General features: G+C 61.4%; 110 protein-coding genes and 1 pseudogene (2 of these 111 cut by a window edge). 34 read left to right on the forward strand and 77 right to left on the reverse strand.

The features are described from left to right. Positions 1–492, reverse strand: the 5' portion of a protein-coding gene (locus tag RG2_RS20760; protein ID WP_033233266.1) for a GntR family transcriptional regulator. 255 nt of this gene lie to the left of the window's left edge; only the first 492 of its 747 coding nucleotides appear in the window; it begins with the start codon at positions 490–492; its stop codon lies beyond the left edge, outside the window. 31 nt (positions 493–523) lie between these two features. After that, positions 524–1,675, reverse strand: a complete 1,152-nt coding sequence (locus RG2_RS20765; RefSeq protein WP_033233268.1) for an acyl-CoA dehydrogenase family protein — start codon at positions 1,673–1,675, stop codon at positions 524–526. Positions 1,676–1,895: 220 nt separating this feature from the next. Between RG2_RS20765 and RG2_RS20770 the strand changes: the two genes are divergently transcribed. Genes RG2_RS20770 through RG2_RS20780 form a run of 3 tightly spaced genes read left to right on the forward strand, consistent with a single transcriptional unit; the run spans position 1,896 to position 5,046 of the window. After that, positions 1,896–2,771: an HpcH/HpaI aldolase/citrate lyase family protein gene (locus RG2_RS20770; protein WP_033233270.1), complete on the forward strand. Its 876-nt coding sequence runs from the start codon at positions 1,896–1,898 to the stop codon at positions 2,769–2,771. Beyond that, the gene (locus RG2_RS20775) at positions 2,768–3,796 is read left to right on the forward strand and encodes a MaoC family dehydratase (protein WP_033233272.1); all 1,029 of its coding nucleotides are present in this window, start codon (positions 2,768–2,770) and stop codon (positions 3,794–3,796) included. The genes RG2_RS20770 and RG2_RS20775 overlap by 4 nt, the downstream gene beginning before the upstream one ends. Positions 3,797–3,816: 20 nt before the next feature. Beyond that, entirely contained in the window at positions 3,817–5,046 is a 1,230-nt protein-coding gene (locus tag RG2_RS20780) for a CoA transferase (protein WP_033233274.1), read from the forward strand. A 69-nt stretch (positions 5,047–5,115) separates the two neighbouring features. Here RG2_RS20780 and RG2_RS20785 read toward each other — a convergent pair whose 3' ends face one another. Then, on the reverse strand, positions 5,116–6,273 hold the full coding sequence (locus tag RG2_RS20785) for an acyl-CoA dehydrogenase family protein (RefSeq protein WP_033233276.1): 1,158 nt from the start codon (positions 6,271–6,273) through the stop codon (positions 5,116–5,118). Positions 6,274–6,569: 296 nt separating this feature from the next. Here RG2_RS20785 and RG2_RS20790 point away from each other — a divergent pair, with 296 nt between their 5' ends. From RG2_RS20790 to RG2_RS20810, 5 genes are all read left to right on the forward strand, one after another. Next, positions 6,570–7,907, forward strand: coding sequence for an MFS transporter (locus RG2_RS20790; RefSeq protein ID WP_371851333.1), 1,338 nt, complete (start codon positions 6,570–6,572; stop codon positions 7,905–7,907). Between the two features lie 135 nt (positions 7,908–8,042). Beyond that, positions 8,043–9,173, forward strand: a complete 1,131-nt coding sequence (locus RG2_RS20795; RefSeq protein WP_033233278.1) for a thiolase family protein — start codon at positions 8,043–8,045, stop codon at positions 9,171–9,173. Positions 9,174–9,228: 55 nt separating this feature from the next. Beyond that, entirely contained in the window at positions 9,229–9,993 is a 765-nt protein-coding gene (locus tag RG2_RS20800; protein ID WP_033233280.1) for an SDR family NAD(P)-dependent oxidoreductase, read from the forward strand. Between the two features lie 11 nt (positions 9,994–10,004). Then, the gene (locus tag RG2_RS20805; RefSeq protein WP_033233285.1) at positions 10,005–11,687 is read left to right on the forward strand and encodes a class I adenylate-forming enzyme family protein; all 1,683 of its coding nucleotides are present in this window, start codon (positions 10,005–10,007) and stop codon (positions 11,685–11,687) included. Beyond that, positions 11,688–12,650, forward strand: a complete 963-nt coding sequence (locus RG2_RS20810; protein WP_033233287.1) for an NAD(P)H-dependent flavin oxidoreductase — start codon at positions 11,688–11,690, stop codon at positions 12,648–12,650. On the opposite strand, the gene RG2_RS20815 is transcribed toward RG2_RS20810, so the two are convergent. Genes RG2_RS20815 through RG2_RS20840 form a run of 6 tightly spaced genes read right to left on the reverse strand, consistent with a single transcriptional unit; the run spans position 12,647 to position 18,673 of the window. Beyond that, a complete protein-coding gene (locus RG2_RS20815; protein WP_033233289.1) occupies positions 12,647–13,525 on the reverse strand; it encodes a LysR family transcriptional regulator in 879 nt (292 codons plus the stop codon). The two genes, RG2_RS20810 and RG2_RS20815, sit on opposite strands and share 4 nt — an antisense overlap. Before the next feature lie 3 nt (positions 13,526–13,528). Further along, positions 13,529–14,431: a LysR family transcriptional regulator gene (locus RG2_RS20820; protein WP_033233291.1), complete on the reverse strand. Its 903-nt coding sequence runs from the start codon at positions 14,429–14,431 to the stop codon at positions 13,529–13,531. A gap of 30 nt (positions 14,432–14,461) precedes the next feature. Then, positions 14,462–15,274 (reverse strand): enoyl-CoA hydratase/isomerase family protein, encoded by an 813-nt coding sequence (locus RG2_RS20825; RefSeq protein ID WP_033233814.1) that lies wholly within the window; start codon positions 15,272–15,274, stop codon positions 14,462–14,464. Then, positions 15,271–16,032: a crotonase/enoyl-CoA hydratase family protein gene (locus RG2_RS20830; protein WP_033233296.1), complete on the reverse strand. Its 762-nt coding sequence runs from the start codon at positions 16,030–16,032 to the stop codon at positions 15,271–15,273. Before RG2_RS20830 ends, RG2_RS20825 begins: the two co-directional genes overlap by 4 nt. A 38-nt stretch (positions 16,033–16,070) precedes the next feature. Continuing rightward, positions 16,071–17,117: an MBL fold metallo-hydrolase gene (locus tag RG2_RS20835; protein ID WP_033233299.1), complete on the reverse strand. Its 1,047-nt coding sequence runs from the start codon at positions 17,115–17,117 to the stop codon at positions 16,071–16,073. Next, a complete protein-coding gene (locus tag RG2_RS20840; protein ID WP_033233815.1) occupies positions 17,114–18,673 on the reverse strand; it encodes an AMP-binding protein in 1,560 nt (519 codons plus the stop codon). The genes RG2_RS20835 and RG2_RS20840 overlap by 4 nt, the downstream gene beginning before the upstream one ends. A 159-nt stretch (positions 18,674–18,832) precedes the next feature. Between RG2_RS20840 and RG2_RS20845 the strand changes: the two genes are divergently transcribed. Then, a complete protein-coding gene (locus tag RG2_RS20845; protein WP_033233301.1) occupies positions 18,833–19,777 on the forward strand; it encodes a LysR family transcriptional regulator in 945 nt (314 codons plus the stop codon). On the opposite strand, the gene RG2_RS20850 is transcribed toward RG2_RS20845, so the two are convergent. Then, positions 19,711–20,628 carry a LysR family transcriptional regulator gene (locus RG2_RS20850; RefSeq protein WP_033233303.1) on the reverse strand — a complete coding sequence of 306 codons (918 nt, stop codon included), beginning with the start codon at positions 20,626–20,628 and terminating at the stop codon, positions 19,711–19,713. The two genes, RG2_RS20845 and RG2_RS20850, sit on opposite strands and share 67 nt — an antisense overlap. A gap of 33 nt (positions 20,629–20,661) precedes the next feature. Beyond that, the gene (locus tag RG2_RS20855) at positions 20,662–21,852 is read right to left on the reverse strand and encodes an acyl-CoA dehydrogenase family protein (protein WP_033233305.1); all 1,191 of its coding nucleotides are present in this window, start codon (positions 21,850–21,852) and stop codon (positions 20,662–20,664) included. A 223-nt stretch (positions 21,853–22,075) separates the two neighbouring features. Here RG2_RS20855 and RG2_RS20860 point away from each other — a divergent pair, with 223 nt between their 5' ends. Next, on the forward strand, positions 22,076–23,296 hold the full coding sequence (locus RG2_RS20860) for an acetyl-CoA C-acetyltransferase (RefSeq protein ID WP_033233307.1): 1,221 nt from the start codon (positions 22,076–22,078) through the stop codon (positions 23,294–23,296). 12 nt (positions 23,297–23,308) lie between these two features. Here the strand turns inward: RG2_RS20860 and RG2_RS20865 are convergent, their stop codons facing one another. The 4 genes from RG2_RS20865 to RG2_RS20880 all read right to left on the reverse strand — a co-directional run bounded on the left by RG2_RS20865 (position 23,309) and on the right by RG2_RS20880 (position 27,653). Then, positions 23,309–24,517 carry a CaiB/BaiF CoA transferase family protein gene (locus RG2_RS20865; protein WP_371851327.1) on the reverse strand — a complete coding sequence of 403 codons (1,209 nt, stop codon included), beginning with the start codon at positions 24,515–24,517 and terminating at the stop codon, positions 23,309–23,311. Between the two features lie 21 nt (positions 24,518–24,538). After that, on the reverse strand, positions 24,539–25,279 hold the full coding sequence (gene fabG / locus RG2_RS20870; RefSeq protein ID WP_033233311.1) for a 3-oxoacyl-ACP reductase FabG: 741 nt from the start codon (positions 25,277–25,279) through the stop codon (positions 24,539–24,541). A gap of 39 nt (positions 25,280–25,318) precedes the next feature. Next, on the reverse strand, positions 25,319–26,482 hold the full coding sequence (locus tag RG2_RS20875) for an acyl-CoA dehydrogenase family protein (protein WP_033233816.1): 1,164 nt from the start codon (positions 26,480–26,482) through the stop codon (positions 25,319–25,321). Positions 26,483–26,588: 106 nt separating this feature from the next. Beyond that, a complete protein-coding gene (locus RG2_RS20880) occupies positions 26,589–27,653 on the reverse strand; it encodes an enoyl-CoA hydratase/isomerase family protein (protein ID WP_033233817.1) in 1,065 nt (354 codons plus the stop codon). 109 nt (positions 27,654–27,762) lie between these two features. Between RG2_RS20880 and RG2_RS20885 the strand changes: the two genes are divergently transcribed. Both RG2_RS20885 and RG2_RS20890 read left to right on the forward strand, forming a co-directional pair. Further along, positions 27,763–28,944: a CoA transferase gene (locus tag RG2_RS20885; RefSeq protein WP_033233313.1), complete on the forward strand. Its 1,182-nt coding sequence runs from the start codon at positions 27,763–27,765 to the stop codon at positions 28,942–28,944. Further along, complete coding sequence (locus tag RG2_RS20890) at positions 28,941–30,308, forward strand: amidohydrolase family protein (protein ID WP_033233315.1); 1,368 nt, start codon at positions 28,941–28,943, stop codon at positions 30,306–30,308. Before RG2_RS20885 ends, RG2_RS20890 begins: the two co-directional genes overlap by 4 nt. A 20-nt stretch (positions 30,309–30,328) precedes the next feature. Here RG2_RS20890 and RG2_RS20895 read toward each other — a convergent pair whose 3' ends face one another. The 9 genes from RG2_RS20895 to RG2_RS20935 all read right to left on the reverse strand — a co-directional run bounded on the left by RG2_RS20895 (position 30,329) and on the right by RG2_RS20935 (position 38,964). Next, complete coding sequence (locus tag RG2_RS20895) at positions 30,329–31,351, reverse strand: ABC transporter substrate-binding protein (protein ID WP_033233317.1); 1,023 nt, start codon at positions 31,349–31,351, stop codon at positions 30,329–30,331. Between the two features lie 176 nt (positions 31,352–31,527). Continuing rightward, entirely contained in the window at positions 31,528–32,376 is an 849-nt protein-coding gene (locus RG2_RS20900; protein WP_051730395.1) for an ABC transporter permease, read from the reverse strand. Positions 32,377–32,421: 45 nt separating this feature from the next. Continuing rightward, entirely contained in the window at positions 32,422–33,309 is an 888-nt protein-coding gene (locus RG2_RS20905; RefSeq protein ID WP_051730443.1) for an ABC transporter ATP-binding protein, read from the reverse strand. Between the two features lie 132 nt (positions 33,310–33,441). Continuing rightward, positions 33,442–34,467 (reverse strand): ABC transporter substrate-binding protein, encoded by a 1,026-nt coding sequence (locus RG2_RS20910; protein ID WP_033233319.1) that lies wholly within the window; start codon positions 34,465–34,467, stop codon positions 33,442–33,444. 208 nt (positions 34,468–34,675) lie between these two features. Beyond that, positions 34,676–34,885 carry a ferredoxin gene (locus tag RG2_RS20915; RefSeq protein WP_033233321.1) on the reverse strand — a complete coding sequence of 70 codons (210 nt, stop codon included), beginning with the start codon at positions 34,883–34,885 and terminating at the stop codon, positions 34,676–34,678. A gap of 1 nt (position 34,886) precedes the next feature. After that, complete coding sequence (locus tag RG2_RS20920) at positions 34,887–36,083, reverse strand: cytochrome P450 (RefSeq protein WP_033233322.1); 1,197 nt, start codon at positions 36,081–36,083, stop codon at positions 34,887–34,889. A 224-nt stretch (positions 36,084–36,307) separates the two neighbouring features. Next, positions 36,308–37,324 carry an LLM class flavin-dependent oxidoreductase gene (locus RG2_RS20925; RefSeq protein ID WP_033233324.1) on the reverse strand — a complete coding sequence of 339 codons (1,017 nt, stop codon included), beginning with the start codon at positions 37,322–37,324 and terminating at the stop codon, positions 36,308–36,310. A 49-nt stretch (positions 37,325–37,373) separates the two neighbouring features. Continuing rightward, positions 37,374–37,817 carry a Zn-ribbon domain-containing OB-fold protein gene (locus RG2_RS20930; protein ID WP_033233325.1) on the reverse strand — a complete coding sequence of 148 codons (444 nt, stop codon included), beginning with the start codon at positions 37,815–37,817 and terminating at the stop codon, positions 37,374–37,376. 1 nt (position 37,818) lies between these two features. Then, positions 37,819–38,964, reverse strand: a complete 1,146-nt coding sequence (locus tag RG2_RS20935) for a thiolase family protein (RefSeq protein WP_051730396.1) — start codon at positions 38,962–38,964, stop codon at positions 37,819–37,821. A 230-nt stretch (positions 38,965–39,194) separates the two neighbouring features. On the opposite strand from RG2_RS20935, the gene RG2_RS20940 reads away from it, so the two are divergent. Both RG2_RS20940 and RG2_RS20945 read left to right on the forward strand, forming a co-directional pair. Continuing rightward, entirely contained in the window at positions 39,195–40,241 is a 1,047-nt protein-coding gene (locus RG2_RS20940) for a phosphotransferase family protein (protein WP_230590077.1), read from the forward strand. Positions 40,242–40,284: 43 nt separating this feature from the next. Beyond that, positions 40,285–41,181, forward strand: a complete 897-nt coding sequence (locus tag RG2_RS20945; RefSeq protein WP_033233327.1) for an enoyl-CoA hydratase — start codon at positions 40,285–40,287, stop codon at positions 41,179–41,181. Between the two features lie 61 nt (positions 41,182–41,242). On the opposite strand, the gene RG2_RS20950 is transcribed toward RG2_RS20945, so the two are convergent. Beyond that, positions 41,243–41,740 carry a nuclear transport factor 2 family protein gene (locus RG2_RS20950; RefSeq protein ID WP_207787495.1) on the reverse strand — a complete coding sequence of 166 codons (498 nt, stop codon included), beginning with the start codon at positions 41,738–41,740 and terminating at the stop codon, positions 41,243–41,245. Positions 41,741–41,873: 133 nt separating this feature from the next. Here RG2_RS20950 and RG2_RS20955 point away from each other — a divergent pair, with 133 nt between their 5' ends. Then, positions 41,874–42,710, forward strand: a complete 837-nt coding sequence (locus RG2_RS20955) for a glucose 1-dehydrogenase (RefSeq protein WP_033233329.1) — start codon at positions 41,874–41,876, stop codon at positions 42,708–42,710. Between the two features lie 59 nt (positions 42,711–42,769). Further along, the gene (locus RG2_RS20960) at positions 42,770–43,558 is read left to right on the forward strand and encodes an SDR family NAD(P)-dependent oxidoreductase (RefSeq protein ID WP_033233331.1); all 789 of its coding nucleotides are present in this window, start codon (positions 42,770–42,772) and stop codon (positions 43,556–43,558) included. Positions 43,559–43,661: 103 nt separating this feature from the next. On the opposite strand, the gene RG2_RS20965 is transcribed toward RG2_RS20960, so the two are convergent. The 4 genes from RG2_RS20965 to RG2_RS20980 form a co-directional block, all read right to left on the reverse strand. Further along, entirely contained in the window at positions 43,662–44,402 is a 741-nt protein-coding gene (locus RG2_RS20965; protein ID WP_230590078.1) for a FadR/GntR family transcriptional regulator, read from the reverse strand. A gap of 159 nt (positions 44,403–44,561) precedes the next feature. Beyond that, positions 44,562–45,302 carry a 3-oxoacyl-ACP reductase FabG gene (gene fabG / locus RG2_RS20970; protein ID WP_033233336.1) on the reverse strand — a complete coding sequence of 247 codons (741 nt, stop codon included), beginning with the start codon at positions 45,300–45,302 and terminating at the stop codon, positions 44,562–44,564. Positions 45,303–45,359: 57 nt separating this feature from the next. Further along, positions 45,360–46,562 carry a CaiB/BaiF CoA transferase family protein gene (locus RG2_RS20975; protein WP_033233338.1) on the reverse strand — a complete coding sequence of 401 codons (1,203 nt, stop codon included), beginning with the start codon at positions 46,560–46,562 and terminating at the stop codon, positions 45,360–45,362. Positions 46,563–46,564: 2 nt separating this feature from the next. After that, positions 46,565–47,755 carry an acyl-CoA dehydrogenase family protein gene (locus tag RG2_RS20980; protein ID WP_033233340.1) on the reverse strand — a complete coding sequence of 397 codons (1,191 nt, stop codon included), beginning with the start codon at positions 47,753–47,755 and terminating at the stop codon, positions 46,565–46,567. Between the two features lie 91 nt (positions 47,756–47,846). Between RG2_RS20980 and RG2_RS20985 the strand changes: the two genes are divergently transcribed. After that, a complete protein-coding gene (locus tag RG2_RS20985) occupies positions 47,847–48,638 on the forward strand; it encodes an SDR family NAD(P)-dependent oxidoreductase (RefSeq protein WP_033233342.1) in 792 nt (263 codons plus the stop codon). 77 nt (positions 48,639–48,715) lie between these two features. Here the strand turns inward: RG2_RS20985 and RG2_RS20990 are convergent, their stop codons facing one another. From RG2_RS20990 to RG2_RS21040, 11 genes are all read right to left on the reverse strand, one after another. Continuing rightward, positions 48,716–49,486 carry an SDR family NAD(P)-dependent oxidoreductase gene (locus RG2_RS20990; RefSeq protein WP_033233344.1) on the reverse strand — a complete coding sequence of 257 codons (771 nt, stop codon included), beginning with the start codon at positions 49,484–49,486 and terminating at the stop codon, positions 48,716–48,718. Positions 49,487–49,496: 10 nt separating this feature from the next. Next, positions 49,497–50,327, reverse strand: coding sequence for a mycofactocin-coupled SDR family oxidoreductase (locus RG2_RS20995; RefSeq protein WP_033233346.1), 831 nt, complete (start codon positions 50,325–50,327; stop codon positions 49,497–49,499). A gap of 104 nt (positions 50,328–50,431) precedes the next feature. Further along, entirely contained in the window at positions 50,432–51,319 is an 888-nt protein-coding gene (locus RG2_RS21000) for a DUF6282 family protein (protein WP_033233349.1), read from the reverse strand. Positions 51,320–51,394: 75 nt separating this feature from the next. Further along, a complete protein-coding gene (dctP, locus tag RG2_RS21005) occupies positions 51,395–52,672 on the reverse strand; it encodes a TRAP transporter substrate-binding protein DctP (RefSeq protein WP_051730397.1) in 1,278 nt (425 codons plus the stop codon). Positions 52,673–52,953: 281 nt separating this feature from the next. Continuing rightward, positions 52,954–53,739, reverse strand: coding sequence for an SDR family NAD(P)-dependent oxidoreductase (locus RG2_RS21010; protein WP_033233353.1), 786 nt, complete (start codon positions 53,737–53,739; stop codon positions 52,954–52,956). A 92-nt stretch (positions 53,740–53,831) separates the two neighbouring features. Beyond that, positions 53,832–55,352 (reverse strand): TRAP transporter large permease, encoded by a 1,521-nt coding sequence (locus tag RG2_RS21015; RefSeq protein WP_033233355.1) that lies wholly within the window; start codon positions 55,350–55,352, stop codon positions 53,832–53,834. Continuing rightward, positions 55,352–55,933: a TRAP transporter small permease gene (locus RG2_RS21020; protein WP_080711692.1), complete on the reverse strand. Its 582-nt coding sequence runs from the start codon at positions 55,931–55,933 to the stop codon at positions 55,352–55,354. The genes RG2_RS21015 and RG2_RS21020 overlap by 1 nt, the downstream gene beginning before the upstream one ends. A 283-nt stretch (positions 55,934–56,216) precedes the next feature. Further along, the gene (locus RG2_RS21025; protein WP_033233357.1) at positions 56,217–57,314 is read right to left on the reverse strand and encodes an acyl-CoA dehydrogenase family protein; all 1,098 of its coding nucleotides are present in this window, start codon (positions 57,312–57,314) and stop codon (positions 56,217–56,219) included. 45 nt (positions 57,315–57,359) lie between these two features. Further along, positions 57,360–58,619, reverse strand: a complete 1,260-nt coding sequence (locus RG2_RS21030; RefSeq protein ID WP_033233359.1) for an acyl-CoA dehydrogenase family protein — start codon at positions 58,617–58,619, stop codon at positions 57,360–57,362. Between the two features lie 3 nt (positions 58,620–58,622). Then, a complete protein-coding gene (locus tag RG2_RS21035) occupies positions 58,623–60,989 on the reverse strand; it encodes a CaiB/BaiF CoA transferase family protein (RefSeq protein ID WP_051730398.1) in 2,367 nt (788 codons plus the stop codon). Between the two features lie 309 nt (positions 60,990–61,298). Beyond that, positions 61,299–61,445 carry a hypothetical protein gene (locus tag RG2_RS21040; protein ID WP_080711669.1) on the reverse strand — a complete coding sequence of 49 codons (147 nt, stop codon included), beginning with the start codon at positions 61,443–61,445 and terminating at the stop codon, positions 61,299–61,301. 239 nt (positions 61,446–61,684) lie between these two features. Between RG2_RS21040 and RG2_RS21045 the strand changes: the two genes are divergently transcribed. Both RG2_RS21045 and RG2_RS21050 read left to right on the forward strand, forming a co-directional pair. Beyond that, positions 61,685–62,140, forward strand: a complete 456-nt coding sequence (locus RG2_RS21045) for a Zn-ribbon domain-containing OB-fold protein (protein WP_051730399.1) — start codon at positions 61,685–61,687, stop codon at positions 62,138–62,140. A 3-nt stretch (positions 62,141–62,143) separates the two neighbouring features. After that, the gene (locus tag RG2_RS21050; protein ID WP_033233361.1) at positions 62,144–63,331 is read left to right on the forward strand and encodes a thiolase C-terminal domain-containing protein; all 1,188 of its coding nucleotides are present in this window, start codon (positions 62,144–62,146) and stop codon (positions 63,329–63,331) included. Positions 63,332–63,396: 65 nt separating this feature from the next. Here the strand turns inward: RG2_RS21050 and RG2_RS21055 are convergent, their stop codons facing one another. The 6 genes from RG2_RS21055 to RG2_RS21080 form a co-directional block, all read right to left on the reverse strand. Beyond that, on the reverse strand, positions 63,397–64,689 hold the full coding sequence (locus tag RG2_RS21055; protein ID WP_033233366.1) for an acyl-CoA dehydrogenase family protein: 1,293 nt from the start codon (positions 64,687–64,689) through the stop codon (positions 63,397–63,399). 64 nt (positions 64,690–64,753) lie between these two features. Then, positions 64,754–65,512, reverse strand: coding sequence for an SDR family NAD(P)-dependent oxidoreductase (locus tag RG2_RS21060; protein ID WP_033233369.1), 759 nt, complete (start codon positions 65,510–65,512; stop codon positions 64,754–64,756). A 76-nt stretch (positions 65,513–65,588) separates the two neighbouring features. Then, positions 65,589–66,617 (reverse strand): NADP-dependent oxidoreductase, encoded by a 1,029-nt coding sequence (locus tag RG2_RS21065; RefSeq protein WP_033233371.1) that lies wholly within the window; start codon positions 66,615–66,617, stop codon positions 65,589–65,591. Next, on the reverse strand, positions 66,614–67,375 hold the full coding sequence (locus RG2_RS21070; RefSeq protein WP_033233373.1) for a 3-hydroxyacyl-CoA dehydrogenase: 762 nt from the start codon (positions 67,373–67,375) through the stop codon (positions 66,614–66,616). Before RG2_RS21070 ends, RG2_RS21065 begins: the two co-directional genes overlap by 4 nt. A 61-nt stretch (positions 67,376–67,436) precedes the next feature. Beyond that, positions 67,437–68,615 (reverse strand): thiolase family protein, encoded by a 1,179-nt coding sequence (locus RG2_RS21075; RefSeq protein ID WP_033233375.1) that lies wholly within the window; start codon positions 68,613–68,615, stop codon positions 67,437–67,439. A 36-nt stretch (positions 68,616–68,651) separates the two neighbouring features. Further along, positions 68,652–70,139, reverse strand: a complete 1,488-nt coding sequence (locus RG2_RS21080; RefSeq protein WP_033233377.1) for a class I adenylate-forming enzyme family protein — start codon at positions 70,137–70,139, stop codon at positions 68,652–68,654. Between the two features lie 196 nt (positions 70,140–70,335). Here RG2_RS21080 and RG2_RS32385 point away from each other — a divergent pair, with 196 nt between their 5' ends. Further along, positions 70,336–70,500, forward strand: a complete 165-nt coding sequence (locus RG2_RS32385; protein ID WP_230590080.1) for a hypothetical protein — start codon at positions 70,336–70,338, stop codon at positions 70,498–70,500. A 20-nt stretch (positions 70,501–70,520) separates the two neighbouring features. Continuing rightward, on the forward strand, positions 70,521–71,075 hold the full coding sequence (locus tag RG2_RS21085; protein ID WP_230590081.1) for a FadR/GntR family transcriptional regulator: 555 nt from the start codon (positions 70,521–70,523) through the stop codon (positions 71,073–71,075). Between the two features lie 76 nt (positions 71,076–71,151). Here RG2_RS21085 and RG2_RS21090 read toward each other — a convergent pair whose 3' ends face one another. The 3 genes from RG2_RS21090 to RG2_RS21100 all read right to left on the reverse strand — a co-directional run bounded on the left by RG2_RS21090 (position 71,152) and on the right by RG2_RS21100 (position 74,632). After that, on the reverse strand, positions 71,152–71,970 hold the full coding sequence (locus RG2_RS21090) for a crotonase/enoyl-CoA hydratase family protein (protein ID WP_051730400.1): 819 nt from the start codon (positions 71,968–71,970) through the stop codon (positions 71,152–71,154). 289 nt (positions 71,971–72,259) lie between these two features. Beyond that, positions 72,260–73,789: an acyl-CoA synthetase gene (locus tag RG2_RS21095; protein WP_033233379.1), complete on the reverse strand. Its 1,530-nt coding sequence runs from the start codon at positions 73,787–73,789 to the stop codon at positions 72,260–72,262. Between the two features lie 45 nt (positions 73,790–73,834). Continuing rightward, positions 73,835–74,632, reverse strand: a complete 798-nt coding sequence (locus RG2_RS21100; RefSeq protein WP_033233380.1) for an enoyl-CoA hydratase — start codon at positions 74,630–74,632, stop codon at positions 73,835–73,837. A 110-nt stretch (positions 74,633–74,742) separates the two neighbouring features. Between RG2_RS21100 and RG2_RS21105 the strand changes: the two genes are divergently transcribed. Next, on the forward strand, positions 74,743–76,173 hold the full coding sequence (locus RG2_RS21105) for an aldehyde dehydrogenase family protein (protein ID WP_033233381.1): 1,431 nt from the start codon (positions 74,743–74,745) through the stop codon (positions 76,171–76,173). Between the two features lie 26 nt (positions 76,174–76,199). Here the strand turns inward: RG2_RS21105 and RG2_RS21110 are convergent. The 10 genes and pseudogenes from RG2_RS21110 to RG2_RS21150 form a co-directional block, all read right to left on the reverse strand. Next, positions 76,200–76,591: pseudogene (locus RG2_RS21110) on the reverse strand (type II toxin-antitoxin system death-on-curing family toxin). Next, positions 76,588–76,722: a hypothetical protein gene (locus tag RG2_RS32390; protein WP_255285234.1), complete on the reverse strand. Its 135-nt coding sequence runs from the start codon at positions 76,720–76,722 to the stop codon at positions 76,588–76,590. Before RG2_RS32390 ends, RG2_RS21110 begins: the two are co-directional and overlap by 4 nt. Before the next feature lie 58 nt (positions 76,723–76,780). Next, positions 76,781–78,709: an SEC-C domain-containing protein gene (locus tag RG2_RS21115; RefSeq protein ID WP_230590083.1), complete on the reverse strand. Its 1,929-nt coding sequence runs from the start codon at positions 78,707–78,709 to the stop codon at positions 76,781–76,783. A 62-nt stretch (positions 78,710–78,771) separates the two neighbouring features. Continuing rightward, entirely contained in the window at positions 78,772–80,616 is a 1,845-nt protein-coding gene (locus RG2_RS21120; RefSeq protein ID WP_033233828.1) for an SEC-C metal-binding domain-containing protein, read from the reverse strand. Between the two features lie 44 nt (positions 80,617–80,660). Beyond that, entirely contained in the window at positions 80,661–81,326 is a 666-nt protein-coding gene (locus RG2_RS21125; protein WP_033233383.1) for a GAP family protein, read from the reverse strand. An 18-nt stretch (positions 81,327–81,344) separates the two neighbouring features. Further along, complete coding sequence (locus tag RG2_RS21130) at positions 81,345–82,898, reverse strand: polyamine aminopropyltransferase (RefSeq protein ID WP_033233384.1); 1,554 nt, start codon at positions 82,896–82,898, stop codon at positions 81,345–81,347. Beyond that, the gene (locus tag RG2_RS21135; protein WP_033233385.1) at positions 82,898–83,368 is read right to left on the reverse strand and encodes a DUF350 domain-containing protein; all 471 of its coding nucleotides are present in this window, start codon (positions 83,366–83,368) and stop codon (positions 82,898–82,900) included. Before RG2_RS21135 ends, RG2_RS21130 begins: the two co-directional genes overlap by 1 nt. Before the next feature lie 40 nt (positions 83,369–83,408). Then, positions 83,409–83,774, reverse strand: a complete 366-nt coding sequence (locus tag RG2_RS21140; protein ID WP_371851334.1) for a DUF4247 domain-containing protein — start codon at positions 83,772–83,774, stop codon at positions 83,409–83,411. A 35-nt stretch (positions 83,775–83,809) separates the two neighbouring features. Beyond that, positions 83,810–84,310, reverse strand: coding sequence for a DUF2617 family protein (locus RG2_RS21145; RefSeq protein ID WP_033233387.1), 501 nt, complete (start codon positions 84,308–84,310; stop codon positions 83,810–83,812). Further along, complete coding sequence (locus tag RG2_RS21150) at positions 84,307–84,897, reverse strand: DUF4178 domain-containing protein (protein WP_033233388.1); 591 nt, start codon at positions 84,895–84,897, stop codon at positions 84,307–84,309. The genes RG2_RS21145 and RG2_RS21150 overlap by 4 nt, the downstream gene beginning before the upstream one ends. A gap of 224 nt (positions 84,898–85,121) precedes the next feature. Between RG2_RS21150 and RG2_RS21155 the strand changes: the two genes are divergently transcribed. Beyond that, entirely contained in the window at positions 85,122–86,498 is a 1,377-nt protein-coding gene (locus RG2_RS21155) for an NAD-dependent succinate-semialdehyde dehydrogenase (protein ID WP_033233389.1), read from the forward strand. A 5-nt stretch (positions 86,499–86,503) separates the two neighbouring features. Here the strand turns inward: RG2_RS21155 and RG2_RS21160 are convergent, their stop codons facing one another. Further along, the gene (locus tag RG2_RS21160; RefSeq protein WP_051730401.1) at positions 86,504–87,235 is read right to left on the reverse strand and encodes a GntR family transcriptional regulator; all 732 of its coding nucleotides are present in this window, start codon (positions 87,233–87,235) and stop codon (positions 86,504–86,506) included. 170 nt (positions 87,236–87,405) lie between these two features. Here RG2_RS21160 and RG2_RS21165 point away from each other — a divergent pair, with 170 nt between their 5' ends. The 8 genes from RG2_RS21165 to RG2_RS21200 all read left to right on the forward strand — a co-directional run bounded on the left by RG2_RS21165 (position 87,406) and on the right by RG2_RS21200 (position 96,883). Then, positions 87,406–88,671, forward strand: a complete 1,266-nt coding sequence (locus tag RG2_RS21165; protein ID WP_033233390.1) for an MFS transporter — start codon at positions 87,406–87,408, stop codon at positions 88,669–88,671. A gap of 51 nt (positions 88,672–88,722) precedes the next feature. Continuing rightward, the gene (locus RG2_RS21170; RefSeq protein WP_033233830.1) at positions 88,723–89,517 is read left to right on the forward strand and encodes a putative hydro-lyase; all 795 of its coding nucleotides are present in this window, start codon (positions 88,723–88,725) and stop codon (positions 89,515–89,517) included. Further along, positions 89,514–90,269, forward strand: a complete 756-nt coding sequence (locus tag RG2_RS21175; RefSeq protein ID WP_033233391.1) for a LamB/YcsF family protein — start codon at positions 89,514–89,516, stop codon at positions 90,267–90,269. Before RG2_RS21170 ends, RG2_RS21175 begins: the two co-directional genes overlap by 4 nt. Next, positions 90,266–90,904 carry a 5-oxoprolinase subunit B family protein gene (locus RG2_RS21180; RefSeq protein WP_033233392.1) on the forward strand — a complete coding sequence of 213 codons (639 nt, stop codon included), beginning with the start codon at positions 90,266–90,268 and terminating at the stop codon, positions 90,902–90,904. The genes RG2_RS21175 and RG2_RS21180 overlap by 4 nt, the downstream gene beginning before the upstream one ends. Continuing rightward, positions 90,901–91,764 (forward strand): 5-oxoprolinase subunit C family protein, encoded by an 864-nt coding sequence (locus RG2_RS21185; protein ID WP_033233394.1) that lies wholly within the window; start codon positions 90,901–90,903, stop codon positions 91,762–91,764. The genes RG2_RS21180 and RG2_RS21185 overlap by 4 nt, the downstream gene beginning before the upstream one ends. A 256-nt stretch (positions 91,765–92,020) precedes the next feature. Further along, a complete protein-coding gene (locus RG2_RS21190; protein ID WP_033233395.1) occupies positions 92,021–93,679 on the forward strand; it encodes an ABC-F family ATP-binding cassette domain-containing protein in 1,659 nt (552 codons plus the stop codon). Continuing rightward, positions 93,672–95,285 (forward strand): ABC-F family ATP-binding cassette domain-containing protein, encoded by a 1,614-nt coding sequence (locus RG2_RS21195; RefSeq protein ID WP_033233831.1) that lies wholly within the window; start codon positions 93,672–93,674, stop codon positions 95,283–95,285. The genes RG2_RS21190 and RG2_RS21195 overlap by 8 nt, the downstream gene beginning before the upstream one ends. A 47-nt stretch (positions 95,286–95,332) precedes the next feature. Further along, positions 95,333–96,883 (forward strand): bifunctional 3'-5' exonuclease/DNA polymerase, encoded by a 1,551-nt coding sequence (locus tag RG2_RS21200; protein ID WP_033233396.1) that lies wholly within the window; start codon positions 95,333–95,335, stop codon positions 96,881–96,883. On the opposite strand, the gene RG2_RS21205 is transcribed toward RG2_RS21200, so the two are convergent. From RG2_RS21205 to RG2_RS21230, 6 genes are all read right to left on the reverse strand, one after another. Beyond that, complete coding sequence (locus tag RG2_RS21205; protein WP_033233397.1) at positions 96,880–97,530, reverse strand: ABC transporter ATP-binding protein; 651 nt, start codon at positions 97,528–97,530, stop codon at positions 96,880–96,882. The genes RG2_RS21200 and RG2_RS21205 overlap by 4 nt on opposite strands. After that, positions 97,527–98,438, reverse strand: a complete 912-nt coding sequence (locus RG2_RS21210; RefSeq protein ID WP_033233398.1) for an oligopeptide/dipeptide ABC transporter ATP-binding protein — start codon at positions 98,436–98,438, stop codon at positions 97,527–97,529. The genes RG2_RS21205 and RG2_RS21210 overlap by 4 nt, the downstream gene beginning before the upstream one ends. Beyond that, positions 98,435–99,256 carry an ABC transporter permease gene (locus tag RG2_RS21215; protein WP_033233399.1) on the reverse strand — a complete coding sequence of 274 codons (822 nt, stop codon included), beginning with the start codon at positions 99,254–99,256 and terminating at the stop codon, positions 98,435–98,437. The genes RG2_RS21210 and RG2_RS21215 overlap by 4 nt, the downstream gene beginning before the upstream one ends. Further along, the gene (locus tag RG2_RS21220) at positions 99,249–100,286 is read right to left on the reverse strand and encodes an ABC transporter permease (protein ID WP_080711670.1); all 1,038 of its coding nucleotides are present in this window, start codon (positions 100,284–100,286) and stop codon (positions 99,249–99,251) included. Before RG2_RS21220 ends, RG2_RS21215 begins: the two co-directional genes overlap by 8 nt. Beyond that, the gene (locus RG2_RS21225; RefSeq protein ID WP_051730402.1) at positions 100,283–101,899 is read right to left on the reverse strand and encodes an ABC transporter substrate-binding protein; all 1,617 of its coding nucleotides are present in this window, start codon (positions 101,897–101,899) and stop codon (positions 100,283–100,285) included. The genes RG2_RS21220 and RG2_RS21225 overlap by 4 nt, the downstream gene beginning before the upstream one ends. A 93-nt stretch (positions 101,900–101,992) precedes the next feature. Further along, on the reverse strand, positions 101,993–103,204 hold the full coding sequence (locus RG2_RS21230; protein WP_033233400.1) for a 4-hydroxybenzoate 3-monooxygenase: 1,212 nt from the start codon (positions 103,202–103,204) through the stop codon (positions 101,993–101,995). Between the two features lie 111 nt (positions 103,205–103,315). On the opposite strand from RG2_RS21230, the gene RG2_RS21235 reads away from it, so the two are divergent. Further along, positions 103,316–104,029 carry an IclR family transcriptional regulator gene (locus tag RG2_RS21235; RefSeq protein ID WP_033233401.1) on the forward strand — a complete coding sequence of 238 codons (714 nt, stop codon included), beginning with the start codon at positions 103,316–103,318 and terminating at the stop codon, positions 104,027–104,029. Positions 104,030–104,035: 6 nt separating this feature from the next. Here the strand turns inward: RG2_RS21235 and RG2_RS21240 are convergent, their stop codons facing one another. From RG2_RS21240 to RG2_RS21255, 4 genes are read right to left on the reverse strand one after another with little or no spacing between them, the layout of a single operon-like run. Next, the gene (locus RG2_RS21240; RefSeq protein ID WP_033233402.1) at positions 104,036–104,791 is read right to left on the reverse strand and encodes a succinate dehydrogenase/fumarate reductase iron-sulfur subunit; all 756 of its coding nucleotides are present in this window, start codon (positions 104,789–104,791) and stop codon (positions 104,036–104,038) included. 1 nt (position 104,792) lies between these two features. Then, the gene (locus RG2_RS21245) at positions 104,793–106,724 is read right to left on the reverse strand and encodes a fumarate reductase/succinate dehydrogenase flavoprotein subunit (RefSeq protein ID WP_033233403.1); all 1,932 of its coding nucleotides are present in this window, start codon (positions 106,722–106,724) and stop codon (positions 104,793–104,795) included. 25 nt (positions 106,725–106,749) lie between these two features. Next, complete coding sequence (gene sdhC, locus RG2_RS21250) at positions 106,750–107,568, reverse strand: succinate dehydrogenase subunit SdhC (RefSeq protein WP_033233404.1); 819 nt, start codon at positions 107,566–107,568, stop codon at positions 106,750–106,752. Further along, positions 107,565–107,852: an Rv0250c family protein gene (locus RG2_RS21255; RefSeq protein ID WP_033233405.1), complete on the reverse strand. Its 288-nt coding sequence runs from the start codon at positions 107,850–107,852 to the stop codon at positions 107,565–107,567. Before RG2_RS21255 ends, sdhC begins: the two co-directional genes overlap by 4 nt. A 197-nt stretch (positions 107,853–108,049) precedes the next feature. Here RG2_RS21255 and RG2_RS21260 point away from each other — a divergent pair, with 197 nt between their 5' ends. Then, positions 108,050–110,275 (forward strand): MMPL family transporter, encoded by a 2,226-nt coding sequence (locus RG2_RS21260; RefSeq protein WP_033233406.1) that lies wholly within the window; start codon positions 108,050–108,052, stop codon positions 110,273–110,275. Here RG2_RS21260 and RG2_RS21265 read toward each other — a convergent pair whose 3' ends face one another. Genes RG2_RS21265 through RG2_RS21280 form a run of 4 tightly spaced genes read right to left on the reverse strand, consistent with a single transcriptional unit; the run spans position 110,276 to position 112,767 of the window. Beyond that, the gene (locus RG2_RS21265) at positions 110,276–111,127 is read right to left on the reverse strand and encodes a DNA-3-methyladenine glycosylase family protein (RefSeq protein WP_051730403.1); all 852 of its coding nucleotides are present in this window, start codon (positions 111,125–111,127) and stop codon (positions 110,276–110,278) included. Continuing rightward, complete coding sequence (locus RG2_RS21270; protein ID WP_033233407.1) at positions 111,124–111,729, reverse strand: methylated-DNA--[protein]-cysteine S-methyltransferase; 606 nt, start codon at positions 111,727–111,729, stop codon at positions 111,124–111,126. The genes RG2_RS21265 and RG2_RS21270 overlap by 4 nt, the downstream gene beginning before the upstream one ends. Then, positions 111,726–112,223, reverse strand: coding sequence for an RNA polymerase sigma factor (locus tag RG2_RS21275; RefSeq protein WP_033233409.1), 498 nt, complete (start codon positions 112,221–112,223; stop codon positions 111,726–111,728). Before RG2_RS21275 ends, RG2_RS21270 begins: the two co-directional genes overlap by 4 nt. Positions 112,224–112,266: 43 nt before the next feature. Further along, positions 112,267–112,767, reverse strand: a complete 501-nt coding sequence (locus RG2_RS21280; protein ID WP_033233410.1) for a methylated-DNA--[protein]-cysteine S-methyltransferase — start codon at positions 112,765–112,767, stop codon at positions 112,267–112,269. 144 nt (positions 112,768–112,911) lie between these two features. Here RG2_RS21280 and RG2_RS21285 point away from each other — a divergent pair, with 144 nt between their 5' ends. Further along, entirely contained in the window at positions 112,912–113,457 is a 546-nt protein-coding gene (locus RG2_RS21285) for a hypothetical protein (protein ID WP_033233835.1), read from the forward strand. On the opposite strand, the gene RG2_RS21290 is transcribed toward RG2_RS21285, so the two are convergent. The 3 genes in view from RG2_RS21290 to RG2_RS21300 are tightly spaced (each overlapping or abutting the next) and all read right to left on the reverse strand, a layout consistent with a single transcriptional unit that may run on beyond the window. Continuing rightward, entirely contained in the window at positions 113,458–114,195 is a 738-nt protein-coding gene (locus RG2_RS21290) for an SDR family NAD(P)-dependent oxidoreductase (protein ID WP_033233412.1), read from the reverse strand. Beyond that, complete coding sequence (locus RG2_RS21295; RefSeq protein WP_033233413.1) at positions 114,192–115,217, reverse strand: phosphotransferase family protein; 1,026 nt, start codon at positions 115,215–115,217, stop codon at positions 114,192–114,194. The genes RG2_RS21290 and RG2_RS21295 overlap by 4 nt, the downstream gene beginning before the upstream one ends. Next, positions 115,214–115,343, reverse strand: the 3' end of a protein-coding gene (locus RG2_RS21300; RefSeq protein WP_033233836.1) for an acyl-CoA dehydrogenase family protein. It continues 1,082 nt past the right edge of the window; the window shows 130 of its 1,212 coding nt (coding positions 1,083–1,212); the start codon falls outside the window, past its right edge; the stop codon is at positions 115,214–115,216. Before RG2_RS21300 ends, RG2_RS21295 begins: the two co-directional genes overlap by 4 nt.

The raw sequence follows: 115,343 nt of genomic DNA on the forward strand, positions 1-115,343 counted from the left end.
GGCACCTGCCAACATTTCGGGTGCGTCGACGATGTGACGGGCAACAGCTTCGGGCAGGTGTGCGGTGGTCTGTACAAAGGGAATGCCCTCGTGAAATCGGCGAAATACCACCGTATACACCACATCCGTATCCAACCGGAGCCTGCTTGCCGCTTCGATGTCCACACGCCGAACCAGTGGCGCGACGACTTCCATTGTCGTGTCCTTCGACAGGTTCATCAGGTCTTCGATGGACCCCAGATGCCGCAGATACTGGCCGGTGTTCTCCGTCACGAACGTGCCACGACCCGGGACCCGATACACGATGCCTTCGGAAACCAGGTCGTGGAATGCTCGTCGAACCGTCTGGCGGCTCACGCCGTGCCGCGCCGCCAGTTCGGATTCGGTGGGTAGCTGAAGGCCGTCGCGGTAAGTTCCGGCGGATATCTGCTGACGAAGCTCACGGGAGAGGCGTTGATACGCCGGCTCCGTCTCTCTTTCCTTACCGCTCATAGCATTCAGATTCTACTGGCTCACCGAGTGGTCACAGACCACCGCGCGCAACCAGCTGCGCGACGATGACATTGCGCTGAATCTCGTTGGTGCCCTCGCCCACGATCATCAGTGGGGCGTCCCGGAAGTAGCGCTCTACGTCGTATTCCGTCGAATAACCGTAGCCACCGTGAATGCGGACCGCGGACAACGCAATTTCCATGGCAACCTCGGACGCATACAGCTTGGCCATTCCGGCTTCCATGTCGCACCGCTCGCCGCTGTCGTACTTCTCTGCCGCGTGCCAGGTCAATTGCCGAGCCGCGGTCAGCTTCGTCGCCATGTCCGCGAGGTAGTTACCGATCGACTGATGCTTCCAGATCGGTTTGCCGAAGCTTTCACGCTGCTGCGCGTAGGCAAGCGAATCCTCGAGTGCAGCGGTCGCAACACCGAGCGCCCGGCAAGCCACCTGGATACGGCCGGTTTCGAGGCCCTTCATCATCTGTCCGAAGCCCTTGCCGGGCACGCCGCCGAGGATCGCGTCTTCGGAGATGCGGTAGTTGTCGAAGGACAACTCACAACTCTCGACGCCCTTGTAGCCGAGCTTGGGGAGATCACGGGAAACGTTGAGCCCCTCGCCCTGTTCGACCAGGACGATCGAGATACCGGCATGCCGCGGACTTGCCGAAGGATCCGTCTTGCACAACAGTGCGATCACACCGGATCGCCGCGCATTGGTGATCCAGGTCTTTGCTCCGTTGATGACCAGATCCGTGCCGTCGCTCTTGGCGTTCGTGGTCATCGCCTGCAGATCGGAGCCACCGCCGGGTTCGGTAAGAGCCATGGTGGCTCGAATTTCACCGGTTGCCATCAGCGGCAGATACTTCAGTTTCTGTTCCTCGGTGCCGAACAGGGTGATGAGCTTGGCTACCACCGTATGGCCACCCATTGCACCCGCTAGCGTCATCCAACCTCTGGACAGCTCCTGGGTTACCTGCGCATAGCACGGCATCGATACAGGGCATCCACCGTATTCCTCGGGAATGGCGAGGCCGTAGATCCCGATCTGCTTCATCTGGTCGATCCACTTTTCGGGATATTCGTTCGCGTGCTCCACCTCCTGCACGGAGGGCTTGACCTCGCGATCTATGAACGATCGCACCGTGTCGACCAGGAAGGTCTCTTCGTCGTTGAGCTTGAGCATGAATCCGCCTCGACATTGTTCAAAGTTTGTACGGCCATATTTAGCCATTGTTGACCCTTTGTCAACACTTCGCCTTGACAGTCACCCACAAATGCTGCCAGCATCGTGGAAAAACCAGTGCAATTCTGGAAATAGCCACGAAATTTCGACTGATTCACGGCAACTCACCACATTTTCAACTGGCCGTACATTTGGGCCCTGATCGAGGTAATCGACACACGTGACTAACAACGAGTACCGATCTGTCCGACGCCGCACAGCCCTGGTTGCGCCCGGCAGCGACGAGCGCAAAGTACGCAAAGCGCTGAACTCGACCGCGGACGAGGTGATCCTCGATCTCGAGGACGCCGTCACCACGGCCAACAAAAACACCGCCCGCGAGCTTGTCGCCGAACTTGTTCGCGAGTTCGGCGCTTCCCGAACCGTGTCCGTGCGCGTCAACGGACCGACCACCCCGTGGTTCGTCGCCGACATGACCGCGTGCGGCGCACTCGGCGAATCGTTGACCAGTGCGATAGTCCCGAAGGTGGAGTCTGCCGAGGAACTCCTCGAAGCGCAGCGACTTCTCGTGGCAGCAGGCGGAAACTCCGTCACCCTTCAAGCGCTCATCGAGACACCGTTGGGCGTCTCGAACGTCGACGCCGTCACCCGATCGACGACGCGCCTGCAGGCAATCGTCATCGGATACGCCGATCTCGGTGCAGCACTGGGACGCTCACGCACCGCTCTCCCGGAGCACTGGCTGGCCGTGCAGGACAGAATTCTGATCGCCTGCCGCACCGCCGGTATCGCTGCTATCGACGGGCCGTTTCTCGGAATTGCCGACGACGACGCCTTCCGCCACTCCGCGGCCTGGACCAGCGCGCTCGGATTCGACGGAAAGTGGGTTATCCACCCGGCGCAGATCGATTCCGCTACTGCGGCATTCACACCATCGGACTCCGATGTCGCCGACGCCCGACGGGTCCTGGGCGCACTCGAAGAAGCCGAAGCCTCCGGCGCCGGCGCGGCGCAACTCGACGGTCAGATGCTCGACGAAGCCGTCGCCGTGGCAGCGCGTCGCACACTCGCCCGAGCAGAAGGAGTCAGGGCATGAGCGTACAGAACGGGAGCGACCATTACGCCGCCGATCATTATGTCGGTGGACCGTATTTCGACGAGCTCACCCACGGGAAGGTTTTCGACGAAGCTCCCGCCGTCACGCTGACGAGTGGCCTTGCCGCCACCCATCAGGCCATCCTCGGCGACCGGATGCGACTTTCCCTCGACGCCCATCTCTCGACTGCAGTCACGGGAAGTGCTGCACCCGTTGCCAATCCTGGTTTGGTCACCGACATCGCGATCGGCCAGTCCACGGTGGTTACCCACCACGTGAAGGCCAACCTGTTCTACCGCGGACTGCGATTCCACCGGTTCCCCGTTCTCGGCGACACCCTGTACACGCGTACCGAGGTGGTGGGACTGCGCGAAAACTCGTCCAAGCCCGGCCGCGCCCCCACCGGCCTTGCGGCACTGCGGATGACGTCCACCGACCAGAACGGCAACACCGTTCTGGACTTCTACCGTTGTGCGATGCTGCCACTGAGCGGCAATCCCGACGACGGGCGCACGCGGCACGACGACGATCTGTCGTCCATCGGCCCTGACGCGCTCGCCCCGTACGTGACGCCGCAAGACTGGAACCTCGACGCTTACCGAAACAAGGTTCCCGGCAAGCACTTCGATCAGGCACTGGTCGGTTCGATCCACCGCAGCAGCGGCGACGTCGTCTCCAGCGCACCCGAGCTCGCCCGGTTGAGCCTCAACATCGCGGCGACACATCACGACGAACGCGTCGGCGCCCATGGTCGTCTTGTCTACGGTGGCCACACCATCGGTATCGCCCTCGCGCAGGCAACTCGGGCACTCCCGAACCTGGTCACCGTTCTCGGGTGGCATTCGTGTGATCACACCGGACCCGTCCACGAAGGCGATACGCTCACGAGCGAACTCCGCGTCGAGAGCGCCACTCCACTCGAACACGGCACTGCCGTCGAGCTTCGATCACTTGTTTTCTCCCACAACAGCTCTGCCACCGACACTCCCGTGCTGGACTGGCGATTCACAGCTCTGATGGCATGACCGACACGCTAAGGACCATCATGACCACCCAGAACACATCCACAGGCCCGTTGGCCGGACTCCGCATCATCGAGATCTCCAGCTTCGTCGCGGCTCCCCTGTGCGGGCTGACACTCTCCCAACTCGGCGCCGAGGTCATCCGAATCGATCCCATCGGCGGCGCTTCCGATTACAACCGTTGGCCGGTGACCGATCACGGCGAGAGCATCTACTGGACGGGCCTGAACAAGGGCAAGAAGTCACTCGCCGTGAACATGCGCTCCGACGAGGGACAGGCATTGGTGCAACAACTGGTCACCGCACCCGGCCCCGGCAACGGCATCCTGGTCACCAACGCGGGCGGACGCGCGTGGATGAGCCACGCTACCCTCGCCGCCCTGCGAGAAGACGTCATCACCCTCGAAATCCTGGGCCGCCGCGACGGCTCCCCCGGAGTCGACTACACCGTCAACGCCGGGTTGGGATTTCCGATGATGACCGGACCTTCGGACCATGCCGGCGTCGTCAATCACGTACTTCCGGCCTGGGACATGGCCTGCGGGTTGCATGCGGCACTGGCAATTACCTCCGCAGCACGCAAACGCGACACCACCGGAGAGGGTTCACAGATCACCCTCCCCCTCGAAGACGTTGCGCTCGCAACAGCGGGCACACTCGGGTACTTCACCGAGGTCCAGATCAACGGACACAGCCGCACGTCCGGCGGCAACGCCGTGTACGGAACGTACGGAATCGATTTCGTCACCAGCGACAACGAACGTTTCATGATCGTCGCGCTGACCACCCGCCATTTCCGTGACCTCACGGCAGTGACCGGAACAACCGAAGCCGTCGAAGCCGTCGAAGCTGCCTTGGGCGCAGATTTCACCACCGAAGCCGACAGGTACACCCACCGCGAGGTGCTCACCGCACTGTTCTCGCGTTGGTTCCGTGAACACAGCGGTTCCGAAGTTGCTGCAGCACTGGACAAGACATCGATCCTGTCCGAGCGCTACCGCAGTTTCGCGGAGGTCGTCGAATCCGGCGAACTCGAAAAGAACCCGATGTTCACGACGCTCGAACAACCTCGCATCGGGTCCTACCTCGCCGCCGGCCATCCCGCATCATTCAACGGAACTCACTTCACGACCGGACCCGCCCCGGTAGTCGGCGAAGATTCCGTGACCGTACTGGCCGAGATCCTCGGCACGACTGCAGATCGTGCGGCCGAGCTGGCAGAGAACGGCACAGTCGGCGTTCCGTCACTCTGATCACGCCTACCTACAGCTTCGGCCTCGGGAAATTCTCCCGAGGCCGAAGTTGTAGGTACGCAAGAACTGTCAGAGGCCAAGATCTTTGGCGATGATGGTTTTCATGACTTCACTTGTACCACCGTAGATTCGCGTGACGCGTGTATCAGCGTAGAGGCGAGCGATGGGGTACTCGGTGATGTACCCGTACCCACCGTGCAACTGGAGGCATTTGTCGATTACTTGACCGGCCGCCTCAGTACAGAACAGCTTTGCCTTTGCTGCATCGGCGATGGTCAGCGTGCCACGGTCATGACACTCCAGTGCGTTGTCGGACACCAACTGGATTGCATCAACTTCGGTAGCGCACTCCGCCAGAACGAATTTGGTGTTCTGGAACGCCGCAACCGGCTTACCGAAGACCTTGCGATCCTTGACGTAATCGATGGCAAATCGAAGTGCTGCAGTGGCCGTCGCGGCCGCACCGAAAGCAATGGTCAGTCGTTCCTGCGCCAAGTTGTGGGTCAGATAGCTGAAGCCGTCACCTTCCTCGCCGAGCCGATCCTCGACGGGCACCTGGACGTCGACAAACGACAGCTCCGCGGTGTCCGAGGTCTTGAGCCCGATCTTGTTGATCTTGCGCCCCACCGAGAAACCCGGTGACGATGTATCGACCACCAGAATCGACAATCCACTACGACGGTTCTCCGCGGTACTGGGCGCGGTCCGGCACACCACCAGAATGCGATCGGCAAGCACGCCGCCGGTGATGAACGTCTTGGCTCCGTTGAGCACATAGTGCGTACCGTCCTCGGACAGCTTGGCCGACGTCGCGATGTTCGCCAGATCCGAGCCCGTTCCCGGTTCGGTCATCGCAATCGCGAACATCAGATCGCCGGATGCAAACCCGGGCAGCCACCGATTCTTCTGTTCCTCGTTTGCGTACTCGAGCAGGTACGGCAGGATCAGGTTCGTATGGACGGACTGCGAGCCGAACGACGCCCCGGCCGCGGCAACTTCCTCAGCTACGACGACATTGAACTTGAGCGAGGACTCACCGCCTCCGCCATATTCCTCCGGAACCTGAATTCCGAGTACGCCCAGCTCACCCAACCGGCGATAGAAATCACGGGGCGGGTGACCGTCTTCTTCCCACTTCTCGTGGACTGGCGTCACTTCCTTCGCGATGAAATCGCGGACGGTTGCCCGGAATGCCTCGTGATCCTCGTTGAACACGGTGCGCTGCATGTATGAACTCCAGTCGGTCAAGGGAAACGAGGGTGATCTTTTTATCACCTTGCCTCAATTTGCTGCGTGCGATCCAACACCCATCACCTATGTGTCCGATAGGGCATTCCAATACCCCCTGACCTGCGATACATAGGTAACCGCTATCGTTCCGATCACCGACGCGACATTGCCGAAAGTGATCCAGAACACGTTGAATAGGACAGCCGGCAACGCACACAATCGATCGCTTCGAGGCCGTGCTTCGATCACGATCGCCACCGCCTACCAACCTCGAAGGGACGCCCGTGACCAACATCGCGCAGCATCGTAACGACGTCCAACCAGAATCGTCTGTCGTCCCGGTCTTCGGCACCCGCAAGCGTGCATGGACGATGACCGGACTGGTCGTCTTCCTCTACGTCGTCAACTACGCCGACAAAGCAGTCCTCGGAATCATCGCTCAGCCGCTTGCACGTGAGCTCGGACTGAAGTCGTCGCAAATCGGCATGGTCGGCTCACTGTTCTTCCTGATGTTCTGCATCGGTGGCTTCATGGCCGGACCCCTGAACAAGTACCTGACCCTTCGTTGGGCGCTGCTGATCTTGGCGGCGATCTGGTCCGTGGTCATGCTCCCCCTCGTTCTCGGCGCAAGTCTCGCAATGCTGATCGTCTCGAGGATGCTGCTCGGACTTGCCGAAGGACCCAGTTCGGCTCTGATGCACACCGCTGCATATTCATGGCACCCACCGGCCAAACGCGGCCTTCCCGGCGCGATGCTCGCCGGATCCGCTTCCGTCGCAAAGATCGCCCTCGCTCCCGTGCTGACGTTCATCGCCGTTCATTACGGTTGGCGCGCAGCAGTTCTCTCGCTCTCCGTTCTCGGTCTGGTGTGGATGGGTTGCTGGCTGGCCGGTTGGTCCGAAGGACCGTACACGAGCAAGGCAGTCAAGGCGACCAAGCAAGCAGATACCGAAGAAGCAGTCGAGACGACTGCAAAAGCAGTCACCGAACCGAACGTTCCGTGGCGCAAGATCCTGCTCTCCCGCACGTTTGTCAGCTGCTGCTTCCTCATCGCCGCCATCTACGCGCTGACCACCGTCGTCCTCACCTGGCTCCCGTCGTACTTCGAGGTCGGCCTCGGTTACAGTGCGATGCAAGCCGGTTCGATGTTTGCACTGCCGTCGATCGTAGGCCTGATCCTCATGATCACCTCCGGTTCCGTCACCGACAAGCTGATCGGCCGCGGTTTCACGTCTCGCACAGTTCGCATCATCGTTCCCTGTGTCGGCGTTCTGATCTGCGGATCGATTCTCCTGTTCCTCCCCCAGATCTCCGCTCCCGCCGTCGCGGTCGCCATGGTGTCGATCGGCTACGGATTCTCGGCAATCACTTTCCCACTCATCAACGCCGCGATCTCCGAACTGTGCCCGCCGCAGCAGACTGCCGGAACCATGGGATTCTTCCTCGCCATCATGTCGATCGGTGGCCTGATTGCGCCTTACGCAACGGGAGTCATCGTGGATAACGCCGCAACGGCTGCCGACGGTTATGCCCAGTCCTTCCAGGCAATCGGCATCATCGGCGTCATTGCAGCGGTTCTGGTACTCGTCTTCGCCAATCCCGACCGCGACCGAAAGCTCATCCGCGGCTGAGAACTCCACTCATAGCCATTCGCTAACAAAGCCATTCACCGAAAGACATTGCCGGGTCGCCCTTGCTCGTGATCGACTCGAAGCACGCCCCGACCGCACAGTCGCAACACCGGGCACGAACAGCAGGAGAGACACATGCGAGATGCCGTCATCGTCGACGCAGTACGTACACCGATCGGCCGACGCGGCCGCGCCCTCTCGGAGATCCATCCGGCGGATCTGTCTGCACACGTGCTGCGTGCACTCGCCGAACGGACCGGACTCGACGCGGCAACGGTCGACGACGTGATCTGGGGATGCGTCAGTCAGGTCGGCGAACAAGCCGGAAGCATCGCCCGCACAGCCGCACTCGCCGCCGGTTGGCCCGACAGCGTTCCCGGGGTCACGCTGACCCGCGCCTGCGGATCGAGCCAACAGGCAGTCTCCTTCGCCGCGGCCACCGTCATCTCCGGTCAGAACGACGTGGTCGTAGCGGGCGGCGTCGAGTCGATGTCGCGAGTGCCGATGGGAACTGCCAGCAAGAACGGTGAGCATTTTCCCGCTTCGGTACTCGAACGATTCGGCGTCGACGGATTCAGTCAAGGAACCGGCGCCGAGATGATGGCTCGCAAATGGGCACTCACACGGACGGCTCTCGACGAATACTCCCTCCGCTCACACGAACTCGCGGCGCGCGCTACCGATGCGGGTGCATTTACCGGACAGATTGCTCCAATCGCCGACTTATCTCAGGACGAAGGAATTCGGCGAGGAGGAAGCCTGGAGTCGCTCGCGAAACTGCCGGCAGCGTTCGACGCAGACGGAGTGATCCACGCCGGCAACTCTTCTCAGATTTCCGACGGAGCGGGCGCCACACTCGTCACGACCAGTGAGTACGCCCGAGCACGTGGCTGGAAGCCCATCGTCCGTATTCACACAGCAGTTGTCGCGGCCGATGATCCTGTCATCATGCTCACCGGTCCGATTGCCGCCACGGCAAAGGCATTGGAGCGGTCAGGGTTGTCCATCGACGACATCGGCGCCTTCGAGATCAACGAGGCATTCGCGCCCGTCCCACTGGCCTGGTTGGCGGAAACCGGCGCCGCCATCGATCGTCTGAATCCGCTCGGCGGCGCGATCGCGGTCGGCCACCCGCTCGGAGGATCCGGCGCAATTCTGATGACTCGGCTCGCGCATCACATGCGCGATAACGGAATCCGTTACGGACTGCAGTCGATGTGCGAAGCCGGCGGCATGGCCAACGCGACAATTCTCGAATTGATCTGACCCGACGTCATTGTCCGGTCTACTCGTCATCCAGCAGGAAAGAAGAACTTAATTCATGAAACTCGAGGGACTTTCCACCGCGATCACCGGCGGCGCTTCAGGTTTGGGCCTGGCAACCGCTCGACGGCTACTCGACGCCGGAGCACACGTCACGCTGATCGACCTGCCTTCGTCCGAAGGTAAGCAGATAGCAGCCGATCTCGGGGCTGCGGCACAATTCGTCGAGGCCGACATCACCGACAGCGAACAATTCACGGAAGCACTCGACGCGGCGCACGCACGCGGTGGCTTACGCGCTGTTGTCCATTGCGCGGGTGCCGGACGTCGCATGCGCATTCTCGACAAGGACGGAAAAGCCGGATCGGTCGAGGATTTCGAGTTCGTCGTCAAACTCAATCTCGTCGGTTCGTTCAACGCACTGCGTCTCGGCGCCGAGCGGATGGCAGAACTCGATGTCGTGGACGGTGAGCGCGGCGCCATCGTCATGACGGCGTCGGTCGCAGCCTTCGAAGGTCAGATCGGCCAGATCAACTACACGGCATCCAAAGCCGGGATCGTCGGTATGACCGTCACCGCTGCCCGCGATCTCGCCAGCCGAGGTATCCGCGTCAACACCATCGCGCCAGGCATCATGGACACACCATTGCTGGCACGTCTGCGCGAAGACGTGCGGGCAGGCCTCGAAGCCTCGGTTCCCAATCCGTCGCGGTTGGGCCGCCCCGACGAGTTCGGCCAGCTGGCGGTATCGATCCTCGAAAACGGCTACCTCAACGGCGAAACCATCAGACTCGACGGCGCTATCCGGATGGCACCCAGGTGACGGGCAGGGGCATGACTGCCAATCCACAACTGCGCCACAATATGCAGTATCCAGACACCACCATGGCGTACTGGGCGCCCAGCATGGCGGCTCTCTACGGTGACCGCCTCGCCGTCGTGGACGGTGAGCGTACATGCACGTTCCGCGAACTCGGTGAGCGCAGTGCACAATTCGCCGGCGCGCTGCGACAGTCCGGGGTCGGTGTCGGTGATGTCGTGTTACTGCACCTCGGAAACTGCGTCGAGTTCCTGCAGGCTTACTACGGCTGCCTGCAGGCCGGGGCAACGGTCACGTTGGTCAACCCATTGCAGCCGGAACCGGGATTGCGCAAGCAGATCGAGGAGACGTCGGCCGTCGCTGCTGTCACTCAAAGCGCACAGCTGCACACACTCCTCGGGGCAGCGTCGGGAACCTCCGTCCGCACGATCGTCATGGTTCAGGACCCCGACGTCGCCGTTGACGCACCAGAGGCCGTCGTCGCGTTCGGCTCCTTCATTGCGGGCCTACCCACCGAATTCACCCCTGCCTCCGTCCGAGGTGACGACGTCGCGCACATTGCGTTCACCGGCGGCACCACCGGAGTTTCCAAAGGCGTTCGCGTTCTTCACCGCAACGTCGTCGGCAACGTCACCCAGATGTGTGGCTGGCGAACCGGTCACGAGTTGGACGTAGGGGCCGCCGGACTCGTCACGCCGCGGCCCATCGACGGCCTCGACGTGCTCGGGCCGACGCCGGGAACGGGGGCGACCATCGTGGTCTCGCCTCTCTTCCACGCACATTCGTTGCTCAACACGTCGTTCCTGTTGATTTCCGGCCTCACTCAAGTTTTTGCCGGCCGGTTCGAACCCGGTCGAATGCTCGAATTGATCGAAAAGCACGGCGCCACCTATCTCACCGGCTCACCAGCCATGTGGCACGCACTGTCGGTCCACCCCGACGCGAACGTGCGCAACACCGACAGCGTCTGCGTCGTGTCCTCGGGCGCCGCCCCGATCGACAGCGTCACGCTAGCAGCTCTCCGCCGCGCATTTCCCAAAGCTCTTGTCGTCGAGGGTTACGGGCTGACCGAGGCGACCTGTGTTGTCACGGCAGCTCCGCTGATCAACGGTTCGGAATACCGTCAGGGCAGCGTCGGGTTCCCGATCTTCGACACCGAGATCCAGATTCGCGACCAGATCGACAGGCACACAGTTCTCGGCGAGAACGAACGCGGCGAACTGTGGGTACGCGGACCTCAGGTCACCGACGGCTATCTCGGCCACCCGGAAACCACCGCACAGCAATTTGTCGACGGGTGGCTGGACACCGGAGACATCGCATACGAGGATTCGGACGGATACCTCTTCATCTGCGACCGCGCCAAAGACATGCTCATCTACAAGGGGTACAACGTCTATCCCCGTGAACTCGAGGAAATCCTGATCTCGCACCCCGCAATCTCGACGGCCGCAGTCGTCGGCCGCGAGGTTGGAAGCAATGGTCAAGAGCCGGTGGCTTTTGTCGTGATGATTCCCGGAGCTGAATTCGACGCCGAGCAGATCAAGTCGTTTGTCGCCGAACAGGTGCTGCCGTACAAGAAGATTCGCGAAGTTGTCGAGGTCGAACTACTCCCCACCTCCGCCGCGGGCAAGGTCCTCAAGACCGACCTTCGCTCGAGGCTTCTCGAATCCGTCGACAAGACAGGTGGTTCCTAGATGACAACCTTCGCCGATCTGACCTCTCGGTTGCGGGTACCGGTTCTCGCCTCACCGATGTTCATCATCTCGACTCCAGACCTCGTCATCGCACAGTGCACCGCTGGGATCATCGGGTCGTTCCCGGCACTGAATGCTCGCCCACAATCAGCGCTTCGGGATTGGTTGAAGCTGATCACGGTGGCGCGTGAGGAACACGATCGTGAGCACCCGGAAAATCCGTCCGCACCTTTTGCGGTCAACCTCATCGTCCACCGGTCCAACAACCGACTGGAAGAGGACCTGGCAACCATCGCCGAGTTCGAGGTGCCCATCGTCATCACCTCGCTCGGCGCTCGCACCGACATCAACGATGCCGTCCATGCGTACGGCGGAATCGTTCTTCACGACGTCATCGACAACCGCTTTGCGCGCAAGGCCGTCGAAAAGGGTGCCGACGGACTGATTGCGGTAGCTGCCGGTGCTGGTGGTCATGCCGGTACGCAATCACCGTTCGCTCTGATTCGCGAGATCCGGGAGTGGTTCGCCGGTCCAGTTCTGTTGTCTGGCGCCATCGCTCACGGAGATTCGATTCTCGCTGCACTCGCTGCGGGAGCCGACTTGGCCTACGTCGGCTCAGCATTCATCGCAACCGAAGAGGCTAACGCCGATCCCGCGTACAAGGAGATGATCGTGGGTTCCGGGGCCTCCGACATCGTCTACTCCAACCTGTTCACCGGAGTACACGGAAACTACCTGCGCGGCAGCATCGAGGCCGCGGGATTGGACCCGGACAACCTAGCCGAATCCGATCCTTCCGCAATGAGTTTCGCGACGACCGACACCGATGCCAAGGCGTGGCGCGACATTTGGGGCGCCGGTCAGGGAATCGGACCGATCGACGCTGTCCTTCCGACACACGCAGTGGTCGAGCGTCTCGCCGCCGAGTTCGAGGCTGCGCGCGAACGTATCTGCCGTCTCTAGCCCGGCAGGCATTCGTGGACCAAGTCCACGAATGCCTGCCCCACCGGAGAGAGGATGGACGGGTCGAAGACAAGCCCGTACGTCCGCAGGAATCTCGGCTCACAGGCCCGCTCCACAACCTGTCCCGGCATCGACTTCGCCACGGCACGCTCGACCAACGACCCGCCGAGCCCGGCAATGACCATGGGCAGCCTCGATTCCCGCTGCTCAGTGACGACGGCGAGCTCGGTTCTCGTCCCAGCCTTGCGAATCGAGTCTTCGATAGCGTCGCCCATCGCTGCTCCGCGAGGAACAAAAACCATGGGAATGTCGGGCATCTCGGCAAGGCGCACCGGCCCCTCCGGAAGTTCGGTTCCGACAGGATAGACCAGTCGATAGTCCTGTTCCCCCAGCTCGATGATCTCGAATCCCTTCGCTGCTTCGAGGGGCAAATGGGCAACCGCGAATTCGCAATGGCCGTCACGGATCAGAGAATCGAGATTGTCTTCACGCTCCAACTCCGAAAACCTCACTCGCGCCCGGGGATACCGAATGCAGAACTCGGCGATCAGATCGACGATGGTCCCGGACGTGAGAGCGGGAAACGCCATGATGTCGAGTCGACCGACGACGGCGCCGTCAGCAGCAGTCAACTGCCCCTCGGCGGCAGCAACATCGCGGAGCACCTGACGGCTCGGCCCGACCAGACTGCGTCCGGCCGCACTGAGCACCATCCCCCGCCCGATCCGATGGAAGAGCCTTACTCCCAGTTCGCGTTCCAGCCCGCGCAGTGCCTGAGACACTGTCGGCTGAGCGACGCCCAGCGCGGCAGCCGCACCACTGATTCCCTTGTTCTCGACAACCGCGAGAAAGTACTCCATCTGCCGAAATTCCACAGTTCACTCCCTCGCCGTGGATCCTGCAGCAGCGGTGGCCATTTCGGCTGCTGTTGCGATGAAAGCGGCGGCCGCGGGTGACTGCTCACCGGCGCGATAGACAAGACCGACGTCTCGGGCCAGCGGCGGATCGAACGAGAACGCGAGCACATCCTTCATCTGTTGCTGCGCAACCTTTCTCGGCACAACCGTGGCTCCGATGCCCCGACGCACGAGTTCCCAGGTGGTCACGGGGTGCACACAATCCACCACGACGTTCTCTGCACCGGCACTGAGCAGAGAACGGAATTGGTTCGATTGATCTCCGAGATCTACCACCAGTGGCAGAGCATGGAGGACGTCGCGCCGAACCGGATCGACCAACGGTTTCACAAGCCTGTCGGACAACGACACATGTGTGGCGAGCACCATCTCCTGGGTCGTTATCGGTGCGGTGACCAGACCTTCGTATCCGATACTCAGATCGGTGACTCCGACCTCGGCGGATCCACGCCTCAGGGCAGTATCCACTCCGGCCGGCCCGAAGGTATCGAGAACCCGCACGACAATCTTCGGAAAGTTGGCCCGGAATCGCCGAACCAACTCGACCATCGGATCTATCGAGAATGCCGAGTACGACACGACGTCGACACGACCGAACTCGAGTTCACGGACGGCGGTCACCTTGGCCTTCGCGCGCTCGACGTCGGCAAGGATTCGCCTGGCCGCGAGATCGAATGTGCGGCCCGCATCGGTGAGGACCAGACGTCTTCCCGTCCGGTCGAACAAAGTGGCACCCAATCGGCGTTCAAGCGTACGAATCGCCTGAGAAAGCGAAGGTTGCGAAATGTAGAGAGACTGAGCCGCCTTCGTTATCCCACCGTGGTCGACAACAGCGACGAAGTAGGTAACAAAGTGCAGATCCACTCACCCATCATACGACCAGCGATGCATCCCTCATTCCACTCTAGGTGCCCCTGATACCGCCCACTCTCCGGTGAAGACCGGTTCGCGCTTTTCCACGAAGGCTCGAACTGCGTCGGTAGCGTCCGTCGCGAAATTGACGGCCTGTGCCCTCGCCTCGTTGTCCAACGCCTCTCGTAAGGTCAGCGAGGTGTGCTGCTCGAGCATGGCAGCAGACTGACTCAATGCGGCAGGCGGACCGTCAGCCAACCGCTGCGCAAGTTCGGCCGTGTGTTCGTCGAGTTCGGCCGGTTCGACCAGATAGGTCACCAATCCGAGTTCGTAGGCTTCCCGTGCGTCGATCGTCTCGGCGAGCATCACCAAACGTTTGGCTTGCTGGACGCCGACCAGCCTCGGCAGGATCCACGACCCGCCGAAGTCGACGGACAACCCCCGTTTGGCAAAGATCTGACTGAACTTCGTACCCTGTGCCGCCACCACGAAGTCGCAGAGCAATGCCATGTTCCATCCGGCTCCGACCGCAAACCCTTCGACCTTCGCCACCAGGGGCTTGGCAAACTCACCCAGTGCGATCGCGGTTGCGTTGATGACTCGCATGCGATCGAGCGGGTGCGACGAGCCTCGCTTGTCGAGATCGGAGCCCGCACAGAAGGTGCCGCCCGCGCCGGTCAGGATCACGGAGCGAATCTGCGAGTCCTCCTGAAGTTCGTGCAGTGCCTCGCGCAGAGCGATCCAGGCCTCGAGGTCCAGGGCGTTGCGACGGTGTGGTCGGTCGAGCACGATCGTGGCAACAGCGCCGATGCGCTCGACACTGACGGCCGCACGCTCGATGGTTTCGGCACTCACGAGCCACTCCACACGGGAGAACGCTTCTCGGCAAATGCCGTGGCGCCTTCCTTGGCATCACGGGAAGCAAAGACCGGATCGATGAATTCGCGCTGCGCGACAAAAGCATCCGGGTCGGTGTACTTCGCGGACATCGCGAGGACCTGCTTGGTTGCTCGAACTGCCAATGGACCGTTTGCCGCCACCCGCGCCGCAAGTTCACGTGCGACCGCCAGTGCTTGTCCAGGTTCGGCGAGCCGATTGACCAGCCCGTGATGATGCGCCAACGTGGCGCTGAGCGGGTCACCGGTGATTGCGATCTCCATGGCCAGCTGATACGGCAGGATCTTGGGCAGACGCAGAAGACCGCCGGCGGCAGCGGCAAGCCCCCGCTTCACTTCGGGCAAGCCGAATTTCGCATCGGTAGACGCCACGATCAGGTCGGCCGCCAAGGCCAGTTCACAGCCGCCTGCCAGCGCCCAACCCTCGACTGCTGCGATCAGCGGCTTCGACGGCGGGGCCTCGGTCAATCCGGCAAATCCACGACCGGGGAGTGACGGCCGTTCTCCGCGCGCGAATCCCTTGAGATCCATACCGGCGCAGAAGGTTCCACCAGATCCGGTCAGAATGCCGATAGTGAGATCTGACCTCGCCTCGAACTCGTCGATCGCCGCAGCCAAGGCTTGTGCAAGTTCGAGGTTGACCGCATTCTTGGCCTCGGGTCGATTGAGTGTGATGACGGCGATGCCGTCGGCGAAGTCGGTGAGCACAACGCTCATGTTCGGTTCCTACTTCCGTGATGAGAATTTTTGAATGGTCACAGCGATCGAAGACTCCATCGCACGGGCGAACGGCCGGACGCGGTCACCCTCTCGCGCTTGGCCAACACAACCAGATGAGCGTGGGTTTCGCGGACTGCCAGGCGAAGTAGTCGCGGCGACATCTGATCGAACGGGCGAGACCAGGAGATCGTGCGCGACAGTTCCCAGGCCGTCGATTCGGGATCGGCCGCAACGGCCGCAACGATTTCCGACAGCCTCGCCTCGTGATGTCCCATCAACTGACGTGCGCGATCGGCGATCCCGCGGAATCGATACTCGTGTGCGGGCAGCACCTCGCATTCACCCAAGGCTGTTGTTGCCTCGAGTGAGAGCAGGTAGCGATGCAGCGGATTCTCGAGTTCACCGGGAACCGTGGAGATGTTCGGACTGATCCGCGGCAGCATGTGATCACCGCTGAACAACAAGCCCCTGTCCTCTTCCACGAAGCAGAGGTGTCCGGGTGTGTGCCCCGGCGTCCATTGCGCGCGGAGATTCCATCCCGGTAGATCGAGTGGATCTCCATCGCCCAGAACAACGTCGATTGATTCATGCTCGCCGAACCGCACCAGATCGACCCGAGACGCGTCGAGTACTGCAGTCGGCGCTCCGAGTTCGGACAGTTGCACATTCCAGCCGGTGATGTCCTCGCGTGTCTGCTCGGGACCGTGGTATCCGAGTAGCGTCGCATCAGCCACATGCATTGCCAGTGTTGCGCCGCTGACTTGTCGAAGACGCGGCGCCAGACCGAAGTGATCGGGATGCAGGTGTGTGATTGCCGCATACCGCACTTCGGAAACGTGGTAACCGATCGACGCTATGCCGTCCACGAGAGCCTGCCACGACTGTTCGTGATCCCAACCGACGTCGATGAGTGCAAGTCCATGATCGAGCGCGAGCGCGTAGACGAGCACGTAACGCAAGGGGTTGTCCGGCATAGGAACCGGAATCGACCACAAACCGTCCCGTACCTGTTCCACCGGCGGAAGAATGTTCTTCGCCCAGGCCTCGCGTTGTGCGACGCCGACGTCTTCGGTCACGATCACGATGCTTCTCCGCTCGCACTCAGCGTGGTTCGCAGGCTCGACTTGAGCAGTTTCCCGCTCGCATTGCGAGGTAGGGAGTCCACGAAATGGATCTGTCTGGGCTTCTTGTACGACGCCAACCTCGCTGCGCTGAAGGCGATCAGCTCGTCGACGCTTGGCATGTCGGCGCCGTCGACCAGTTTGATCACCGCGGTGACGGATTCACCCCAGCGCTTGTCGGGAACCCCGACAACTGCTACTTCGGCAACCGAAGGATGCTCGGCCAGAATGGATTCCACTTCGATCGGATAGACGTTCTCGCCGCCGGTGATGATCATGTCCTTGAGACGGTCGGTGACAAACAGGTAGCCCTCGTCGTCCAGGTGCCCGGCGTCGCCCGTTCGAAGAAAGCCGTCGTGCGTGAACAATTCGGCGCTTTCGCGTTCACGTCGCCAGTATCCGCGTGTGTTGTTTCTGCTGCGCGCGACAATTTCTCCGGATTCGTTGGGCGGCAACTCCTCGCCCGTCATGACGTCGCGAATGGAGATCTCCACGCCGATCATCGGCTTTCCCGCGGACCGCAGTAACCCGGAGCGAGGCCCACTGACGTGATGGTCGTAGGCACGAAGTACGGACACAGACCCCGTTGTTTCGGTCATCCCGTAGCGCTGAACAAACTTGCAGTTCAGGACATTCATAGCGTGAGCGAGGAGCGCCGGCGTGATCGGCGACGCCCCATACGCAACCACCTCCAAGCTGGACAGATCGAAACCCTCGAGAGTGGGCAGATCGACCAGTGTCTGAATTACCGCCGGTACCAGAAATGCGTGGGTGACATGGTGTGTTGCAATAGCTTCAGCCACCCGGGCCGGCGCCATGTCGCCGAGCAGAACCATCGGCACCCCGGCCGACAGACACGTACTCATCCAGCCGGCACCAGCGATGTGAAAGAGGGGAAGTGCGTCCAGAGCCACTGCATTCGAACCGAATTCGTACACCTCGAACCCCACGGGTTCGTTGTACAAATTCCGGTGTGTGGCCACGACGCCTTTGGGGCGGCCGGTGGTCCCGGAAGTGTACAGCTGCAGAACCGCGGTGTCCGGATCGTGCCCCAGTCCGGGGTCGATACCCGTCCCGGACGCCACGAACTCTGCCCAGGTTCGCGAATCTGTCACGCCCCCTTCATCTCCCACGGTAACAACCGTCACCTCCGGCAACACTGCGGAGATCGCGGCGGCCCCTACTGCGAACTCGTCGTCGACGATCAAGACGTCGAGTTCTGCGTCCTCGGCGACGTCCACGAGCTCCCGCGGACTGAGCCGCCAGTTCAACGGAATGAAGACCGCGCCCGCCTTTGCACACGCGATGAAAGTTTCCGCGCCTTCGAGGCCCATTCGCAGTAGTGCTCCGACACGAGCACCGCCATTGGAAACCCCCACAAGTGCACTCGCCAACGCATTGGTCTCGGCATCGAGATCGGCACACGTCAATGTCCGGTCGCCGCACGTGATCGCGGGGTCGGATGGTCGCGCCAACGCCGAGTGACGTATCCGGTTGGGCAGGTGAAGCTCGCTCACATCATGCTCCTGAGATTCGGCGGTACTGGAACAGTCGACCATCGCTATGGCCCGCGCCACAAAGACGAGTAGGCGCACCGAGCCATAGCTCAGACCTATATCGGCAGGTCGAAGGATGTCATCACAGTCGAGACGGCATCATCTGGGAGAATTCGTCAGATGCAGGCACCCGGGATGGACATTCGCAGCGCGCAGTACCTCGTTGCCGTTGTCGATCACGGCGGTGTCACCGCCGCCGCGAACGCACTGCACATCTCCCAGCCGTCGCTGTCACAGGCGGTGCGCAATCTCGAACGGACTCTCGGTTCCACACTGTTCGAGCGCACTGCACGAGGCTTGATCCCCACCGCTGCCGGAGCAGCCGTCGCCGACGCTGCTCGGACACTACTGCGTGACGTCGCCAAGGCCGAGACCGCAGTCGCTGCGGTAATCGCACTGCAATCGGGTGAACTCACCATCGCTGTTCAATCCGACCTTGCGCTCGACTCGGTCGCCGATCTGGCTGGTCAGCTTCACCGCACCGCTCCGGGTATCACCTTCTCCACAACCGCGGCGCCCAGCGCCCACGAGGTGCTGGCCTTGGTCCGGTCGGGCAGGTGCGAACTCGGTTTTCTCGAACGCGATCTCGCGGACGGACCGTCGGACGGCCTTCTCGAGATCGAGACCAGCGCTCAGGAGATGGTTCTGTCGATCCCACCGGCACTTGCGGTCGACCTTCCCGAACCGGTGCCCCGCGCGCCGATCGGGGCCTTGCCCATGATCGTCGAAACACGGACAAGCCGTCGCAGCTACCCGGTCGGAGGCGACTGGGGCCTCGTCAACGTCGTCGCCGAGGTCCCCGATCGCCTGGCCGTTCGTGAGATGGTCGGCCACGGTGTCGGCGCCGCACTACTGCCCCGCTCCATCGCCGAGCAGGACTCCCCCGCGGCGAGCGTTCGATCGCTGGACCCACCAGTCATCCGACGGACACGCATCGTCTTTCGTGACGGTCCGTTGTCACCGGCTGCGGCGGCGCTGGTTTCGAATCTCCCTACCGCTCAGAGTCCTTCGACAAACATCTTCCCCAACGGTGACAATCTCTCCGGATCGAACTCGATGCCGTAGGTCAGCGAGATCACTGGATTCAACGGGAAAATCTCGGCCCCTGACGCAGCTGCACGTTCGGCAAGCGAACGTTCCATGAACGCCATACCCAAACCGGCGAGGACAAATTCCCCGACGGTTTCTCGCTGCGCAAGTTCTGTCGACATCCGTGTTCTGGCACCGGCAGCATGCAAGGAAGACTCGATGACGATCCGGGCCTGTGAGTGCTTCAGCACCCCGACCACGGGAAGATCAGGAAGCGCGGTCAACGAGACAGGCTCTCCCACAGTAGGTTTAATTCCACGTGGCCAGACCGAGAGCGGCGCCTGCGGGGGAAGAGCAAGCCAGTAGTCGTTCACTCCGATGACGTGTGTCGACAGTTCAGACATCTCCGGTGGCCAATAACTGAAAACCAGCTCGCACACCCCGTCAGCCAATACCTGTTCGGCGGTATCGCCGCGTGGGAGCTCGCTGACACGCACCGTGATTCCCGGGCAGCGTCGACGGAAATCGGCCACGATCCGCGCCACCGGCCCCTCCAGTCCCTGAGCGGCAGAGCAGATGTCCAGGCGGCCCTTTGGTTCGATATCCACCCCGATCGCAGCAGTGGACGCAGCTGCGCTACTTCGCATCATTTGCCGAGCGGGCCCGATCAGTGCGCGTCCGGCCGACGTCAAGACCAGACCCCGACCGACGCGGTGGAAGAGTTCGACGCCCAGTTCACGTTCGAGACCGCGAATACCTTGCGACAACGACGGCTTGGTCACCGACATGGACTGCGCCGCCGTCGCCAACGACATGGGCTGCGCTGCGCTCGCCAAGGACTCCCCGCCTGCAACGGCGAGAAAATACTCGATCTGACGTAGGTCCACCCGTCGACTTTACGACGGACACCAAAACGCGGTTCAGTTATACGAGCGCAACAGTCCCTTGCTGATGATCTGCTTCTGGATATCGCTGGTGCCCTCACCGATCAGCAGGAAGGGCGCCTCACGCATCAAGCGCTCGATCTCGTACTCCTTGGAGTACCCGTAACCGCCGTGAATACGGAAACTGTCCTGGGTGACTTCGGCACAGAACTCACTGGCCAGGTACTTCGCCATACCGGCAGCAACGTCGTTTCGTTCGCCCGAGTCCTTGAGCCGAGCCGCATTCACCATCATCAGGTGGGCCGCTTCGACTTTGGTACCCATCTCCGCGATACGGAACGCGATGGCCTGATGCTCGGCAATCGGCTTACCGAATGTCTCACGCTGCTTTGCATACGTCACCGCAAGTTCGAAAGCACGCTGCGCGATACCGCACGCACGCGCCGCCACATTCACTCGGCCGACCTCGACACCATCCATCATGTGCCGGAACCCGACGCCGGGCTTGCCACCGAGAACCGCGTCCGCGCTGATCTCGAAACCGTCGAAGACCATCTCGGTCGTGTCGATTCCCTTGTAGCCCATCTTCTCGATCTTGCCGGGGATGGTCAGGCCGGGAAGAACTTCACCGAACCCCGCAGGCTTCTCGATCAGCAACGTCGTCAGATTGTTGTGCGCCTTCTCCGCGCCTTCGTCCGTCTTCACGAGCACAGCCACCAGAGTGGACGAACCACCGTTCGTCAGCCACATCTTCTGCCCGTTCACCACGTAGTCGCCGGATTCGGTGCGTTTCGCCTTGGTCGAGATGGCGGCAACGTCGGAACCCAGAGCCGGCTCCGACATCGAGAAAGCACCGGTGAGCTCCCCGGTAGCCAGCCTCGGCAGGTAGTTCGCTTTCTGCTCCGGTGTCCCGTGCGCCGAAATCATGTGTGCCACTATGAAATGGGTGTTGATGACACCGGACACGCTCATCCAGCCGCGAGCCAATTCCTCGACGCACAGTGCGTACGTCAGGAGTGATTCTCCGATGCCACCGAACTCCTCGTCGATCGTCAGACCGAACAGACCCATGTCTTTCATCTGCTTGACGATGTCCGTCGGATACGTGTCGGTGTGCTCCAGTTCTTGCGCGGCGGGAATCACCACACGATCGACGAATTCCCGCACGGCACCGATGATGTCGATCTGCGTCTCGGTCAATCCTGCAGTCTGCGCCAAACGCGTCACTGTTCCACCTGTTCATCGAGGGAGATCCTCCGACCATTCAATCCCCGAAACGCAAAGGTGTCAAAGTTCGACAACCATACGAATGGTTAGGGAAAAACTATGTCCGAGCAGCACTTCTACCGCTGTTGACAACCACGGCGCGCGTGCTGAATATTCGAGGGCGCGCGTTCGTATTTCTCTAAACGCACCTTCCTCGTCCACACTCTCCCGACAGGCGCATTCCATGTATGACGCAGTCATCTGTGAACCCGTTCGTACGCCAGTAGGCGGCTTCGGCGGTGTCTTCAAAGACGTTCCGGTAACCACGCTTGCAGCCACCGTGATGCGGGGACTGATCGAGCGGACCGGACTCCAGTCCGCCGATATCGACGACGTGGTCTTCGGTCAGGGTTACGCAAACGGCGAGGCCGCTGCCATCGGGCGCATCGCAGCACTCGATGCCGGCCTGGATATCTCGGTTCCCGGCATTCAACTCGACCGCCGTTGCGGATCCGGTCTGCAGGCAATCATCTACGCGGCCATGCAGGTTCAGACCGGCATGAGTGACCTGGTGATCGCCGGCGGTGCCGAAAGCATGAGCGGCGTCGAATTCTATTCCAACGACATTCGTTGGGGTACGAAGAAACCCTCGGTGGAGTTCCACGACCGCCTGGCCAAGCCCCGCACGAACTCGGGAGGCGTCAATTTCCCGGTCGAAGGCGGCATGATCGAAACGGCCGAAAACCTGCGACGCGAATATGCGATCACACGCGACGAACAAGACCGCTACGCGCTTCGCTCGCACGAGCGTGCCGTGAACGCACAGGACAAGGGATACTTCGACGAGGAGATCATTCCTGTCACCGTCCCATCCCGCCGCGGCGACGCGAAAGTTGTTACCCAGGACGAGCATCCGCGTCGAGATGTGCAACTGTCCGACCTCGCCGCACTGCGCCCGCTGCGTAGCCGCGTCGACCCGGACGCGACCGTTACCGCCGGAAATGCCTGCGGGCAGAACGACGGCGGCGCGGCGGCCATCGTCACCACGCCCGCCAATGCCGAACGACTTGGATTGCGCCCCTTCGCGAAGCTGGTCAGCTGGGGCGTCACCGGCGTCGAACCGAACCGCATGGGCATCGGCCCCGTTTCTGCGGTGGCAAAAGCGCTCTCACGGGTCGATCTACAACTCTCCGACATCGATTTGATCGAAGTCAACGAGGCATTCGCCGCTCAGGTCCTCGCGTGCGCCCGCGCCTGGGGTCTGAGCGAGACGGATCTCCTCGAACGGTTCAACGTCAACGGTTCCGGCATCTCACTGGGCCACCCCGTCGGCGCTACCGGCGGACGAATCCTCGCGAACCTGCTGCGTGAACTCGACCGTCGCCAGGGCCGCTACGGAATCGAATCCATGTGCATCGGCGGCGGCCAGGGCATCGCCGCGGTCTTCGAAAACCTACGACGATAAAACGTTGGGGCGCTATCCGATCGATCCGTCTCGGTGAAGGTCGGCGATCTGATCGGCCGTGCGCCCCAACTCCGTCAGAATCGACTCGGTGTGCTGACCAAGGGAGGGCACATCACCCATCTTCATTTCCACGTCGGAGAAGGTCATCGGGGGTAGCACAGCGTCGATGGGCCCAACTTCTGTTCCCACGGATCGCCACCGCGAACGCTCGTCCAGCTGAGGGTGTTTCAGCAATCCGCCCATGTCGTTCAACGCTGCTGCGGGCACACCGGCAGCGGCCAGACGCTTATCCAGTTCTGCGGTCGAATACAGCCGCGAGAGTGATCCGACCATCTCATCCACCTCGGCTCGATTCTCGACCCGGACGATATTGGTGGCATATCGCGGATGATCCACCAGATCTTCCCGCCCGAAGACGTCAACCATGAGCGTCCGCCATCCGCGCTCATTCTGGACTCCGATGAGGATCTCACCATCCGACGTCGGGAACGAATCGTACGGAACGATGGCCGCATGCCCGAGCCCGACTCGCGGAATCTGCTTGTCCGCATACATTTTCATGTACATCGGGTGGCCGAGCCACTCGACGGTCGCGTCGAACATCGACACGTCGACCGTTGCGCCTTTGCCAGTTCTCTCCCGACGGAACAAGGCACCCAGTATCGATGTCAGCGCGTACATCCCGGCTGCGATGTCGGAAACCGGAACACCCGTTTTCGTAGCCGTCTCGGGTGTTCCGGTCACCGAGATCATTCCGGTCTCGGCCTGCACCAACATGTCGTACGCCTTGCGCTCACGACGTGGTCCGGCGCTGCCGTATCCCGACATGTTGATCACGATGAGCCGAGGGAACTCTGCTCGGAGCGTGTCCGCACCGAAGCCCAGTCGATCTGCAGCATCCGGGGCGAGGTTCTGCAAGAAGACGTCGGCTTCCGCGATGAGATCGAGCACGACTCGACGGCCGGACTCCGACTTGACGTCGACGGCAATCGATTCCTTGGAACGATTGAGCCACACGAAGTGCGAGCCCTGACCGCGCACCGCGTCGTCGTAGTGACGAGCGAAGTCGCCCTCACCCACCCGCTCGATCTTGATCACGCGAGCACCCATGTCCGCGAGATGCCGACTGGCGAGCGGCGCCGCAACGGCCTGTTCCAACGCCACCACGGTAATCCCGTCGAGTGGGAGATCCGAATGCGACTGTCCCATGTCAGAGTCCATTCCTGAATTGAAGCACGCGCCTCAGATGTGGCGCCCGCCCGTAATTTCCAGGACGGTACCGGTCAGGTAGCTCGACATATCACTCGCGAGGAACACCACCACGGACGCAACCTCGGACGGTTCCGCGGCACGACCCATCGGAATTTCGGCCAGCTTGCTGTTCCAGACGCGCTCCGGCATCGCTTCGGTCATCGCAGTGCGAATCAGTCCGGGCTGGACGGCATTGACCCGAACATTCTTGAACGCAACCTCTTTGGCAGCAGCCTTCGTGAGACCGACGATTCCGGCTTTGGCGGCCGAGTAGTTGGTCTGACCCAACATGCCGACCTTGCCTGAGATCGACGAGATGTTCACGATCGATCCCGTCTCACGCTCACGCATGCGGGCCGCGGCTGCGCGAGTTCCGTTCCAGGCACCCTTGAGGTGGACGGCAATCACGTCGTCGAAGTCCTGCTCCGTCATGTTCCGCATTGTCGCGTCACGTGTCATGCCGGCATTGTTGACCATGACATCGACTGGGCCGAAAGCGCTTTCAGCTAGATCGAGCATTGCCTCGACCTGGTCGGAATGGCGAACGTCGCACGAGATGAACCGCGCCACGGAGTCGCCACCGAGCTCAGCTGCGGCAGCGACGCCGACAGTCTCGTTGATATCGCCGATCACCACGGTGGCGCCTTCTTTGATAAAGGTTCGGGCAATTTCGAACCCGATACCCTGTGCACCCCCGGTCACTACTGTCACCTTGCCGTCCAACAGTCCCATGTCCACTCCATTCGTCAGTTGAAGAAAGTACGTGCTGTATTACTTCGCTGGCTTCTTCCCTTGCGACACAAGACCGCCGCCGAGTATCAACCGCTGAATTTCACTGGTTCCCTCGTACAGGCGCAGCAACCGCACTTCCCGATAGATCCGTTCGACAGGAACGCCCCGCATGTACCCGCTGCCACCGTGGATCTGGACAGCGAGGTCAGCTACGTTTCCGACCATCTCGGTGCAGTAGAGCTTTGCCGCAGACGGTCCGAGTCGACGGTCCTCGCCGCTGACGTAGCGCGCCGCAACCTCACGGACCATTGCCCGACCGGCCATCACACCTACTTGTTGATCTGCAAGCATCGCTTGGACCAATTGGAAGTCACCGATCACAGTCCCACCCTGTTCCGTGACAGTGGCAAAGGCGACAGATTCGTCGAGGGCGCGCTGGGCTGCTCCCACCGACAATGCGGCAATATGAACGCGTCCACGTGCCAAGGAAGTCATGGCAGCGCGATATCCGGTGTCTTCGTCGCCCCCGACCAGGGCCGATGCAGGGACGCGCACGTTGTCGAAGCTGACCTCGGAGGTCCAGGCACCTTCCTGACCCATCTTCTTGTCCTTCGGCCCCACCGTGACACCTTCGGTATCGGCCGGGACCAGGAAGACAGCGATACCGGGACCGTCGGAGTCGGCCGGACGCGTGCGTGCGAACACGACAAACAGTTGCGCTGTCGGGGCATTGGTGATGAACCGCTTGTTGCCGTTGATCACCCAGTCGCTCCCGGCGCGGACTGCCTTGGTCCGCAGGCCGGCGGGGTTGGATCCCGCGCCCGGTTCGGTCAGTGCGAAGGACGCGACTACCTCACCCGACGCGATGCGTTCGAGCCATTCCGCCTTCTGCTCATCGGTGCCGAAGCCGACGAGTACCTGTCCGGCGATGCCGTTGTTGGTGCCGAACATCGAGCGCAGAGCAAGCGACGTGTACCCGAACTCCATCGCGAGTTCGACGTCTTGCGTGAGGTCGAGGCCCAGACCACCCCATTCCTGGGGAATGGCGTAACCGAACAGTCCGATATCGGCGGCCTTCTTCCGGATGTCCTCCGGAATTGCATCGGTATCGGCTATCTCCTGCTCACGAGGGACAACTTCCTTCCGGATGAATTCCCTTGCCGTCGCCAAGATATCGGCGAAGTCGTCCGCGTCGACCTGCATACCCACCACTCACCTTGCTCGTTCCACGTTAATGCGTCTTCCGAAGTCAATCCGGTCGAGCATTATGAGTCAAAGACTTGAAAACGAACCGAAGGTAAGGCGATGCCTATATCGGCGCTATCGAATCGATCAGGCCCCAGTCGAGCGCACGCTCCGTATTGATCGCAGCACCGGAGAGAAACAGGTGGTAGGAGCGCCAACGCCCGATCCGGCGCGGGATGGACACAGTGCCACCCGCTCCCGGAATCAAGCCCATCGAGATCTCAGGCAGGCGGAACACCGTATCCGGGTGCGCACACACATCGGCGGCAAAGGCCGGCACCTCGATGCCCGCTCCCACGCAACTTCCGTGAACCTGTACCTCGATTCGATCGGACAGGCGCGCCATCAGCCGCGCGGCTCCCGATCGGGTTCGAATCAGATGCGCGATCGCCAGATCCGGAGTGGTGCCGAACTCGTCGAGATCACCTCCCGCGGAGAACGACGGCCCAGCGCCGTCGAGCAGCACCTTCTCGATGCCGGGGTCCATCACGGCGACCTGTAATGCTGCGACCAGCCCGTCACGCACCTGCGCCCCGTAAGCGTTCCGACGTTCCGGGCGGTTGAGCGTGATGTGTAACAACGCATCTCGACGCTCGATCAGCACCGGTTCCTGCGGAGCTGGGGGCGGCAGCGGCCGTGGTCCTCGACCAGTGAGCCACCGCTTGAAGTCCGGAGTGCCCAACAGCGTCGAGTAGGCCAGGGATTCCACGTCAAGCGCTGCTGGGATCGACAGGTTTTCACCCAACCGCAGAACCTGCGATGCAACAACTGATGCATAAGGATTTTCTTGGAAGCGGTCGAAGACAGATGCCAGTTCAGCGTCGGGATCTTCGACACCCACAAACTCTCGGACGTTCTCGGTCAATACCGTCGACACCGTCGAGTCGAGCGACCGCGCCAGTGTTCTTGTTGCGGCATCCGGTGTACGGCCCGTGTACCGCCCGAGAACAACACGGTCGGACCTGAGGACTTTTGCCGACACCGCACGGGCTTCGTCCTCTGAGAACTCCTCGTCCAGGTCGACCACGACCACTGGATTATCAAGTGCGCCACCGTCTGCAAGAAGTGGAAGATCGATCCTGCCGTCGAGAATGTCCTGCGGCGACAGCGCGTGCATCTGGTTGACCATCTTCATCCTTCTCGAGCGCCGAATCATTGCTCGGCTTCCTGCACCCGACGGCAGTTCTGCACGCGGGATACCTTTTCCGGTAATACTTTTCGGAGTGTAACATCGGAGAATGTTTGCCTGGCCCGACGACGCGGATGAGGACCGCCGCGTCCTCGACTGGCTCGGCAGCGGGATAGTGCCACTCACCGGCTCGCCCGACGAATCTCCCCGAATTCCCCCGGGAAACGCCGCCACCCTGGCACGGCACCTCGGTGAATTCATCAACGGCAACGAAGACGGAGCCCGCTTTCTTTCCGAACGCGCGGCATTCACCGGATTCACCCGCAGCGGTTCAATCTCTCTCGGAGGCAGTTGCCGCCTCCTCCCTACACAGGACGGCTGGGCAGCCGTGTCCTGTGCCCGACCGGACGACCCGATTCTGCTCGGTGCACTGATCTCCGCGGAGATCGATGATGATCCCTGGCCGGCGGTCAGTGCCTGGTTAGCCGAACACCCCGGAGCCGAGTTGGCCGAGCGCGCAGCCTTACTCGGGTTGGCGGCTGCCCCGGTCGCACGCCCAACTGCGTCAGTTCCCGCGCCCACTACCCGGCGATCGGTCAAGGATCTGCTTGTTGTCGACTTCAGTGCACTGTGGGCGGGTCCTCTGTGCTCACACCTACTCGGAGCCGCGGGCGCGCGGGTCGTCAAGGTGGAGACCCCGACCAGGCCGGACGGAGCACGTCGCGGTAACAGCGAGTTCTACGAACTACTGCATGCCGGGCACGAGTCCGTCGTCCTCGATCCGAGTGCCGCTCCCGACAGGTCGGCGCTGGCGCAGCTCGTGGAACGCGCAGACATCGTTATCGAGGCGTCGCGGCCACGCGCACTCGCGGGCTTCGGGCTCGACGCAGAAGCTGCGGCCGCATCCGGTACCACCTGGATCTCCATCACTGCGGCAGGAAGAAACTCCGCTCGCATCGGATTCGGTGACGACATCGCAGCATCAAGTGGTCTTGTTGCACAAGATAATTCAGGTGCGCCCGTATTTGTCGGCGACGCGATAGCCGATCCCCTGAGCGGACTCATGGCAGCCGCCCTCGCCATGTCGGAGACGCCCACCGGCGCAGGATACCTCTGGGACCTCTCGATGGCCGACCTCGTCGCGTCGACGCTCACCCACGGAACCGATGCTCCGTTGCCGCCATCGTGCACTGTGGCTATTCCGGAGAAACGCCAGTACGTCGGCAGTGCGTCCACCTCCGGCTCTGACACACACGCCGTTCTCCGCGGCCTCGGAATCGTCGCCCCGTGAACCATCTGCTGATCACCAATTGTTCTGTCGGTGGCCGTCACAGCCTCGACATTCGCATCACGGGCGGCGTGATCACGGAGATCGGCCGCGGACTGACTCGCCACGGCGAGGACGTCCTCGACGCCTACGGCAATCAGATCATTCCCGGCCTGTGTGATCACCACATCCACCTACATGCGCTGGCTGCCCGACGCAGTTCCGTGGAATGTGGCCCGCCGGCCGTCCGAAATTCCGGAGAACTAGCTGCCGCACTACAGGTTTCACCAGGTTCCGACGGCTGGGTGCGAGGTGTCGGATACTTCGAATCGGTAGCGGGCGATCTCGATCGCGATGCCCTCGATCATCTTCACGCATCACGACCTGTTCGTATCCAACATCGCAGTGGCGCAATGTGGGTGCTCAACACAGCGGGCGTCGTTGCAGCCGGATTGGAACAGGCTGACCATCCCGGTATCGAACGCGATGCAGCCGGAAAACCAACCGGCCGAGTGTGGCGCGCAGATTCCTGGCTCCGAGCACGGATTCCGGGAAATGCCCCACCACCGTTACGCGATGTGGGAACCGAACTGTCGCGACTCGGCGTCACAGCGGTAACTGATGCAACGCCGGACCTCGCTCCGGAAAGCATCGAATCCATCTGCGCAGCAATGTCTTCGCGCGAACTACCCCAACGGGTCCATCTCCTCGGCGTGCCACTGGGTGTCTCACTGCCGTCGACGGAACCAACCGTCGGCCCGTACAAGATCGTGCTTGCCGATTCCGGACTTCCCGATCTCGAACAGCTTGCCGCCGTTATCGAGTCCGCACACTCCATCGGGCGAGCGATTGCAGCACACAGTGTCAGCCGCGAAGCTCTGCTGATCTTGCTCTCCGTACTCGGCGAAATCGGCACGATCCCTGGTGACCGGATCGAACACGGCGCATTGATTCCGATCGAATCCATTTCCGAGATCAACCGCCTCGGTTTAGCTGTCGTAACCCAGCCGGGGTTCATTGCCGACCGAGGCGACGACTACCTCGAACATGTTGCTGCCATCGACCACCAGGATTTGTACCGTTGCCGATCCTTGCTGGATGCATCTGTTCCGGTGGCGTTTTCGAGCGACGCACCGTACGGACCACTCGACCCGTGGGCAGTTATCGCAGCGTCACAGGCGCGGTTGACACCCGCGGGCACTGTTCTGGGCGATGCGGAGACAATCGACTACAACACCGCACTGGACGCCTATCTCGGCCGTCCCGGGGATCCAGGCGGCCCACCGCGCCGGGTAAAAGTCGGCGCAGCGGGCGACCTGGTTCTGATCTCCCGCTCGCAGCCGCCGTCAGTACTCGCCACCGTCATAGCTGGTAGACGGGTTTACTGAGGGCAGACCTGCAGTCGGCCCTACTTGATGAGAATTGCCTGATCGTAGGTCACCGCGGGTGCCGGCTGGAGCACATTGACCGCCGTGAGGGCGTCCACCGTTCGCTGGAAATCCTCCGGAGAGATGGCCGCGTCCAGCACCGAGAAGTTTTCACGAATCCGATCGACCGCGTCGGCCGGGACGTCCTTGCCCACAGCCTCGACGATCAGCTTGTTCACTGCTTCGGCATTTGCCGGATCGTTCATGTAGTCGTATGCCTTGTCCATCGCCGCACAGAAAGATGCCGACGTCTGCGGGTTCGCCTCGACCCACGTGCGTCGACTCTGCCAGAATGCGCCCAGGAGTTGGTAGTTGGGGAGTTCACCTGACAGCTCTGCCAGCTCGATCGCATCACCCTTGGCTACCAGCGTCTCCGACGTCGGCGTTACGGCCATCGCCGCGTCAACCTGGCCGGCAATAAGTGCTGCCTGGGCGGTACTGCCGGAACCGATGTTGACCAACGTGTAGTCGCCGTCGTTCAACCCGAAGGAGGCCAGTGTCTGCACCATCAGGTTCGATGTTCCGGTGCCCGCGGCCGCGGGCATACCTAATGTCTTGCCCCGAAGCGACTTCAGGACGTCCTCGGCGCTCGCCCCGGTTGCCGAGGAAGGCAAGCTCGAGCCCTTCGGCGCAATGATCGAGGTTGGTACCGGACCCGAACCGCCACATGACGTTACGGCGTCCTGTCCCTGTTGCACGGCGGCGAGTGCCTGACTCGGCGAAGAAGGACCAAAATCCTCGACGCCGCTCGCCAGGAGCTGGTTGTGTCCCATTCCGGACGGAGCCGGGCTGACGGTCACGTCGAGTTTTGCGTCGGCAAAGTAGCCTTCCTGCTCCGCTGCCGCCAACGGAATTCCCCAGATTCCTCCGGGTGTAATCGACACATTGACCTTTGCCGCTGAACCGTCCGTCGTATCCCCGGTGTCGCCGCTGCTCGATCCACAGGCAACCAAGGACAGACCCAACAACGCTGCAGTGGACATACGAACAAAACCTGCACGCATCGCGAACCTCCAAATTTCAGTTACCTGAACAGGTGGCCCAGGTATGACATTAATCATAAGCATGATTTCTGAATAAGCAAGTGGTTCAACATAATTCAGCAGCTTCGAACGAGGTACGACAAGGGCCGGCTCCCCCGAAGAAGTGGGGGAACCGGCCCTGGACATTGTCTTGGCGCTCAGTCCTGCCAACGAAGCAACCAACGCTCCAACTTGCTCGAACCGACACTGGCAACCGTCGCAATGGTCACCAGCACGATCAACACCGCAAAGACGTAGTCGATCTGGAACTCACTGCTGTACCGGACGATGTCTTGGCCCAACCCGTTCTTCGCAGCGATCATCTCACTCGCGATCACGCCCAGAATCGCGTAGGTGATCGCGAGCCGCAATCCGGCAAAAATAGTCGGAACCGCCGAAGGCAGAATAACTTTGGTCATCAGCTTCTGTCGATTCAATCCGACGACTTTGGCCATGGTCATCTGGTCACGGTCGACACCTTTCACCGCAGACCGCGAGTTCTCCACGAGCAGGAAGAACACGATCGACACACCCATCACAACTTTGGAGGTGTTGGTCAGACCGAACCAGGCAACAAAAAGCGGCGCCAATGCAATTCGTGGAACTGCGTTGAGCGGCACGAGGAACGGACTGAACACGCGATCCAGAAATTCGTTGGTCCCGATCAGGCAACCGACAACGATTCCGGATACGGAACCGATGACAAACGACTGGACGACTGCTGTCAGAGTCGCACCCGCCGAGACGCGCATCTGTTTCGATGTCACGTAGTCGATCAATGCGCCCCACACCGCGCTCGGCTGACTGACGAACAGCGCGTTCGCCCAACCTTTGTTGACTGCGACTTCCCACAGCACCAGGAAGCCGATGACAATGACGAGTTGGGTGGCAAGAATACCGGCCGTGAAATTCGACGGCCTCCAGGACCGTTTCGACTTGGCCACCGGCGCAGCAGGACTACGCGTTGCAGGTACCGCAGTCACTGTGGTTTCCAACTGTGTGCTCATTCGCTTTTCCGATCTGTCTCGCCGATGCGGGCTGTGAGTCGCCCGTTAGCCTGTGGGTGTTTCACTACGCCCGACCGCGCCTTCGAGTTGAGTGAAGAGTTCATGCTGCAACTCACGGAACCGCTCGGTGAAGATAATTTCGTCGATCAGATGCGCTCGCGGGCGCGGAAGTTCGATAAGAAGATCCGTGGCGATGCGCCCAGGACTCGGAAGCATCACGATGACACGGTCAGCAAGCACTGTCGCTTCCTGCAGGTCATGAGTGACAAGGAAAACGGTTCGCTTGGTGTCGCCGTTTTCGTCGAGATCGTTTTCCCAGATACGCAGGAACTCGCCCTGCATGTGCAGCCGCGTCCGCGCATCAAGTGCCGCAAACGGTTCGTCCATCAGCAACATCGTGGGATCGGATGCCATTGTCCGCGCAATCGCCACGCGCTGACGCATGCCCTGCGACAGCTGGGACGGAAACTGCTTCTCCTTGCCTGCCAGACCCACCATCGCAAGCATCTCGTCCGCACGCTCTTTACGCTGTGCCGCAGGAACATTGCGGGCTTCCAACGGAAGTGACACGTTCTTGCGTGCGGTGCGCCAAGGCAGGAGCGAATCCCGAGCGAACATGTATCCGAGATCAAAATTGGGAGACTTGGGTGTACTCCCCGAGAGGAATACCTTTCCACCAGTGGGCTGCGCCAACCCCGCCGCCATGTTCAGCAGAGTGGTTTTGCCGCAACCGCTGGCTCCCACAATCGCGATGAACTGCCCTGCCGGAACCTCGAAGCTGACGTTGTCCAATGCAACGAACTCGGCCGTACCGCCTGAGCCTCCGTAAACCTGCGACACATTCTCGAAGCTGAGAATGGACTCGCGCGGGGACTTGGCGTGCTTGCCCTCGGCCGCGGTGGCACCAGCTGGCCTGCTGTACAGATCTGTCATCTCATTCTCGATCCACTTCGGGTTCCGAATCCGCCGACGCTCGACGGACGTGTGCACTCACACGCATTGACGTTTGACGCTCGATCTCTCCTCACGGCGAATGTTGTTGTTTCGCAAGAGAGTATCGAAGGTTTACTTGCTTACCAGCACTGCTTGTTCGAAGGTAACTTTCGGCTCGGCCTCGAGCACGCCGAGTGACGTGAGACCGTCGATGGTCTTCTGCATCTCCGCTTCGGGAAGCTCAGCGGTCAATACCGAGAAGTTCTCCCGGATCTGGTCGACTGCCGATGCGGAGGTGTTGGTGCCGACCGCTTCGATGACGTAGTCGTTCACCGCATCCTTGTTTGCCGGATCCTGTAGGAACTCGTACGCATCCGCCATGGCCGCGCAGAATCCACTCTCCGCCTTCGGGTTCTGTTCGACCCACGAGCGCCGGCTCTGCCACACACCACCGATCATCTGGTAGTTCTCCATGTCGTCGGACAGATACGTCAGTTCGATCGCATCGCCGTTGCCGACGACGGTCTCGGCCGTCGGAGTTGCCGCCATGGCAGCATCCACCTGCTTGGAAATCAGTGCGGCCTGAGCCGTAGTGCCGGAACCGATATTGACGAGGGTGTAGTCACCTTCGTTCAAACCCACACCGGCAAGCGTCTGCACCATGAGGTTTGACGTGCCGGTACCCGCAGCAGCGGGCATACCGAGAGTCTTACCCTTGAGCGCCCTGAGGACATCAGCGCTGGTGGCACCGGAAGCCGCCGTCGGGAGTCCACTGCCGATCGGAGCGACGATAGCCGTCGGAGTCTGCGAATTGCCGCCGCAGGATATGACGGCATCCTGGCCCTGCTGAATTGCCGCAAGCGCTTGACTCGGCGAGGAGGGACCGAAGTCCTCTACACCACTTGCCAACAGCTGATTGTGGCCCATTCCCGACGGTGAGGGCGAGACGGTCACGTCGACGCCGGCTGCGTCGAAGAAACCCTCCGACTTCGCCACTGCGATCGGGATACCCCACACAGTGCCCGGCGTGACGGAAACATTGATCTTCGCGAGCGAACCGTCGGTAGTGTCGCCGGTTTCGCCGCCACTGCTCCCGCATGCAACCAACGACAATCCGATCAGAGCGACGCCCGACATTCGTGCCAGATGAGCACGCATTCTTCAACCTCCGAGTAGATGTGAATCACCGCATAGCGCTGGCCCACTTATGTGATTAATCATAGTCATGAATCGGGTGACGTCAATACCTGATCAGGAATTTCCGATCGAGCCACATCTCGACCCACACCTTCCCCAGACGGAGGTGATCCGGTTGGCGCCGAACGCAATTCCAACCGGATCATGGTGTCCACCGGACGTACGAGGGCTACTGGGCCCGCTCGGGAACGAGCGCAATTGCCAACTCTGGACAAGCATTCACAGCGGCCACCGCGTCGTCATGCAAATTGCCTGGGACCTCGAAGGTCGTACCACCCTCTGCCACAAAGCCTTCCTCGTCGTCCGACAACAACGTCGGAACCTCGGCGTAGCAACGCCCGTGTCCCATGCACTTACTTTTGTCGATGGTCAAGTACATGTCAGACGTCCCATTCCAAAGGTAGTGCGGTCAAGGTCAGTTGGGCACCACGCTCGGTCAACTCGGCGCCCTCCGCCAACCTGTATTCGGGGATCAGCTTGTGCCACTCTTCGAGCACAACCGCCAATTCCAATCTGGCAAGGTGCATTCCGATGCAACGATGGGGCCCTGCCCCGAAGGCCAGGTGCTGATTGAGTCCTTGCCGACCCAAGATGAACTTGTCCGGGTCGGGAAACTTCTCCGGATCACGGTTGGCGGAACCAACACCTAACCAGACGACATCCCGCTCCGACAATTCGAGACCGTGAAACTCGGTGTCGACCTGGACTCTACGGCCAGCCTGAATCACCAACGGGTACATGCGAATAAACTCTTCGACCGCACTACGACAGAGCGTCGGGTCCTCGACCAGCAGTGCGCGATCCTCGGAATTTTCGGCCAGGTGTGCGTAAATGTACCCCAACGCCGACCGCGTCGTGTCGAGTCCGGCGAGCATCAGAGACATGCAGATCAGAAGGATGTCGTCGTGAGTGATCTCGTCGTCGTCGATCTGCGCTTGGACCAACCGGGTGAGTAGGTCTTCCTTGGAATCGCGCGGGTTATTGCGACGCTCGTTCACTGCCTCGTCGAAATATGCCAGGATCTTGTTCTTGGGTTCGTCGACCTCCGGTCCGTAGCCCGCCAACATGGCATTGAGCATGTCTTCGCTCCACGGGACAAAGAACTCACCGTCGCTGACCGGAAGGCCCAACAGCGTCAGAAAGATATCCGTCGGATATCGAATCGCGAACTCCGCGACGAAGTTACACTTCCCCTGCGGCCGAAGCTCTTCGATCAGTTCGACGGCGCGCGCATGGGCAAGTTCTTCCATCCGCTTGACGGCGGCCGGCGCAAAGAACGGATTGATGACCTTTCTCAACTTGGTGTGCTCGTCGCCGTTGAGGTCCTGGGGCAACAGGCGCAGCGTCGTATCCGGGTAGAGCGCCGAACGCGACTCGGTTGTCCACTCCTGGTGCTTCTGAAAGCCCTCCAGCACGTCCTGGTACCGAGTAAGCATCCAGAATCCATTTTGGTTCGTGTCGTTGAAATGGAACCTGGCAGCATCACGCTCCGCATCGAGAAGTGCGTAATGTCCGTAGATTTCGGAGTTCTCGGCGTATCGGTTGTGACTGACGGGGCAACCCTGGACTTTGTTCATCGAGGTCCTCACTCTGTATCGATCCGATGCACGCCGTCGCTTCTACTCGAGGCACCACTGCTTCCCCGCTGAAATCTTTTCGATCACAGAAGGATTCACTGAGAGAGCAGCAAGGAAGGGACGGCGGGCGTCTCGATCCACTTGGCCAGTTCGTGACGTGCGCCACTGTAATGATTATCATCATTGATAGGGGCGGTTGTGTCAAGAGCAGAAAGGGACGTGGGTCAGCTCGCGCGCTGCGAGGGCTTTCTGTAGCCCAACTCTTCCAGCGTCGGCAGCACCTTGGACTCGAAGAGTTCCAGGCTTCGCCAGCCGTGCTCGGGCGCCAACCCACCCATCAACGGCTGGAACATCAATTCCGAATCGAGACCACGCTGGACGCACAGATCGATGCATTGCTCCGGTGTTACCACGACAAAGTGCTTCTGCTTCTTCAGTTCGCCAATGCTCTCGACAAACGGGTAGGTGGTCGTGCCGACGCCACGTTCCTTGGCCCACTGTGCATTCGAGTTCGTCGTGTACAGAAGGTGCGGGGCCAGAATCGGCCAATCCCGGTCCGGATCATCGGTGACGAAAAGGAACAGTGGGCCGGGGTTCGGCGGCCGCGGCGGAATCGGTAACCCCAGCTTGCGGCGTTCCTCGTTGTAGATTGCGTACAAGCCGTCCTTGTCGCCGGCAGGCATGTAGTTGTCTCCCAGCTTGGCAGCGCGTCGCGCGGATGCCTCAGCGGAACCACCGATGTAGATCGGTGGACGGGGAGTCTGGACCGGAGTCGGACGCACACGGACGGTCATGCCGCGATATTCGAAGGGCTCTCCCGTCCATGCCTTCTCGAGGATTCCGATCGTTTCCTCGAGGATCTTTACTCGTCGTGCGCGAGGGATCTCGAACATCGCGTACTCGCTGTCCCGGTACCCGATTCCCATCGTCATCTCGATTCGCCCAGCACTGATGATGTCAAGGGTCGCCAGATCCTCCGCCAACCGCAACGGATTGTGCAGCACTGCAACGAGTGCGGAGAAGTGAATCTTCATCCGTTCGGTGCGAGCAGCGATGGCTGAGCCCTGAATCAGCGGTGAGGCGCAGTAGCCGTCCTCGGCGCCGTGGTGCTCGGCAAGAAACACAGTCTCGAAGCCGAGCTTGTCCGCCCAGTCACATTGGTCAATCGCCGCCTTGTACAGCTCGGCGGCGGGCGCCCCGATCGAGGGAGCGCGCATGTCGTAGCGCAGTGAAAGTCTCATACAATTTACCCGCACTTTCTGGTGATGTTCGAAAAGGTCTTGGGATGAATCAGCGAGAATCCAAGGAGAATGTCGGCAGGGTGTGAGTCTCGAACTCAGTGGGCGAGAGAGTGACCCGAGATCCGATGACGGGGTCCACACTGCCGGGGCCGACCAGGACGGTGACCAGCCGAACTCCCGGAGCCTCGTCCAGTTCGACAAGGGCGACGGTATACGGCGGGTTGCTACCCGTAGGCAAAAATGAGCGTTCGACCCGCGTGAAAGTAAAGATCGTGCCGTGACCACTCAGGTCGCGCCATTCGAGTTCACCAGGATGACCGCATGGTCGACCAGCCAAGGGGTACCACTGCCACGCACCGCACGTCGGGCAGGCCGGAAGAGCGATGCAGCCTCGCTCGACCGCATTCCAAAAGCCGTTCAGTTCGGGAACATCTTGGGGCGGAGGAAAATTGGGAATACCGACTACCGCGTCATGCACAGAGATCTCAGTCATGTCAGTGATCCTTCGCGAAGATGAGCGTCGCGTGCTCCGGACCGCCGAGCGCGGCAACCAGTGCTGTCTCCGCCCCGGCGACCTGTGCTTGTCCTCGGGACCCGCGAAGTTGTCTGACCGCTTCGATCACATGCACGATGCCTGGAATGTAGGCGTACGACATGTGCCCGCCGTTCGTATTGACCGGCATCGCCCCGCCTGGTGCAGTATTTCCTTCGGCAGTAAAGGCGAACCCCTCACCACGGCTACAGAATCCGAGATCCTCGATCTGAATCGCCTGCGAAATACTGAAGCAGTCGTATATCTCGGCTACGTCGATATCCGACACCGATAGACCCGCGTCCGCGAAGGCGATCGGCCCGGAGCGAGCGGAGCCGAACGAGAGCATGTCCGCCTTCTGCGTGAAGAAACTGGTCATGGTCGACTCCACCGACGTAACTCCCACGCCGGCGATCAGGGCCGGCGGGTTGGGCAGATCGCGGGCTCGCTCGAGCGCCGTGACGATGACTGCCCCCGCACCGTCCGTAATCAGACAGCAGTCAGCGACGCGGAGAGGCGATGCGACCATCGGACTGGCCAGATAGTCGTCCTGCGACATCGGCGTGCGCTTCTGCGCCCCCGGCGTGATCTGCGCCCACGACCGGTTGGAACGAGCAATCGATCCGAGATCCTCTGGTGCAACTCCGTACTCGTGGCAGTATCGCTGCGCCCATGCCGCAAAGTACGTGGGCTGACCGTACCAACCGAACGGCATTTCCAAGCTGGCCTTGATCGGATCGCGTGCGTGATAGCCGTACGGGCCACCGGGTTTCGATCCCATGTAGCCGTAGTAGACGAGAACGGTCTCGGCTTGTCCTGCCTCAATGACGGTTCGGGCCAGCGCGACGGCCGCGAGAGGTCCCGCGCCAGCGGGAATGCCGGGCGACGCCGTGAATTTTCGATCTACGCCCAATGCGGTTGCAATCTCGTCGGCATTGAATGCCGAGCCCGCCGGTATGACTCCGTCGATATCGCGCGCCGTCAATCCCGCGTCGCACATGGCCGCGCGACTAGCTTCGATAACCAGTGCGTCCACCGAACAGTTCAGACCCCGGCCGAACTCCGATTCACCCACACCGACAACAGCAACGTTCGTTTTGCCACTCACCAGTCCACCTCCGGAACGCCACCCTACGCTATTGATGATAATAGTCACATTGAATCTGCCAACCGTGCCACCTCACACTCGACATTGGCAAGCCGCAGGTCGAAAGAGTGACATCACCTAAAATGTGAACTAAATCATGACAATGGTTAGTATCTATGTGTAGTGTTACGAATACTCGACGACACGTGCCGCTCTGCGGCAAATTCGATGACCGAACAGAGGTGAGCTGGGTGGACAACCCGAGCGTGGTGGACATGGACCGTCTGACTACCTGGATGGACGAGAACGGTATCGGGACAGGTCCAGTGACCGACGTTGTCGAACTTGCCGGCGGCACGCAGAACATCCTCATTCGATTCTCTCGCGGCGGGCAGGATCTCGTATTCCGTCGACCACCATTGCACAAGCGCAAGAACAGCGACGAGACAATGCGACGTGAAGCAGTCGTGTTGGCCGGGCTGGCAAACAGCGACGTCCCGCATCCGCGTCTGATCGCATCGTGCGACGACCACGATGTTCTCGAGTGCCAGTTCTTCATCATGGAGGCTGTTACCGGCTTCACGGCTACTTCAGAGGTGCCGGACGATCTCGTGAATTCGCTTGATCATCAACACGCCCTGGGCTTGTCGATGATCGATGCCCTGGCCGCACTGGGTCGAGTTGATCCCGATACGGCGGGTGTGTCGTCCCTCGGCCGCGCCGACGGATGGCTCGAACGCCAGGTGCCCAAGTGGCGCAAGCAGCTCGATTCGTATGCCGAACTCGAAGGATGGCCGGGATCTGCTGCTTTGCCCGACATCGACAAGCTCGGCGCCTGGCTCCAAAGCAACGTCCCGACCGACTGGCAACCCGGACTTATCCACGGTGACTTCCATTTCGGCAACGTCATGTTCCGACTCGACGCCCCGAAAGTCGCAGCGATCATCGACTGGGAACTGGCGACGATCGGCGACCCTCTCCTCGACCTCGGACACCTCCTTGCAACGTGGCCCAACGAAACCGAACGTCGTACGGTCGGGCTGGCCAAGTCCCTCCCCGGACTACCCACACGCGACGAACTGATCGCGCAATATTCGCAGGGAAGCGCTCGCGACCTGAGCAATGTCGACTGGTACCAAGCGTTGGCCTGCTACCGCCTGGGCATTCTCCTCGAAGGCACGTACGCCCGCTCCTGCGCGGGCAAGGCCGCCGCGGACGTGGGCGAGCGACTGCACCGGACCGCAGAATCTCTGATCGAGCAGGGTTTGAGCATCGTCTTGTCGCACACCGTCCGCTGAGCGCCTGACCCGACATTCCCGAGCACACCCGAAAGGACCTCACATGAGCGACTACAAGTTCATCACGTACAAGACGATCGACGACGGAACCATTGCACGGATCTCCCTCGACCGCCCGCGCACGCGAAATGCCCAAAACCGTGGCCTGCTGGTCGAACTCGGTGAGGCTTTCTCGCGCGCCGAAGCCGACGACACCGTCCGGGTGGTCATTCTCAGCGGCGAAGGCCCGGCATTTTCCTCCGGTCACGATCTCGGATCCTCGGAAGCCAATGCCGAACGCAATCCGGGGCCGGACCAGCACTTCAGCTTTCAGTGCAACGGTGCCACCAAGGAAGGCCTGGAGCCGCGACTGCACCAGGAATGGCACTACTACTACGAGAACACCCGCCGCTGGCGCAACCTCCGCAAGATCACCATTGCACAGGTTCACGGCAACGTGTTCTCGGCTGCCCTGATGCTTGCGTGGTCCTGCGACTTCATCGTCGCTGCGGAAGGCACCGAGTTCGCCGATGTCGTGGCAACTCGATTGGGCATGTGCGGGGTCGAATACTTCGGCCACCCCTGGGAATTCGGTCCGCGCAAGGCAAAAGAGCTTCTACTGACCGGCGATTCGATCAATGCGGAGGATGCACTGGCCCTCGGTATGGTCACCAAGATCTTCAGTGCCGACGTAATTTCCGAGCGTACAGAAGAATTCGCTCGCCGCATCGCCAAGGTACCCACGATGGCCGCACTACTGGTCAAGGAATCCGTCAATCAATCGGTCGACGCGATGGGCTTCTCGACTGCCCTCGATGCCTGCTTCACCATTCACCAGCTCAACCACGCACAGTGGACCGTACTCTCCGGCGGCGCCTCCCCGATCGGAACGCCCGAGCTCGGGCTTCCGGACTGGAAAAACGCCCCGCCGACCCGCCGAGCGGACCCCCGCGTTCCGTAAGACGCGTAGAAGTGCTGCGCCCGTGCGGAAACCACCGGAAGCGGGCGCAGCGTCGCACCGGTTACCGTGCGGGTCGGCGCGGCCACCCCTGGTTCAGATCGCCGCCGAAATGTACGTCGATCTCCTTCGATCCGAACAGCGCCGCTCCCGCGTCCACCACAATCGTGTCGCGATAGAGCCCCCATCCAAGCGTGGACGCATCATCGCCTCTTCCGATGTACGTGAAGTACGCCTCGATCTCGACCACGCCGTCGCCGATCCAGGCCACCTTCGGTAGCGCGATGAAGTGCCGCTTCTCCGTGGGATCGAACATGGGCACGCTGCGATAGAAATCGGCAATCGCACCGCGCCCCTTGTGTTCTCCGTGACCGGTACGCAGGACGCCATCCGCAGTGAACAGGCCGGCGACGAGTTCCGGCACCGGATTGTCCAATGCAGCCGCATATCGGTGCATCAATCCTGTTGCCGCAGCGCAGTCTTCGAGTCGGCGCAGCCGAGCCTCCACATCGTTCAACCGGGCCACCATGTCGTTTTCCGTCATCACGTCATCCAATCTCATGGTTTGTCCGGCGTGGCACCCGCGCCCTAGATTATGTTAATAGTTATCAAATAAATCCTGGTCTGTCGACGCATCGACTACGACGCAATTTCTCGATCACACGCGCGACGGCCACGGCGGCGAGAGGAACACGATGGGCGACCGCTTTATCGGCCGAGTAGCAGTGGTCACCGGAGGTGCGAGCGGTATCGGCGAGGCCGCGGTGCGCGAGCTGCATGCGGAGGGTGCGTCGGTGGTCATAGCCGACATCCAGGTAGCGCCTGGACAACTACTGGCCGCCGAACTCGGCAACAAGGCAATCTTTCTCGAAGCGGACGTCTCCGCGGAGTCCGACGTCGCTGCCGCTGTAGATGCCGCTGTATCGCGGTTCGGTCAGCTCGACATCATGTTCAACAATGCCGGCGTGATGGGAACTCTCGGCCCGATCGACAGCACATGCATCGACGACGCCGACCGGACGATCGCGATCAATCTCCGAAGTGTCATTTCCGGCATGAAGCACGCGGCGCGCGTCATGAAGCCGCGACGGTGTGGGGTCATCATCTCCACCTCGAGTCCGGCCGGAATGCTGGGCGGGGTCGGACCGCACGTGTACAGCGCCACCAAGGCCGCTGTCATCGGGATTTCCAATTCTGTAGCCGCGGAGCTCCGGCCGTTCAATATCCGGGTCAATACCGTCGTGCCGGGTGCCGTCGTCTCACCGATGACGGCCAGCCTCGTGGCCGGCGGACCCGATCACCTCGATCAGGCACTCGAGACGATGAACGACACTGCTCTGATGAGTCGGCCGTTACTCCCCGCCGACGTTGCAGCAGCCGTGTTGTATCTGGCCAGCGACGCCGCGGCATTCGTCACCGGCGTCACGCTGCCGGTGGACGCTGGAATGACGGGCGCGATCGGCCAATCCCCCTTTGCCACTGGCAAATACGACCAGTCCGTCACCGTGTTCGAAGCCGGCCGCAGAACCTAGCTTCACCTGTCACGAATCTTGCAGCATCCTCGCTCTACGCAATCTGAAGGAGAAAAACCATGTTGGACGGAAAGCGCATTCTGGTCACCGGGGCCGCACAGGGTATGGGCCGCGAGATCGCCCTGGAGGCAGCGCGGCAGGGCGCCGAATATGTCAGTGTCGCCGACCGCAATGTCGAGGGGGCACAGGAAGCTGCAGCCGAGATCCGAAAACTCGGCATCGGCGCACAAGCTATTGCTGTGGACCTCGCGAATTCCGACGAGATCCGGGCGATGATCGAGCAGGCCGTTGCCGGTGGCGGCGGTCTCGACACCTTGATCAACAACGCGGGCGTCATGGAAGGTGCCTTCACGACAGACACCAGCTTCGAGGATCTCCCGGAAGACGTGTGGGACAAGGTGTTTTCCATCAACGTCAAGTCCATCTGGCTGGCAACCAAGTTCGCAGCACCTCACCTGCGCACATCCGGTCGCGGCCCCTCGGTGATCAATGCCGCATCGGTCGCAGGCATGGTCGGATACGTGTCGACCGCATACCCGTCGAGCAAGGCCGCTGTCATTCAGTTGACTCGTACCACCGCAATCGCCTTGTCACCCGAGATTCGATGCAATGCCTTCTGCCCTGGTTCCATCGCTACCCCGATGAGCGATGCGTTCCTCGCGTCAGCGCCAGACTACGACGCTCAACTGCAACGGATGACCGGGGCACACTTGATTCCCCGCTTCGGCACATCCGACGAGGTCGCAAAGGTCGTGGCCTTCTTGGCTTCCGACGCGGCATCCTTCCTCACCGGGGTCATCCTTCCCGTCGACGGTGGAACCACAGCATGGCGCGGTTTACGCAACTGAGCTCGAGACAGCAACCGAAGCCGAGTGCCGGTTCGCCCATCACAGGCGAACCGGCACTCGGTGCGTAGATATCGACGTACGAAAAACTTTGCGTGTTAGCGCATCAGTCGGTTCCACCCCATGCGATCGGAGTATCGAGCAACTCCGGGTAATGCTTGAGCTCGTAACGCCAGATACCGGCAATGTGCTCTTCCATAGCCGTCAACGCCGCAGCGGGGTCGCCGTCTGCAACCGCGAGATAGATCTTCTCGTGAATGTCGCAGGTCGCGACTCGGCTACGCATCGGGTACTCCATGCCCATGACCGTTCCGTCGAGCATGTCGAGCAAAGCATGAATGAGGTAGGCAAAGAGAACGTTTCCCGAGCCTTGGGCAATTGTGTCGTGGAACACCCGGCTCATCTCCACGAAGATCTGCTCGTCGTCGAGATTTGCGCGCTGATGTTCGACACAGTGTTTGAGCTCTGCCAATTGTTCTTCGCTGATCCGTTCTGCCGCAAGCTTGGCCATCATCGGCTCGAGCGCGGTTCGGGCCTCGACCACAGTCCGGAACGGGGCGCTTTCGAATTGAAGCAGGAGCGTGATCGCCGTCGCGAGGGCAGTACTGTCCGGCTGCTGAACGATCGGGCCACCACCAGGCCCCGGTTTGAGCGCAAGCACGCCTTGTAACTCCAGGAATCTCAACGATTCCCGGAGTGTGCCTCGCCCTACCTCGTACTCCTCGAGCATCACTCGCTCAGGCGGCAGCCGATCACCGACCTTGTTACCGCGCCGGTTGATATCTTCAACGATCCGCTGTGCGACAAGCATCGCAGTCTTCTGCGGACGCAACGTTGCCCGTACCACTCCACACACCTCCACCAGCCATGATTTCCCGAGCAGGAGTTCGAGAATGGCAATTCCTGACTATGTTTACCTCATCCGGTGGCCGCATCACAATGCAATCCAGGTAATTGATGATCAACGTCGGAAATCAGCACGTTCGACTTGCGCTACCCAGTGAATTCACATATGGCGTCCGCCGGTCACTTCGAGCACGGCCCCCGTCATGTAGCTGGACATGTCGCTCGCCAAGAACAGCACCACCGACGCAACTTCGTTCGGTTCCGCGGCGCGGGCCATCGGGATCTCATCCAACTTCTGCTGCCAGATCCGCTCGGGCATTGCCTCGGTCATGGCGGTCCGGACCAAGCCTGGCTGCACGGCGTTGACACGAACGTTCTTGAACGCCACTTCCTTTGCCGCCGCTTTTGTCAGACCGACAATCCCGGCTTTGGCCGCGGAGTAGTTCGTCTGACCGAGCAAACCCACTTTTCCGGATATCGACGAGATGTTGATGATTGCGCCGCTCTCACGCTCACGCATACGTGCAGCCGCAGCCCGGGTGCCGTTCCACGCTCCCTTGAGATGCACGGCAATCACGTCGTCGAAATCCTGCTCGGTCATCTTCCGCATCGTCGCGTCGCGGGTCATGCCGGCATTGTTCACGAGCACGTCAAGTGGGCCGAAGGCCGATTCGGCCAGATCGATCATCGATTCGACCTGCGCACTGTCTCGTACGTCGCAGGACGCGAACCGTGCGACAGTCTCGCCGCCGAGTTCTGCCACCGCTCCTGCTCCGACTTCACTGTTGATGTCCCCGATGACAACCTTGGCTCCCTCGGCGACAAAGGTGCGGGCAATCTCGAGTCCGATCCCCTGCGCGCCACCGGTAACCACGGCGACCTTTCCGCTCAACAATCCCATGCCAACTCCATTCGTCTGTAATGTTTTTCGGGCAATCGATCACGATGGGTCCTGTAGCTATTGCACGATGCCCGACGTGCGCATCGACTCGATCTGCTCGGCAGAGCGTCCCAACGAGCCGAGAATGGCGTCCGTCTGCTGGCCGAGAGCCGGCACGGCATCCATCCGCATCTCCACGTCTTCGAAGGTCATCGGAGGAAGCACTCCGCGAATGGGACCGGCCTCGGTGCCAACCTCTCGCCATCGATCCCGGGCCTCGAGCTGCGGGTGCGCCAGAAGCGCTTTCATGTCGTTGAGCTGCGCCGCGGGAACGCCTGCCTGCGCCAACTTGTCATCCAAGTCCGCTGTCTTGAACTCCCGGGTCAGCTCGGCCACCAGCGCATCAACTTCACCGCGGTGCTGGACCCGAAGGATATTCGTGGCGAACCGCGGGTGGTCGGCGAGATCGGGCCGACCGAACACCTCGGTGACCAATTGCCTCCACCCTCGATCGTTCTGCACGCCGATCAGGATCTGCCCGTCGAGCGTCGGATACGCGTCGTACGGCGCGATCGAGGCGTGACTCAGACCCATTCGTTTGATCTGCGTGTCCTGATACATCTGCATGTACATCGGATGCCCCAGCCACTCGACTGTCGCGTCGAACATCGCGACGTCGATCGTGGCACCCGCGCCAGTGCGCTCGCGGCGGAACAGTGCGGCCTGAACGGACGTCAACGCGTACAGTCCTGCCGCAATGTCGGATGCGGGAACACCTGTCTTGGTTGCAGTTTCAGGTGTTCCGGTAATCGAACACAATCCGGTCTCCGCCTGCACGAGCATGTCGTAGGCCTTGCGATCCTTGAGCGGGCCCGCCGTACCGTAGCCGGTCATGTTCACGACAATCAGTTCCGGATGATTGCTGCGCAGCGCTTGCGCACCGAGTCCGAGACGTTCCGCGGCGCCGGGTGCGAAGTTCTGGATGAAGACGTCTGCCGTCGCGATCAGATCGATAATCGCCGCGCGCCCCTGCTCTGATTTGAGGTCGACACAGATCGATTCCTTGTTGCGGTTCAGCCATACGAAATGCGAGGCCAGGCCATGCACAGCGGCGTCGTAGTTGCGCGCGAAGTCACCTTCCCCGATCCGTTCGACCTTGATCACACGCGCGCCCAGATCGGCGAGGTGACGACTGGCGATCGGAGCCGCGACGGCCTGCTCGAGGCTTACGACGGTGATTCCGTCGAGCGGCAAACCTGCGGAAGCTGCGGAATCCGACATGATCAGCGCCCCGTCCCGCCGGCTGCGGCCTTCTTGGCCTGGTTGACCAGACCCCCGCCGATGATGAGTCGCTGGACCTCGCTGGTGCCCTCGTACAGGCGCAGCAGTCGCACATCGCGGTAAATACGTTCCACGGGCACTTCGCGCATGTACCCGGTGCCACCATGGATCTGCACAGCGAGATCAGCTGCCTTTCCGACCATTTCGGTGCAGAAGAGCTTCACGGCCGACGGTCCGATCCGACGGTCTTCGCCGGAGACGTAGCGAGCGGCCACCTCGCGAACCATCGCACGACCGGCCATCACACCCGTAGCGATGTCGGCAATCATTGCCTGCACCAATTGGAAGTCACCGATCGCGGTGCCACCCTGCATTGCCGTCGCGGCATAGGCCACCGCTTCGTCGAGGGCACGCTGCGCGGAACCGACAGACAGCGCAGCAATGTGCACGCGACCGCGGGCGAGCGAGGTCATCGCCGCGCGGTAGCCCACATCCTCGGAGCCGCCTACCAGAGCAGAGTTCGGGACTCGCACGTCGGTGAAGTGGACGTCCGCCGTCCAGGCGCCTTCCTGACCCATCTTGCGGTCCTTCGGGGCGACCTGCACACCCTCGGTGTCGGCTGGAACCAGGAACACCGCAATACCGGTGCCGTTCTCGTCCGCCGGACGCGTGCGGGCGAACACGACGAACAGGTCGGCGAGTGGCGCGTTCGTGATGAATCGTTTCTCACCCGAAATGACCCAATCCTCACCCTCACGTACCGCTTTGGTTCGGAGACCTGCCGGATTGGAACCCGCTCCGGGTTCTGTGAGCGCAAAGGAGGCCACGACATCTCCGGAGGCAATGCCCTCGAGCCACTGTTGCTTCTGCTCGTCCGTGCCGAAATTGACCAGCACCTGGCCTGCGATGCCGTTGTTGGTGCCGAACATGGATCGCAGGGACAGCGAGGTGTAGCCGAATTCCATTGCCAGTTCGACGTCCTGCGTCAGATCCAGTCCCAGTCCACCCCATTCCTGAGGTATGGCATATCCGAAAAGGCCCATCGCAGCAGCATTTTTGCGGATGTCCTCGGGAATACTGTCGGTGTCCGCGATCTCCTGCTCACGCGGAACAACGCCCTTGCGGATGAACTCACGTGTCTGTCCCAGGATGTCTACGAAATCTTCCGGACTGACTGCAGTACCTGATGTCATACTCGCAATACTCCTCACAGTGCCCGCACGTGTCAACGGATTGTATAGATTGATTATCATCAATCTATAACACGCCTGAAAGGAACCGTCGATGAGTACCACTGGACGTTTGGCCGGAAAGACTGCCTTGATCACCGGGGCAGGCTCGGGGCTCGGCCGAGCCACCGCGCTGCGCTTCGCACAGGAGGGCGCAGAAGTTGCGTGTGTCGACCTGAATCTGTCTGCAGCACAAGAAGTTGCTCGCGAAATCGCCGACCAGGGAACACGGGCAATCGCTCTCGCGGCCGACGTGTCCTCCGCTGCCGATTCCGAGAAGATGATCGCGGACACAATCGATCAACTCGGCCGGATCGACATCCTGTTCGCCAATGCCGGCATTGCCGGTACGGGTAACGCCGCAGACATCACCGAGGATCTGTGGGACAAAGTCATCGACATCAACCTCAAAGGCGTGTGGCTCTCGGCGAAATACGCTCTGCCACACATGATCGAACGCGGCGAAGGTGTCATCATCAACCAAGCCAGCATGGGCGGACTGGTAGGGATCAACGGCATCTTCCCGTACACCGCAGCCAAGGGCGGCGTCATCGCGATGACCAAGCAGATGGCAGCCACGTATGGGCCGAATGGTGTACGCGTGAACGCAATTTGCCCGGGGACCATCCCCACTCCCCTGGTCTACCGCTCACGGGAAGAGCGCGGCGACGCTCCCGCCGACAACAACCACTCCATCAAGGATGCCGAAGTGGCGAAACGTTTTCCGCTGCAACGACTCGGAGTTCCGGACGACGTCGCAAATCTTGCGCTGTTCCTCGCAAGCGACGAGGCGAACTGGGTCACCGGCGCAATCTACGCCGTCGACGGCGGTCGCAGCGCAATCTGAGAACAGTCGACGAAAGAGGCGAAGGTCGACAAAAGAGGCGGAACCCTTGGGGCACCGCCTCTTTTGCGTATGACAGATTACTGCGCGGTGAGTCCGCCGTCAGCGGCCAGCGTGGAACCGGTGATGTACGACGCCTCATCCGAGAGCAGGAAGGAAATGACCGACGCCATCTCGCCCGTTTCGGCACGGCGAGCCAGCGGCGTTTGCGCCAGCGCGGTGCTGGTCACTCCGTTGGTCTCGCGGGCCTTGCGGGCCAACTCGGTATCGACGACGCCGGGGCACAGGCAATTCGCTCGAATTCCCTTGTCTGCGTAACCGATAGCGACGGAACGTGTCAGTCCTACGACGCCACTCTTGGATGCGTCGTAGCTCGGGGTGTTCTTGTTCGCCGAGATCAACGACGCCACCGACCCGATGGTGACGATGCTGCCACCACCGGCGCGCTCTATGTGCGGAAGAGCAAACTTCAGTACCAGGAACGAACCGGTGAGGTTGACCCGGATAACCGAATCCCAGTCGTCGAACGCCATTTCGCCGGCAAGTGACGAGCGTGCAATGCCGGCACACGTCACAGCACCGTCGATACCGCCGAGATGCTGCGCAACCTGCTCCGTGGCTGCGGAGACCGATGCTTCGTCGCCCACGTCGCAGAGCACGCCGATCGCAACGCCACCGGCGGCAGTAATCTTGGTCGCAAGCGCCTGTGCCCCAGCTTCATCGGTGTCGAGGATGCCGATTGCTGCGCCCTCTTCCACCAAGCGCGCAATCGCCGCGGCACCGATGCCACCGACGCCGCCACTGACAACGATGCGTCGCCCCAGATGACGGTCCTTCGTAAACTTCTGCATCAGAGATCTCTTAACTGACCCGGAGGCCACAGTCGACGGGCAGGGATACGCCGGTGACAAATCGAGATTCGTCAGAGGCCAGGAACAGGACGGCATGGCTGATGTCTTCGGGCTCGACCCATGCGGTGTCGAGAGGGTTGCGGCCCCGAGCCCGCTCGCGCAGGTCCTCGATGGTCGGGTTTTCCTTGTCCGGGTTGAATACTCGCAGAGTGGAGTCACTGAACAACATCGCTGTTCCCACGTTGCCGGGATGGACGGTGTTGACCCGGATCTTGTGCGGCCCGAATTCGTTGGCCAGGGTCTTCATCAAACCCTCGACACCACTCTTGGATGCGTTGTAGTGCGCGACATTTGCCGAACCCTTGAACGTCACAGCTGAGGAGGTCAGGACGATCGAACCACCCTTGCCTGCCTTGATCATGTGCGGCGCAGTTGCCTTGACGGTACGCCAGACACCGGTCAGGTTGATGTCGATCATGTCCTGCCACTCGTCCGTGGACAGGTCGAGTGTCGGAATGCAACCGCAGACGCCGGCGTTGGCGCTGACGATATCGATACCGCCGAATGCTTCGACCGCGTCGTTCGCAACCGCGTTCATGCCGTCCTGGTCCCGGACATCGACCTTGCGGATGAGGATTCGACGGCCGAGTTCCTTGACCAGTCGCTCGGTTTCACGCAGATCGTCTTCGGTTGCCATCGCGTATTCGAGCGAATCGATGTCTTCACATGCGTCAGTCGCGACGATGTCGGCACCTTCAGCAGCGAGGCGAAGCGCGTGCGAACGCCCCTGTCCGCGTGCCGCTCCGGTGATGAATGCAACTTTGCCTGATACTCGACCCATTACTGATCCTTTTCTTCTCTATTGATCGAAAATTTTCCAGGACGGTCGGTGATGCGCGAGGAAAATCGGATCACCCTACCGGCCATGACCTTTCACACGATCTTCTAGCCGGCGAGATTCAACAACCGAGCCGGGTTGTCGCACGCCATGGTACGCAGGTCGTCTTCCGACACACCTTCATCCCAGAGCGCATTGATATAACTCTGCAGCCCTGCGCCAGGCTTCGGAACATTGCAACTCCAGCCGTAATCGGTGGAAACAACCGCCCGGTCCGGCCCGATCAACTTGATCGCGTCGATCACGTTGCCGAAGGAAGACGGGGCACCCATGCAGGTGTGGGCGGTCAACTCGATGAATGCGCCGAGTTCGGCCAACTCCAGTGTCTCCGGAACACTCAATCGCGGTCCGGTGGTCTCGTGCATGGCGTGCGTGACCAACAGGTTTCCACGCGTACCGAACTCACGCGCGACGGCAAAATGCTCCGCCTTCGAGATGTGTCCGGTAGCAAGGACTCCACCATGTTCGATCACAAGGTCCATGATGGTTCGAACCTCGGGAAGTATCTGGCCGTCGTTGTCCACCACGCGCAACCCTTCGGTGACACCAAAGAATTTCTCCACCGTGACGGGTGCATCCTGCTGCGCCGATATCGTGGGAAGCCACACCACCTGAGCGCCGTTACGCAGTGCCACTTCGACAGCGTGTGAATTCAGGCCACCAACGGGATGATCGCAGCAGATACCGGCAATCGTGCGGACCCCGGGAACCGCCTTGTTGGCGAGGTGAGCGGCCGTCGTCGAAGGAAATTCGTGGGCTTTCAACACGATTGCCTTCATACCCAGGGTTTCCGCTTCAGCAGCAGCCTCGATCGGATCCACACTGTGCGGCACCTTGGCGAGCTTTTCCACGAGGGGCTCCGGACCGAAATGGCAATGCATGTCGATCGCGTCCTCGAGATGAATGGGAGACTGCCCCGAATCACGTTGCGTCATATGCTGTTACTCCGCTCTCTAGCGCGTCGACTCCTGTACACAAGCCGCGGCCTCATATCAATGCCAGACGATCGATCAGGACGGACGATTCGGGAGGAAGACCTCTTCGAAGAGCCTGTCGACAAACGGCCCGATGTCGATCTTGCCCGGCGCGTACCAGTCGGCAAATCCGTTGTAGTCGGACTCGTTGGTGTACCCGAGATCGGCAACGATCTTGGACCACTTGGCAGCCAGTTCCTCGGCATTCGCTGCGAACTGTGCACCGTCCTCGAAGGTGGAGTTCTTCGCCAGATCATTCACGATAGACTTGTTGGTTTCCTGCAACTTCGCGCGAAGCTCCGGGTCGAATGCCTGCACGGATCCGCCTGCAGCCCGAATTGCGTCGACTGCCTCAACAGTGATCGGCCAGATCTTGTCTTCGATGCTGCCCGAGATGAAGGTCTTCATACGATCCCAGAGCAACTGCCGCGCCACCAACGGCAGTTTGTTCCAGACTTCCTGGTTGATGACCATGTTTCCGGTCGGTACGGCCAAGCCTGCATCTGGGTCGATGACGACTTCATGTGCGGCCTCGATGAATCCACCCAGAATTCCCACGGCGGGGCTCGACATACTGCAGTCGACCACGCCACGCTGAAGTGCTTCGTACAGTTCGGTGTATGCCACCGAAGTGGCGTTGCCGCCGATCGCTTTCACCTGTTGCGTCCCGGCCGTATTACCAACGGAGATGTTGGCACCCTTGATTTCGGAAGACGTAGTTCGCGCCTCCGTGCAGAACAAGGCATTCACACCGGCGTTGTAGGCCGGAAACATCAGTTTCATGTCCCTGTCTGCGAATTCCGCCACGATCTCCGGCGTCTTGAAGGCAAGTTCAGGTGCCCATGCGTTGGACTGCAAGGCACCGGTCACGACCGACTGATCCGACAAGACACTTGTGTCGAGCAGCGCTGCCGTAGCGGGGTATTCCTTGGGCTCGTAGATGGCAACAACCTGACCGATGTCGAGACGTCCGTCCCGCACTGCGTCGTCGATCTGAGCGGCCTTCGCAATGGCATCCGAGTACGCGATGTCGAACTCGATCTTGCCGCCGGACCATTCCTCGACCGACTTCAGATAGTTCTCCAGGAAAGCACCGGCGGTTGAACCCGCGGCACCGGGTGACTGGGTGTGGAGAGTGATCCGATCGATGTCCGCAAAAGCAGCCTGGTACTCCTCCTTGGAGGCCCCGTATGCCAGGCCTTGGCCATTCCCGGAATTGCCACCGCCGGTCTCAGCACAACCGGTGAGAGCAATAGCCCCCGCAGCTGCCAGCGCACCAAAACGCAACAGCGCCTTCGGCTTGTCAGAGAACATCCTCACAGGGCTCCTTCTTCGCGGTCCGAAACGGACCTGTACTACCGAGGTTCTTTACAACTACAGCGTGGCCGCAGGCGCACACGGACAGCAAGGCGTGACGTGATGCGCCTCACTTACATGACAATCATGCGTCTAGATTGCCAGGAAGTCAAGAATTCATGCGAATAATTATTCTCCTTACCGAGTCTGGCTGATCGGCTCACGGCACGGCGAAGGGTGCCGAATCCATGAAGGACCCGACACCCGTCTCCGCAGCGAATTACGTTGGTGCGCTGTCTCTATTCGGCCGTGACTCCGCCGTCGACCAGAATTGCCTGACCCGTCACGTACGAAGCATCCGAGGAAGCCAGGAAGGCCACTACCGAGGCAATCTCCTCCGGCTCTCCGTAGCGTCCGAGCGGTACGGACAGCGGCTTCGACGGGTTCTTCACCTGACCTGAGGTGGGCACGAGCGCCGCGGTATTCGCCGTCAGATTGGTCTTGACCGCGCCCGGGCACACACTGTTCACGCGAATCCCCCTGGGCGCGTACTCCACAGCCAGCGTTTGCGTCAGCATCTTCACGCCGCCCTTCGACGCACGATAAGGCGCCAAACCACCCTGAGTGGCCACAAAGGACGACGTCGATCCGCACGTGACGATCGATCCACGGCCGGCCTGCACCATCGACGGCAGGCACGCCGTAATCGCAAAGAACGTGCCGTTGAGATTGATGTCGAGGACGTTCTGCCACTCCGCGATCGGATATTCGTGACTGTCGACGCGAGCACCGCTGACACCGGCAGCGGTGAAGACGATGCTGATGGCACCGAACTTCCCAACCACCTGATCCGCGATCGACTTCAAGGCATCACTGTCGCGCACGTCGGCCCCGAAAGCCATGGCAGTGCCACCCCGGGAAACGATGTCGGCAACCGTACGCTCGGCCGCATCCTGATGGACGTCGATCACGGCGACTCGCGCTCCTTCCGCAGCGAGGCGTAGCGCCGAGGCGGCCCCGATCCCTGAGCCTCCACCCGTTACAAATGCAATCTCACCGTCGAGCCTGCGCACCGTCGTCGTCATTGAAAAAACTCCCATTCGTCAATCTTCTCGACTCCACCCCGCCTGGGGCGTCGCCTGACTACATCCGTCGAATTCACCACCACGACAGCGTTTTAACCTGCACCACGATCAGGAAGGAAGGTCGCGATCTCCGGGAAGAAGATCAAGATCAGGATCACGATCACTGCCATGGGCAGGAACCAACCGGCGGCAACGAACACGTCTTTGAGGGAAATCGGCGTGCCGAGGTTGACCTTGGGGTCCTTGACCAGTGAGTGAACGATCATCGACAGGATTCCCACTGGCGGGCTGATAACGGCCAGTTCGCACATGAAGACGACAAACGCGCCGTACCAGAGCATGGAGATATCCAGGGCAGCCAACGTCGGAATCAGGATCGGCACGGTCAAAACCATCATTGCCAAAGAGTCCATGAAGGCGCCGAGGAAGAGGTACACCACCATCATCATCAGAAGGAACTGCACCCGGCCGAGGTTCATATCGGCGACGAGGTCGGCAAATCCGTTGCTGATGCCGGTCAAGGTCATCATGCGCGAGAGGATGGCAACACCCACCAGCAGCATGAAGATCGCGCCAACGGTAGCCACTGCGCCGAGGGAAGCCTCCGACACCGCGGCCCAGGCCCCGCCCTTGCGCTTCCAGATCAGCAAGACAACAAGTGATGCAAGTGCCGCAACGGCACCCGCTTCCGTCGCAGTGAAGAGACCGGAGAACATGCCGTACGTAATGATGACGACGATCAGCGGCACTGGCCAGATCTTCACCAAACTGTCGAAGCGTCCACGCCAACTTGTCTTGACGATCGACGAAGGATCAGCAGCACTGGGATCGACGCCCTTACCGAACTTGGCAAAGACCACGATCATGATCGTGAACATGACCATCACCAGTAGACCCGGTCCGATGCCTGCCATCAGTTGCTTGCCAACCGGCACCTCGGCGATGCCCGCGTACAGAACCATGAGAATGCTCGGGGGGATCAACTGTCCGGGCAGGCTGGCAACTAGAACCGCGCCGACCGCCAAGTGCTTGCTGTACCCGGCCTTCAACATCTCCGGAACGCCGATGCGTGCCAGTGCATACACCGTGCCGGTGGTGGATCCGCTGACTGCACCCAACCCGGCGCCGGCGAGGTTGGTTCCCGCAGCGAGTCCGCCGGGAAGCCAACCGAGCCACTGACGTCCGGCCCCGTAAAGACTTTCCGTCAACCCCGACTTCCACAGGAACAGGCCCATCAGGATGAACATCGGCAGCACGCTCAGTGTCCAGCTGGCGACCTCGTCATAGGGCACCGTGGCAAAGATCGTCTCGACCACTTTCGGACCGCGCATCGAATACATGGCTGCCATGGACGGCACGATCATGGCGACGGCAACGGGCAGACGCAAGAAGATCAGCATCACCATGCAGACGATGGCTGCAATGCCGATCGCTTCCGTCTTGAGTGGCAAGAAGATTGCGACGCTCGAAATGATTGTGGCGGCGACGAACAGACTGAACGTGATCCACGACCGGTAGGCGAGTTTCTTGTTCGGCCCGACAAACGATTCCGGCGTACGACCCGACTCCCCGGATGGCGTCTTCACGTTCTCGACCTCGGAAACAGTGCTCATTACGCTTCTACCTCGGAATCAGGGGTGTGGGGCGGCTTCGCTTCGCGCAATCGCTCGTCGTCCGCGACCTTTGCCGCAATCAATTCCTCAACTGTGTTCGGATGCATGACCGCTCGGTAGGCAACGTATCCGAATTGCACTGTGAGACTGGCAAAGACCAACGGAACCAGGAATGCGACAGGCCACGAGATCAAGGTGCTGACACCTGCGGTGTCGCCGATCTTGGCCGAGTGCAGCGCTTCTTCCCATCCGTACCAAGCAAATCCGGCCATCACCACAGCCGTGACGACGTAACCGAATCCCAGAACCCATCGCCGCGTCACTTCCGGCAACTTGTCGAAGATCAAGTCTGCGACGATGTGTTCGTTGCGAGCCTGCGCTGCCACGAACCCGAGCAACGCGATAATCGGGACGTACCAGTACTGGGTCAACTCCAGTGTGTGATTGATCGGGTTGCCACCGAGCGAACGCAACAACGCATTGGCGGCGATGTGCACCATCATCACGAACGTGGCAATGACGGCTGGCACCTCGATCAGCAAGAGAAGGCGACTTTCACGCCCCGCGCTCGATGCGCTCATGATCCATACTCCAAACTGCCTGTCGGCGGTGACGACACCGGCCAACTTATAAGCTCTTCGTGATTCGAGTCACGACCAAAGAGTAATCATTCGCCTAGATTGCCTCAGAGTCAAGAACTATGCGGATCATTTTCATAAAAGGTAATCATCATTTGGGATCAACTCGAAAACTGAAGGCCAAGAAGCCCACTCAGTGTCGAAAACGCCGTCGACACGTCTAGCGGCCGTTCACCCCACCGGGGTCCAACAGCCGCTAGACGAACACGAAAAATACTGTGTCAGATCAGATTCCAACCAAGTCGGCCAATTCGGCACGATGATGATTGCTGTTGCCGAAGATCGGTTCGACTGCCTTGGCTCGCCGGAAGAACAGGTGCGGATCCGCTTCCCAGGTAAAGCCGATACCACCATGAACCTGGATATTCGTACTCGCACACAATGTCAGGCACTCGGAGGCCTGTCCCTTTGCCATGATCGCCGCCTGGACGAACTCGTCACTGCCGTGCTCAGCACACATCGACGCGTACATGACCGTGGCCTGAGCCGCGTCAACCGAGATCGCCATGTCCGCACATTTGTGCTTGATCGCCTGGAACGAGCCGATGACGCGATTGAACTGGACGCGCTGCTTTGCATACTCGACTGCCATGTTCAGCGCTGCTTCCGCAGCACCGAGCGCTTCGTTGGCGAGGAGCGTGCGCACGATACCGACCACCCGCCCGAGCGATGTGACGTCCGATCCGAGCAGCTGCGCCGGGGCATCGCTCAGTTCGACGGTTGCGACCGGGCGAGTGAGATCAAGCGAGTCCCGTTTCGTCACAGTCACACCGGCTGAATTCGCCTCCACCACATACAGCGCCACCGCACTACCGTCCGGGGTCACTGCCGGAACCACCAGGAGATCTGCGACGTGGCCGAACGCGACGTAGTCGAGTCGCCCTGTCAGCTTCGGTTCGTCTCCCGTTGCACGCACCGGCGACCCGTCCACTTCAGTGTCCTTGGCGCCGACAAGGGCAAGTGAACCGATAACGCTGCCGTCCAACAGCTTCGGCAGAAGTTCCTGTTTCTGGGCGTCATTTCCCAGTCGCAGGATCGCCTCGATCGCGCCGGTCGTCGTAATCATCGGAACCGGGGTCAGAGCGCGCCCCAATTCCTGTGCCACGATCGCGGTTTCAAGGAAACTGAAGCCGCCACCGCCGAACTGCTCGGCGATATGCAGGCCAGGCACACCCATGTTGGAGGCCAACAACTGCCAGGTTTCGACGTCGTAATCGCCGTCGGTGGCGATATCGCGGACCTTGTCCATAGGTGCACGTTCGGAAAGGAGTCGGCGCAGCGAAGCGCGGAACTCTTCCTGATCCTCGTCGAATGCGAAGTACACGATTGCTCTTCCGTTCTGCCGCACGAGCGGCGAAAGCGTTTGCGATCAGGCGCTCTTGCGTCGCCCGATGTCCTGGAATGGACCACCGTCGAGGCGGGGCTCCTTAGGTAGTCCGAGTAGCTGTTCACCGATGATGTTGCGCTGCACCTGTGAACTGCCGCCGTAAATCGTTGCGGCCCTTGCATACAGAGCGATATCGGTCCAGCAGTTCGACGAGTTCTCGGTGCCAGGTTGTGGGGTGACCAGAATGCCGCCGTTGCCCTGACCCGTCGGCGCCAGTGCTTCCAGTCCGAGGATCTCCATCCCCAGTTCGGTGTACCGCTGGAAGAACTCGCTCCAGATCACCTTGCTGAAAGATCCGTCGACGCCGGGGACACCGCCGCTGAGCAGCTTCGTCAACGCCCGATATCCGCGGAACCTCATCGTCTGCACGCGAGACCAGCACCACGCCAGCTCGCTGCGAATGTGCGGGTCGTCGGAAAGTCCACGCTCACGGGCCAATTCGATCATTCGCTCGACCTCGCGCCCGAATCGAACGGCGTCGGTGGTTGCCCGCACTCCCCGCTCGAATCCAAGCAGCATGTTGGCAGTGGTCCACCCACCGTTGACTTCGCCGAGCACGTTGGCCTTCGCGGTCCGCGCGTCGGTGAAGAACACCTCGTTGAAGGCAACGTAGCCGGCGGCATTGACGATGGGCCGGACCTCGACTCCCGGCTGATCCATCGGCACCAGCAGGAAGGACAGACCCCGATGCTTGACGGCAGTCGGGTCTGTCCGAACGATCGCAAAAATCCAGTTGGCGTGGCTGCCGGCCGACGTCCACGTCTTCTGGCCGTTGATGACCCATTCGTCGCCGTCGAGCACTGCCCGAGTTCGCATGCCTGCCAGGTCGGAGCCGGCTTCCGGCTCCGAATAACCCTGGCACCAGACGTGCTCACCGGAGAGCATGCGCGGAAGGAAGTAGTCCTTCTGCTCGTCCGTGCCCAGCACTGTGATCGTATTTCCGAGCAGCTTCAAGCCGAGGGAGTCGTTCTCGGTGCCTTCCGGCACTCCGAGTCGCATCAATTCCTCGTTGAGGACAACCTGCTCGAGATCGGACAGGCCGCCGCCGCCGAATTCCTTCGGCCACGAGACGGCAAGCAAGTTGTTTTGCGAGAGTACTTTTCGCCACACCTTCAAGAACTCGACCTGCTCGCCGTCCGGTAGCGAGCCGATGCCACGCCAGTCTTCCGGAAGGTTCGATTCGAGCAGAGCCCGGATCGCCGAGCGGTACTGCTCGGCCTCCGCCGGGTATGTGATGTCCATAGGTCAGGATTCCTTTACCGCGACCGTGGGCAGCTTGCACACAGTTGCCATGAATGAGTCGACCTCACCGGCGCTGTAGCCCAGCTCGGCAAGGATCTCCGCTGAGTGCTGACCGAGCTGCGGGCTTCCACCCTTGAACCGGCCAGGCGTATCGGACAGATGGATCACCATGCCGACTTCGCGCGACCAGCCGTACTCGGGGTGGTGATGCTCGACGACACGCGAGGAGTCGAGCGCCCATTCCTCCCACAGCAATTCAGGCATGATCGGGTAGTCGAGTGGGATCTCCGCAGGCACCTTGTTGTCGTCGAGCAACTTGAATGCGCCGGCGCTGTCGAGTGCAGCAAATGCGGTGCCCAAGATGTCCGCGAGCGCATCAGCATTCTCGACGCGGGCCGCTTTGGTGGCAAAACGCTCGTCTGTCACGAGGTCTACCGCATTGAGTGCAACCGCCAGACGACCGAATGCCGCGTCGCCGAAGACAGCGATGCAGATCCACCCGTCCGACGTCTTGTACAGGCGGTAGAGCGGGGACCAGCCGTTCTGCTCGGAATCGAGTTCGTGTGCCGGGATCGCATGGCCGTCGAGATCGGCCGAGTGTTCGCTGATCACAAACAGACTGGAATGCAACTGCGGACTCTCCACGTACTGTGCTTCACCGGTGTTGAGGCGGTGGTGCAGTCCGAGCAGAACCGTGACGGCTCCGAGGAAACCGTTGTAGAGATCCTCGTTACCGATGACCCGACGAATCGGCGGATTGCCTTTGCCGGAGCCCTCGAAGTTGAGTCCGACCAGTCCGGAGACCAACGGCGCGAAGGACTTCAGCGACGACTTCGGACCAGCCGAGCCGAATCCGGGCAGGTATGCGTACAGAAGGTTCGGATTGATTGTCTTGAGCTGTTCGTATCCGAGACCGATCTTCTCGGCTTTACCCGGACGGTAGTTCTGCAGCACGACGTCGGCTTCGGCGACCAACCGGTGGGCAATTTCCTGGCCCTCCTTGGTGCGCATGTCCAAGGCGATATTGCGCTTTCCACGGTTTGCACCTTCGAAAAGGTCGCCGAGCGGACGCATCTGATCACCGACGAGCGGCTCGATCTTGATGACATCTGCGCCCAGATCAGAGAGCAGACGCGCCCCGAAGCCGGTGGCAAAGTAGGAGCTGAAGTCGAGAATCTTGACGCCCTGAAGCGGCGCCGTCACAGCGGAGCCTTCAGTAGGCGCGGGTGCCCAGATCGGCGAGCGCTCGATTTCGTCGATGCGGGTGTCGTGCGCACCGGGACGCGGCGCAGCAGTCGGCACAGCTGGCTTCGACTTCTCGAAACGAATGACCGGTCCGATCTGCCGGATCGTTCCGTGGTCATCGTCTGGCAGGTCGATCGCGATTTCGGCGAACTTCACCTGGTCGTCTTCGAAGGTCTCTTCCGGATGCAAGAGCGGCAGCGCTGCAATGTCGGCGGCATGGAACATCTCGAGCCACTCGTCGCGGTTACGCGACTTGAATGCCTCGGGAACCTTGTTGCGCGCGATGTTGAGTTCGATGTCGTTGAGCGGCACCGACATCTCGGGACCGTCGATGGTCTGCGTCTGGTCACCGAAACCGAGGAGGTCCATCATGCGCTTGTACGACCCGGGACCGCCGGTGTGCGGGGTCAGCCATTTACCGTCGGCGCATTGGAAGGGATCGGTGATCAGGCGCTTGTTACCGAATCCGGTCTGCGTACCACTGCGCGCCAGGTACGAAATGTCCTTCTCGTTCCACCACCAATTCATCGACGAGATAGCCAGCATTCCGTCGAGCAGGGAGGTGTCGACCTTCTGGCCGGTGCCGTTGAGCTTTCGGGCACGCAGCGCCGAGAGAATACCGATCGTGGTGATGAAAGCGGTGCCGTACGACACCGTCGGGTGGCCCATGAAGATCGGACCGGATCGGTGGCCACCCTGCTCTGCCATCTGACCCAAACGCGCATTGAGGAGCGCTTCGTAGCCGGGGCGTGCGGCGAGCGGTCCTTCGTTGCCGTAACCGGTAACCGAGGCGTAGACCAATTCGGGATGACGAGCGTGAACTGCCTCGTAGTCGAGCCCGAAGTCCTTCGCACGTCCCGTACCGAACGACTCGATGAAAACATCTGCAGTGGAGAGCAACTGCTCGGCGATGCGGCGTCCCTCATCAGTACGCAGATCGGCCTGAACGCTCCACTTTCCACGATCGAGTGACTTACGCATCGCAGAATGAGCGTCGTGGCCACCGCCGGGACGCTCCAGTTTGATGACCCGCGCTCCGTAGTCGGCAAGCATCATGCTGGAGATAGCAGACGGCATACCCCAGCTCGCATCAACGACAACAAGTCCGTCAAGTGGACCGACCATTGCACCGTCTCCTTATCTCATGCGCGATACGCGCAGCATTTACCTGCCGGCCGGCGACCGGCCAAATGTTGTTATTTTCGAGCGAAACCGATTGAGAGCCTTATCGGTTCAGTCGGACGATGGAAGCGGCTTAGCCGTCACGAGCTCCATTGGAACTCCGTGGCAGGTGAACTGCCCGTCACCCTTCTTGACGCAGATGATCTGCGTCTCGCACGTTGCGCATGTGTAGCGCTTACCAACCTCGTTCATGTACATGCCCCTTCTTGCTGACGCATTACGGCAGACCGGAATGCTGTGATTGGCGGTTTGCTATGCGCCGAAAGTGATTTCGACCGGCTGAGCGCAGCAGCTCAGCGCCGAGCCGCCGGCCTTCGTCACGATCGCCTCGGACCCGCAGACATTGCAGCGCAGTCGGTTGCCGTTACCGGCCTTCGTTCCCTCGGAATCAGAACTCATCTCGCACTCCTTGTCGTAACACCCGCGGACTCAACCCGAACCCACTGTAACCTATTTCACTATAATCATGATCATAGACTTTCGGCAACCGTAAATATCGCAAGCGGAAGATGCGCGCTGCATACAGGGGGCACATCCGCATTCTCGACACTATTCATGATTATCATTATTTGGATTAGAGTCGATACTAGGGCTCCGAGTTGACCGAGACAAGACCACCGAAGAATGAGAAGCAACCAATGACCGAATCCGAAGCTGCCGGCCACGTCGCCGGCAAGCCGATCCCCCGAGCCGATGAGAACTCAGCCGGATACTGGGCTGCTGCGCGTGAACATCGCCTCGCAATCCAGCACTGCCCGGCATGTGAACTGCTGATTCACACGCCTGTCGGAACCTGCCCGGGATGCGACAACACAGACCTGCGCTATCAGAATGTTTCCGGGCGCGGAACGCTGTACTCCTTCGCCGTCATTCACGACGCCTCGGCTCCGGCATTCGCGAACATGCTGCCGTACATCGTCGGCGTGATCGAGCTCGAAGAACAAGACCGACTGTTCATGATCGCCAATATTCTCGATACGCCAATCGACTCCGTGAAAATCGGGATGCCGATGGAAGTGACATTCGAGAACCTCACCCCGGATTGCGAACTGCCACAGTTCCGTCCGGCACACGTCGACGCGATCGGAGTCTGACCGATGTGGGAGCTACGCGACAAGGTCGCCATCGCCGGAATCGGATACACCGAGCTCACCCGCCGGTCCCCTCGCACACTGGCATCGTTGACTCTCGAAGCGGTCGACACTGCCATCGCCGACGCCGGACTGACTCGTAAGGACATCGACGGACTGGCAACCACGCCGACGATGCCCGTCTACGGCGGCGACAAGGGCACTGTCGACGGCATTGACGTCGTAACGCCAGGATTCCTCGGCCAGGCACTGCATATCCAGGACCAGTTGACGTGGATGGGCAATACCACCCCGATGGTCACGCATGCCGCTATCGACGCTGTCAACGCCCTGGCAGCAGGCGCGTGCTCGCACGTCATTCTCTATCGAGCACTCCACATGCCGGTCGGCCGCTACTCGAATTTCACCAGCGCATACGCGTCCGGGCGCGATCAGTATTTTGCGCCATACGGATTCTCGATGCCGGCGGCTTGGGCATCAACCGTATTTCGCCGTTTCCTCGATCTGCGGGGCGGGTCACGGGAGAGTCTGGCGAACTTCGCGGTGGACAATCGTGCCAACGCGCACAAGAACCCCCACGCGTTCTTCCGCGACAAGACACTGACACACGAGCAGTACCTGTCCTCTCGCATGATCGCCGATCCGATCACGATGCTGGACTGCGACATTCCGGTTGACGGAGCGGTCGCGATGGTTCTCACCCGCGCAGACCGGGCCCGAGATCTGAAGAATCCACCGGCCCTGGTGAGTGGCTACGCTGCCGGCACGCACGTTGGCGCTACCGGCGTGCCGATGAACCTGGAAGATATCCTCGCCGGGTGCGCACAGACCGGTGAACGGCTCTGGGCATCAACAGGGTTGACAGCTACCGACATCGATGTGGCACAGCTCTACGACGGTTTCAGCGTCTTCACCCATACGTGGCTCGAGGGTCTGGGGCTGGTTCCTTCCGGCGAGGCTCTTCGCTTCATCGACGACGGAAACGCCCGCCTTGACGGCACTCTGCCGGTGAACACCGGCGGCGGCTGCCTCGCCGAAGGGCGACTGCACGGCATGACACAGCTGACAGAGGCGGCATATCAGGTCACCGACCGCGGCGGCGAGCGGCAGGTGCCGGGGGCCTCGCGCTCGATCGTGACGGTCTCGAACGGCCTTGCCGGCTCCACCGCATTTGTCATCAGTCGAGAAAGCTGAACAAAGAACTCGGGAGGTGTTCTCCGGCAATAACTGTCGGAGAACACCTCCCGGGGCTATTCAGACTAAGCGTCGTACGCGCTGTCCGTCAGATCGAACTTCGCGCGAGCCTTCTCCTCGAGCGCCGGGATGTGATAGCTCGGGAACAGACCCTCCGCCGGCTCGACCCCACGCAGCAACTGCCGCGCCACGGCGATCTTGTGAATCTCGGTAGCGCCGTCGGCCAGCCCCATGTGGTAGCTCTCGATCAGCCACTTGCCCAACGGAAGTTCCTTGGAGACGCCAAGCGAACCGTGCAGCTGGACGGCACGCGAGGTGACGTCGAGAAGCACCTTCGGCATCGCAGCCTTGACCGCGGCGATGTCCTTGATCACCTTGCGGTAGTCGTTCTCCTGATCGATCTTCCACGCCGTACGCAGCACGAACAAACGGAACTGCTCGATCTGGATCCAGGAGTCCGCAATCATTTCCTGGACCAACTGCTTGTCACCCAGACGACTACCGCGCGTGGTCCGAGAGACCGCGCGTTCGAGCATCATGTCGAGTGAGGCCTTCACCAGTCCGACGGTGCGCATCGCGTGGTGGATGCGGCCACCGCCGAGTCGCGTCTGCGCTACCTCGAAGCCCTGGCCAACCCCACCGAGGATGTGGTCCTTGGGAATTCGCACATTCTCCCAGCGGGTGTACGCGTGCGTGCCGACCTCGTAGTCGTGACCCCAGACGCCGGTGTTGCGGACGATAGAGAGTCCGGGGGTTTCAGCCGGAACGATGAACTGCGACAGTCGCCGGTGGGGTTCCGCTTCCGGGTCCGTCACCGCCATGACGATGTAGAACGATGCAAATCGTGCGTTGGATCCGAACCACTTCTCTCCGTTGATGACCCACTCGTCACCGTCAAGAACTGCGGTGGTCTCGAACTCCACCGGGTTCGAGCCGCCCTGCGGCTCCGTCATCGCGTAGCAGGACACGATCTCGTTGGAGACAAGCGGCTCGAGATAGCGCTTCTTGATTTCCGGAGTGCCGTAGTGCGCCAGGATCTCGGTGTTACCCGAATCCGGTGCCTGACAACCGAAGACCACGGGACCACTGTGCGTGCGACCGATGATCTCGTTGAGCAAACCGAGCTTGAGCTGCCCGTAGCCCTGCCCACCGAGCTCCGCACCGAGATGCGTCGCCCACAAGCCCTTTTCGCGAACCTTCTGCTGCAGCGGCTTGATCAGCTTGTTACGCAGCGGATCCGACATGTCCCAGGCGTGCGTGATGACCCTGTCGACCGGCTCTACTTCTTCGCGAACGAACTCTTCGGCCCAATCCAGAACCTTCTGGTATTCCGGGTCGGTTTCAAAACCCCAAGACATCGCTATTCCTTTCGTGGAAGTGTGTGGTTTCGGCGCCGACGCACCGTGAACCTGGTGCTTCGAACTAAGCCTTGGCGATACGCCCGCCGTCCACCGGCAGCAATGCGCCGGTGGTGTAACTCGACGCGTCGCCGGCCAGGTACAGCGCAGCACCGACAATTTCGTCAGGATTTCCGGGGCGGCGCAACGGGTATGCCTGCATGCGCTCAGCCACCTGGTCCATGTCCCACGCCTTGCTGATGTCCGTCAGGAACGGGCCCGCCATGATCGCGTTGACACGAACCTTCGGCCCGTAGGCTTGTGCAAATCCCTTGGTGAGAATGTTCAACCCACTCTTCGCTGCAGCGTAGGGCAGGTCACCTGGAGTGGGGCGCTCAGCGGCAATACTGCTGATGTTGATGATCGAGCCGCCATCACCTTCGGCCATCCGCTTTCCGACCAGCGCGGTCAATCGGAACGGCCCCTTGAGGTTCACGGCCATCACCTTGTCGTACAGATCTTCCGAGATCTCGTCGAGGCTCGAGTACAGCGGCGACATGCCGGCATTGTTGACGAGGATGTCGACCTTGCCGAATTCTTCGTACGCGCGCTCCACCAATCCGTCCTGCGCCGCCCAGTCACCCATATGGCACGAAAAAGCGACCGCACGGCGACCGGTGGTCTCACGAACCTGCGTCGCCAATTCCTCACAGCTGTCGAGCTTTCGGCTGACGATCATCACGTCTGCCCCGGCTGCGGCAAAACCCAGGACCATTTCGCGTCCCAGTCCACGGCTTCCACCGGTCACCACGGCAACTTTGCCCTCGAGCTGAAGGTCCGACATGTCAGGGTCCTCTCCTTGGCAAGATCCATCTTGCACTGTGATTACTGCAGTTGTCTTTGGTTGGATTGCTATGGCGTCAGCGCAGTGGAACGACGGTCTTACCGGTTCCGGCGCCGTCGAGCATTCCCATGAAGCCGGCCCACGCACCGGCGATACCGCCCGGCACTGCGGTCTCCACCGGCCGAACGGCACCGGATCTGAGCCAGTCGCGCATCTCTTCCTCGAATTCAGGCCGCGCATCAAGATGATCTCGCAGCAAGAATCCTTCCATCCGCGCACGACGCCATACAAGCTTGATCAGATTACTGGGGCCGGGCTGCGGAGTCGCCGAATTGTAAATGCTGATCATCCCGCACAATGTCACGCGTGCATGATCGTTGAGCACCCGAATCGCTGCTTCGAGGTGATCCCCACCCACGTTGTCGAAGTAGACGTCCAATCCAGGCGCACCCAGATCGGCCAGTGCACCGCGCAAGAGACCACTGACGGACCCGCTGCGGTAGTCGAACACGGCGTCGGCGCCGAGTTCGCGAACCAGCGCTGCCTTGTCTGCAGATCCGGCACTACCGATCACTGTGCAGCCCAAAGCTTTTGCGATCTGCACGACCGTCGATCCGACAGCTCCCGCCGCAGAGGAAACGAAGACGACATCACCGGACTTCAACTGAGCGATCCGCCGTGCACCCACCCAAGCCGTCATGCCCGGAATCCCGAGCGGCCCGAGATGGTGGGAGGAAATCCCGCTGCCGGCATCGACAACAGTGCACTCGCCTTCCGGCACCAGCGACTGTTCTCTCCAACCGTAGTCGTGAACCACCATCGCTCCGACCGCAATCGCATCCGAGGACGACGCGGTTACCCGCCCAACGGTGGGAGCCCGCATTGCCTCACCAAGAGCGTACGGTTCCGCGTACGTCGATCGCTGCGCCATTCGGCCTCGCATGTACGGCTCCACCGACATGACGTCGTTCTCGACTCGAACGAAACCAGGACCCGGCTCGCCGACCTCCGCTGAAACCAGCTCGACGTCAGTGTCGTTCGGCTGACCGTGCAGGTATCGCACCAGTCGCCATTCCCGACTGAGCACAGGTCCGGCCGCGGTCACCGCGGCGCCATCCGAATGCCTCCATCCAACCGAATGACTTCACCGTTGAGCATCGGATTCGACACGATATGCGCGGCGAGCGAACCGAACTCGTCAGGTGCGCCCAACCGACTCGGGTGTGGCACCTGCGCGCCCAACGATGCTTTTGCCTCGTCGCTCAAACCGGCGAGCAACGGCGTGTCGAACAGACCAGGAGCGATGGAGACGACGCGAATTGCGTGCGACGCCAGATCGCGCGCCAATGGGAGAGTCATGCCTGCGACGGCGGCCTTGGACGCCGAGTAGGCTGCCTGACCGATCTGACCGTCGAATGCGGCGACCGATGCAGTATTGATGATGACCCCGCGCTCTTCGCCCTCGACATCGTTGCGCACCATACGTTCTGCTGCCAGGCGTGTCACATTGAACGTTCCGAACAGGTTGATCGAGACGACGCGGGTGAAGACGTCCATCGGGAAAACACCCTGACGTCCGACAACTCGCAGCGAACGACCGGTGCCTGCGCAGTTGACCGCCACCCGAAGCTCACCGAAGGAATCCGCGATATCGAGAGCGGCCGCGACGGCAACCTCGTCGGTGACGTCGGCAGCCGCGAATCGAGCGCGCTCACCCAGTTCCTCAGCGACCGCCGCACCATTCGAGGTCGGCAGGTCGAGCAGGACAACCTTGGCACCCTGATCCAGCAGTGCTCGTGCTGTGGCGAGCCCCAAACCCGAGGCGCCGCCCGTGACGAGAGCGACCTTGTCATTGACCTTCATGATGTGAATTCCTCACCGTTGCAAATTGTGTAGACGAGATTGGTCGAACGCGGGGTGCAGATCAGATCCGCTCGATGACGAGAGCGTTTGCCATACCGCCGTGTTCACACATGGTCTGAAGTCCGTAGCGACCACCGCTGCGCTCGAGATGGTTCACCATCGTGGCGAGCAACCGAACTCCCGAGGCGCCAATCGCGTGACCGAGGGAAATGGCACCGCCGACGGGGTTGACCTTGGCCAGATCCACATCGAGTTCGCGGGCCCAGGCCAGCGGAACCGACGCGAAGGCCTCGTTGACCTCGAATGCGTCGATGTCGGCAACGGACAGGCCGGCGCGCGCCAGCACCTTGGTGGTGGCCGGAATCGGCGCTGTCAGCATGAACAGCGGGTCATCGCCGGCCACCGCAAAATCCACGAACCGCGCGCGTGGCGTCAAACCGAGTTCCACGGCCTTTTCTTCGGACATGATCAGGGTCGCTGCAGCCGCGTCGGTGAGCGGCGAGGAGTTACCCGGAGTGATCATCCAATCGAGTTCTCCGAAGCGGGTATTCGCCTCGTCGGTACGGAACGACGGGTTGAGCTTGCCGAGACTTTCCATCGTGGTGGTGGGGCGGACTGTCTCATCGGTGTCGCGGTGGACTCCGTCGACCGCGACGGCAACAATCTCGTTGGCATAGTCGCCGGCAGCAGCGGCAGCAGCGGCACGCTGATGCGACAGCAGTGCGTATTGGTCGACATCGTCACGGGTCAAGCCCCACTTGCGGGCCACCAGTTCAGCCGAAATACCCTGATTGACAAAACCTTCCGGGTATCGGGCGGTGACCGCGTCTCCCTGCAGATCCTTGCCCATCGAGGCTGTGCCCATCGGGATTCGACTCATCGACTCGACGCCACACGCCACTGCGACGTCGTAAGCCCCGGACATGACGCCCTGAGCGGCGAAGTGCACAGCCTGCTGGCTGGAACCGCAAGCCCGCGTGACGGTGGTTGCCGGCACCGATTCCGGAAGCCCGGCGCCGAAGACAGCGTTACGGGTGAGATTGCCCGCCTGCTCCGATGCCTGGCTGACACAACCACCGATCACATCGTCGATCAGTGCGGGATCGAAGTCGTTGCGTGCGACGAGCGAACGCAGCGTGCTGGCCAGCAGATCCACCGGATGCAATCCGGACAGCGCTCCACCGGGCTTGCCGCGACCCGAAGGGGTACGGACGATATCGACGATCACGGCGTTACGCATGGAGCCTCCAGAATGGAAAGAGAGTATGGCGGGGTGTCAGAGATGAGGAGTCGTGATCTGGGCTGCCAGATCACGACGGACAAGCTTGCCGGTCGCGGTCTTGGGCAGCTCGTCGACGAAGACGACTTCGTCGGGAGTGCGCGATCCACGCAGGCGAGCGCGGCACCAGTCACGGATTGCCTCGGGATCGGGAGTGTCGTTGCCCTTCAAGACAATCACCGCACAGATCCGCTCGCCCCATTCGTCATCGGGCATACCGATGACAGCGGTTTCCTGAACCGACGGATGGTGAACCAGCACGTCTTCGATCTCAGCCGGTGCAATGTTCTCACCGCCGCGGATGATGGTGTCGTCGGCACGGCCTCCGATATAGAGGAACTCACCCTCCACACGGGCTTGGTCCCGAGTCGGGAACCATCCCTGTCCGTCGAGTGCAGAGCCCTTGCCCATGTATTCGCCGCTGACCTGGGCACCGCGCACCCACAGCAGACCGGTCTCGCCGTCACCCAACACGTTATCGGCTTCGTCGCGAATCTCGACCTCCATACCGGGCACGATGCGTCCGACAGAACCCAATCTGCTGCGCAAAGCCGGATCAGCCAGCGCCTCACGATGGTCCTCCGGGCCGAGAACCGCGATGGTGGAACTGGTTTCGGTCAGACCGTAGGCGTTGACAAAGCCGGTCTGTGGGAAGGCTGCAAGCGCGTTCTCAAGGACCGGCTGCGGCATCCGCGCACCGCCGTAGGCCAGTGATTCGAGTGCCGGAGTTTCAGCCGGGGCGCCGTCGAGGTGCTGCACGACGCGGGCCAGCATTGTCGGCACGACCATAGCGCTGGTGATCGATTCCTCGCGCACCAGATCTAGCCAGGACCGCGGCGTGAAATCAGGTAGGTGAACCATCCGTCGCGCGGAATAGACGTTGCTGAGCACCGCTCCCATGCCGGCGATGTGATACGGCGGGGTACTGACCAGCGTCGCCTGTTCCTCACCGGCAGAACCGAACTCGACAGTATTGAGCAGGTAGGACAACAGATGTTGGTGCCGTAGCAGCACACCTTTGGGGGCGGACGTTGTACCACTGGTGAACAGAACGATCGCCGTCTCGTCGTCCGCCGCCGGTACCGTCTCGGTTGCCGGAGCTGCTCTGGCCCGAGCCGTGAACTCGTCGGTGGTCAGCACAATAGGAGCGGCACCGGCGAGATTGTCTCGGAACGCCGCATCTGCCACGACAATCGGATCATCCAGTTGCGCAATGAGTTCGATCAGCTGATCGGTGGCGAGGCGATAATTCAACGGAGCAAAGCGCACCCCCGCCCTCGCGGCCGAGAAGACCAGCAGCGGCAGCGCCGCACTGTTGACGCCGACAAAGACCAGGTCACGTGCGCCCAGCTCCCGGAGCACTGTGACACCGCCTGCAGCTGCGTCACTGAGCTGCCGGTAGGTCATGCCGTCGCTGCGTCGCCCGACCGCCAGCCTGTCCGGATACACCGATGTCGCCATATCCAGAGCCATTTCGATACCCATTGCACCCACTCGGTAGTCACTGATTTATCGACAGTCACGCTTCGAGCGGTCCCACGACCACCCTGCACAGCGTTTTCATACGAACCATAACAAGAGATTTACCCGTTGTGAAGCGGATCATGACAATGGTATACATCAATAGGGGTTCGCGACGTTTGCACGAGCCCGGCCGCACTCAACAAAAGAGGCTTTTGCAATGGCACAGACGTCGCTACGTCCGAAGAAAACCGCACTACTCGTCGCCCAGCGCATCGTCTCCGACATCGCCCGTGGTGGGAACAGAATCGGCGACCGGCTCCCCCTGAGCACCTCATGCTCGAGCAGTACGGCGTCGGCAGGGGCGTACTACGCGAATCCCTGAGATTCCTCGAACTACAGGGCGTGATCTCACTGAAACCGGGTCCGGGCGGCGGTCCGGTAGTGCAGCATCCCGACAGCAGCGTCCTGGCCACTGCCCTCACACTGCTCCTTCAGTTCGAGAACGCACCGTTTCGTGCCATCGTCGAAGCTCGCACCGCACTCGAACCGATGATGGCCCGGCTGGCCGCAGACCGGATGAGTGACGCGGAAATCGCCGAGCTGAAAAACAACGTCGACAATGCGCGGCTGAATGTGAACGATCTGCAGATCTTCCACGACGAGATCGAGCGGTTTCACGACATCGTCGCCAGGGGCTCCGGAAATCAACTCTTTGCTCATCTGATCAACGCACTCCTCGGCATCCTCGATGGAACAGCCATGGGAATCGAGTACCCGGAGACGCATCGACTTGCCAGCTGCAGAATCCACGAAGACATCTACGACGCCATCGCCGCCCGCAACTCGGAAGCCGCCCAAGAACTGATGAACGCCCACATCCAGGCACACGCCAAGTACACCGAGTTCAAGTTCAAGGACGTGCTCGACTCCCCGATTCAGTGGAACAAGCTCGCCTGACGGGGCAGCCACAGAAACACGAGTGCCTTCGAAAGAGGTGTACCTCTTCCGAAGGCATTCGTGTTTCTTGCTGGGTTCAGCAGGCCTTCCAGACCGGAGAACGTTTCTCCGCGAAGGCAATGGGCCCTTCCTTGGCATCTTCGCTGCTCAGTACGGAGTGCCATTCAGCGTTCGACATTTCCCACATCTGCGCCTCGTCGACACGTTCGCCACCGACCACACCGTAGGCAACACGCTTGCTCGCTTGCACGGAAAGTGGCGCGTTCACGGCGATACGTTGCGCCAAGGCAAGCGCGGTCTCCACGACAGAACCGTCAGCAGCTATCTGGTTGATCAGGCCACATTCGAGCGCCTTCGCCGACGAAATCGGATCGCCGGTGAACATCATCTCCATTGCCAGGCGGTGGGGAATCTGCGCGGGCAACCGGAACATGCCACCTGCACCAGCGATCAAGCCCCGCTTGACTTCCGGCAACCCGAATGTCGAACTCTCGGCTGCCACAATCAAGTCGGCGGTGAGCGCCAACTCCGTTCCACCGCCCAGCGCAGCGCCGTTCACAGCGGCGATAACCGGCTTGCTGATGAAATTCTTGACGAATCCCGCAAATCCCCAGTGCTCGTTGCCGGGAGCATGAACGCTCTCACCGCGCGCGATGGCCTTGAGATCCGCTCCGGCACAGAATGATTTGTCACCAGACCCGGTGAGCACGACAACCCGGATCTCGGGATCGTTCTCCGCTTCCACGAGGGCTCCGCCGACAATTGCGCTGACCGCCGCATTGATCGCGTTACGCGCGGCCGGTCGGTTGATAGTGATGAGAAGTACGTGACCTCGACGCTCGACAAGTGCGTCGGCTTCTTCGGACGTAGTGGGCTCGATGTGATTGCTGCACATGGGAATGTTCCTATCCGTCGGGATGCGTCAGCCGGAGGCGACCGGGGCTGTGCCCGTCGCGCGGTGCTGGGAGAATCGCCACAAGGCAGGCCGGATGATTCCGACCTGCCTTTTAGGGCCCGACTATTCCCATGTCCCCCAACCGGTTCAATTACCGGAGGTCTTCACGCCCGGTTGGGGCATCGGTTCGGGCCCGCTCGGCTGCGCATGAGCCTATCAGGACATACCAACATCATCACGCCCGAGTTGGACGAGATAGAGACGGCCACACCTTCTTTGACGGAGGCGGTCAGGGACTTACGACTGTGCGCAGTTCCCGCTTCAACAGCTTCCCACTTTGATTCCGGGGAAGTTCCTCCACAAATCGAATGTGTTTGGGCACCTTGAACGGAGCGATCTTTTCCTTCACGTAGGCGATCAACGCCTCCGGTGTCATGGCGTCCTGACCGTCCTTGAGAACGACGATTGCGGTGATCGCTTCGATCCACTTCTCGTCAGGTGTTCCGATGACGGCAACTTCGGCAACACCGGGATGGGTGTAGATGGCGTCTTCGACTTCACGGGATGCGACGAGAATGCCGCCCGTGTTGATGACGTCTTTGATGCGGTCGACGACGGTGATGAACCCTTCACTGTCACGCACGACGAGGTCGCCGGAGTGGAACCAGCCGTCGCGGAAGGCTTCTGCGGTTGCTTCCGGGTTTTCCCAGTAGCCATTGCAGAGTTGCGGTGAACGGTAGAGAACCTCACCGGAGACACCGTCCGCAACATCGTTACCCTCGGCGTCGACAACACGGGTTTCGACGAAGAACACTGCCCGACCGCACGACGACGGCCGATCCGCGTGCTCGCCCGGCTGCAGAACTGCTGCCAGAGGGCCGATTTCGGATTGTCCGAAGCAGTTGTAGAAGCCGATGTCGGGGTAGCGCTCGCGCAGACGGTTCAGCACGGTGACCGGCATGATCGACGCACCGTACTGCGCCTTCTTCAGCGACGACAGATCCCGGGTGTCGAGATCGGGATGATTGGCCAGCGGCACCCAGACGGTAGGAGCGAGGAAAAGTGAGCCGATCTTGTCGGCTTCGATGCGGCGCAGAATCTCGGGGATGTCCGGTGCCGCCATCACGTTGACCGTCGCACCGACGGACAGGTACGGAAGCATGAACACGTGCATTCCCGCAGAGTGGTACATGGGCATGCAAATCAAGGGGTTATCTGCCTTGTCGAGCCCGAGCGCGATCACCGACGACACGTACTCGTAGACCAGAGCGGCGTGAGTCATCATCGCGCCCTTGGGCTTCGACGTCGTTCCCGACGTGTAGAGCAACTGCGCAAGATCCGTTGACGAGGCCCGTGGTGGGAAGTGCGGAACTTCTCCGGCAGTGCTGACGGCGACCACTGAATTCGCGTCGTCACGCAGCGGCACAACGTGGTCGATATCGAGATCGCCGCGCACCGAGTCCAACGTCGGCAACAATGCCGGATCCACCAGAACGGCCCGAGCGCCGGACTGCGCAACCAGGTAGCGCAGTTCATCACCCTTGAGCGCGTAATTCACCGGAACATGGACCAATCCTGCCCGGCAACACGCGAGGAACCCGATGACATACGCGTCGGAGTTGGTTCCGTACGCGGCCACACGATCGCCGTGCTCCAAGCCGAGGTCGACGAGGTGCGCCGCGACCCGCGTTACCGCCTCGTCGAGTTCTTCATACGTGCGCGAGCGATCTTCGAAAACAATGGCCACCCGATCGGGGTACTTGGCTGCCGAGCGCCGAAGCACTCCGTCGATGGTGTTGGTACGCGGGTCCAGGCTCATGAACGATAGATTATCGGACGTCCAACTAATGCGAAAGGGCTCGGCTCACTTGTTCTGCCACTGCGGCACCCGCTTATCCACAAACGCCTGCATACCTTCCTGAGCGTCGCAGGTCACGGCGTTTGTTGCCATCGTTTCCGCCATTGCCTCGTACGCCTGCGCCTGGGGCAGATCGATCTGCTGATAGAACGCCTGCTTACCGATCCGAACCGTCAGGGGGCTGGCGGTCGTGATCTTCGCAGCCAAGTCGCGCACTTCCCGGTCGAGGTCAGCCGGGTCGACCACGAAGTTCACCAGACCCCAATCAGCCGCCGTCTCAGCATCGATGGTTTGGCCCGTCAGCAGCATCTGCATCGACCGTTTGCGGCCAACTGCCCTGCTCAGAGCCACCATCGGCGTGGAGCAGAACAACCCGATCTTCACTCCGGGTGTACCGAAGACAGCATTCGACGCCGCCACGACAAGGTCACACGACGCCGCCAACTGGCATCCCGCCGCAATTGCCGGTCCCTGCACGGCAGCGATCACCGGCTGGGCGATCTGCTGGACCGTTTCCATCATCTCGGTGCAGCCGTCGAATATCGCGCGCTCGTCATCGAGGGTGCGGCCGATCATCTCCGTGAGATCGTGGCCGGCCGAAAACACGGGCCCCTCGGCCCGCACGACAACGATGCGGACTCGCGGATCGGCGGAAAGTTCCCGAAGTCCCGCTGTCACCTCGCTCATGGTCTGCGCCGAGAGCGGATTGCGCCGCTGCGGCTGATCGAGCGTCAGAAATCCGATGCCCGTCGACTCTTCGACTGATGTAGCTACCGCACTCTCGTTTATCTGCGTCTTCGACATGCGTCCTCTCTACCAATCGAATCCGTCCCGGTCAACGAGACGAAACGGGCAGCTCGTACCGAAGCGTCGATACCTTTTCAGTTAATACTTCGCCACTACGAGGAGTGCCCATGAGCACCGACGCCATCATCACCACCGACCTTGCGCAGATCCTGCAGGCGCAACAGGACGCCACGCGCGCCGCGGGAGCGCCGACTGCAGAGGAACGTCGCCGGCGCATTCAACAGGTGATCGACCTGCTCGTGGCGAACCACAAAGATCTGACCGAAGCCATGAACGAAGACTTCGGTGGACGCCTCCCGGCCTACTCGGTCATGAATGACGTTCTCGGATCGATGGTTTCACTCAAGCACGTCCGAGATTCCCTCGAAGACTGGATGGTTCGCTCTCCGCGCTCCACCGGCGCCGTCCAGGATCAGCTGGGCGCCAAGGCTTACGTCGCGTACCAGCCCAAGGGTTCCATCGGCATCATCGGCACCTGGAACGCACCCCTCTTCACACTCTTGAGCCCCCTCGCCTGCGCACTCGGTGCCGGTAACCGTGCCGTTCTGAAGCCCTCCGAAATCGTGCCGCACACCGCTGCCGTCCTGGCCGACGCTGCGGCGCGCACCCTCGATCCACTCGAAATCGCCGTCGTCACAGGCGGACCCGATGTGGCCGACAATCTCACGTCACTGCCCTTCGACCACCTGGTCTTCACTGGAAGCACGTCCATCGGCAAGCTGGTGATGGCAAACGCCGCGAAGAACCTCGTGCCGGTCACCCTCGAACTGGGCGGAAAGTCGCCGAGCGTCCTGGGCAAGAGCGCAGACTTCGCCGAAGCTGCACACCGACTGGCTATTGCGAAGTCCACCAACGGCGGTCAGCTCTGCGTCTCCCCCGACCTGATCTACGTTCCGCGTGAAGGCATCGAACGATTCATCACCGCGTTCGCAAATTCGTTCACCGGCCTCTTCCCCACCGTTGCCGACAACACCGACATGGTCTCCATCGTCAACGACCGCCATCTCGCCCGCATCGAGGGATACATCGCCGATGCCGCGGATCGTGGGGCACGCATCATCACGGTTCCCGACGAAGAACTGTCGGCCGACACGCGTCGACGCCCACTGCGGATGGTCGTCGATCCCCCGGCCGATGCCGAGATCATGAAGGAAGAAATCTTCGGGCCGGCCGTCGTGATCTTGCCTTACGACGAGATGGATGCCGTTGTCGCCGATATCAACTCGCGCCCGAAGCCCTTGGCTCTGTACTACTTCGGCACCGATCTCGACGAGAAGGAATCGGTGCTCGAGCGCACCAATTCCGGTGGCGTCACGATCAACGACGCGATGGCGCACCCAGGTCTCTCCGACGCACCGTTCGGCGGCGTCGGCGCGTCCGGAATCGGCCACTACCACGGCCGCGAAGGATTCCTCGAGTTCAGCCACGCACGGACGGTTCTCGAAGCAGCAGAACATGATCCGCGCGGCGAGTGGGGCATGTTGCCGCCGTACGGTGACAGCTTCGAGCAGATGATGCTGGCTCAGGTCACACCTTAGGGGCACAGCCCCTGTGCGCCTTTCCGCTAGTCGCCGCGACCGGAAAGGCGCACGGGCGCAGCCCAACTGCCGAGCAGAGGCGCGATCTGCGCTATGTCGGCGACACCAGTCGCTGCGTCGATAACCACGTCGTACGCATCATCTTCGGGCGCATCGAGATGTAGCCCGTTGATCGAATAGAAGACAAAAGCAGCAACCCACGACAATCGCTTGTTCCGTCGACCAATGCATGATTCCGGACGAGGGACTGCAGCAGCGCAGCTGCTTTGACATGAATGTCCGGATAAGCCTCGTCACCGAAGACCGTTGCACTCGGTCGATGCGCGGCTGATTCGAGCAAGCCGACATCCCGAACCTGCAGACCGCCGAGCTCATCACAAAGCACTAAAAGATCGTCGACCGTCAGATACCGAATCACTGTGAGAGACGGTCGAGCAACGGGCCGTACTCGGAAATGGCGGCGCGGGCAGCTCGTCGAACTTCGGTATCTTGACACAGACGTGCCGCTCGATCAGCAATTGCCCTGATCACGGCTTCCTGCTTGCTCATATTCGAATGATGCCGCTCTGATACCAGCACCGAAAGCGGCAAAGTTACCAGTTAAGCGCTACCGAAGTGCAGCGAACCGAGCGCTCAAAAACTCGACCAACTGCCATGGCTCCGTGTCCGGCGAATCGAGCAAGGCAATCAGTCCGTCCTTGTCGGCAGCAGCGATCGGTTCGATTCCCCCGAAGGTTCGCATAGCGCTGCCGGCGGGCAACACCCGCGCACAGACCAACGAACCAGCTTCGAGGTTCAGGCTTCCCCACTCGTCGGCGACGTCGTACGCCACGTCGGTTCGGACATCGCGCAACGTCAGCGATGTACCCGGCACCGTCGACGCAACCTCGTACACCGACTGCGGTACCTGCAACCACTGCTGCGCCAGTTCCAGTTCGTCGGCCGGCAGCAGTTCACCGCGTCGCTCGACAAACACTCCGAAGATGTTGCTGTCGAAAAGTGCTGTGTCGACAGCCAATCCACCCTCGAGCGCACGAGTCAACGCGTCGTCGTCATCCCAATGCTGGGCGCGAACCTCGGCGAGGTCGAAGACAACATCGAAGTACTCGGGACTGCGGGAGAAGAGTTGCGCCTTGATGTACAACCAATTTGCCCGGTCGTCGAAGGTGATCTCCGACTTACCCAGATGGCAGACCTTGTACTTGCGTCCGGATCCACACCAGCACTTGTCATTACGGCCCAGCTCGGGATGTTCGGCCGGCGCATAGCGCGCGAGAACGTCGTGCAGAATCTCCGACTCTCCGCCTTCGATCCGACCCAACAACGCAAGCGCCCGCGTTGCGTCGCTCCGATCCGCCGCGAGCAACGCAAGCTCGAAAATCGCCGGTACCCAATCAGGATCGCGATCGAGCGCGCTCTCGTAGTAGGCCTCGGCCACAATGACCTTGCCGAGACGATCAGCTGCCTTACCTGCGAGCCAGTACGCGGCGGGCTTTACCCGGCGCGGCCCCTTGTCAGCCAGCGCCGTAGCCACCGCGTGCAGGATCTCGTCGTGGTCGTCGAGTTCGGACAACAATTCAAGCGCCGCAGCAGCTGCCGGCGGTTCGGCAACGGCCACATAGATCTGCGGGTTCTCCGTGATCTGCGCACGCGCCCAGTCGCCGATTTCCGACGTGTCTTCCGGGAATTCGAGATGCGCAGCCGACACCAGATCGACCAGCGCGATAACCGCAGCTGCCTCGTCGGGGTGCAGGTTGTCGCGAATCTCGAGCATCCGCGCGCGGTTCGCCAAATGGAACGCCTCGAAATCGAACCCTTCGATCGCGACGTAATCGCCGTCGCGAACATAGCCGGCCGATTCGAGCAGTTCCCCCAGCGGAGCGGCGGGCTGACGGAACAGTGTCGGCTCCTCGAGCATCAACTGCCAGACAATCGCGTCGAGTGTTTCAGCGCCGGTATCGGTGAGGATGTTCGCTAGGGCGTCCGCAAAACCGAGTGTCGGATCGACTACGTCGGCAACGGTACAGAGCGTCAACTCACGATCTGCGACAAACAGCCCGATCAGATCGCCTGCCGCGCATTCCGACAATGCGTCGGGGGCAAGCAGAAAACCTTCGTCAGCCGGGAACGTCGGGTCGTCGATTCCGCGTTCGGCGAGGGCGGCGTCGTCGAGCCCACGATGTACGACGCGAATCTCCCGATCCTCGGTGTCATCGAAGCTGTCGAGAAAAACACGCAAGACCATGAGATCGGGGTTTGCGTCGAGAACGCCAGAGCTGATCTCGGCGTCGGTGAGGCGATGCGTGAGTATCCGGTGCTCGAACAGTGTGTCGAGCGCGGCGTAGCGGGCCCCGGTCAGATAGCCCAACAGCGGATCCTCGACGTACTCCACGAACTCCGTCATGTCGTCCGGCGTTCCATGCCCGGCGTCAGCCAGCAAGTTTCCCCAGTCAGCAGCGGTCTGGGGGCCATGTTCGCGCAACAACTCCATCGCAGCTTCGGCGATCAAGTCATTGGGGTCCATAGGTTCGCTCACCTATCCAACTTTATCCGGTAGGCCCCGGCACGAGTATTCCGCATCGACCAGCGTCGACGCCCTCAGCTCAGCACTCTGATCAGCTCGGCGACATCGTGATGATCCCGCCCTAGAACCTGGAGCACATTGGCGGCCTGCAACTCGGAAGACACGATGACGCTGCCGACAACCTGGGCGCTCGAACCTGCAGGCAGAACGCGAGCACACACCAGATCACCGGGCTCGAGATCGGCGGCACCACTGACAGTCACGGTGTCGCCGGTCCGGCGATCCAGCAGCGTGTTCATCTCGGTCACCTCGAACACGGAACGCTCGACATCGAGCCATTGACGTGCCGTCGCCACCTCATGTTCGGTGAGTAAATTTCCGCGGCGGGTGACGAACTGCGCGAAGATTCCACCCTCGAACAGCGCGATGTCCAAGGCCGGCCCGTCGAAGATACTCCGATCGTCGTCATCGCTGCCGGCGGCGACAAGATCGTCGAACTGAACCACCATGTCGGCAAATTCGGAGGAAAACGCGAACATGCACGCCTTCCTGTAGAGCCAGCGGCCGTCTTCTCGAACCGACTCGTCGACCTTCCCCAGATGGCAAACCTTGTATTTTCGGCCGGATCCACACCAGCACTTGTCGTTTCGTCCCAGCTCGGGATGCTCTACCGGAATGAACTCCTGCAGTACTTCGTACAGGGTTTCCTCGGATCCACCGTCGATCCTGCCCAGCAAAGACAGTGCTCGGGTCGCGTCGCTCCGGTCTGCGGCGAACTGAGCCAATTCGAAAAGTGCCGGACCCCAGTCAGCTTCCCATTCCAATGCCTTCTCGTAGTGCGCTTCCGCGTCGAGAACGCGTCCGAGACGATCAGCCGCCTTACCTGCCAACCAGTGTGCCGCCGGCTTGACGGCCTTCGGACCGCGTTCGGCCAGCTCGCCGCCAAGCGCTTCGAGGATCATGTCTGCGGTGGGGTCCTGGTTCCGGAATCCCAGATCGAACGCCGCCACAGCTGCGCCCGCATCCGCAAGGGCGGCAAACGAATCAGGAACAACACCGACATGTCGACGTGCCCAGTCACGAAGGTCGAGATTCTCGATCTCGGCGTCGACATATCCGCGCTGAGCCAGGTCGACAAAAGCTACAACAGCTACGGCTTCGTCGTGCGTGAGATCGTAGGTCGACGCAATCTCTGCGGTCTGAATCTGAACTGCGTAAGCAGCGAAGTCGAATCCATTGCGTGCAAGGAGTTCTCGTTGATGCTCGTATCCTGCCGCGGCAAACATCTCGCCCAACGGAGTGCTGGGAACAGTGAACAACGACGAGTCGTCGACAGCAAGTTGCCAACCCACCGCCTCGAGCGCTTCCACACCGTTTTCGGCGAATATCTTCTCGAGTGCCGGCGCCAGATCCGGCTCGTCTTCGACATCCGCCTGCCACACCGTCAGTTCACCGTCTTCGATGGCAATCGCGATCAGATCACCAGCTGCGAAGTTGGCCAAAGTCCCGCGGGGCAAGGCAACAACACGGCGACTGAAAGCAGCGTCGATTCCGCGCTCTCGCAACAAGTCTTGTTCGAACTCTGCCTCGACAACCCGAACTCCGCCGTCGATACTCGACGCGAAACGCAACACCGGTTCGAGGTCAGGCGTCGCCTCGAGCACCTCCGACGCGATCTCGATTTCGCTGAGCCTGTGCGTGAACACCAACCCTTCGAGCATCTCGTCCAGAGCGACATACTTGCCGCCGGGGAGGTACCCGATCATCGGATCATCAAGGTACTCGAGCACTTCGGCAATGTCGGACGGCGAGCCGAACTCACTGACACACTGCGCCCATTCTTCGAGACTGAGCGGACCGCGCTCACGCAGAGCGGTCATCGCAGCAGTAGCGAGGGCATTGTCGTCGACTTCGTTCACCACCCAATAGTAGGCGAGCGCGCAGGCTCGCCAATCTGCCTCGACTAGCCGAGTCCACTGACCCCTTCACCCAACACCATCGCGCCGAGCAGAGCCAGGATCACCGTCATCATGACGGCGTTGTTGGCGGCCATCCACGATTTTGCCGAGTCAAGCATCGACGCGGCACGCTCGCCGAATACGAGGTTGACCACAACCGGTGCGGCGACTGCGGCGCTCGCAACAATCGTGAACACAACAGCGGCGATGGCTTGCTCAGCCACAACGTAGGTTCCGGCGGCTATGGCCGCGCCTCCCGCGACGGCCAGTGCAGCATTCTTGGGATTGGCCGCTGAGAGCAACGCGATCCCCAGGGATTTCAGCGGGCTGAGCGAACTGACACTCGACATCCACTTCGGCTGAGTGGCTTCTGCGTCGCCCCGTGGCCGGGATCGCCATTGTCTGAATGCGAGCGCGAACAAGGCTAACCCCAGCACTATCCGGACGACACTTGCCCACCGCGTGGTCTCGGATTCGGGTACGGCGGTGTCGACAAAAGCGATAGTCAGTGCCACCACAGCTCCGATGCCCACGACCCAGCCGAGAATGAAGGCTGCAACCGAGCGTCGTGCGTCTGCAGTGACCAGCATGAGAACCACAACTGCCATCGGCACGGACACAATCGCCAAGCCGACTGCAACGGGCAATGATTGACCTAGCGCATCAAGCACGTGGGTCCTCTCGGTTAGTTAGCGCTCATAGCCCTTGCGCATATCATCTACTATCCGAGGCTGGTCGAGCGTCGACGGTTCCATGTCGCGGCGCGGACGGTCCCGCGGGAAGACGGAAGCCGACGCCAAAGTAGGTCCGTCGAGGAAGCGTAATTCCGGAGCGCTTTCAGGCAGACGCAATTCCGGTGGCACTCCCCCGGACTGAGCAAGTACGTATCCCCAGTCACCAAAACTGGGAACGAACACGTGGTACGGGGAGACCCCCAAACCAACTGCGGATACCGTAGACACTGTTCGCCAATAGGCATCGGGCGTCGAATAGGGACTGCCCGACTGGACGACCATCAATCCGCCCGGATTGAGCGCTGCCGCGGCCAAACCGTAGAACTCCATCGAATAGAGCCTGCCCAATGCCGGGGTATCAGGATCGGGCAGATCGACGATCACCGAGTCGAATCCGGGTTGAGGCGCCTCGCGCAACCACCGAAAAGCATCATCGAGCACAACGTGTACGCGTGAGTCTTCGAGTGCGCCGCCGTTCAACGATCGCAGTCGGGTGTTCGCCAGTTCGATGACGGCAGGATCGAGCTCCACCTGCACAATGTCCTGAACGCTGGGCATCCGCAACACTTCCCGTGCCGCAAGTCCGTCTCCGCCGCCCAAGATCAGTACCCGTTGCGGATTGTTCGAGAGCGCCGGATACACCAGAGACTCCGTGTAGCGGTGCTCGTCGACGCTCGAGAATTGGAGATCTCCGTCGAGGAAGAGCCGGACGTCGTTCTTACGTTCCGTGACAACAATTTCTTGATACTGCGATCGCGATGCCGCGACCACAGGGTCGGTGTACAAGCGCTGACGGGCCGTGGTTTCGATGTCGGAAGCGGCGATCAACAACCATCCGATCAGGCTCGCGGCCAACAACATTGCCACGACGGCAATCAGTCGGGCGCGCAAGCTGAGCTGCCACCGCAGCAGAATCAAGGCAACGACTGCCGCAGCGACGAGGTTGATCATGCCGGTAATTGCTGCGCCCCGGATCATCCCGACCCACGGCAACAAGACAAACGGCCAGAGCAACCCGCCGATCAGCGCACCCAAGTAGTCCGCTGCATTCAGATTGGCGAGCACTTTTCCGGCACTTTGTGCGTCGTTGTCGGTGCGTCCGGATTGCAGCAACGTCATCAGCAGTGGCACTTCCGCACCCACGAGAATGCCGATCAGTGCCGTGGCAGCAACAAGAACTGCCCCGCTGGAACCAAAGAACGTGAAGGTGACGTAGAGCGTGACCGCGCTGAATCCCCCGATGATGCCGAGCAGAATCTCCACTGTGACAAAGGAAATAGCCGCGTGCCCCAACAACGGTTTGGCGGCGAGGGCACCGATACCGAGCGCCGCAACGAATCCGGCGACAATCAGTGACGTCTGTGTGATTCCGCCGCCGGTGAGACTGACCGACAGAGTGAGCAGTGCCAACTCGTAGATCAGTCCGCAGGCAGCGCAGGCAGCGACGGCGGCAAGGAGCAGCACCCGCGCCCGAGCAGTGAGCACAGCGTGTGAATCGGTGACAGTCATCAGGTGAGAGCAGCGGCGTTCACCAAGCCGATGGACAGCAGGGTCACGCCCACCGCCCAGGCCGCACCGCACATCTTCGGATCCTGTACCAGCGCAACCAACTTACCCGGCAGGAATGCATTCATCAGTCGCAGCGCAATGGCCTGGAGAACAATTGCGAACAGACCGTACACGGCTGAATCCGCAAGTCCCTGGGCAAATCCGTCGGAACTGGTGAGAATGGCGGTCACGACGATAATGGCAAGCGCCAGATGGTTGGCACCCAGAAGAATTGCCGCATTCGGATTCTTGTCGACGTACACCTGGTGGCGGAGATTGCCCGGCGTCATAAGATCGAGAACCAGAAATCCGGTGGCCAGAACTGCAACTCCGACTACGAAGTACGCCAGCGTCCCCAGAACACCACCGACCAGCAGAGCTGGGTCAACAGTGCCGATTTCCACAGTTTCAGCAGCAAGGTTGGCGTTCACGAAGCTCTCCTGAGTTTGGTCCGATTGTCACTTGATGTGGTCATTTCGCACTTCCCGATCCACCGCTGCCGCTGCCGCCACCGGCCGGTGATCCCGGATTGAATCCTGGTCCCAGATAGGCATATCCGCCGCTGCGGTATGTGCCGTTGATGTCTTCGACCTTGATGGTGCTTCCCCCTGCTGCTGCGCTGACGGTAACGATGTCGTCGTCGTAACGCAGGTACTCGTTGCCGCCGTCGGCGCTGCGGGCCGCAGGTTCTTCCGCATCGACGATCCGCGACACCGTCGTACCGACAGGATCTTTCGACGAATACACAGCGACGTCGCCGGTTTGCGAACTCTTGGAATAATTGTCCGCAATGAAGTCCTTGACCGCGTTGCCGCACGACGACAGCACACATGCCATGGCGATCATGACGGGAACAACCCATTTCCTGCCGATCACGGATGCCACCTACTTCTGGTCTTCACAATCACTCCGGTCCCCTCCCCTGGGTACAAATGCCAACTCTGCCAAGCCCATCCATGCCCCAGGCTGCTGCCGAACAACACCGTGACAGCGGTGTCGTCTCCGGGAAACGAACCGCAAATCCAACCATCTGCCGCTGCCTGCACTTTCAGGCGGGCAGCCTCGGCAACGAACTCGGTTCGATCGAGAGTCTGCGTGGAAGATTCGAAACGATACGGTCCCAGAACTTCAGCACCCGGCAGTGGATCGCCACCAGCTGTGACCGCATCGCAGGACACCTGCTCGGTCAAGGTCTCACCACCCGAGCGTGCCGTCACCACATGCGATGCCCCCAGCACTCCCAAAGTCAAAGCACCGTCGACTGTTTCGATAACAAGCTGGGCCAAGGCCGGTGGCGCAGGTGCGTCCACCACAAGGCCGAGCGCAGACGCATCCACGTCGGTGGGCTCCACGTCGAGGAGATGCACACTCACTGCGGAGGGCCGGAATGTATGACGGTCAACTCTGCACGGGTGACTGCGCGGCCGGTGGAAACCTCCCACGACTGGCCGCGCGCCCACTTCTCGAATGCAATGAGCCCGGTTTTGTCAGCAGTTGCATAGTCGGCGTAGTCCATCACGCCCGACGGCGCGGTTCCTGTCGTGCCCTCGGCTGTGAATCGTGCGGTTCCGCTTTCGATCCTGCGGTGCACCTTGTCGTCGAGAATGACGTCGCCACTCGGCTCGAGGTTGGTGCCCTCACGCCGCATCCACAGCGTCATCTCGAGTTCACCCTCGTCATCTTCGACGGTCAGCCAGCGGCGGCCGGTCGAACCGTCGAGAAGGTGCTCGCGCCAGATGTACCCCTCTTCGTCGAGGGTGATGGTCCCGCGAACCACGTGATCGATCCCCGCGTAGGTGACGATGTCTCCGACACCGATCTTGTGGGGGTCGTATACCTCCGGATAGTCCGCAAGCGGGTCTACACGCCCCACCGGAGCGCTCTTACGACCACGCAGAACCACGAAGGCCACTGCCGCGATCACAACAAGTATCAGTACAACTATCAGCACGTTCGTCAACGGTCACTCCGAAATCGTCGGGCTCGGCAAGGGCGCCGGGGCAATACCCTACCGATCGCTACTCGCCCGAGCGTCCATACGTCGCTGCACCCGATCCCGCTCGATGCCGATTTCGGACAAACGGCCGTGCATACCCAGTCACGTTTCCCTGAAACCCGTTGGACGGATTCACTTTCGATGTGGATATCTCGGAATCCTCGAGGGCCCTCGCGCGTTGAACAACTATGGCCAACTACAAAACAGTCAATCCCGCGACAGGTGAAACCGTCAGGGAATTCGATACTTTGGATGACGCCGGAGTGGAAGCCGCACTGGAAAAGGCTCATAACGGCTATCTGAACTGGCGAAAGAGCGCGCCGACGCAACGCGCGCAGATACTGACCAGAACCGCCGAACTGTACAACGAACGTGCCGACGAACTGGCACGCATGATCGCCCTGGAAATGGGCAAGCCCGTTCGCGAAGCCAAGGGCGAGGTACAACTGTCCGCGGCGATCTACCAGTGGTACGCCGATCACGGACCGGCGTTGCTCGCAGAAGAACGACTCGATGTTCCCGGTGCCGAAGAGTCTGTGGTGTACCGACGCCCGATCGGGGCGCTCGTCGGCGTCATGCCCTGGAACTATCCCTACTATCAGGTCGCCCGGTTTGCGGCGCCCAATCTCATGCTCGGAAACACCGTCATCCTGAAGCACGCGTCCAACTGCCCTCAGTCGGCGCTGCTGATGGAGGAGATTCTGCAGCAGGCAGGCCTGCCAGAGGATGCATACGTAAACGTTTTTGCGAGCAACGAGCAGATCGCAGACATGATCGCTGACCCCCGTGTGCAAGGTGTCTCGTTGACCGGAAGCGAACGCGCCGGGACCAGTGTTGCGGAAACGGCGGGGCGCAACCTCAAGAAGGTGGTACTCGAGCTCGGTGGTTCGGATGTGTTCATCGTCCTCGACTCCGACGACATGGACGCCACAGTCAAGGCGGCAGCCAAAGCACGATTGTCCAACGCTGGTCAGGCGTGCAACGCCGCCAAACGATTCATCGTCGTCGAGGACTTCTACGACGATTTCACTCGGAAACTGACCGCGTCGTTCCAATCCGTCACGGCCGGCGATCCGCTGGAAGCGGATACGGTCCTCGGTCCGCTGTCGTCCCAAACCGCAGCAGATACATTGCTCGAGCAGGTTCAAGACGCCGTCGACAAGGGCGCAACGCTTCTGACCGGTGGAGCGAAGATCGACCGACCCGGCGCCTACGTCCAACCGACATTGCTCACCGATGTCACCCCGGACATGCGCGCCTACAGCGAAGAACTCTTCGGGCCGGCGGGCGTGGTGTACAAGGTGAAGTCAGCGAAAGATGCCGTTGACCTTGCCAATTCGTCGGTGTACGGGTTGAGCGGATCCGTCTGGAGTACCGACCTGGACGCTGCTCGTGCGGTCGCCGCCGATCTCGACGTCGGAATGGCCTTCGTCAACGAACACGGCACCACCCTGCCCGGCCTTCCCTTCGGCGGAGTCAAGCGGTCCGGAGTGGGACGTGAGCTCGGCCCTTGGGGTATGGACGAATTTGCCAACAAGAAGCTGATCCGCGTGTCCAAGAAATAGAAGCTTTACGTTCGACCTGACAACTTTTCGACGGCGGCCGGATAGTCGGCCAGGATCTGATCGCGTGCGTCGTACAGATACCGCTGCAGCAATTCGACCGCCGTCGCATTGTCACCGGCTTTCAACGCGCTGTGTATCTCGTGATTCCGGGCGAGATACGGCGAGTGGAATCGGTGTGCGTCGTCCATGACGTGAAAGACCAGTCGCAGTTCGTTCCACACGCCGCCCATCAGTTCGTCGATTCTGCTGCTGTTACTCAGACCAGCGATAGCGCGATGGAAATGGATGTCGGCCGTTCCCACTCCGGTCCAGTCATCGGCGGCCAGACGTTCTTCTGCGAGCTCGAGCGCGGCGGCGACGTCACCGAGATTGCCTGTTTCCGGATCGAAGTCTCGCACTCCCGCCGACTCGACCACCCGACGGCAGATGTACAACTCGGCGATGTCGTCAGCTGACGGGACTCGAACGAATACGCCACGGTTGAGTTCGTGTGAAACCAACCGGTCTTCGATGAGGATCTGGAACGCCTCGCGCACGGTATTTCGGGAGACATCCAACGCCGCGCAGATGTCGGGCTCGGACAGTCGTGCGCCCGGACGAAAGCTTCCGTCGATGATCAGCTCGCGCAGAATCCCGGCGACCCGCGCTGTTCGACTGGTGCGCTCGAGTAGCCCTCGATGGGCGGCCAACGCGGCGTTAGCATCCTCTTTCGGGGGATTCAGGCTGGTCAAGTGCACTCCTAGTGGTTTGTTGCTGCCCTCATCATAGTGAGAGCGGGGCGTCCGGACGGCCTACGGCTGCCCTCAAAAGTTTCCAGCACATTAATTATCCCTTCATGGGATTGCAGGATCGTTGAACGATTTTGTACGTTGGGAGTCCTTACATTCCATCTTCACGCGAGGTACCGATGACCGCTCCGATTCAAACCGCAGGTGCCCCTCCGCGCCCGTTCGACTGGTTCCGCACGCTTGGACCGAAGGGCAAGAAGGCATTCGTCGGCGCTTTCGGCGGCTACGGTCTCGACTCCTACGACTTCCAGGTTCTCCCTCTCGGGTTGGCCGCGATTGCCGCGTACTTCTCGATCACGACGGGACAGGCCGGTCTGCTGACCACCGTCACGTTGGTGGTTTCCGCGCTCGGCGGTGTTCTCGCCGGCATCCTGGTCGACCGCATCGGACGTGTCCGCACCCTGCAGGTGACGGTAGCGACCTACACGATCTTCACGGTCCTGTGCGGATTTGCACCCAACTTCGAGACGCTGCTCATCTTCCGCGCGTTCCAGGGTCTCGGCTTCGGCGGCGAATGGGCTGCCGGCGCAATTCTGGTGGCCGAATACGCAAAGCCCGAGTACCGCGGCCGAGCGGTCGCCTTCGTCCAGAGCGCCTGGGCGGTGGGCTGGGGTTTGTCGGTCATCATCTACACGATCGTCTTCCAACTCTTCGATCCCGACATCGCGTGGCGCGTTCTGTTCTGGACCGGAGTCATCCCCGCCTTCCTCATCATCTGGGTGCGCCGCAACCTCAAGGACCCGGAAGAAATCACCGAGAAGCGTGAGAAGAAGGCCGACAAGGGTTCTTTCCTCGCCATCTTCCGCGGCCCGATGCTCAAGACCACGCTGTTTGCTTCACTTCTGGCCACCGGAGTCCAGGGCGGTTACTACACACTCGCGTCGTGGCTTCCGACTTACCTGAAGAACTCACGCGGCCTCGACGTCGTGGGCACCGGCGGCTATCTCGCGATCCTCATCAGTGGCGCATTCCTCGGCTACGTCAGCGGCGGCATCCTCACCGACAAGCTCGGCCGTAAGCGGACCATGCAGTTGTTCGCCACCTTGTCTGCCGTGTTCATGGTTCTCTACACACAGGTTCCCGACGGCGCCAACACCCTCATCATGATTCTCGGATTCCCGCTGGGCTTCTGCACGTCGGCGATCTTCAGCGGATTCGGTTCGTTCCTCTCGGAGCTCTACCCCACCGCGCACCGCGGTACCGGTCAGGGCTTCACCTACAACTTCGGTCGCGCAGTCGGTGCGGTGTTCCCCGCCATCGTCGGTTTCCTCGCAGCCAGCAGTCTCGGTATCGGCGGCGCCATGATCTTCGGCGCCATCGGCTACGGCATCGCTGTCCTGGCACTCTTCGGACTCCCCGAAACCCTGGGACGCCAACTCAACTGATCGGTGTTTTGAACTGATCGGTGTCTTCAGGAAAGAGGATTGGACTTCACCATGATCGAGAATCGCACCAACCCGGATCCACGCTCGGCTCGCGCGGGATTCAGAGCCGGAGACGTGTTCCCCACGTCGGGAATCGCACCGGGCTTCGCCCAGACCAATCTCATTGCGGTCCCCAAGGACTGGGCATACGACGTTCTGCTCTTCACGCAGCGGAACCCCAAGCCCTGCCCGGTACTCGACGTCACCGACGCCGGGGATTTCACGACGATTCTCGCTCCCGGAGCAGACATCAGGACGGATTTCCCGCTCTACCGCGTGTGGGTCGACGGCGAACTGACCGCGGAGATTCCGGATGCGACGCCATACTGGCGCGACGATCTGGTGGCATTTCACATCGGCTGCAGCTTCACCTTCGAACACCCTCTGATGGCCGCCGGGATCCCGCTTCGACACGTCGAGCAGAACCGAAACGTCCCGATGTACATCACAAATCGTGAATGCCGATCCGCCGGACGGGTCAGCGGGCCGACAGTGGTGTCGATGCGTCCCGTCCCCGCAGACCAGGTCGAACAGGCCCGCTCCATCACCGCGCGTATGCCCGCGGTTCACGGTGCACCCATCCACATCGGCGATCCAGCCGAACTCGGCATCTCCGACCTGAGCCGTCCCGACTTCGGCGACGCCGTGGAACTCCAACCGGGCGACGTACCGATGTTCTGGGCCTGCGGCGTCACTCCGCAAGCTGCGGTCATGGCGTCGAAACTCCCGTTCGCCATCACTCATGCTCCCGGGCATATGCTGGTCACAGACGCCCCGGACAGCGATTACACCCTGGATCTGGCATGAACATCGACCTCAATTGTGATCTCGGAGAAAGCTTCGGAGACTGGCGTATGGGCGACGACGCGGCGCTCCTCGACATCGTGACGAGCGCCAATATCGCGTGCGGATTCCATGCCGGCGATGCGGCCACCATGCGACGAACCTGTGAGATGGCGGTCGAACATTCGGTATCCATCGGAGCGCACATCGGTTTTCGGGATCTGGTCGGATTCGGCCGACGGCACATCGACATCACGCCAGGTGATCTGTTGGACGAAACTCTCTACCAGGTCGGCGCACTGGCAGGATTCGCTCACTCCGCGGGGTCTTCTGTCACCTACGTCAAGCCCCACGGCGCGCTCTACCACTCCGCATCGAATAGTCCCGAACTCGCCGACGCTATCGTGACCGCCATGACCGAATTCTCGAATCGCCTTGCGCTGCTGGGACCACCACAGTCTCATCTGCAGAAAGCTGCGGAGGCACACGGCGTCGACTTTGTCGCCGAGGGATTCGCCGATCGCACGTACACCCGGTTCGGGACGCTGACCCCGCGCAGTGAACCTGGTGCGGTCATCTCCGATCCGAACGCCGCGACGGCGCAGGCGATCGACTTGGCCAGCAGCGGAACTGTTCTCACCTCCGACGGGATCGCCATCCCGATGTCGGTGAAAAGCATTTGTGTTCACGGCGATTCGCCTGGCGCCGTTGCCATGGCCAATGCCATCAAGGCCGGCCTGATCAACTCCCGCATTCGGGTGGAGTCGTTCACATGAGTCGCCCGACTATCCTCCCGGCCGGTGAACACGGGCTCCTGGTGGACCTCGACACCGAGGCCGACGTTCTGGCATTCACCCATGCGCTCACGCGCAACACTCCGGCTGGAGTGGAGGATTTCCTGCCCGCCGCACGCACGGTTCTCGTGATCTGCATGCCCACGGCACATGTCACTGCGGTGCTCCATGAACTGAACGAACTGGCACGCACGATGTCCGAGGCAATCCCGGACGAGCGCGGCGACGATACTCCCTTCACCGTCAATGTCCGCTACGACGGACCCGACCTCGACGACGTAGCAAGGATCCTGAAAATGAGCCGCGCCGAGGTCATTTCAGCTCACACCTCGGCGGAGTGGCGCTGCGCCTTCATCGGATTTGCGCCGGGATTTGCCTACCTGACGTCCGGCGACGCTCGGCTCGACGTCCCGCGTCGAGCCCAATCACGCACCGCGGTGCCCGCCGGCGCTGTTGCCCTGGCCGGTGGATACAGCGCGGTATACCCGCGAGCTTCCCCGGGCGGCTGGCAGATCATCGGCAGCACCGACGCCGTGATGTGGGACTTGGACGCAACACCGCCTGCCGCCGTACAGCCCGGGCGTCGGGTGCGATTCGTCAACGAGGACAAGCGATGACCGGGGTGGAGATACTCGAAACCGGTCCGCTGAGCTTGGTTCAGGACCTCGGCCGAACCGGTCATCTGCGCTCCGGCGTCGGTGTGTCCGGTGCTGCCGACAGACGATCCTTGCGACTCGGCAATCGACTTGTCGGCAACTCCGAAGACGCTGCCGGAGTGGAAATTCTGATGGGTGGCCTGAGTCTTCGCGCGCAACAGCAGATCACCCTGGCCTTCACCGGAGCCCCCGCGCAGGCGTACCTCGACGGCATCCCCGTCGGACATTCGAGCGTCATCGTCGCGGACCCCGGTCAGGTAGTCCGCTTGGAGTACGCGCCCACCGGCCTACGGACCTACCTGACCGTCCGGGGCGGAATCGCGGTGCCCAAGATTCTCGGATCACGCAGTACCGACACGCTTTCCGGAATCGGTCCGGCGCCCCTCAAACCCAACGACGTGCTTGAGGTCGGGCCCACTCCAGTCGCATTTCCGCTCCTGGACGTGGCACCTGTTCAGCCGGTTACAAACGGAACACTCGACATTCGGGTGATCTTCGGGCCGCGCGCGGATCGTTTTGCCAATCCGGAAACCCTGACGCAGGGACGATGGGCAGTGTCGACCGACTCCGATCGCATCGGTGCCCGGCTCGACCGCGTCGGCGATGACGCACTGCTGCAGCGGGTGGACGGGCTCGAATTGCCCACCGAAGGCGTTGCGCTCGGTTCGATCCAAGTGCCGCCCAGCGGCCAACCCGTGATCTTCCTGGCCGATCACCCCATCACCGGCGGATATCCCGTTGTCGGTGTTGTGGCCGACGCCGATATCGACCGACTCGGCCAAGCCCGCCCGGGTCAGCAGATTCGCTTTATCGGTTTCTGACGTATAACACGCAATCAACCTGGTGCGACGTGATCGACGCGGCAACAGTTTCGGGTGTTATGGTCGGTTCCGAATAATCGGAGCGAGAAAGATCGAAAAATGGTTGGTGAACTCGACATCTCCGGGTAATACCCGGCACTGACGGCCACCGGTAAGCGCTTTCGGAGCGCTGCCGCAGTGGCCATGTTGTCGTTCACCACATCATTTCTTTCGCGGAGCCGCTTTGACGCGCCCGCGCGACACTCGAGGTCTCATCATGTCCGATTCATACATTGTCTGTTCACACCTGTCGTTTGCCTGGCCTGACGACACACCGGTTTTCGAGAAACTGTCCTTCAGTGTGCCCGGCGGCCGGACCGGGCTGGTAGCACCGAATGGCGCCGGAAAGAGCACCCTTCTCCGGTTGATCGCGGGTGACCTGCCCATAGGCGGTGGCAGCGTGTCCGTCGACGGGCTGCTCGGGTACCTTCCGCAGAGCTTGCCGCTGACCGGCGACCTCACCGTTGCCGAGGTTTTGGGGATCGCGCCGATCCTCGCGGCGTTGGACGCTGTCGAGTCGGGGGACGCCGCCGAAGAGCACTTCACCACGATTGGTTCCGACTGGGACATCGAGGAACGTACCGGCGCCCAACTGGACCGTCTCGGCTTGGGAGACCTGTCGTTCACCCGCCGACTTCACACGCTCAGCGGGGGCCAGGTCGTCTCGCTCGGTCTCGCTGCGCAACTGCTGCGCCGCCCGGACGTGCTGTTGCTCGACGAACCGACGAATAACCTCGATCTCGATGCGCGACACAAACTCTACGGCGTCCTCGACGATTGGAACGGTTGCCTGCTACTGGTCAGCCACGATCGTGTCCTACTGGATCGAATGGACCGCATCGCCGAACTCGACAATGGTGAAATTCGTTTCTACGGTGGAAATTTCACCGAATACGAAGGCGTCGTGAACGCTGCACGGGAAGTTGCCGAAAAGAACATTCGCAATGCCGAGCAGGACGTCAAGCGGGAGAAACGGGAGTTGCAGCAGGCCCGCGAACGCGCTGCTCGTCGCGCAAGCAACGCAGCACGCAACCTCGGAAACGCCGGGCTACCGAAGATCTTCGCCGGGACGATGAAACGCAATGCCCAGGAGTCTGCCGGCAAGGCAAACGAGACGCATAACGCCCGCGTCGATTCGGCCAAGGCCCGACTCGATACCGCGGGGCGAGCGTTGCGCGACGAACAACGAATCACGTTGGAACTGCCCGGCACCGATGTTCCTGCGGGCCGGACAGTGTTCCTGGGCGAACGGATGCAATTCCGTTTCGGTAATCGGGAGGTCTTCGCCGACGGCGGGGCAGATCTGGCGATCCGCGGACCTGAGCGAATTGCGGTGACCGGTCCGAACGGCGCGGGCAAATCCACGCTGCTGCGGATCATCAACGGCGAACTGCCCCCGACTGGCGGCAAGATCGCACAGGCGCAGGGCCGCGTTGCGTATGTGTCACAGCGACTCGACCTACTCGATGTGAACCTCACCGTCGCGGAGAACCTCGCTGCTTGTGCCCCGGACATGCCGGCACCGCAGCGGATGAATCTGCTGGCACGCTTTCTCTTTCGTGGATCTCGCGTTCACCTTCCAGTCGGGGTCCTCTCCGGTGGTGAGCGGTTGCGAGCGACCCTCGCGTGCGTGCTGTTCGCCGAGCCGGCACCTCAATTACTACTACTCGACGAACCGACCAACAACCTCGACCTTGTCAGTGTCGGGCAGTTGGAGAGTGCGCTCAATGCCTATCAGGGTGCCTTCGTGGTCGTCAGCCACGACGAACGGTTCTTGTCCGAGGTGAAGGTCGAACGCTGGTTACGTCTGTCGGAGGGACGTTTACGCGAAGTCGCCGCACCGGCCAATGTCACTCTTGGTGATGAACATGCCTGAAACAGCGTTGATTGCACAAGATCTCGTCCGCACGCTGGGAACGCGGCGGGTACTCGACGGCGTCTCACTCACCGCGGCACCTGGTGATCGGATTGGTCTCATCGGCGAGAACGGCGCCGGGAAGTCGACTCTGTTGCGGGTGCTCACGGGTACGGACGAGCCCGATGCGGGCAGCGTGGAGCGACCGTCTGATCTCGCGTTCCTGCAGCAGGAAATGGTGTACGACAACAAGACGACGATCGCCGACGTACTCGATACAGCCCTCCGGGACGCGCGCGAGATCATTGCCGAACTCGACAGAGCTGCACAGGAACTCAGTCATGCGCCCGAGGATCACAACGTCCTCGACGCCTACACGGAATGTCTTGCACGCGCGCAGCGACACGAGGTCTGGGATGCGGACCGGCGGGCCGCGATGATTCTTGGCGGGGTAGGTCTCGGACACCTTCAGCATGAACGCCTCCTCTCGTCGTTGTCAGGTGGTCAACGCAGCCGGCTGGCCTTGGCGGCTCTGATGATTCGCCGACCATCCGCGCTGTTGCTCGACGAGCCGACGAACCATCTCGACGACGAGGCGGCATCGTTTCTGGCCGAGCATCTTTGCGGCCTGTCCGGGGTTGTCGTCGTGGCCACTCACGACCGCGCGTTCCTCGACGCCGTCTGCACGGATCTGATCGACCTCGACCCCGCTCTGGACGGTCCCACCCGCTACGGCGGTAACTACACCGCGTATCTGTTGCAGAAACGCGCCGAACGGGAACGCTGGCAACGGCGATTCGATCAAGAGCAGGAGGATTTGGACGCGTTGCGCTACGCGGCCGGTGTCAGTGCATACGAGGTTGCGCCGAATCATGTGAAGCGCGACAACGAAAAAATGGGATACGGTCACGCCGGGGGTCGAGTACAGAACCAGATCGCACGCCGGGTTCGCAGTGCCACCCGCCGGCTCGACAAGCTGGAACGAGACCAGATTGAGCAACCCCCGCAGCCTCTTCGGTTCAGTCCGGGCATGTTCACGACACAGTCGGCAGACGAGCTCCTTCTGTCATTGCGGCAGGTTCGAGTTCCTGGCCGAATGACAATGAACAGTCTCGATATCTCATCCACCGACCGACTACTGGTCATCGGAGCGAACGGTGCCGGGAAATCCACCTTGCTTGCAGTACTCGCCGGTGCGTTGGACCACACCGGCACGCTGGCACGAAAACCCGACCTGACGATCGGCCTTTTGGCGCAGGACACCGCGTTCGATCGGGCTGACCGAACTGCGCGGGAAATCTATGATCTGACCCTCGGCGCGGAGATTGCCGAGAAGGTTCCGTTGGATTCCCTTGGCCTGTTGGCGGTTTGGGATCAGGACAAGTTGGTTGGCGAGTTGTCCGTCGGTCAGCGTCGCCGGCTGGCGTTGGCACTGTTGGTGGCCCGTCCACCCGAGTTGCTGCTTCTGGACGAACCGACCAATCACCTGTCCCCGAGCTTGTGCGATGAACTCGAGGACGCCATGGGCACCGGTCCGGGCGCGATCGTGCTGGCCAGCCACGATCGGTGGCTACGATCCCGCTGGAAAGGAAAGGAAGTCCGAATGCACGGGCTGGAAGCGGGGTAGAAGCACTCGGGCCAGTTGTTGTCGGACCCAACCGTCACACTGGAGCAGTGAGAGTTGTCCTGGTTCCCGGTAGTACGACGTCCACGGGAGCAGTCACCGCGACGGTTGTTCGCACCGACCCCGACGGGACTGCCGTCGGCGACCGCGTCGAATATCCCGATCTGGTTGCCGCGGTCCAAGCTATCGAGAGTGCCGAGCACCCACGGTGGGTCTGGCCGAGCACAGCGTCGGTCTACCCGATGTTGCTGCGCGCCGGCATCCACGTACAGCGCTGCCACGATATTTCGCTGACCCGCGCGATCCTGAGCATGCGCGCGGGTCAGCCGTCACCACCGGCCGAGGAGTCCGACGACGACCGTCTCGGCTTGTTCGACACCGCTCCCGTCCTCGATCCTGATGGTGTTGTTGCGGAGTTCGCGGAGCAACGCACTGTCATCGGCGCCGACGCGCGCCTGGATCTGCTGATTGCCGCAGAATCAGCCGGCGCGCTCAGTGCTGCTGAAATGACACACACCGGGTTGCCGTTCTCGACGCGGAAGCACCGCGAACTCCTCGAAGAGAGACTTGGCCCCCGGCCAACGGGGTACGACCTCCCCGTTCGCATGCAGGAACTTGCCACCCAGATCAGCGACGCCTTCGGGCGGACGGTGAACCCCGCGTCGTCCGTCGAGATCACCGAGGCATTCGGGCGCCAGGGCATCGAACTGCCGTCGACGCGCAAGTGGTTTCTTCAGGAAGTTGATCACCCGGCGGTTCCGTTGCTCCTGCGCCACCGTGAACTCGCCAAGCTGTACAGCACCAATGGCTGGCAATGGATGGACAGTTGGGTGCGTGGCGATCGCTTCCGCCCCATCTACGTTCCCGGTGGTGTTGTCTCGGGCCGGTGGGCAAGCCGAGGCGGCGGCGCCCTTCAGATTCCGAAGACCATGCGCTCGAGCGTTGTTGCCGATCCCGGACACGTATTCGTGGTGGCCGACGCCGGTCAACTCGAGCCCCGGATTCTGGCTGCCATGTCACGCGACCGCCGCATGATGGCGGCAGCCGGTGATGACGATCTGTACGCCCTCGTTGGCGCCGAGGCATTTGGCGGCGACCGCGCCAAAGCCAAAGTTGCCATCCTCGGAGTGCTCTACGGTGCCACCGCCGGTGAAGCCAAAGCGCTACTCACGTTGCTGCGCACGCGTTTCCCCGTAGCGGTCGAGTACGTCGAGCAGGCTGCCAAAGCCGGCGAGCGCGGCGAGGTAGTGCACTCTCTGCTCGGCCGAGCGTGTCCCCCACCGTCTCCCGATTTCTATTCACACGGCGACGCTCACGCGCGCGGACGTTTCACCCGCAACTTCGTGGTGCAGGCAACGGCCTCGGAATGGGCTCTGTGTCTCCTCGCCGACCTGCGACGACGCCTCGCCGAGGACCCGGACGGCGAATTGGTGTTCTTCCAGCACGACGAGGTTGTGGTGCACACGCGAAACCCCGAGTCCGGCACAGCTCACGTACTGGCTGCGGCAGCATCGGCAACTCGACTGCTGTTCGGCGACACGGTTGTTCGATTCCCCATGGACGTCGGGGTCCGCGAAAGCTACGGAAAGAGCAGCGTCTAGCCCGCTCGGATGTCGTCGAGTTCGTGAACGCGTGTGCAGCACGCGTCGAGCAGATCACGATCGTGGCTGATGAGCAGCACCCCGATACCGTGATCCGTTGCCCGTCGCTCGATCAACCGAACGATGGTGGCGGTGGTCGCGGCGTCGAGCATCGCGGTGGCTTCGTCGCAGATGAGGTAATGGGGTTGCTGCGCCAATGATCTCGCGAGCGCCGCGCGTTGAAGCTGGCCGTCACTGACCTGATGCGGGCGACGCGCCAGCAAGTCGGGTGTGAGTCCGACTTCCGAGGCCAGTGCTTCGATGTCGATATCGCGGCGCGCGATGTCGGCGGGCTGCCCGATGATCCGTGCCAGCGTCTGCCGGGGATCAGTTGCGGCGCGTGGCGATTGGAAGAGCATGGACACCGCCCCTCTGAACTCAGCGGGAACACCGAACTTGGTTCCTGCAACGCGAGAACCGTCGATCTGCACTTCGCCGGACCACGGCGCGTCCAGCGACGCGAGAATCCTTGCCAGCGTCGATTTTCCGGTTCCGGACGGCCCGGTCAACCCGATCAGATGGCCGGCCGGGATCTCGAGGGAGACATTCTCGAGGACGGGACGCCCACGCTCGTAGCCACCGGTGACATCCAGGGCGCGCAAACTCATCGTGCACTCACCTCCCGGCGGGTTCGGTACGTGCGCTCTCCGAACGTGACCAGTTCGGTCGGCCCACCGGATTGCGTGGACTCCGGTCGGCGCAGGTAGTAGACGCACTCGTCCGGAAGATTCGTCAATTGAGGGGGTGATCCGGGGATGGGATTGAGCCCGCGAGACGGCAAGGCTCCGAGCAGGTCTCGGGTGTAATCGTGAAGCGGCTCCTGCAGAACCTGCGCAGCCGGGCCAATCTCCATGATGCGCGAGGCGTACATGACGGCCAACCTGTCTGCGATCGCAACTCGGGTCAACGACGCCAGATCGTGAGTGATCAGCAGAACCGCGGCACCCGCATCGGCGCACTCGCGCAGCAGGCCGAGAACATGATCGGTGAGCGCGCGGTCCAGGTTGGCGGTCGGCTCGTCGGCCACGACCACCGACGGGTCCCCGGCCAACGCGCCGGCAATGGCAACCCGCTGCGCCATGCCACCCGACAGTTCGTGCGGGTAGCAGTCGAGGGCGGAAGGTTCGAGACCCACTCGCTGCGCCAAGCCGTCGCAGGTGTGGGCGGTGCCGAGTGCGTCGATCGTCTCCTGCAGTTGCGAGCGTGCCGTCCGCACCGGCGTGAGATATGTTGCGGCAGATTGTGGCACGAGTGCGGCATGACCACCACGGAAGGGTGTTCCGGAAAACACGTCGATGTCGTCGACGGTGATGGTACCGGTGCGCTGAGTGCCAGGCGGCAGCATGTTCATCACCGATGTTGCGATGATGGACTTGCCACAGCCGGATTCTCCGACCAGCGCTGTGACAGTCCCAGGCGGCACAGCAAGGTCGATGTTGCTGGCAGCGTGAACAACCGAGCCGCCGGGCAGCGGAATCCGGACGGTGAGCGCATCGATTCGAAGGCCGGCATTCACAGTCGAAGCTCCGATGGCCGAGGCGGCGCGAGCTTCGAACGCAATGCCGAACCGGCCACCGCCACCGCAACGGTAGTGATCACCAGAACGGCTGCGGGAAACACCAACGTCCACCAACCACCGAGCAGCAGAGAACTGCGAGCCTCTTCCAGAAGTGTTCCCAGACTGGGCTTGTGGGGCGGAAGTCCGAATCCGAGGAACGAGAGCGTCGACTCGTGCCACACGGCGTGCGGCAGCAGGAGGACCACCGCGATCAAGGCCTGCGGCGCAGCAGCCGGAACCAGGTGGCGAGTGATCACATGTCTCCGGCTGGCTCCGGCGAGGACGGCTGCGTCGATGTACGGGCGGTCACGCAAATTCAGGATCTCGCCGCGGATGATGCGAGCTACCTGGGTCCAGTGTGTGAGTGCGATCGAGAGAACGATGGCGAGGATACTGCCACGGAACATCGCGACGATGACGATGCCGAGCAGCAAGTGCGGGAGGGCGTTCACCGCGTCGGTGCCGCGCATGACAACTCGGTCCACCCAGCCGCCGAGGAGTCCGGCAGTGGTGCCTACCGCCACCCCGATCACCGTGGACAACAGTGCGCAGGCGAGAGCGATCAGCAACGACGTCCGGATACCGGCAGCGACTCGAACAAACAGGTCTCGCCCCGCAGAGTCGGTGCCGAAGGGATGCGTGAGCGACGGAGCCATCCGGGCCTGCGCGAAGTCGGTGACACGGTCGTCGACGTCGGCGATCCACGGAACCAAGCCGGCGTAGAGCGCGACGAGGATCAGGACACCGACGGCGATTGCGAAGCGGCGTTTAGCCATCTGTGCTCACCCTCGGGTCGAGGAGGGCAACAACCACATCAGCGAGAAGCGAGCCGAGCATGACCGTCAGAGTTGTTCCGACCGTGAGGAACGCGAGCAACGCCATGTCGAGGTCCCGAGCGGAGGAGACGATGGCACCGGCAATTCCCGGCCAACTGAACACTTCTTCCACCAGTACCGCACCGACGACAAGTTCGGGCAATCGGACTCCGATGATGTTGACGAACGGCGCAAGCGAGGTCGGCACGATATGACGTTGTGTGATGGTGGAAGTCGGTATTCCGCGCGCCACCGCCCCGGCGACAAATCCTTCACCAGTAGATCCGACGACGGATTCGCGCACTGCGAGGAGTAGCCACGGCATTTGGGAGATCGCAAGGACGGCGACCGGGAGAATGAGGTGCCGAATGACCTGCGCCGGTGTGGGATCGGCACCACCGTCGGTCAACCCGGCCACTGGCAACCAACCGAGAGTCAGCGCGAAGAGCGCGATAGCTCCGAGCGAGAGAACAAACGGCGGAAGTCCTTGAACGACGACGCACAGCCCGGACACGGTTCTGTCCAGGAGCCCACCCTTGCGGATTCCGGCGAGCACTCCCAGCACCAGCGACGCGAGAATCGCAATCACCAGACTGACGCCGACCAGGAGTAGCGTCCACGGCAGTCGTTCGGAGATGACTTGGGCGACTGACTGATTGAAGGATCGAGAGACGCCCAGATCGCCGGTCACCACTGCATGCAGCCACGTCCAGTACGTGCTGTACCAGGGGTTGTCGAAACCCATCTGCGCGGCGATCAGGGCCTTGTCCGCGTCGCTGGTTGTCATGTACCGCGTGCCCAGATAGCCGACAAGCGGATCGAACGGCGAGATTGCCGCGGCGGCAAACAAACCGGCGGACACGACGATGATCACCGGGACGATGAACAGCATCCGGCGCCCGACCATCACGAGGATGGAGCGTCGGCGAGCGTTGTGCGATCGCGGCCGGTCCGACGTTGCGGCGCCGGTTCGTACGTCGATTGCCGTCATTGTTCTTGCGTCCACGTCTGCAAGGACCACCACGGACCCCAGGTCACTCCGTGCGCGTGCGGTTCCAGCACCGGACCGGACATCGTCCAATCGGAATCTTTCGACACGTACGTGTGATCGAGGAATACCAGATACACATAACCGGGATCATCGACGTAGGCCTGCTGCACATCTCGGTAGGCGGCGTCGCGGGTCGCTTGGTCGAGGCTTCGGCGACCGATATCGAGTCCAGCGTCGACAACCTGATTCGAGTAGTCACTGGGATTGTCGTAGATGCTGCCCACACCGGGAGCGATGGACGCAGAATTGAGTGCGTCGTAGGCCTGGGTATCGGGATCGAACGGTTCGTCGCCGCCGCCGAGCAGTGTGGAGTCCCGATTGATTCGCGGATCGATGCGATCCCACGACAGTGCTTCGAGATCAACTTCGACGCCGATTCCAAGCGCGTCGGATGCAAAGGCCTGGGCCAAGTCTCGACGGACCGTGTCCACAGAGTTGTACATGATCGTGAACTGCGCACGTCGACCGTCTTTCGAACGAATCCCGTCACTGCCTTCGATCCAACCGGCATCGGTGAGGATCTGCTCAGCCTTGGCCGGGTCGTACGCAAACGTTGCGTCCGGGTTGTACGAGGCACCGTAGACCTCGGGAATCGGCGTGGCGGCGACGCGGCCGTGCCCACCGAGAACGTTGTCGATCATGGACTGCCGGTTGGCGGCAAGATTCAGTGCCATGCGCATCGCCGGGTCACCGGCTACCGGGTTGTCGGTGGGCAGCGAAACACCACGCCAATCCGCGGACTGATGGGCCGTCACCGACATGCCGTCCCGCGATTCGAACGTATTGGCAAGCAGCGGCGGGAGATTGGTGCCGTCGATCTCGCCCGAGGCCATCCGCTGCGCCCGGGTGTTGTCGTCCGGAACATAGAGCAGCGTGAGCTTCTTGATTTCCGGTGCGCCGTCCCAGTAGTTCTCGTTGGCAGCAAACACCGCGCGGTCGGGTGAAAGATCGACAAGGGTGTACGGCCCGGTGCCGATCGGTTCGGTGTTGAGCGTCGACTCGGCCGCCAGGGCCGGTGTCGCCACGGACTCCGACGGCACAATGCCGATCAGCATCTTGGTGAGTAGCGGTGCGTAGGAGTACGCGAGACGGAACTCCACGGTGTTCTGGTCCAGCGCTACGACATCGCTGATCATGTCGAACGACGACTTCGCCTCGGACGCTGATGCCGGATCGAGGATCGCCTTGTACGTGGCAACCACGTCGGCGGCGTCAAAAGTGGAGCCGTCGGAGAAGGTGACGCCGCCGCGGAGAGTCACGGTCCAGAGGGTGGCGTCGGCGTTGGCGGTGGGGATCGACGTGGCAAGAGCCGGTTCGAAACCAGGCATTCCCTCACCGCCGCGCAGGCTCACCAGACCGTCGTACATCTTGGCTTCGCCGGCCGCACCGAAGCCGGCGACGGGGTTGTATCCGCCCAGTTCGTAGCCGTCGGCGAGGACCAGACCGTCGCTTGCGGTCGACGTGCCCGACGGGGTGCTGCACGACGTGACGAGCAGGGTGCCGACGACGGCAGCGATCGCGAACGTCGGAACTCCGGAACGGATGAGACCCACTGTTTGCCCCTTTTCTTCTGAATAAAAATAACATCTGTACAGATATTCAGATAAAAAATGGGCAATGCGGACGTTTTGCCAGACGGCAGCGCGTCAGGACACTGTGTGAACCAGTTGCGGCAGCGGCAGGCCGGTGTAGTTCTCGGCAATCAAGGTCAGCCCTGCTTGGGAGCTGGTCACGACGTCGAGTTCAGCTTCCTGCCGTTTGATGTCGAACGGCGACGCGTCGGGTGCTGTATGCAGCATCGTCGACATCCACCACGAGAAATGCTGAGCACGCCACACCCTCGGCAACACAGCCGCGGAGTAACTGTCGAGGGCTCGTCGATCCCCAGCGGTAAAGAAACCGACCATGGCGTCGGCCAGAACCCACACGTCGGCCAGCGCGAGGTTCATGCCCTTGGCGCCGGTCGGTGGGACAGTGTGCGCGGCGTCACCGGCCAGGAACAAGCGGCCGGATTGCATGGGTTCACACACAAAGCTACGGAACGGCAGGATGCTCTTCGAGAAGATGGCACCCTCCTTGACCTCGACGCCAGGTCCGTCCACGCGTCGGTGCAACTCGTCCCAGATTCGATCGTCCGACCAGTCGTCGACAGTGTCGTCGACCGAAACCTGTAGGTAGTGCCGCTGCACAGTCTCGGATCGTGTGCTGCAGAGTGAAAATCCCCGCGGGCTGTGGGCGTAGATGAGTTCGTCCGACGTTCGGGGGGCCTCGGCAAGAATGCCGAACCAGACGAACGGGTACTGACGGAAGTAGTCGGTGCGTACCTCGGGCTCCGGAATGAGGTGGCGCGTCCCGGTTCGCGAACCATCGCATCCCGCAACAAGTTCGGAGTCCAGCCGCTGCGCCTGACCGTCGGAGTCGACAAACGTGATGAACGGGCGATCGCCAGTGTGCTCGTGGACCTCGACGTCACTGACGCCGAAGCGGATGTCGCCGCCGTCTGCCAGCCTGCGCGCAATCAGATCGATGAGCACCTCATGCTGCGGGTACACAGTGACAGCCCGACCCGTGAGCCCTTCGAAGTCGACGCGACGCCCCTCACCGGCGAACCTGATCTGGGTACCGGTGTGGCGATGACCTTCCGCGAGTAACCGATCACCCACGCCGGTTGCGATCATCAAATCCACGGTGTTCTGCTCGAGAATTCCCGCCCGGATCGTTCCTTCGACGTCTTCGCGGGTACGGCATTCCAGGACAACGGAATCGATCCCCTGAAGATGAAGAAGATGGGAGAGCATCAGACCCGCCGGACCGGCCCCGACGATACCGACCTGGGTGCGAATGGGCGGCAGACTCATAGAACTCTCCTCGGTAGAGAACAACTTTTCACTGATTGGATGGTCGCGGGACATGAGGGCCGTCAACAAGGTAGTTTTCATTGAGTGAAAGAAGTCGCTACTCCGCCGGGAATGCTGGAACGAGCTATGGTCCTGCTCGATCTGTTCACTCCGCAGCACCCCCGCCAGACAATCACCGAACTTGCACTGGGTTCCGAACTGCCCGTGCCGACGGTCTTTCGCATCTGCCGAGAACTCACCAGGCTCGGAGCCCTCGAACGTGGCGACGACGGCCGATTTCAGATCGGACTTCGGGTCTGGGAGATCGGGTCCCGCGCACCCCGAGCACACGGTTTACGTTCCGTAGCAATGCCGTTCATGGAGGACTTGCACGAAATCACCGGGCAGAACGTACAACTGGTTGTCCGCGATCACCTCGAGGCTGTCTACCTGGAGCGGTTGTCGAGCCACGACGCCGTCGGTCTTGTCGGCCGGGCTGGTGGACGATTGCCGCTGCACGCGTCCAGCGGTGGGCTGGTGCTTCTGGCTCATGCTCCCCATGGCGTCTTCGACGATGTTGTCGCGGCCGGATTGCGGGCGCTGACGCCGTTCACGATCACCGAGGAACCTACGCTTCGTTCTCTGCTGGCCGAGATCCGCCGCACCGACATCGTCATAGCTCGCCAGTACCTCAATCTCGGCACGCTGGCGATAGCGTCGCCCATTCGCCGCTCTCGCGACGTTGTCGCGGCATTATCTGTTGTCGTTCCACTCGACACCGGCAGCGCTCCCCTCGTCCCGGCACTGCAGGCGGCCAGTCGCGCGATCTCCCGAGGAATTTCCTGACCCGAATCAGGTTTCACCTCGACGGAAGATCTTGTTGCCCAGCCAGACCAGCGGATCATAACGCCGATCCACGACTCGTTCCTTCATCGGGATGATTGCGTTGTCGGTGATCTTGATGTCCTCCGGGCACACCTCGGTACAGCATTTGGTGATGTTGCACAGACCGAGTCCGGACTGGTCTTGCGCGGCGTCCCGACGGTCTGCTGTATCGAGAGGGTGCATTTCGAGTTCGGCGATCCGAATGAAGAAGCGGGGGCCGGAAAACGCCTCCTTGTTGTCCTCGTGATCGCGCACGACGTGACAAGTGTTCTGACACAGGAAGCATTCGATGCACTTGCGGAACTCCTGCGAGCGGGCGACGTCGATCTGCTGCATTCGGTACTCACCGGGAGCCAAGCCGGGCGGCGGTGTGAACGACGGGATCTCGCGTGCCTTCCGGTAATTGAACGAGACATCGGTGACCAGATCACGGATGACCGGGAATGCGCGCATCGGAGTCACAGTCACCACTTCGTCCTCCGCAAAAGTCGACATCCGCGTCATACACAGCAGCCGCGGACGCCCGTTGATCTCCGCTGAGCACGATCCACACTTGCCCGCCTTGCAGTTCCACCGCACCGCGAGATCCGGAGTCTGCGTGGCCTGCAACCGGTGAATGATGTCGAGCACCACCTCCCCCTCGTTCACCGGAACCGAATAGTCCCGCAGCTCACCACCATCGGCATCGCCGCGCCACACCCGGAAACTCGCGTCGTAGCCCATGTCAGGTTTTCCTTCCCGGATGGCCGGCAAGTTCGGCGTCCGTGTAGTACTTCGCCAACTCGTCGATGTCGAAGAGCGCCAAAAGGTCCGGTCGCATCGGCGATTGCGGCTCGGAGGTGACCTGCACGTCGGGAACAACGACATCCGCTCGCCCGGCGACCGCTGCATCCACAGCGCACACCAGCAGGGTGTTGCGCCACTGCGCAGCCATCGCCGGGTGATCGCCGCGAGTATGTCCGCCCCGGCTCTCGGTGCGCAGCAGCGCGGCTTTCGCGACACATTCGCTGACCAGCACCATGTTTCGCAGATCCACAGCCAGATGCCATCCCGGATTGAACTGCCGATGCCCCTCCACCACAACCGAATCGATCCGTCGTTTGATGTCGTCGAGCGTGCGCAGCGCGCGGTCGACTTCCTCAGCGGTGCGGATGATGCCGACCAAGTCGTTCATCGTCTGCTGCAGTTCGGTGTGCAGGGTGTACGGGTTCTCGAGGGCACCGGCGTCACCCTGAGGTTCGAACGGCGAGAGCAACATCCGTGACGCGGCATCCACGTCGCCGTCCGCCACGACGGGCCGAGCAGGCAGCGACTTCACATAAGTCGCGGCGCCGAGGCCGGCGCGTCTACCGAACACGAGCAGATCCGACAGCGAATTTCCGCCCAGCCGGTTGGACCCGTGCATTCCGCCGGAGCACTCCCCCGCCGCGAACAACCCCGGTACGTTCGACGAACCGGAGTCTGGGTCGACCTCGATCCCGCCCATCACGTAGTGGCAGGTCGGACCAACTTCCATTTGCTCTTTTGTGATGTCGACGTCCGCGAGTTCCTTGAACTGGTGATACATCGACGGCAACCGGCGCTTGATTTCCTCGGCCGGCATCCGGGACGCGATGTCGAGGTACACACCGCCATGCGGGGTTTCGCGTCCCTCCTTCACCTCGGTGTTGATGGCGCGAGCCACCTCGTCGCGGGGTAGCAGATCGGGGGTGCGTCTGTTGTTCTCCTGATCCTCGTACCACCGATCGGCTTCTTCTGCCGTCTCGGCGTACTGGCCCTTGAACACCGGCGGGATGTAGGAAAACATGAAGCGGTCGCCGTCGCAGTTCTTGAGCACCCCTCCGTCACCGCGTACGCCCTCCGTCACGAGAATGCCTTTGACGCTCGGCGGCCACACCATGCCTGTCGGGTGAAACTGAACGAACTCCATGTTGATCAAGTTGGCGCCCGCGCGAAGTGCCAGCGCGTGTCCGTCCCCGGTGTACTCCCACGAATTGGATGTGACCTTGAACGACTTGCCAATTCCGCCGGTAGCCATCACCACGGCCGGTGCTTCGAACAGCACGCACCGTCCACTCTCACGCCAGTATCCGAAGGCACCGGAAATACGGTCGCCGTCCTTCGTCAGTTCCGAGATGGTGCATTCCGCAAAGATCTTGACGCGCGCCTCGTAGTCTCCGGTGGCCGCGAAGTCTTCCTGCTGAAGCGAGACAATCTTCTGCTGCATCGTCCGAATGATCTCGAGTCCGGTGCGGTCACCGACGTGAGCGAGCCGCGGATACGTGTGACCACCGAAGTTGCGTTGACTGATTCGCCCGTCCGGCGTCCGATCGAACAGTGCGCCATAGGTTTCGAGTTCCCATACCCGATCCGGCGCCTCACGCGCATGCAGTTCTGCCATTCGCCAGTTGTTGAGGAATTTGCCACCGCGCATCGTGTCCTGGAAATGCGTCTGCCAGGTGTCCTTCTCGTTGGCATTGCCCATCGCGGCAGCGCACCCACCCTCCGCCATGACGGTGTGAGCCTTGCCGAACAGCGACTTACAGACCACGGCAACAGAGAGTCCTTGCTCTCTGGCCTCGATCACCGCGCGTAGTCCGGCTCCGCCGGCTCCGATCACCACGACGTCGTAGGTGTGCCGTTCGACTTCGGTCATTCACTCTCCCTGAAGAATTGGGTGGTCAATTGATCAGACGTAGGTCGTCGATCGTGCCGCTGGCCACGAGCATGATGTAGAAATCGGTGATCATGAGCGTGCCGAGCGTGGTCCACGCCAGCTGCATGTGCCGCGTGTTGAGTTTGCTCACCTGCGTCCACAACCAGTAGCGGATCGGATGTTTCGAAAAATGGGTGAGCCGTCCACCCGTGACGTGACGACACGAATGGCACGACACCGTGTAGGCCCACAACAAGCACACGTTGCCGACGAGGATCAGCGTGCCGAGACCCATCCCGAAGCCACCGTCTGCTCCGTGGAAAGCCCGAATCGCGTCGTAGGTATTGATGATCGACACAACAACCGCGACATAGAAGAAGTACCGATGCGAGTTCTGGATGATCAGCGGAAGTCGTGTTTCACCCGAGTACGCGCGATGTGGTTCTGCGACCGCACAGGCAGGCGGCGACAGCCACACAGACCGGTAATAGGCCTTGCGATAGTAGTAGCAGGTCAGCCGGAATCCCAGAAGGAACGGCAGCACCAGGAACCCGAGCGGAATCCACATCGGCAATTCACCGATCGGTGTGCCGAAATCGCTGGAACCCGGCGCACACGAGTCGCTCAGGCACGGAGAGTAAAACGGTGTCAGGTAGTGATAGTCCGCGACCCAGTACGCGCTGCGGACGAACGACCGGATCGTCGCGTAGACCAGGAAGACGGACAATCCCAGTACGGTCAGTAGCGGCGCTCGCCACCACCGGTCCGTTCTCAGCGTGCGTGCCGCAATGCGAGCACGCGAAGAAGCACCGACCCCACTCGAATCGATCGGTGGTGCACTCATCCGTCGTGCTCGGTCGGGTGGCCGCCGATACCCTCGTCATCGGCGCCCTGCCACATCGACGCGTCGTACGGTGTGTCGGGCACGGGGATTCGTTCAGCCTGTTCGTGATGGGTCAGGTGCGGCGGCGATGCGTCAAGATCGCCGGAGTCGATCTCGAGCCGCTCCAGATCATTGACCAACCGGCGGACCTGCGGCACGTCGCCGTACAAGGACCGCAGCGAACCGACACAGTGACGGAGATGGTCGATGGTGCGCTCGAGTTCGAGCATTTCGGTGGTTGACATAAATCTCTCCAACCGATCGGTAGAAGTGGTGACTCATATCGGCTTCGACAACCGGGTCGCTGTACCTCCTGCGCGTGAAAGTTGTGTTCCTCGCATCAGCGGGTACCCCAATTGCGGTAGTTCCACCCGGCTTGCTCGCGTGTTCTACTGAAAATGTTGTTTTATCGGTGACGGCCTCATGTGCCCCCAGGAGAACGATGACCAAACTGGATTCCACTGACGCGGAAAAGAACGACGGCAGAGCGATCAGAGCCTTTCGCCTGCCTATCTTCACGGTGATCGCATTGGCGATCTTCGCCTTTGTCGCGGGCGGTTTCGGCGGTTCGTTCCAGAGCAAACTCGCAGAGGTTCAGAAGAACGACAACTCGTCGTATCTTCCGAGTTCTGCGGAGTCCACCGTCGTCGCAAATGAATCCGCGAAATTCCTTCCGGTGGAGACCATTCCTGGGTTTGTCGTATTCCATCGGGATTCCGCGCTGACCGATGCGGACAAAGCTGCTGTCGAATCTGCACGTCAAGCCATTTCCCGAGTACCCGGCGTCGATGCCGACGGGATGCAGCCAACTCAATTCTCCGCCGACGGCACCATTGCATCCATTTTCGTTCCGCTGATCGCCAAGGACGACGGCGCCGCGGTGTCCGGTGAGGACCTGGCGGCAACCGAACAGAAAGTCCTCGACGCGGCCGAGCAGGCTGCCGGCGACATGGAAGTACTACCGGCCGGTCCTGGCGGGCTCCTGGTGGCCTTCATCGACGCTTTTGCCGGCTTGGACAGTGCGCTCCTCGGCGCCGCCTTACTCGTTGTCATCCTGATTCTTCTAGTGGTCTACAGATCGCCGGTGCTGTGGTTCTTCCCGCTGTTCTCGGCGCTCCTGGCAATCGGCTTGTCGTCGATGGTGATCTACTTCCTCGCGAAGGCCGAGATCCTGACCTTGACCGGTCAATCTCAAGGAATCTTGTTCGTACTCGTGATCGGTGCGGGCACCGACTATGCGCTGCTGCTCATTTCGCGTTACCGCGAAGAACTTCACAGCTACCCCAATCGATTCGACGCGATGATCCGGGCGTGGCGTGAATCAGCGCCCGCGATCACAGCATCGGCTGTCACTGTCGTTCTCGGACTGCTCTGCCTGACCTTCTCGCAGTTGAACTCCAACAAGAGCCTCGGCCCGGTGGCCGCGATCGGGATTGCCTGCACGTATCTGGTGATGATGACGTTCATGCCGGTTGCACTGGCGGTGGTCGGCCGCTGGGTGTTCTGGCCCCGAACTCCACGCGTCGATCACGCCGCAGATCTTGCGACGCACGGCATGTGGGGCAAGATCGCGACAACTGTCGGCAATAAGGATCGCTCGTTGTGGATCGGCGCGTCGATCCTGCTCATCGTGTTGTTCGCGGCCGGAATCGGAAGCCTGAAAACCGATGGGCTGACCGCGGCCCAGAACTTCACCAACACTCCGGACGCCGTTGTCGGGCAAGAACTCTACGATTCCGCGTTCGACCCGGGAGCCGGTGCCCCGGCCGTCATCACTGCGAACGCGGATCAGTCCGATGCGGTCATCAAGGCGGCAAGCGCTGTCGAGGGTATATCCCAGGACGCCGGGTCCGTATGCACGCAAGTCGACGTGGCGAAGGTCAGCGAATTGATCAAGACCAATCCAGCGGCCGTCGCCCAGGCAGCGGCCGCCGGCTGTGCCCCACCAGGCTTCACTGCCCCGCCGATCAACGGTCGCACCATGATCAACGCGATGCTTGTCGATTCATACGACTCGCCACAAGCACTCGAGACGATCAAGCGTCTCCGGACCGCTGTACACGCAGTTCCAGGCGCCGACGCTCTTGTGGGCGGCAGCACCGCAACCACACTCGACGTTCAAGCAGCGTCTGTGCGCGACCGCAATCTCATCATCCCCATCGTGCTTGCGGTTATCTTCGTTGTTCTTGCGCTACTGCTTCGCGCGCTGGTCATTCCCGTAATTCTGATTGCAACGGTGGTCCTTTCGTTTGCGGCCACCTTGGGCGTCAGCGGCTTCTTCTTCACTCACGTCTTCGGTTTTGCAGGCGCAGACCAGTCGTTCCCGCTCTACGCGTTTGTCTTCCTCGTAGCGCTGGGCATCGACTACAACATCTTCCTGATGACCCGTGTTCGCGAGGAAACGGGTGAATTCGGCACTCGCGCAGGTGTATTGCGCGGACTTGCCGTCACAGGCGGCGTCATCACCTCGGCCGGGATCGTGTTGGCGGCAACGTTTGCCGTCCTGGGAATTCTTCCACTGGTCTTCTTGGCCGAGATCGGTTTTGCCGTTGCGTTCGGCGTGCTGTTGGACACGATCATCGTGCGCAGCGTCCTGGTTCCCGCTCTGTCCCATGACATCGGCAAGAAAATCTGGTGGCCATCTAGCCTGGCGACCTCGAAAGACTGACTAGAGAAAAGCTTCTTTCGTCCACAGATGAAACAACGCGTAAGCGCGCCACGGTCGCCATTGCTCCGACAATGCCGCAGCTTCCTTGCCGGACGACACACCCAACGCGCGTTTGAGAACCAGATCATCCGGCACAAACGCGTCCCGATCTCCGAGGATCCTCACGGTGAGATAGTCGGCAGTCCACGGCCCGATTCCTGGCAGAGCTAGAAGATCAGCACGAAATCGCACTGGGTCGGCATCCCAGCCGAGATCAAGATACCCGGCAGCGGCAATCGCCAAGGCGTGCACCGTTCGTGCACGCGCACTGGTCAATCCGACAGCTTTCTGTATCGCCTCCGGGGAACTGGCCGCTACAGACTCCGCCGATGGGAAGGCCGAGAACTCGTGATTCACGGGTAGTCCGAACGCTCCGACAAACCGTCCACCAAATGTTCGCGCCGCCCCCAGCGAAACCTGCTGCCCCAGAACAGTCAGCACCGCAGTCTCGAAACCGTCGACGCTACCGAGCACACGTAACCCTGGCCGGGCCGAGATCAGCGGAGCCAGCGTCTTGTCCGACGCCAGCACCGCCTCCCACACACGATGATCGCCGTCGAGATCGAGCCACCGCCGAACAACCGACTCGAGCTGAGCAGCGTCCGTGTCCCTGTCCGCACTCACCGACACACAATCGTCGTGCCATGACACCGACACGATCACGGGACCGGTCGGCAACGGCACGACACGCACATGAACCCCGTCGTCGTGACGTTCCAATCCGGCTACCGCATGGGCCTTCAACGCGCCGATCAACGGCTCCGTCGCATACGGCGGCATGAACGGAAGAGTCAGCGTCGCAGCCTTGTTCATTGCCGCGATTCCAGGTCCAGCAGTACGGCCTTGAGCTCCGGGCCGCCCGCGTACTGGCCCAGGCTTCCGTCACTTCGGACAACTCTGTGACATGGCACCACCAACGGCAATGGATTCTTCGCACACGCCGTGCCCACCGCCCGCACTGCACGCGGGCTACCCGACGCCGCGGCGACCGTCGAATAGCTTGCGGTGTGGCCGTATTCGATCTCCGGAAGCTGGCGCAGCACTTCACGCCGAAATCCCTTTGCCAGCTGGAAATCCAAATCCAGGTCGAATTCCCTTCGGGCGCCGGCAAAGTACTCGTCCAGCTCCCGGGCAACGGCGTCGAGCCTGCGCGGATGATGCAGGACACGAGGACTGACAGTATCGGCCAGCCGTCCAAGCACGACGTCGTGCCCCTCGACGGCAAACGCCACCCGCACCAATCCGACGTCCGTTGCAGCGAGGAGCAATTTCCCGATCGGCGAATCAACGATCCGATAGGCAACATCGATCAACTGCGCCGCCGCAGCGGCATCAGCCAGCCGTGAGTGCAGTCGCGCCAGCGCTTCCGGGTCGGACGCGGGGAGTGCGCCGAACACATCAGCTTCGGTAGTCATGATCGGCTCCCTTCCGGAATGGTGTTGGTTAAGTATGTTTTTCGCAGGGACGCAATACCGTCGGAGCCGGCCTTCCTCGCGGCGGACGGAGTACTGCCCAGAATCTCGGCGATCTCCGCGTACGGCAGCCCGCCCAGGAAGTGGTACGCCACCGACGCTCGCTGCTTGAACGGCAGTCGTTCGAGTGCATCCCAGAGTTCGTGATTCCAGGTTCCCGGAAGGCCGATACGCGTCGGCAATTCCGGAAGGTCGTCGGTGGGAATCGCGACGCGCCCTCGTACTCGCACGATGTCGATGGCTTTGCGGTGCGCAATGGTCACGAGCCATGCCTCGACATTCGCGCCGGGATCCAGGTCCGGATAGGCACGCATTGCCGCCAGGAAGGTCTCGGACCACGCGTCCTCCGCGTCGACCGGACCGACCACAGCGCGGCACACCCGAAGCACCACCGCCCCGTGCTCTGTGACGACGTTCTCGAATGGTTTCAGTGCCACGATCGGTAAACGCTCGCATCACGAGATATGTGAGTTCGTTCCATCAGAACAGCACGTCCGAGACTCCACCGGACTCCTGCTCGAGCAGAAAGCGCTTGCGGTCGAGACCGCCCGCAAAGCCCGTCAGGCTCCCGTCACTACCGACCACGCGATGGCAGGGCACGATGATGCTGATCGGATTCTTACCGTTCGCCGCCGCGACAGCACGAATCGCCAGAGGGTTGCCAAGGGTTTGCGCGAGGTCCATATAGGACCACGTCTGCCCGTAGGGAATTGTCCGCAGCGCATCCCACACTCGTTGCTGAAACTCCGTGCCCGACGGATCCAACGGCAACGAGAACTCGGTTCGCTCTCCGGAAAAATACTCGTCCAACTGTTCCCGGACAGCACCGAAATTCGCGGGTGAGCTGTCCCCGAAAGTCGACTCGTTCGGCTTGTGCCGATGCTCTGCCATGTAGAGACCGCACAACCCGTTTGCCGTCGCGACCAGTGTCAACGGCCCGATCGGCGACTCGATCACTGTGTGGGTACGGTTATCCGCCATGTCTCGATCCTTCCAGGTATCGAGTAGCGACGGCCACGATGTGGGAACGCCAGCGCCTGAGCTACTCATATCTCGAAGACGCCCCGACTCACAGGAATGTGAGAAATGCCTGCACTTCCGACCATTATCAGGCAGTATCGAGTGATGGCTCTAGTTTTGCCGGGACGTTCCAGCCTGGTCCACTCCGTCAGCGATGTGGTGCACTGGTCGCTGTCGACGGTCGCTTTCGCGCTCACGCTCCCTGCCCGCCTCGAGGCGCTGTTGGTGAGCGTCGAGAGACTGGTTGCGCGAATCAGCCAGATAGCCGAGAACGCAGACCGCGTCGTAGTCGGCGCAGCTTCCGTCACTGTTCGCGCCGAGACGTTGATCGAAGCCGTCGAGCAAACATCTGACATCGCACAGCAACTTCTCGAACTGTACGAACCCATCGCAGTTCAACTGGCTCCGTTAGCTGCCAGGTTTGCGGATGATCTCAGCGAATCCGAAGTCACTGCCGCCATCACGCTGATCGACAAGCTCCCGGAACTCACCGAGCGGGTCACTGCCGTCCTGCCGATTCTCGCCACCTTGGACTCGGTCTCCCCCGAAGTCCACGAACTCCTGGGGGTCGTCAAAGACCTGAAACAGGCGATCGTCGGTGTTCCCGGGTTCCACTTCTTCCGCAAGCGTGGCGAGAATCGGCCGGGTTGATCAGGCCCCGTAGCCTTCGGTACCGGCTCGGGTCATCACGATCTTGGGGACCACTGCCCTGGCGGACAAACGTAGCAACCCGTCGACCAGTTCGACGATGTCGTCGACTTTGATCATCGATTCCGGCGTAATCCGATCGTGCGTCCACGCCGACATGTCGGTGTCGACGTATCCCGGAGCAATTGCCGTGCCGCTGATGCCGTTTCCCGATTCTTCGGCGTTGAGCGCCTCGACCATCGAGATCAACGCCGCTTTGGTCGCACCGTAAACACCCAAACCGCTTTCGGCGTACACCCCGGCAATTGATGCCAGCGCAACAACCTTTGCTCCGCCACTCGGATGTGCATCCGCTGCCAGGCGCAGGAACGGCAACGACGCCTGAAGCAGCGCCAACGGCGTCCGCAGATTCACTGCGAGCGTCTTGTCGAAGCGCTTCATGGGGTAGTCCGCGATCCGCCCACTGGTTCCCACACCAGCGTTGAGAATGAGTGCACGCATCGAACCGAATCGATCACCGTGGGCGGCAACCAATTCCGCCGAAAATTTCTCGTCCGCCATATCACCGGCCAACACCAGAACGTCGGGCGAACCGGCGCGGCGCAGTTCCTCGGCAACTGCGTCGAGTTTCTCACTGTCTCGCGCCGTGATAGTCAATCCGTATCCGAGCGTCGCGAGACGCGTCGCAATGCCCAGCCCGATGCCTTTGGACGCGCCTGTGACGAGCGCCGACGCACTCACGCAAACTTCCCGTTCAACGCGTTCAGTCCCGCCGAGATCAGTTCGGGTACAGCCGTTCCCGCACTCTCGAAACCACCACCGACTGTCGCGCCGGCCCGGAAACGATGATCGATCCCCTGGGCGACAACGGCCAGCTTGAAGAATCCGAGTGCCATGTAGAAGTTCCAGTTGCCGAGATCCCGACCCGAGACGCGCGAATAGCTTTGGGCCAGATCGACAACAGACGGCAATGACGAACTGGTCCAGGCTGCCGGCTCCCCGAGAACCAGGTCCAACGCGGAATGGCGATACACGCACATCATGGCGATGTCGGCCAAAGGGTCACCGAGAGTGGACAATTCCCAGTCCACTACTGCCGCGACCTTCGTGACATCGTCGGCAGCGAGGATCGTGTTGTCGATCCGGTAGTCACCGTGGACGATCGACGACTCGGAATTCTCCGGAATAAGTTCCGAGAGCGCAGAAGCCAAGCGGTCGACGTCCGCGGAATCCTCGACCTTCACCCGCGACCACTGACCGGCCCACAATTTCACCTGCCGGGCGACGTACCCGTCGGGACGCCCCAATTCTCCGAGGCCGACGGCGTTGTAGTCGACATCGTGCAGCGCCGCAAGTACACGCACCAATTCATCGACGCAGGCCGTGACCTGTTCTGCCGGAAGAGCATCCAGTTCCGACTTCGTCCGGATCACCTTGCCTTCGATGAACTCGACGACCGTGAACGTCGCACCCATCACCGACGCGTCCTCGCACAGGGCGACGGTGGGAGCCACCGGCACCGCAGTGTTCTGCAGTGCCGACGTGATGCGGAATTCCCGCGCCACATCATGAGCCGACGGCGTCAATCCCGCAGTCGGAGGGCGGCGCACAATCCAACTCGATGCGTCGTCGTAGATCCCGTAGGTGAGGTTGGACTTGCCGCCGGAGATCAGTTTCGCACGGAGATCTCCGCTGACCGCGACGTCCGAGTCGAGCAGGTACTTCCGCAGGGCAACCAGGTCGAGACCGGGAAACTCAGTCATCGCGCACCGTCTCGAGCAGCTCGACGTGCCGCGCCCACAACTCGCTTCGCGATTGCCCACCGATGAACCTCGGACGGTCCGTCGTACACGCGGAACGGGCGGACCTCGCGGGACAGGCGCGCGAGA

Origin of the sequence: Rhodococcus globerulus NBRC 14531 (assembly GCF_001894805.1) — a bacterium.
GTDB classification, from domain to species: Bacteria; Actinomycetota; Actinomycetes; order Mycobacteriales; family Mycobacteriaceae; genus Rhodococcus_F; species Rhodococcus_F globerula.

What these genes read in the sequence shown, in the direction of transcription:
- RG2_RS20765 (WP_033233268.1), bottom strand. Translation starts at nt 1,675, where the DNA reads ATGCTCAAGCTCAACGACGAAGAGACCTTCCTGGTCGACACGGTGCGA.
- RG2_RS20775 (WP_033233272.1), top strand. Translation starts at nt 2,768, where the DNA reads ATGAGCGTACAGAACGGGAGCGACCATTACGCCGCCGATCATTATGTC.
- RG2_RS20780 (WP_033233274.1), top strand. Translation starts at nt 3,817, where the DNA reads ATGACCACCCAGAACACATCCACAGGCCCGTTGGCCGGACTCCGCATC.
- RG2_RS20785 (WP_033233276.1), bottom strand. Translation starts at nt 6,273, where the DNA reads ATGCAGCGCACCGTGTTCAACGAGGATCACGAGGCATTCCGGGCAACC.
- RG2_RS20795 (WP_033233278.1), top strand. Translation starts at nt 8,043, where the DNA reads ATGCGAGATGCCGTCATCGTCGACGCAGTACGTACACCGATCGGCCGA.
- RG2_RS20800 (WP_033233280.1), top strand. Translation starts at nt 9,229, where the DNA reads ATGAAACTCGAGGGACTTTCCACCGCGATCACCGGCGGCGCTTCAGGT.
- RG2_RS20805 (WP_033233285.1), top strand. Translation starts at nt 10,005, where the DNA reads ATGACTGCCAATCCACAACTGCGCCACAATATGCAGTATCCAGACACC.
- RG2_RS20810 (WP_033233287.1), top strand. Translation starts at nt 11,688, where the DNA reads ATGACAACCTTCGCCGATCTGACCTCTCGGTTGCGGGTACCGGTTCTC.
- RG2_RS20830 (WP_033233296.1), bottom strand. Translation starts at nt 16,032, where the DNA reads ATGAGCGTTGTGCTCACCGACTTCGCCGACGGCATCGCCGTCATCACA.
- RG2_RS20845 (WP_033233301.1), top strand. Translation starts at nt 18,833, where the DNA reads ATGCAGGCACCCGGGATGGACATTCGCAGCGCGCAGTACCTCGTTGCC.
- RG2_RS20860 (WP_033233307.1), top strand. Translation starts at nt 22,076, where the DNA reads ATGTATGACGCAGTCATCTGTGAACCCGTTCGTACGCCAGTAGGCGGC.
- RG2_RS20865 (WP_371851327.1), bottom strand. Translation starts at nt 24,517, where the DNA reads ATGGACTCTGACATGGGACAGTCGCATTCGGATCTCCCACTCGACGGG.
- fabG (WP_033233311.1), bottom strand. Translation starts at nt 25,279, where the DNA reads ATGGGACTGTTGGACGGCAAGGTGACAGTAGTGACCGGGGGTGCACAG.
- RG2_RS20875 (WP_033233816.1), bottom strand. Translation starts at nt 26,482, where the DNA reads ATGCAGGTCGACGCGGACGACTTCGCCGATATCTTGGCGACGGCAAGG.
- RG2_RS20880 (WP_033233817.1), bottom strand. Translation starts at nt 27,653, where the DNA reads ATGGTCAACCAGATGCACGCGCTGTCGCCGCAGGACATTCTCGACGGC.
- RG2_RS20885 (WP_033233313.1), top strand. Translation starts at nt 27,763, where the DNA reads ATGTTTGCCTGGCCCGACGACGCGGATGAGGACCGCCGCGTCCTCGAC.
- RG2_RS20895 (WP_033233317.1), bottom strand. Translation starts at nt 31,351, where the DNA reads ATGCGTGCAGGTTTTGTTCGTATGTCCACTGCAGCGTTGTTGGGTCTG.
- RG2_RS20900 (WP_051730395.1), bottom strand. Translation starts at nt 32,376, where the DNA reads ATGAGCACACAGTTGGAAACCACAGTGACTGCGGTACCTGCAACGCGT.
- RG2_RS20905 (WP_051730443.1), bottom strand. Translation starts at nt 33,309, where the DNA reads ATGACAGATCTGTACAGCAGGCCAGCTGGTGCCACCGCGGCCGAGGGC.
- RG2_RS20910 (WP_033233319.1), bottom strand. Translation starts at nt 34,467, where the DNA reads ATGCGTGCTCATCTGGCACGAATGTCGGGCGTCGCTCTGATCGGATTG.
- RG2_RS20915 (WP_033233321.1), bottom strand. Translation starts at nt 34,885, where the DNA reads ATGTACTTGACCATCGACAAAAGTAAGTGCATGGGACACGGGCGTTGC.
- RG2_RS20920 (WP_033233322.1), bottom strand. Translation starts at nt 36,083, where the DNA reads ATGAACAAAGTCCAGGGTTGCCCCGTCAGTCACAACCGATACGCCGAG.
- RG2_RS20925 (WP_033233324.1), bottom strand. Translation starts at nt 37,324, where the DNA reads ATGAGACTTTCACTGCGCTACGACATGCGCGCTCCCTCGATCGGGGCG.
- RG2_RS20930 (WP_033233325.1), bottom strand. Translation starts at nt 37,817, where the DNA reads ATGACTGAGATCTCTGTGCATGACGCGGTAGTCGGTATTCCCAATTTT.
- RG2_RS20945 (WP_033233327.1), top strand. Translation starts at nt 40,285, where the DNA reads ATGAGCGACTACAAGTTCATCACGTACAAGACGATCGACGACGGAACC.
- RG2_RS20950 (WP_207787495.1), bottom strand. Translation starts at nt 41,740, where the DNA reads ATGAGATTGGATGACGTGATGACGGAAAACGACATGGTGGCCCGGTTG.
- RG2_RS20955 (WP_033233329.1), top strand. Translation starts at nt 41,874, where the DNA reads ATGGGCGACCGCTTTATCGGCCGAGTAGCAGTGGTCACCGGAGGTGCG.
- RG2_RS20960 (WP_033233331.1), top strand. Translation starts at nt 42,770, where the DNA reads ATGTTGGACGGAAAGCGCATTCTGGTCACCGGGGCCGCACAGGGTATG.
- fabG (WP_033233336.1), bottom strand. Translation starts at nt 45,302, where the DNA reads ATGGGATTGTTGAGCGGAAAGGTCGCCGTGGTTACCGGTGGCGCGCAG.
- RG2_RS20975 (WP_033233338.1), bottom strand. Translation starts at nt 46,562, where the DNA reads ATGTCGGATTCCGCAGCTTCCGCAGGTTTGCCGCTCGACGGAATCACC.
- RG2_RS20980 (WP_033233340.1), bottom strand. Translation starts at nt 47,755, where the DNA reads ATGACATCAGGTACTGCAGTCAGTCCGGAAGATTTCGTAGACATCCTG.
- RG2_RS20985 (WP_033233342.1), top strand. Translation starts at nt 47,847, where the DNA reads ATGAGTACCACTGGACGTTTGGCCGGAAAGACTGCCTTGATCACCGGG.
- RG2_RS20990 (WP_033233344.1), bottom strand. Translation starts at nt 49,486, where the DNA reads ATGCAGAAGTTTACGAAGGACCGTCATCTGGGGCGACGCATCGTTGTC.
- RG2_RS20995 (WP_033233346.1), bottom strand. Translation starts at nt 50,327, where the DNA reads ATGGGTCGAGTATCAGGCAAAGTTGCATTCATCACCGGAGCGGCACGC.
- RG2_RS21000 (WP_033233349.1), bottom strand. Translation starts at nt 51,319, where the DNA reads ATGACGCAACGTGATTCGGGGCAGTCTCCCATTCATCTCGAGGACGCG.
- dctP (WP_051730397.1), bottom strand. Translation starts at nt 52,672, where the DNA reads ATGTTCTCTGACAAGCCGAAGGCGCTGTTGCGTTTTGGTGCGCTGGCA.
- RG2_RS21010 (WP_033233353.1), bottom strand. Translation starts at nt 53,739, where the DNA reads ATGACGACGACGGTGCGCAGGCTCGACGGTGAGATTGCATTTGTAACG.
- RG2_RS21015 (WP_033233355.1), bottom strand. Translation starts at nt 55,352, where the DNA reads ATGAGCACTGTTTCCGAGGTCGAGAACGTGAAGACGCCATCCGGGGAG.
- RG2_RS21020 (WP_080711692.1), bottom strand. Translation starts at nt 55,933, where the DNA reads ATGAGCGCATCGAGCGCGGGGCGTGAAAGTCGCCTTCTCTTGCTGATC.
- RG2_RS21030 (WP_033233359.1), bottom strand. Translation starts at nt 58,619, where the DNA reads ATGGACATCACATACCCGGCGGAGGCCGAGCAGTACCGCTCGGCGATC.
- RG2_RS21035 (WP_051730398.1), bottom strand. Translation starts at nt 60,989, where the DNA reads ATGGTCGGTCCACTTGACGGACTTGTTGTCGTTGATGCGAGCTGGGGT.
- RG2_RS21040 (WP_080711669.1), bottom strand. Translation starts at nt 61,445, where the DNA reads ATGAGTTCTGATTCCGAGGGAACGAAGGCCGGTAACGGCAACCGACTG.
- RG2_RS21045 (WP_051730399.1), top strand. Translation starts at nt 61,685, where the DNA reads ATGACCGAATCCGAAGCTGCCGGCCACGTCGCCGGCAAGCCGATCCCC.
- RG2_RS21050 (WP_033233361.1), top strand. Translation starts at nt 62,144, where the DNA reads ATGTGGGAGCTACGCGACAAGGTCGCCATCGCCGGAATCGGATACACC.
- RG2_RS21055 (WP_033233366.1), bottom strand. Translation starts at nt 64,689, where the DNA reads ATGTCTTGGGGTTTTGAAACCGACCCGGAATACCAGAAGGTTCTGGAT.
- RG2_RS21060 (WP_033233369.1), bottom strand. Translation starts at nt 65,512, where the DNA reads ATGTCGGACCTTCAGCTCGAGGGCAAAGTTGCCGTGGTGACCGGTGGA.
- RG2_RS21070 (WP_033233373.1), bottom strand. Translation starts at nt 67,375, where the DNA reads ATGAAGGTCAATGACAAGGTCGCTCTCGTCACGGGCGGCGCCTCGGGT.
- RG2_RS21075 (WP_033233375.1), bottom strand. Translation starts at nt 68,615, where the DNA reads ATGCGTAACGCCGTGATCGTCGATATCGTCCGTACCCCTTCGGGTCGC.
- RG2_RS21080 (WP_033233377.1), bottom strand. Translation starts at nt 70,139, where the DNA reads ATGGGTATCGAAATGGCTCTGGATATGGCGACATCGGTGTATCCGGAC.
- RG2_RS32385 (WP_230590080.1), top strand. Translation starts at nt 70,336, where the DNA reads ATGGCACAGACGTCGCTACGTCCGAAGAAAACCGCACTACTCGTCGCC.
- RG2_RS21090 (WP_051730400.1), bottom strand. Translation starts at nt 71,970, where the DNA reads ATGTGCAGCAATCACATCGAGCCCACTACGTCCGAAGAAGCCGACGCA.
- RG2_RS21095 (WP_033233379.1), bottom strand. Translation starts at nt 73,789, where the DNA reads ATGAGCCTGGACCCGCGTACCAACACCATCGACGGAGTGCTTCGGCGC.
- RG2_RS21100 (WP_033233380.1), bottom strand. Translation starts at nt 74,632, where the DNA reads ATGTCGAAGACGCAGATAAACGAGAGTGCGGTAGCTACATCAGTCGAA.
- RG2_RS21105 (WP_033233381.1), top strand. Translation starts at nt 74,743, where the DNA reads ATGAGCACCGACGCCATCATCACCACCGACCTTGCGCAGATCCTGCAG.
- RG2_RS32390 (WP_255285234.1), bottom strand. Translation starts at nt 76,722, where the DNA reads ATGAGCAAGCAGGAAGCCGTGATCAGGGCAATTGCTGATCGAGCGGCA.
- RG2_RS21130 (WP_033233384.1), bottom strand. Translation starts at nt 82,898, where the DNA reads ATGACTGTCACCGATTCACACGCTGTGCTCACTGCTCGGGCGCGGGTG.
- RG2_RS21140 (WP_371851334.1), bottom strand. Translation starts at nt 83,774, where the DNA reads ATGGCATGTGTGCTGTCGTCGTGCGGCAACGCGGTCAAGGACTTCATT.
- RG2_RS21155 (WP_033233389.1), top strand. Translation starts at nt 85,122, where the DNA reads ATGGCCAACTACAAAACAGTCAATCCCGCGACAGGTGAAACCGTCAGG.
- RG2_RS21165 (WP_033233390.1), top strand. Translation starts at nt 87,406, where the DNA reads ATGACCGCTCCGATTCAAACCGCAGGTGCCCCTCCGCGCCCGTTCGAC.
- RG2_RS21170 (WP_033233830.1), top strand. Translation starts at nt 88,723, where the DNA reads ATGATCGAGAATCGCACCAACCCGGATCCACGCTCGGCTCGCGCGGGA.
- RG2_RS21175 (WP_033233391.1), top strand. Translation starts at nt 89,514, where the DNA reads ATGAACATCGACCTCAATTGTGATCTCGGAGAAAGCTTCGGAGACTGG.
- RG2_RS21180 (WP_033233392.1), top strand. Translation starts at nt 90,266, where the DNA reads ATGAGTCGCCCGACTATCCTCCCGGCCGGTGAACACGGGCTCCTGGTG.
- RG2_RS21185 (WP_033233394.1), top strand. Translation starts at nt 90,901, where the DNA reads ATGACCGGGGTGGAGATACTCGAAACCGGTCCGCTGAGCTTGGTTCAG.
- RG2_RS21190 (WP_033233395.1), top strand. Translation starts at nt 92,021, where the DNA reads ATGTCCGATTCATACATTGTCTGTTCACACCTGTCGTTTGCCTGGCCT.
- RG2_RS21195 (WP_033233831.1), top strand. Translation starts at nt 93,672, where the DNA reads ATGCCTGAAACAGCGTTGATTGCACAAGATCTCGTCCGCACGCTGGGA.
- RG2_RS21205 (WP_033233397.1), bottom strand. Translation starts at nt 97,530, where the DNA reads ATGAGTTTGCGCGCCCTGGATGTCACCGGTGGCTACGAGCGTGGGCGT.
- RG2_RS21215 (WP_033233399.1), bottom strand. Translation starts at nt 99,256, where the DNA reads ATGGCTAAACGCCGCTTCGCAATCGCCGTCGGTGTCCTGATCCTCGTC.
- RG2_RS21220 (WP_080711670.1), bottom strand. Translation starts at nt 100,286, where the DNA reads ATGACGGCAATCGACGTACGAACCGGCGCCGCAACGTCGGACCGGCCG.
- RG2_RS21230 (WP_033233400.1), bottom strand. Translation starts at nt 103,204, where the DNA reads ATGAGTCTGCCGCCCATTCGCACCCAGGTCGGTATCGTCGGGGCCGGT.
- RG2_RS21235 (WP_033233401.1), top strand. Translation starts at nt 103,316, where the DNA reads ATGCTGGAACGAGCTATGGTCCTGCTCGATCTGTTCACTCCGCAGCAC.
- RG2_RS21240 (WP_033233402.1), bottom strand. Translation starts at nt 104,791, where the DNA reads ATGGGCTACGACGCGAGTTTCCGGGTGTGGCGCGGCGATGCCGATGGT.
- RG2_RS21245 (WP_033233403.1), bottom strand. Translation starts at nt 106,724, where the DNA reads ATGACCGAAGTCGAACGGCACACCTACGACGTCGTGGTGATCGGAGCC.
- sdhC (WP_033233404.1), bottom strand. Translation starts at nt 107,568, where the DNA reads ATGAGTGCACCACCGATCGATTCGAGTGGGGTCGGTGCTTCTTCGCGT.
- RG2_RS21255 (WP_033233405.1), bottom strand. Translation starts at nt 107,852, where the DNA reads ATGTCAACCACCGAAATGCTCGAACTCGAGCGCACCATCGACCATCTC.
- RG2_RS21260 (WP_033233406.1), top strand. Translation starts at nt 108,050, where the DNA reads ATGACCAAACTGGATTCCACTGACGCGGAAAAGAACGACGGCAGAGCG.
- RG2_RS21265 (WP_051730403.1), bottom strand. Translation starts at nt 111,127, where the DNA reads ATGAACAAGGCTGCGACGCTGACTCTTCCGTTCATGCCGCCGTATGCG.
- RG2_RS21270 (WP_033233407.1), bottom strand. Translation starts at nt 111,729, where the DNA reads ATGACTACCGAAGCTGATGTGTTCGGCGCACTCCCCGCGTCCGACCCG.
- RG2_RS21280 (WP_033233410.1), bottom strand. Translation starts at nt 112,767, where the DNA reads ATGGCGGATAACCGTACCCACACAGTGATCGAGTCGCCGATCGGGCCG.
- RG2_RS21285 (WP_033233835.1), top strand. Translation starts at nt 112,912, where the DNA reads ATGGCTCTAGTTTTGCCGGGACGTTCCAGCCTGGTCCACTCCGTCAGC.
- RG2_RS21295 (WP_033233413.1), bottom strand. Translation starts at nt 115,217, where the DNA reads ATGACTGAGTTTCCCGGTCTCGACCTGGTTGCCCTGCGGAAGTACCTG.